This window comes from Streptomyces olivochromogenes, from assembly GCF_001514115.1.
GTDB classification, from domain to species: Bacteria; Actinomycetota; Actinomycetes; order Streptomycetales; family Streptomycetaceae; genus Streptomyces; species Streptomyces olivochromogenes.
The window spans coordinates 56,831-171,086 of sequence record NZ_KQ948460.1; the positions used below are offsets into that span (position 1 = coordinate 56,831).

The 114,256-nt window shown below is 70.5% G+C and carries 99 protein-coding genes, 2 tRNA genes and 1 pseudogene (2 of these 102 cut by a window edge); 41 read left to right on the forward strand and 61 right to left on the reverse strand.

What is annotated here, in order from left to right:
* Positions 1-1,229, reverse strand: the 5' portion of a protein-coding gene (locus tag AQJ27_RS26070; RefSeq protein WP_079065260.1) for a hypothetical protein. Its footprint begins 301 nt before the window's first position; the window shows 1,229 of its 1,530 coding nt (coding positions 1-1,229); it begins with the start codon at positions 1,227-1,229; its stop codon lies off the left edge, out of view.
* Positions 1,230-1,486: 257 nt separating this feature from the next.
* The gene (locus AQJ27_RS26075; RefSeq protein WP_067373696.1) at positions 1,487-2,617 is read right to left on the reverse strand and encodes an alpha/beta hydrolase; all 1,131 of its coding nucleotides are present in this window, start codon (positions 2,615-2,617) and stop codon (positions 1,487-1,489) included.
* Between the two features lie 223 nt (positions 2,618-2,840).
* On the opposite strand from AQJ27_RS26075, the gene AQJ27_RS26080 reads away from it, so the two are divergent.
* The 6 genes from AQJ27_RS26080 to AQJ27_RS26105 all read left to right on the forward strand — a co-directional run bounded on the left by AQJ27_RS26080 (position 2,841) and on the right by AQJ27_RS26105 (position 8,034).
* A complete protein-coding gene (locus AQJ27_RS26080; protein WP_067373699.1) occupies positions 2,841-4,646 on the forward strand; it encodes a phosphatidylglycerol lysyltransferase domain-containing protein in 1,806 nt (601 codons plus the stop codon).
* 232 nt (positions 4,647-4,878) lie between these two features.
* Entirely contained in the window at positions 4,879-5,739 is an 861-nt protein-coding gene (gene folP, locus AQJ27_RS26085) for a dihydropteroate synthase (protein ID WP_067373702.1), read from the forward strand.
* Positions 5,736-6,230: a nuclear transport factor 2 family protein gene (locus AQJ27_RS26090; RefSeq protein WP_067373704.1), complete on the forward strand. Its 495-nt coding sequence runs from the start codon at positions 5,736-5,738 to the stop codon at positions 6,228-6,230. The genes folP and AQJ27_RS26090 overlap by 4 nt, the downstream gene beginning before the upstream one ends.
* Before the next feature lie 291 nt (positions 6,231-6,521).
* Complete coding sequence (gene folB / locus AQJ27_RS26095) at positions 6,522-6,881, forward strand: dihydroneopterin aldolase (protein WP_054237484.1); 360 nt, start codon at positions 6,522-6,524, stop codon at positions 6,879-6,881.
* Entirely contained in the window at positions 6,878-7,489 is a 612-nt protein-coding gene (gene folK / locus AQJ27_RS26100) for a 2-amino-4-hydroxy-6-hydroxymethyldihydropteridine diphosphokinase (RefSeq protein WP_067373707.1), read from the forward strand. Before folB ends, folK begins: the two co-directional genes overlap by 4 nt.
* 56 nt (positions 7,490-7,545) lie before the next feature.
* Positions 7,546-8,034 carry a DUF3180 domain-containing protein gene (locus AQJ27_RS26105; protein ID WP_067373711.1) on the forward strand — a complete coding sequence of 163 codons (489 nt, stop codon included), beginning with the start codon at positions 7,546-7,548 and terminating at the stop codon, positions 8,032-8,034.
* A 36-nt stretch (positions 8,035-8,070) separates the two neighbouring features.
* Here AQJ27_RS26105 and folE read toward each other — a convergent pair whose 3' ends face one another.
* From folE to dacB, 6 genes are all read right to left on the reverse strand, one after another.
* Positions 8,071-8,676, reverse strand: coding sequence for a GTP cyclohydrolase I FolE (folE, locus tag AQJ27_RS26110; protein ID WP_054237481.1), 606 nt, complete (start codon positions 8,674-8,676; stop codon positions 8,071-8,073).
* Between the two features lie 142 nt (positions 8,677-8,818).
* Positions 8,819-10,846, reverse strand: a complete 2,028-nt coding sequence (gene ftsH / locus AQJ27_RS26115) for an ATP-dependent zinc metalloprotease FtsH (RefSeq protein ID WP_067373715.1) — start codon at positions 10,844-10,846, stop codon at positions 8,819-8,821.
* 198 nt (positions 10,847-11,044) lie between these two features.
* Positions 11,045-11,605 (reverse strand): hypoxanthine phosphoribosyltransferase, encoded by a 561-nt coding sequence (gene hpt, locus AQJ27_RS26120; RefSeq protein ID WP_067373718.1) that lies wholly within the window; start codon positions 11,603-11,605, stop codon positions 11,045-11,047.
* Positions 11,606-11,763: 158 nt separating this feature from the next.
* The gene (gene tilS / locus AQJ27_RS26125; RefSeq protein ID WP_067373722.1) at positions 11,764-12,771 is read right to left on the reverse strand and encodes a tRNA lysidine(34) synthetase TilS; all 1,008 of its coding nucleotides are present in this window, start codon (positions 12,769-12,771) and stop codon (positions 11,764-11,766) included.
* 192 nt (positions 12,772-12,963) lie between these two features.
* Positions 12,964-14,088 (reverse strand): zinc-dependent metalloprotease, encoded by a 1,125-nt coding sequence (locus tag AQJ27_RS26130; protein ID WP_067373725.1) that lies wholly within the window; start codon positions 14,086-14,088, stop codon positions 12,964-12,966.
* A 120-nt stretch (positions 14,089-14,208) separates the two neighbouring features.
* A complete protein-coding gene (gene dacB, locus AQJ27_RS26135; RefSeq protein ID WP_067373729.1) occupies positions 14,209-15,822 on the reverse strand; it encodes a D-alanyl-D-alanine carboxypeptidase/D-alanyl-D-alanine endopeptidase in 1,614 nt (537 codons plus the stop codon).
* 79 nt (positions 15,823-15,901) lie between these two features.
* On the opposite strand from dacB, the gene AQJ27_RS26140 reads away from it, so the two are divergent.
* Positions 15,902-16,393, forward strand: coding sequence for an inorganic diphosphatase (locus AQJ27_RS26140; protein WP_054237475.1), 492 nt, complete (start codon positions 15,902-15,904; stop codon positions 16,391-16,393).
* A gap of 118 nt (positions 16,394-16,511) precedes the next feature.
* Entirely contained in the window at positions 16,512-18,152 is a 1,641-nt protein-coding gene (locus tag AQJ27_RS26145; RefSeq protein WP_067373730.1) for a threonine/serine exporter family protein, read from the forward strand.
* A 131-nt stretch (positions 18,153-18,283) separates the two neighbouring features.
* Here the strand turns inward: AQJ27_RS26145 and AQJ27_RS26150 are convergent, their stop codons facing one another.
* Positions 18,284-19,306 (reverse strand): DedA family protein, encoded by a 1,023-nt coding sequence (locus AQJ27_RS26150; RefSeq protein WP_067373733.1) that lies wholly within the window; start codon positions 19,304-19,306, stop codon positions 18,284-18,286.
* 166 nt (positions 19,307-19,472) lie between these two features.
* Here AQJ27_RS26150 and AQJ27_RS26155 point away from each other — a divergent pair, with 166 nt between their 5' ends.
* On the forward strand, positions 19,473-19,838 hold the full coding sequence (locus AQJ27_RS26155; protein ID WP_067373736.1) for a YbjQ family protein: 366 nt from the start codon (positions 19,473-19,475) through the stop codon (positions 19,836-19,838).
* Positions 19,839-19,911: 73 nt separating this feature from the next.
* On the opposite strand, the gene AQJ27_RS26160 is transcribed toward AQJ27_RS26155, so the two are convergent.
* Positions 19,912-20,679, reverse strand: coding sequence for a MerR family transcriptional regulator (locus AQJ27_RS26160; protein ID WP_067373739.1), 768 nt, complete (start codon positions 20,677-20,679; stop codon positions 19,912-19,914).
* Between the two features lie 129 nt (positions 20,680-20,808).
* Here AQJ27_RS26160 and AQJ27_RS26165 point away from each other — a divergent pair, with 129 nt between their 5' ends.
* Both AQJ27_RS26165 and gad read left to right on the forward strand, forming a co-directional pair.
* On the forward strand, positions 20,809-22,074 hold the full coding sequence (locus AQJ27_RS26165; protein ID WP_067374351.1) for an ion channel protein: 1,266 nt from the start codon (positions 20,809-20,811) through the stop codon (positions 22,072-22,074).
* Between the two features lie 140 nt (positions 22,075-22,214).
* The gene (gene gad, locus AQJ27_RS26170; protein ID WP_067373740.1) at positions 22,215-23,621 is read left to right on the forward strand and encodes a glutamate decarboxylase; all 1,407 of its coding nucleotides are present in this window, start codon (positions 22,215-22,217) and stop codon (positions 23,619-23,621) included.
* A 24-nt stretch (positions 23,622-23,645) separates the two neighbouring features.
* Here the strand turns inward: gad and AQJ27_RS26175 are convergent, their stop codons facing one another.
* From AQJ27_RS26175 to AQJ27_RS26190, 4 genes are all read right to left on the reverse strand, one after another.
* A complete protein-coding gene (locus AQJ27_RS26175) occupies positions 23,646-24,287 on the reverse strand; it encodes a PadR family transcriptional regulator (RefSeq protein ID WP_067373743.1) in 642 nt (213 codons plus the stop codon).
* A 38-nt stretch (positions 24,288-24,325) separates the two neighbouring features.
* Positions 24,326-24,862 (reverse strand): DinB family protein, encoded by a 537-nt coding sequence (locus AQJ27_RS26180; protein ID WP_067373746.1) that lies wholly within the window; start codon positions 24,860-24,862, stop codon positions 24,326-24,328.
* A gap of 138 nt (positions 24,863-25,000) precedes the next feature.
* Complete coding sequence (locus AQJ27_RS26185) at positions 25,001-26,461, reverse strand: aldehyde dehydrogenase family protein (RefSeq protein ID WP_067373749.1); 1,461 nt, start codon at positions 26,459-26,461, stop codon at positions 25,001-25,003.
* A gap of 188 nt (positions 26,462-26,649) precedes the next feature.
* On the reverse strand, positions 26,650-27,474 hold the full coding sequence (locus AQJ27_RS26190) for a helix-turn-helix domain-containing protein (protein WP_067374354.1): 825 nt from the start codon (positions 27,472-27,474) through the stop codon (positions 26,650-26,652).
* 337 nt (positions 27,475-27,811) lie between these two features.
* Between AQJ27_RS26190 and AQJ27_RS26195 the strand changes: the two genes are divergently transcribed.
* The gene (locus tag AQJ27_RS26195) at positions 27,812-28,330 is read left to right on the forward strand and encodes an ATP-binding protein (protein ID WP_067374357.1); all 519 of its coding nucleotides are present in this window, start codon (positions 27,812-27,814) and stop codon (positions 28,328-28,330) included.
* Positions 28,331-28,454: 124 nt separating this feature from the next.
* On the opposite strand, the gene AQJ27_RS26200 is transcribed toward AQJ27_RS26195, so the two are convergent.
* The 5 genes and pseudogenes from AQJ27_RS26200 to rpmG form a co-directional block, all read right to left on the reverse strand.
* Positions 28,455-28,724 carry a DUF397 domain-containing protein gene (locus AQJ27_RS26200; protein WP_067373753.1) on the reverse strand — a complete coding sequence of 90 codons (270 nt, stop codon included), beginning with the start codon at positions 28,722-28,724 and terminating at the stop codon, positions 28,455-28,457.
* 706 nt (positions 28,725-29,430) lie between these two features.
* Complete coding sequence (rpsR, locus tag AQJ27_RS26205) at positions 29,431-29,673, reverse strand: 30S ribosomal protein S18 (protein WP_067373755.1); 243 nt, start codon at positions 29,671-29,673, stop codon at positions 29,431-29,433.
* A 3-nt stretch (positions 29,674-29,676) separates the two neighbouring features.
* Positions 29,677-31,176 carry a GTP-binding protein gene (locus AQJ27_RS26210; protein ID WP_067373758.1) on the reverse strand — a complete coding sequence of 500 codons (1,500 nt, stop codon included), beginning with the start codon at positions 31,174-31,176 and terminating at the stop codon, positions 29,677-29,679.
* 116 nt (positions 31,177-31,292) lie between these two features.
* A pseudogene (locus AQJ27_RS26215) lies at positions 31,293-31,547 on the reverse strand (type B 50S ribosomal protein L31); the annotation flags it as partial.
* Positions 31,548-31,552: 5 nt separating this feature from the next.
* Positions 31,553-31,717: a 50S ribosomal protein L33 gene (rpmG, locus tag AQJ27_RS26220; RefSeq protein WP_030846000.1), complete on the reverse strand. Its 165-nt coding sequence runs from the start codon at positions 31,715-31,717 to the stop codon at positions 31,553-31,555.
* A gap of 63 nt (positions 31,718-31,780) precedes the next feature.
* Between rpmG and rpmB the strand changes: the two genes are divergently transcribed.
* From rpmB to AQJ27_RS26240, 4 genes are all read left to right on the forward strand, one after another.
* Positions 31,781-32,017, forward strand: a complete 237-nt coding sequence (gene rpmB, locus AQJ27_RS26225) for a 50S ribosomal protein L28 (RefSeq protein ID WP_060899624.1) — start codon at positions 31,781-31,783, stop codon at positions 32,015-32,017.
* Entirely contained in the window at positions 32,017-32,322 is a 306-nt protein-coding gene (rpsN, locus tag AQJ27_RS26230; RefSeq protein ID WP_067373760.1) for a 30S ribosomal protein S14, read from the forward strand. Before rpmB ends, rpsN begins: the two co-directional genes overlap by 1 nt.
* Positions 32,323-32,617: 295 nt before the next feature.
* Positions 32,618-33,088: a hypothetical protein gene (locus tag AQJ27_RS26235; RefSeq protein WP_067373763.1), complete on the forward strand. Its 471-nt coding sequence runs from the start codon at positions 32,618-32,620 to the stop codon at positions 33,086-33,088.
* Positions 33,089-33,347: 259 nt separating this feature from the next.
* Positions 33,348-33,899: a DUF4232 domain-containing protein gene (locus AQJ27_RS26240; RefSeq protein ID WP_067373766.1), complete on the forward strand. Its 552-nt coding sequence runs from the start codon at positions 33,348-33,350 to the stop codon at positions 33,897-33,899.
* Between the two features lie 82 nt (positions 33,900-33,981).
* Here the strand turns inward: AQJ27_RS26240 and AQJ27_RS26245 are convergent, their stop codons facing one another.
* Positions 33,982-35,130 carry a DUF2786 domain-containing protein gene (locus tag AQJ27_RS26245; RefSeq protein ID WP_067373769.1) on the reverse strand — a complete coding sequence of 383 codons (1,149 nt, stop codon included), beginning with the start codon at positions 35,128-35,130 and terminating at the stop codon, positions 33,982-33,984.
* A gap of 126 nt (positions 35,131-35,256) precedes the next feature.
* Between AQJ27_RS26245 and AQJ27_RS26250 the strand changes: the two genes are divergently transcribed.
* On the forward strand, positions 35,257-36,030 hold the full coding sequence (locus AQJ27_RS26250) for a Clp protease N-terminal domain-containing protein (RefSeq protein ID WP_067373772.1): 774 nt from the start codon (positions 35,257-35,259) through the stop codon (positions 36,028-36,030).
* A 47-nt stretch (positions 36,031-36,077) separates the two neighbouring features.
* Entirely contained in the window at positions 36,078-37,769 is a 1,692-nt protein-coding gene (locus AQJ27_RS26255; RefSeq protein WP_067373775.1) for a bifunctional 3'-5' exonuclease/DNA polymerase, read from the forward strand.
* An 84-nt stretch (positions 37,770-37,853) separates the two neighbouring features.
* Here the strand turns inward: AQJ27_RS26255 and AQJ27_RS26260 are convergent, their stop codons facing one another.
* The 6 genes from AQJ27_RS26260 to AQJ27_RS26280 form a co-directional block, all read right to left on the reverse strand.
* Positions 37,854-41,120 (reverse strand): AfsR/SARP family transcriptional regulator, encoded by a 3,267-nt coding sequence (locus tag AQJ27_RS26260; protein WP_099054189.1) that lies wholly within the window; start codon positions 41,118-41,120, stop codon positions 37,854-37,856.
* A 337-nt stretch (positions 41,121-41,457) separates the two neighbouring features.
* Positions 41,458-42,315, reverse strand: coding sequence for a glycosyltransferase family 2 protein (locus AQJ27_RS26265; protein ID WP_067374363.1), 858 nt, complete (start codon positions 42,313-42,315; stop codon positions 41,458-41,460).
* A 141-nt stretch (positions 42,316-42,456) separates the two neighbouring features.
* Positions 42,457-42,921: a DUF3052 family protein gene (locus AQJ27_RS26270; protein WP_067373777.1), complete on the reverse strand. Its 465-nt coding sequence runs from the start codon at positions 42,919-42,921 to the stop codon at positions 42,457-42,459.
* A gap of 132 nt (positions 42,922-43,053) precedes the next feature.
* A complete protein-coding gene (locus AQJ27_RS56470) occupies positions 43,054-43,215 on the reverse strand; it encodes a hypothetical protein (RefSeq protein ID WP_159064396.1) in 162 nt (53 codons plus the stop codon).
* A 136-nt stretch (positions 43,216-43,351) separates the two neighbouring features.
* Positions 43,352-44,107 carry an NPP1 family protein gene (locus AQJ27_RS26275; protein ID WP_067373781.1) on the reverse strand — a complete coding sequence of 252 codons (756 nt, stop codon included), beginning with the start codon at positions 44,105-44,107 and terminating at the stop codon, positions 43,352-43,354.
* 456 nt (positions 44,108-44,563) lie between these two features.
* Positions 44,564-45,031, reverse strand: coding sequence for a MarR family winged helix-turn-helix transcriptional regulator (locus AQJ27_RS26280; protein WP_067373784.1), 468 nt, complete (start codon positions 45,029-45,031; stop codon positions 44,564-44,566).
* A 290-nt stretch (positions 45,032-45,321) separates the two neighbouring features.
* Between AQJ27_RS26280 and AQJ27_RS26285 the strand changes: the two genes are divergently transcribed.
* The 4 genes from AQJ27_RS26285 (at position 45,322) to AQJ27_RS26300 (ending at position 49,423) form a co-directional block, all read left to right on the forward strand.
* Positions 45,322-46,785 carry an MFS transporter gene (locus AQJ27_RS26285; RefSeq protein ID WP_067373787.1) on the forward strand — a complete coding sequence of 488 codons (1,464 nt, stop codon included), beginning with the start codon at positions 45,322-45,324 and terminating at the stop codon, positions 46,783-46,785.
* A gap of 454 nt (positions 46,786-47,239) precedes the next feature.
* Positions 47,240-47,905: a helix-turn-helix domain-containing protein gene (locus AQJ27_RS26290; protein WP_079065262.1), complete on the forward strand. Its 666-nt coding sequence runs from the start codon at positions 47,240-47,242 to the stop codon at positions 47,903-47,905.
* 119 nt (positions 47,906-48,024) lie between these two features.
* Entirely contained in the window at positions 48,025-48,423 is a 399-nt protein-coding gene (locus tag AQJ27_RS26295) for a hypothetical protein (protein ID WP_067373793.1), read from the forward strand.
* Positions 48,424-48,511: 88 nt separating this feature from the next.
* Positions 48,512-49,423, forward strand: coding sequence for a hypothetical protein (locus tag AQJ27_RS26300; RefSeq protein ID WP_067373795.1), 912 nt, complete (start codon positions 48,512-48,514; stop codon positions 49,421-49,423).
* Positions 49,424-49,430: 7 nt separating this feature from the next.
* Here the strand turns inward: AQJ27_RS26300 and AQJ27_RS26305 are convergent, their stop codons facing one another.
* Positions 49,431-50,417: a DUF2690 domain-containing protein gene (locus tag AQJ27_RS26305; protein ID WP_067373798.1), complete on the reverse strand. Its 987-nt coding sequence runs from the start codon at positions 50,415-50,417 to the stop codon at positions 49,431-49,433.
* A gap of 189 nt (positions 50,418-50,606) precedes the next feature.
* Positions 50,607-50,792: a hypothetical protein gene (locus tag AQJ27_RS26310; RefSeq protein ID WP_067373801.1), complete on the reverse strand. Its 186-nt coding sequence runs from the start codon at positions 50,790-50,792 to the stop codon at positions 50,607-50,609.
* A gap of 188 nt (positions 50,793-50,980) precedes the next feature.
* Here AQJ27_RS26310 and AQJ27_RS26315 point away from each other — a divergent pair, with 188 nt between their 5' ends.
* Entirely contained in the window at positions 50,981-51,319 is a 339-nt protein-coding gene (locus AQJ27_RS26315) for a DUF4333 domain-containing protein (protein ID WP_060895061.1), read from the forward strand.
* A gap of 91 nt (positions 51,320-51,410) precedes the next feature.
* Here AQJ27_RS26315 and AQJ27_RS26320 read toward each other — a convergent pair whose 3' ends face one another.
* A complete protein-coding gene (locus AQJ27_RS26320) occupies positions 51,411-52,124 on the reverse strand; it encodes a response regulator (protein WP_067373804.1) in 714 nt (237 codons plus the stop codon).
* Positions 52,121-53,359, reverse strand: coding sequence for a sensor histidine kinase (locus tag AQJ27_RS26325; RefSeq protein ID WP_235613630.1), 1,239 nt, complete (start codon positions 53,357-53,359; stop codon positions 52,121-52,123). Before AQJ27_RS26325 ends, AQJ27_RS26320 begins: the two co-directional genes overlap by 4 nt.
* A gap of 119 nt (positions 53,360-53,478) precedes the next feature.
* Between AQJ27_RS26325 and AQJ27_RS26330 the strand changes: the two genes are divergently transcribed.
* Together AQJ27_RS26330 and AQJ27_RS26335 are read left to right on the forward strand one after the other, a co-directional pair.
* A complete protein-coding gene (locus tag AQJ27_RS26330) occupies positions 53,479-54,216 on the forward strand; it encodes an ABC transporter ATP-binding protein (RefSeq protein WP_067374366.1) in 738 nt (245 codons plus the stop codon).
* Between the two features lie 14 nt (positions 54,217-54,230).
* Positions 54,231-56,252, forward strand: a complete 2,022-nt coding sequence (locus AQJ27_RS26335) for an ABC transporter permease (protein WP_235613629.1) — start codon at positions 54,231-54,233, stop codon at positions 56,250-56,252.
* Positions 56,253-56,336: 84 nt separating this feature from the next.
* Here the strand turns inward: AQJ27_RS26335 and AQJ27_RS26340 are convergent.
* From AQJ27_RS26340 to bldG, 12 genes are all read right to left on the reverse strand, one after another.
* A tRNA-Thr gene (locus AQJ27_RS26340) sits at positions 56,337-56,410 on the reverse strand.
* Positions 56,411-56,517: 107 nt separating this feature from the next.
* Positions 56,518-58,077: an alpha/beta hydrolase gene (locus tag AQJ27_RS26345; protein WP_201264353.1), complete on the reverse strand. Its 1,560-nt coding sequence runs from the start codon at positions 58,075-58,077 to the stop codon at positions 56,518-56,520.
* Between the two features lie 462 nt (positions 58,078-58,539).
* On the reverse strand, positions 58,540-59,745 hold the full coding sequence (locus tag AQJ27_RS26350; RefSeq protein ID WP_067373813.1) for a DNA polymerase III subunit delta': 1,206 nt from the start codon (positions 59,743-59,745) through the stop codon (positions 58,540-58,542).
* A 77-nt stretch (positions 59,746-59,822) separates the two neighbouring features.
* Positions 59,823-63,167 carry a dTMP kinase gene (gene tmk, locus AQJ27_RS26355; RefSeq protein WP_067373816.1) on the reverse strand — a complete coding sequence of 1,115 codons (3,345 nt, stop codon included), beginning with the start codon at positions 63,165-63,167 and terminating at the stop codon, positions 59,823-59,825.
* 215 nt (positions 63,168-63,382) lie between these two features.
* Positions 63,383-66,196, reverse strand: coding sequence for a type I DNA topoisomerase (gene topA, locus AQJ27_RS26360; RefSeq protein ID WP_067373819.1), 2,814 nt, complete (start codon positions 66,194-66,196; stop codon positions 63,383-63,385).
* Between the two features lie 236 nt (positions 66,197-66,432).
* Positions 66,433-66,630 carry a hypothetical protein gene (locus tag AQJ27_RS26365; protein WP_054237424.1) on the reverse strand — a complete coding sequence of 66 codons (198 nt, stop codon included), beginning with the start codon at positions 66,628-66,630 and terminating at the stop codon, positions 66,433-66,435.
* Positions 66,631-66,738: 108 nt separating this feature from the next.
* Entirely contained in the window at positions 66,739-69,108 is a 2,370-nt protein-coding gene (locus AQJ27_RS26370; protein WP_067373822.1) for a serine/threonine-protein kinase, read from the reverse strand.
* Positions 69,109-69,264: 156 nt separating this feature from the next.
* Positions 69,265-70,794: a DUF7059 domain-containing protein gene (locus AQJ27_RS26375; RefSeq protein ID WP_425275230.1), complete on the reverse strand. Its 1,530-nt coding sequence runs from the start codon at positions 70,792-70,794 to the stop codon at positions 69,265-69,267.
* 410 nt (positions 70,795-71,204) lie between these two features.
* Positions 71,205-71,789: a small secreted protein gene (locus tag AQJ27_RS26380; protein WP_067373825.1), complete on the reverse strand. Its 585-nt coding sequence runs from the start codon at positions 71,787-71,789 to the stop codon at positions 71,205-71,207.
* A gap of 212 nt (positions 71,790-72,001) precedes the next feature.
* Positions 72,002-74,407 carry a sodium-translocating pyrophosphatase gene (locus AQJ27_RS26385; protein WP_067373827.1) on the reverse strand — a complete coding sequence of 802 codons (2,406 nt, stop codon included), beginning with the start codon at positions 74,405-74,407 and terminating at the stop codon, positions 72,002-72,004.
* A 299-nt stretch (positions 74,408-74,706) separates the two neighbouring features.
* A complete protein-coding gene (locus AQJ27_RS26390; RefSeq protein WP_067373830.1) occupies positions 74,707-75,141 on the reverse strand; it encodes an ATP-binding protein in 435 nt (144 codons plus the stop codon).
* A gap of 116 nt (positions 75,142-75,257) precedes the next feature.
* The gene (gene bldG, locus AQJ27_RS26395; RefSeq protein ID WP_010986038.1) at positions 75,258-75,599 is read right to left on the reverse strand and encodes an anti-sigma factor antagonist BldG; all 342 of its coding nucleotides are present in this window, start codon (positions 75,597-75,599) and stop codon (positions 75,258-75,260) included.
* Between the two features lie 80 nt (positions 75,600-75,679).
* Here bldG and AQJ27_RS26400 point away from each other — a divergent pair, with 80 nt between their 5' ends.
* Complete coding sequence (locus AQJ27_RS26400) at positions 75,680-78,133, forward strand: DEAD/DEAH box helicase (RefSeq protein ID WP_079065264.1); 2,454 nt, start codon at positions 75,680-75,682, stop codon at positions 78,131-78,133.
* On the opposite strand, the gene AQJ27_RS26405 is transcribed toward AQJ27_RS26400, so the two are convergent.
* From AQJ27_RS26405 to ssd, 7 genes are all read right to left on the reverse strand, one after another.
* Positions 78,099-78,545, reverse strand: a complete 447-nt coding sequence (locus tag AQJ27_RS26405; protein ID WP_079065265.1) for an Rv3654c family TadE-like protein — start codon at positions 78,543-78,545, stop codon at positions 78,099-78,101. The genes AQJ27_RS26400 and AQJ27_RS26405 overlap by 35 nt on opposite strands.
* Positions 78,542-79,015 carry a TadE family type IV pilus minor pilin gene (locus AQJ27_RS26410; protein ID WP_107120694.1) on the reverse strand — a complete coding sequence of 158 codons (474 nt, stop codon included), beginning with the start codon at positions 79,013-79,015 and terminating at the stop codon, positions 78,542-78,544. Before AQJ27_RS26410 ends, AQJ27_RS26405 begins: the two co-directional genes overlap by 4 nt.
* A complete protein-coding gene (locus AQJ27_RS26415; RefSeq protein WP_067373841.1) occupies positions 79,002-79,208 on the reverse strand; it encodes a DUF4244 domain-containing protein in 207 nt (68 codons plus the stop codon). Before AQJ27_RS26415 ends, AQJ27_RS26410 begins: the two co-directional genes overlap by 14 nt.
* A 61-nt stretch (positions 79,209-79,269) precedes the next feature.
* The gene (locus AQJ27_RS26420) at positions 79,270-80,052 is read right to left on the reverse strand and encodes a type II secretion system F family protein (RefSeq protein WP_067373844.1); all 783 of its coding nucleotides are present in this window, start codon (positions 80,050-80,052) and stop codon (positions 79,270-79,272) included.
* Positions 80,049-80,918, reverse strand: coding sequence for a type II secretion system F family protein (locus AQJ27_RS26425; RefSeq protein ID WP_067373848.1), 870 nt, complete (start codon positions 80,916-80,918; stop codon positions 80,049-80,051). The genes AQJ27_RS26420 and AQJ27_RS26425 overlap by 4 nt, the downstream gene beginning before the upstream one ends.
* The gene (locus AQJ27_RS26430) at positions 80,915-82,111 is read right to left on the reverse strand and encodes a TadA family conjugal transfer-associated ATPase (protein ID WP_067373851.1); all 1,197 of its coding nucleotides are present in this window, start codon (positions 82,109-82,111) and stop codon (positions 80,915-80,917) included. The genes AQJ27_RS26425 and AQJ27_RS26430 overlap by 4 nt, the downstream gene beginning before the upstream one ends.
* Positions 82,108-83,202, reverse strand: a complete 1,095-nt coding sequence (gene ssd, locus AQJ27_RS26435; RefSeq protein ID WP_067373855.1) for a septum site-determining protein Ssd — start codon at positions 83,200-83,202, stop codon at positions 82,108-82,110. The genes AQJ27_RS26430 and ssd overlap by 4 nt, the downstream gene beginning before the upstream one ends.
* Positions 83,203-83,798: 596 nt before the next feature.
* Here ssd and AQJ27_RS26440 point away from each other — a divergent pair.
* A complete protein-coding gene (locus AQJ27_RS26440; RefSeq protein ID WP_067373858.1) occupies positions 83,799-84,632 on the forward strand; it encodes an HAD family hydrolase in 834 nt (277 codons plus the stop codon).
* 358 nt (positions 84,633-84,990) lie between these two features.
* Here the strand turns inward: AQJ27_RS26440 and AQJ27_RS26445 are convergent, their stop codons facing one another.
* On the reverse strand, positions 84,991-85,815 hold the full coding sequence (locus AQJ27_RS26445; protein ID WP_067373861.1) for a Fic family protein: 825 nt from the start codon (positions 85,813-85,815) through the stop codon (positions 84,991-84,993).
* Positions 85,816-85,916: 101 nt separating this feature from the next.
* Between AQJ27_RS26445 and AQJ27_RS26450 the strand changes: the two genes are divergently transcribed.
* Positions 85,917-86,897 carry an ATP-binding protein gene (locus tag AQJ27_RS26450; protein WP_067373864.1) on the forward strand — a complete coding sequence of 327 codons (981 nt, stop codon included), beginning with the start codon at positions 85,917-85,919 and terminating at the stop codon, positions 86,895-86,897.
* Here AQJ27_RS26450 and AQJ27_RS26455 read toward each other — a convergent pair.
* Positions 86,887-88,149 carry a polysaccharide deacetylase family protein gene (locus AQJ27_RS26455; RefSeq protein WP_067373867.1) on the reverse strand — a complete coding sequence of 421 codons (1,263 nt, stop codon included), beginning with the start codon at positions 88,147-88,149 and terminating at the stop codon, positions 86,887-86,889. The two genes, AQJ27_RS26450 and AQJ27_RS26455, sit on opposite strands and share 11 nt — an antisense overlap.
* Before the next feature lie 334 nt (positions 88,150-88,483).
* Here AQJ27_RS26455 and AQJ27_RS26460 point away from each other — a divergent pair, with 334 nt between their 5' ends.
* The 6 genes from AQJ27_RS26460 (at position 88,484) to AQJ27_RS58820 (ending at position 97,801) form a co-directional block, all read left to right on the forward strand.
* Positions 88,484-90,907, forward strand: a complete 2,424-nt coding sequence (locus AQJ27_RS26460; protein WP_067374374.1) for a bifunctional SulP family inorganic anion transporter/carbonic anhydrase — start codon at positions 88,484-88,486, stop codon at positions 90,905-90,907.
* Between the two features lie 465 nt (positions 90,908-91,372).
* The gene (gene acs / locus AQJ27_RS26465; protein ID WP_201264352.1) at positions 91,373-93,373 is read left to right on the forward strand and encodes an acetate--CoA ligase; all 2,001 of its coding nucleotides are present in this window, start codon (positions 91,373-91,375) and stop codon (positions 93,371-93,373) included.
* A gap of 1,041 nt (positions 93,374-94,414) precedes the next feature.
* On the forward strand, positions 94,415-95,815 hold the full coding sequence (gene nhaA / locus AQJ27_RS26470) for a Na+/H+ antiporter NhaA (protein ID WP_067373870.1): 1,401 nt from the start codon (positions 94,415-94,417) through the stop codon (positions 95,813-95,815).
* 232 nt (positions 95,816-96,047) lie between these two features.
* Positions 96,048-96,524, forward strand: a complete 477-nt coding sequence (locus tag AQJ27_RS26475) for a phage holin family protein (protein ID WP_067373873.1) — start codon at positions 96,048-96,050, stop codon at positions 96,522-96,524.
* Positions 96,521-97,471 carry an alpha/beta fold hydrolase gene (locus tag AQJ27_RS26480; RefSeq protein ID WP_067373876.1) on the forward strand — a complete coding sequence of 317 codons (951 nt, stop codon included), beginning with the start codon at positions 96,521-96,523 and terminating at the stop codon, positions 97,469-97,471. Before AQJ27_RS26475 ends, AQJ27_RS26480 begins: the two co-directional genes overlap by 4 nt.
* A gap of 150 nt (positions 97,472-97,621) precedes the next feature.
* Complete coding sequence (locus AQJ27_RS58820) at positions 97,622-97,801, forward strand: hypothetical protein (protein WP_079065266.1); 180 nt, start codon at positions 97,622-97,624, stop codon at positions 97,799-97,801.
* Positions 97,802-97,835: 34 nt separating this feature from the next.
* Here the strand turns inward: AQJ27_RS58820 and AQJ27_RS26485 are convergent, their stop codons facing one another.
* From AQJ27_RS26485 to nth, 3 genes are all read right to left on the reverse strand, one after another.
* Positions 97,836-99,035, reverse strand: coding sequence for a MarP family serine protease (locus tag AQJ27_RS26485; protein ID WP_067374379.1), 1,200 nt, complete (start codon positions 99,033-99,035; stop codon positions 97,836-97,838).
* Between the two features lie 13 nt (positions 99,036-99,048).
* Complete coding sequence (locus AQJ27_RS26490; protein ID WP_067374381.1) at positions 99,049-99,708, reverse strand: NUDIX hydrolase; 660 nt, start codon at positions 99,706-99,708, stop codon at positions 99,049-99,051.
* 289 nt (positions 99,709-99,997) lie between these two features.
* On the reverse strand, positions 99,998-101,008 hold the full coding sequence (gene nth, locus AQJ27_RS26495) for an endonuclease III (protein ID WP_067373879.1): 1,011 nt from the start codon (positions 101,006-101,008) through the stop codon (positions 99,998-100,000).
* A gap of 303 nt (positions 101,009-101,311) precedes the next feature.
* On the opposite strand from nth, the gene AQJ27_RS26500 reads away from it, so the two are divergent.
* Positions 101,312-101,986, forward strand: coding sequence for a Crp/Fnr family transcriptional regulator (locus tag AQJ27_RS26500; RefSeq protein ID WP_006382668.1), 675 nt, complete (start codon positions 101,312-101,314; stop codon positions 101,984-101,986).
* A gap of 124 nt (positions 101,987-102,110) precedes the next feature.
* On the opposite strand, the gene AQJ27_RS26505 is transcribed toward AQJ27_RS26500, so the two are convergent.
* From AQJ27_RS26505 to sp36, 4 genes are all read right to left on the reverse strand, one after another.
* Positions 102,111-102,941 (reverse strand): MBL fold metallo-hydrolase, encoded by an 831-nt coding sequence (locus AQJ27_RS26505; RefSeq protein WP_067373882.1) that lies wholly within the window; start codon positions 102,939-102,941, stop codon positions 102,111-102,113.
* Complete coding sequence (locus tag AQJ27_RS26510; RefSeq protein WP_067373885.1) at positions 102,938-103,807, reverse strand: NUDIX hydrolase; 870 nt, start codon at positions 103,805-103,807, stop codon at positions 102,938-102,940. Before AQJ27_RS26510 ends, AQJ27_RS26505 begins: the two co-directional genes overlap by 4 nt.
* 99 nt (positions 103,808-103,906) lie before the next feature.
* Positions 103,907-104,377, reverse strand: a complete 471-nt coding sequence (locus tag AQJ27_RS26515) for a RidA family protein (protein WP_067373888.1) — start codon at positions 104,375-104,377, stop codon at positions 103,907-103,909.
* The gene (gene sp36, locus AQJ27_RS54855; protein WP_075033571.1) at positions 104,374-104,535 is read right to left on the reverse strand and encodes a Sp36 family protein; all 162 of its coding nucleotides are present in this window, start codon (positions 104,533-104,535) and stop codon (positions 104,374-104,376) included. Before sp36 ends, AQJ27_RS26515 begins: the two co-directional genes overlap by 4 nt.
* A gap of 95 nt (positions 104,536-104,630) precedes the next feature.
* Between sp36 and bagA the strand changes: the two genes are divergently transcribed.
* Positions 104,631-105,608, forward strand: a complete 978-nt coding sequence (gene bagA, locus AQJ27_RS26520; RefSeq protein WP_067373891.1) for an ATPase BagA — start codon at positions 104,631-104,633, stop codon at positions 105,606-105,608.
* Positions 105,605-107,302 carry an ArsA family ATPase gene (gene bagB / locus AQJ27_RS26525; protein ID WP_067373894.1) on the forward strand — a complete coding sequence of 566 codons (1,698 nt, stop codon included), beginning with the start codon at positions 105,605-105,607 and terminating at the stop codon, positions 107,300-107,302. Before bagA ends, bagB begins: the two co-directional genes overlap by 4 nt.
* 200 nt (positions 107,303-107,502) lie before the next feature.
* Here bagB and wblA read toward each other — a convergent pair whose 3' ends face one another.
* Positions 107,503-107,841, reverse strand: a complete 339-nt coding sequence (wblA, locus tag AQJ27_RS26530) for a transcriptional regulator WblA (protein WP_028799159.1) — start codon at positions 107,839-107,841, stop codon at positions 107,503-107,505.
* Positions 107,842-108,249: 408 nt separating this feature from the next.
* On the opposite strand from wblA, the gene AQJ27_RS26535 reads away from it, so the two are divergent.
* Positions 108,250-110,562, forward strand: a complete 2,313-nt coding sequence (locus AQJ27_RS26535) for a transglycosylase domain-containing protein (RefSeq protein WP_067373897.1) — start codon at positions 108,250-108,252, stop codon at positions 110,560-110,562.
* Positions 110,563-110,779: 217 nt separating this feature from the next.
* Here AQJ27_RS26535 and AQJ27_RS26540 read toward each other — a convergent pair whose 3' ends face one another.
* A complete protein-coding gene (locus tag AQJ27_RS26540) occupies positions 110,780-111,244 on the reverse strand; it encodes a GatB/YqeY domain-containing protein (protein ID WP_067374383.1) in 465 nt (154 codons plus the stop codon).
* A 153-nt stretch (positions 111,245-111,397) separates the two neighbouring features.
* Between AQJ27_RS26540 and AQJ27_RS26545 the strand changes: the two genes are divergently transcribed.
* From AQJ27_RS26545 to AQJ27_RS26555, 3 genes are all read left to right on the forward strand, one after another.
* Positions 111,398-112,324, forward strand: coding sequence for a metallophosphoesterase (locus AQJ27_RS26545; protein WP_067373902.1), 927 nt, complete (start codon positions 111,398-111,400; stop codon positions 112,322-112,324).
* A gap of 294 nt (positions 112,325-112,618) precedes the next feature.
* Entirely contained in the window at positions 112,619-113,419 is an 801-nt protein-coding gene (locus tag AQJ27_RS26550; RefSeq protein ID WP_096240038.1) for a Pr6Pr family membrane protein, read from the forward strand.
* Between the two features lie 28 nt (positions 113,420-113,447).
* A tRNA-Pro gene (locus AQJ27_RS26555) sits at positions 113,448-113,521 on the forward strand.
* Between the two features lie 122 nt (positions 113,522-113,643).
* Here AQJ27_RS26555 and AQJ27_RS26560 read toward each other — a convergent pair.
* Positions 113,644-114,256, reverse strand: partial view of a tyrosine-type recombinase/integrase gene (locus AQJ27_RS26560; RefSeq protein WP_067373905.1) — the final stretch only. It continues 893 nt past the right edge of the window; only the last 613 of its 1,506 coding nucleotides appear in the window; its start codon lies off the right edge, out of view; it ends in the stop codon at positions 113,644-113,646.

The window sequence follows — 114,256 nt, forward strand, 5'->3', positions numbered from 1 at the left end:
GTGAAGTGCCCGGAGGAACGGGCGGGCTTCGTCGGCTTCACGGGGTGGGCCGCCGGAGCGGCCGGCTCCGCCACGACGGACGCCGCGCGTGCGGCGGGGACGGGCAGCGCCGCCGTCTTGGCGTCGGTCAGGGGGCGGTTGCCCTTCGGAGGGCCGTCCGTCGGGGGTTCTCCTTTGTCGGACTCTCCTTTGACGGGCCCTCCCCCGGCGGACTCTCCTTTGACGGGCTCCCGCTCGTCGGAATCGGAGGCGGCGGCATCGGCATCGGAATCCGAGGCGGTCGCGGTTTCGACCTCGGCTTCGGAACCGGCTCCGGTGTCGCCTTCGACTTCGGCTTCGGCGTCGGCCCCGGGCTTCGCGTCGTCGTCCGGATCGGTGTCCGGGCCGGTGCCCGATTCAGTGCCCGCGTCGGATACGTCGGTCGCCGCGTCGCCGTTCGTGATCCGGCTCAGCGCGGAGTCGGCGCGCAGGAAGAGCGACGACCCGGCCGGGGAGAAGACCTGGGGGGACATCGGCGCGTCCGTCGGCTCCTCGGCGGCGTCCTCCGCCTCTACGGTGGTCGCGTCTTCGGCGGTGACACCGTCGTCGGTGTCCTCGCCCACGTCCTCGCCCGTGCCTTCGCCCGCTCCCTCGTTCATGTCCTCGTCCGTGGCAGCCACGCCCTCGGGAGCCTCCGGCCCCGCCGAGTCCACGGAGTCCACAGTGCCCACGGCGTCCACAGATTCCGCGGATTCCACGGTCGCCGTCGCGGCGGGCAGCGCGCGAGCGGGGGCCACCGTCTCTATCTCGAGCAGCCGACGACCCTCCAGGGCGCTCGCCCGCTCGGTCTCCGCCGTGGCGTACCGCCGAAGCAGCGCCGCGTGTTCGTTGCGCAGGCCCGCCAGCTCCGCCCGCTTCGCCCGCAGCTTGTGCTCGAGCTTGGTGCGCAGCTCGCGCGACTCGTCGAGGTCGGTCTCGAGCTCGGCGACGCGCTCCTCGTGACGCCACTCGTCACTCGCCCGCGCGCGCGTGAGGTCCGCGACGCGCTTGCCCGCCGCCGTGTCCCAGCGGCGCATGACGATGCCGCCCACGACAGCGGTCACCGCGGCGGCCGCGGCCAAGGCGCGGAGCACCGTTGGTTCCGTGAACAGCCAGGGCCCCACGGCGCAGACGAGCGAGACGCCTGCGATCGCCGAAGGAGGCAGCAGCCGGTGCAGAGGTGGGGAATGGCGGTGACGTCCACGTGGCATGGCCAGAAACTTACCGCGCGTAGGCGAATCTTGGAGCCCCGCCCGGTAAAAACACGGCTACCCCAGGGGCCTCACACCGCCTCAGCCGCCTATAAGGGCAACTCCTTGTCCCACAAGGGCTCCCGCTTGCCCCACAAAGCGGCTACTTGTTGATCAATTCCCTTGAGTTCGCGTGATTCGAGAGATTCGAGGGACTCCATGAATTCCAGGAGGCTCGGCGCGGATCACGAGGGCCGCCACCTATTCGGGGACGACGGTCAGCGGTCGCTCAGCCGCCCGCTGAGCCACTGAAGCGTCGGCGGGATCTCCCGCCGCCACGTGTTGAAGTTGTGGCCGCCGCTGTCGAGGATGATCGACGCGATCCGGGTGCGGTGCTTGGACTGCACGAGGCTGATGAACTTGAGGGTCTCCTTGTAGTTGTGCTCGCCCACCTTGCTGCTGGTGACCAGCAGCGATGTGTCGGGGGCGGGCTTGTGCTGCATGAACCAGCGCAGGTCCGCGCTGTTGCGCAGCTCCTTGTTCCCGTGGAAGAGGTCGCCCGTCGTGGGGTCGATCGGCGCCTTGTAGTACGGCGACAGTCCCGCCGCGGCGGCGTACGCCTCGGGGTGGTGCAGGGCCAGCTTCAGCGCGCAGTAGCCGCCCGTGGAGTCACCGACGATGCCCCAGCTTCCGGGCTTTTTGCCCACCCTGTAGTGAGCCGACACGGCATCGGGGAGGTCCTTGGCGAAGAACTTCTCGGTCTGCGGACCACCCGGGATGTCCACGCACTCCGTGTCCCGCGGCGGCGCGACCGTCGGCCTCATCATGACGAGGATCATCGGCTGCATCTGCCCGTTCTTGGACAACTCGTGGGCCGTCTGCGGATAGTGCAGGCCCTTGATGAGCGCCGCGGCGGTGCCCGGGTAGCCGGTGAGGATCGTGACCGCCGGGAAAGTGCGGGTGCGGTAGCGCGACTGGAAGTACTCGGGGGGAAGGTAGACGAACGCGGGCGTGGCGATGTGCGTCGTACGGCCGACGATGTCGACCTTCTGGATCTGGCCGCCGATCGTCGGCCGGGTCCCGCCCGACACGCTCACCGGCTCGGTGCTGACGACTTGGAGGGGCCCGCCGTCGGAACCGCCCTGGCCGCCGTGGTAGACGACCACGCCCTGGCCGCTCTCCTGACCGAAGAGGTCCGCCCAGCTCGCGTAGAACCCGAACGCCTGGTTGGCGAACAGGCCGATCGACGCGAAGATCGCCACCTGGGTGACCAGAAGCAGTCCGATCCGTCCGCTGACGGCCCGCCAGTTGCGCCGCGCCAGCCGCGGCCACCACCACACCGTGCCGACGAACAGCAGCACGGCGAACAGAATCGCCAACACCAGCACCTTGTTGCTCGTGAGACCCATGAGCTGTCCTGCCTGCGCTTTCCGCCCCTGGCCGCCCTGCTGCTTCGCGAGGCCTTGCCCTGGACTTTCCTTGCCTTTTGAACCGGCTTTCCGCTGGGGAGTGAACCTGACTCCCCAAGACACCGTCCTAGAGGGCGCAATGTCGCCGGATGCCGGAATGGCGCCGGATTCAAGGTCTCTCGCAGAACTACGGGATGCGATGTCTGTCAGGATAGATGGGGAAATGTCGGGCGAGGTTCCAGACCGCACGGGCAGGACGCGACGCATACTCCGTGGTCCGCGCCCAGATGCCGTTCCCGCCCTCGTCGCCAGGGCCTGCACACTCGTAGGGGTCCTGGACATCGCCGCGGGGGTCTTCCCGCGCTTCCGACGCAGCCGTATGCACGCCATGGCCGAGGTGCTGCCCGGTTCGTTCGGCCCGTTCGCCGCCGCGCTGTCGCTCAGCGCGGGCGTGCTCCTGCTGCTGCTCGCTCATGGGCTGCGGCGCCGCAAGCGCCGAGCGTGGCGGGCCGCCGTGGTCCTGCTGCCGGCGGGTGCCGTCGCCCAGTTCGCGTACCGCCATTCGATCATCGGCGTCGTCATCTCCCTCGCGCTGCTCGCGCCGCTGCTGCGCCACCGGAGCGAGTTCGCCGCCCTGCCCGATCCGCGCAGCCGCTGGCGCGCGCTCGCCAACTTCGTTCTCATGGGCGCCGGTTCCCTCCTCCTCGGGCTGGTCATCGTCAGCGCCCACCAGAAGCGGATGGTCGGCGACCCGAGCCTGGCCGACCGCATCACGCACGTCCTGTACGGCCTCGTCGGCTTCGAAGGCCCCGTCGACTACGCCGGATCCACGTCCTGGACGGTCGCCTTCTCACTCGGCGCGCTCGGCTGGCTGACCGCCGTCACGACGATCTACCTGGCTTTCCGGCCCGAACACCCCGCCGCCCGCCTCACGGAGGACGACGAGACCCGGCTGCGGGCCCTGCTGGACAAGCACGGCGGTCGCGACTCGCTCGGCCACTTCGCGCTCCGCCGCGACAAGGCCGTCGTCTTCTCCCCCAGCGGCAAGGCGGCCGTCACCTACCGCGTCATCTCCGGCGTGATGCTCGCCAGCGGCGACCCCATCGGCGACGTCGAGGCCTGGCCCGGCGCCATCGAACGCTTCATGGACGAGGCCAAGGCCCACTCCTGGACCCCCGCCGTCATGGGCTGCTCGGAGACGGGCGGCGAGGTGTGGACCCGCGAGACCGGCCTCGACGCCCTCGAACTGGGCGACGAGGCGGTGGTGGACGTCGCGGATTTCTCCCTGTCCGGACGCGCGATGCGCAACGTGCGTCAAATGGTGAAGCGCATCGAACGGGCTGGCTACGAGACCCGGGTGCGGCGCATCCGTGACCTCAGCGAGGGCGAGCTGGAGCGGATACGCCGTGCGGCGGAGGCCTGGCGCGGCACGGACACCGAGCGCGGCTTCTCCATGGCGCTCGGCCGCATCGGCGACCCGTCCGACGGCGACTGCCTGATCGCCACCGCCCACAAGGCGGACGACGCGCTCGGCCCGTACGGCGATCTGAAAGCCGTCCTGCACTTCGTCCCCTGGGGCACGGACGGTGTCTCCCTCGACCTCATGCGCCGCGACCGCTCGGCCGACCCCGGCATGAACGAGCTCCTCATCGTGGCGGCGCTCGAGGCGTCCCCGCGTCTGGACATCAAGCGGATCTCGCTCAACTTCGCGATGTTCCGCTCGGCGCTGGCACGCGGCGAGAAGATCGGCGCGGGGCCGGTGCTGCGGGCCTGGCGTGGCCTGCTCGTCTTCCTCTCGCGCTGGTTCCAGATCGAGTCCCTGTACAAGTTCAACGCGAAGTTCCGCCCCCGCTGGGAGCCCCGCTTCGTCGTCTACCGCTCCTCCCGCGACCTCCCGCGCATCGGCATCGCCGCCATGCAGGCCGAGGGCTTCGTGAACCTGGCCCTCCCGAGCCTGCTGCGCCGCCGCCCACCGGCTCCGCGCCCGTGCGCCCACGCCGTGGCGGAACGCGGGGTCAGGGCGGCGTAGCCCCCTGAACAGGCCCGAGCGAGGGCCCCTACCCCAGCCCTGGGGACCCTCGCTCGGGCCGCAGCCTCTCCTGGGGCCCGATATCAACGCTTCCGCCGTTCTCGGGGCGCCTGCTCACCCGACCGAGGCAGGTGGGTGGGCGGGAAACAGGCCGCGAAGCGGCCGAAAGACCCCCGCCTGAGCCAACCCGCAGACGATTCGGCCCCCCGCCGGAGGGGCCTAGGCTGGACGTATGAACTCCGAGCGCCGCCGCGGCCACGTCGCGGGACTGCCGACCTGGGACCGCTGCGCGGTCATGGGGGTCGTCAACGTGACCCCCGATTCCTTCTCCGACGGCGGCCGCTGGTTCGACACGACGGCCGCCGTCAAACACGGCCTCCACCTGGTCACCGAGGGCGCCGACCTGGTGGACGTCGGCGGCGAGTCCACCCGCCCCGGCGCGACCCGCGTCGACGAGGCGGAAGAGCTCAAGCGCGTCATCCCGGTCGTCCGCGGCCTCGCCTCCGAGGGCGTCACCGTCTCCGTCGACACCATGCGCGCATCCGTCGCCGAGCAGTCGCTCGCCGCGGGCGCCGCCCTCGTCAACGACGTGAGCGGCGGTCTCGCCGACCCCGCGATGATCCCCGCCGTCGCCGCGGCCGGCGCACCCTTCGTGGTCATGCACTGGCGCGGCTTCCTCGAGGGCGGCAACGTGAGGGGGACGTACGCGGACGTCGTCTCCGAAGTCGTCGACGAGCTGCACGCACGTGTGGAGGCCGTTCTGGCGGGCGGCATCGCCCCCGACCGCATCGTCGTCGACCCGGGCCTCGGCTTCTCCAAGGACTCCGAGCACGACCTGTCGCTGCTCGCCCACCTCGACCGGCTGAGCGAACTCGGCCACCCCTTGCTCGTCGCCGCCTCCCGCAAGCGGTTCCTGGGCCGCGTACTGGCGGGCCCTGAGGGCGCCCCGCCGCCGGCCCGCGAACGGGACGCCGCCACCGCCGCCGTCTCCGCGCTCGCCGCCCACCAGGGTGCCTGGGCGGTCCGGGTCCACGAGGTACGGGCCACCGCCGACGCCGTACGAGTCGCCCGGGCCGTAGAGGGAGCCCAGTGAGCGCACCCCGCACCGACATCGAGCAGGTCGAACGCGCCAACACCGCCTTCTACGAGGCACTCGAGCAGGGTGACTTCGAAGAACTGTCGTCGCTGTGGCTGGCTCCCCTGGACACCGCCGACGACGACATCGAGGGCGACGGAGCGGTGATCTCCTGCGTCCACCCCGGCTGGCCGGTCCTCAACGGCCGTGGCGAGGTCCTGCGCTCGTACGCGCTGATCATGGCGAACACGGAGTACATCCAGTTCTTCCTCACGGACGTGCACGTCTCCGTCACGGGCGACACCGCGCTGGTGACCTGCACCGAGAACATCCTCAGCGGCGGCCCCGCCCCCGAGGACAGCGACGAGCTCGGCCCGCTCGTCGGCCAGCTGGTCGTCGCCACGAACGTGTTCCGCCGCACGGCCGACGGCTGGAAGCTCTGGTCGCACCACGCCTCACCCGTACTCACCGAATCGGGCGAGGAGGAGGACGAGGACACCCCCGGCTGAGGACGGGAACACCCCCGCTGAGCCCCTGGGCACCCCCGGTCGGGTGGGCGGGCGGTCCACAGGCACCAAGGAGTGGTTGGAATCACGAACCGCTGGGTAGGGGCGGCTACCAACCCGTGAGCCGCCGTGTTCCCCAGGGGAAACACCCGATGAAGCCTCGTGCCCATCATGTGGGCGCGTGTCCCCGTGGGCGAGCGCTGTCAGTGCCCGCAGGTAGATTCGTTCGAGGCCGGTGCGCCGACCGCACCCGGTGGACATCGGCCGCTACCGACGATTGCAGGAGTGATTCGCGTGGATCGTGTCGCGCTGCGCGGCCTCAAGGCCCGCGGGCACCACGGTGTCTTCCAGAAGGAACGCGAGGAAGGCCAGACCTTCATCGTGGACCTGACACTGGGCCTGGACACTCGACCGGCCGCGGCCGAGGACGACCTGTCGAAGACCGTGCACTACGGCATCGTGGCGGAGGAGGTCGTGGCCGTCGTCGAGGGCGAGCCCGTCAACCTCATCGAGACCCTCGCCGAGCGCATCGCCCAGACCTGCCTGAAGCACGACGGGGTCCAGGAGGTCGAGGTCTGCGTGCACAAACCCGACGCGCCGATCACGGTCCCCTTCGACGACGTGACCGTCACGATCACCCGGAGCCGAGTATGACCGCCTACTTCACCGAGGGTCAGAGCGACCCGACCGTACAGCCGGTGCCCGCCTCCGTGGTCGAGCGGGTGGACGCCGCCGACACGACCCTGCAGAACCCGAAACGGGCGGTGCTCTCCCTCGGCTCGAACCTGGGCAACCGCCTGGAGACCCTCCAGGGCGCCATCGACGCCCTGGAGGACACCCCTGGCGTCCGCGTCAAGGCGGTCTCCCCCGTCTACGAGACGGAGCCCTGGGGCGTCGAACCGGGCAGCCAGCCGACGTACTTCAACGCGGTCGTGGTCCTCAAGACCACCCTCCCGCCGTCCTCGCTCCTGGAGCGGGCACACGCGGTCGAGGAAGCCTTCCACCGCGTACGGGACGGGCGCTGGGGCCCGCGCACGATCGACGTGGACATCGTGGCGTACGCCGACGTCGTCTCCGGCGACCCGGTCCTGACCCTCCCTCACCCGCACGCCCACGAACGGGCCTTCGTGCTGGCTCCCTGGCACGACGTGGAGCCCGAGGCCCAGCTGCCCGGCCGCGGCCCCGTGGACCACCTGCTCAGCGCCGTCACCCGGGAAGGTGTCCTGCCCCGGCCCGACCTGGAACTCCGGCTGCCCGAGTAGTCGTTAAGGTCAAGACGACCAAGACGGGCTTACAAGAGGGGCAAAGGGACAACAACGTGAAACAGCTGCGCATCAGGACGCTGGCAGCCGTGTTCGTCGTGGCCGGTGTGCTGTCCTGGGCGGGCGCGCGCCTGTGGAGCGCGGTGGGAACCCTCCCGCGAGTCCCGCTGGCCGCCCCCATCGTCCTGGCCCTGATCGCCGTCGTCCTGCTGTCCACGGCGCTCTCGCTGCGCGCCCGCCTCAAGGCCCAGCGTGAACGCCGCCCCGGCGCCAAGGGCGTCGACCCCCTGATGGCGGCCCGCGCGGTCGTCTTCGGCCAGGCGAGCGCCCTGGTCGCCGCCCTGGTGTCGGGCATGTACGGCGGTACGGGCGCGTTCCTGCTCGAATCCCTGGACGTCCCCGCCCGTCGCGACCAGGCCATCTACGCCGGTTTCTCGGTCCTCGCCGGCATCGCCGTGATAGCGGCCGCCTTCTTCCTGGAGCGCGTCTGCAAACTCCCGGAGGACGACGACAACGAACACGGCGGCGCGGCCCCCGTCGCCTGACGGACGGGTCGCGCAGCGGGCGTACGGGCCGGGGCGCTAACGCGCCATGATCAGGCTCATCGCCTCGTTGCGGGTGGCGGGATCGCGCAGCTGGCCGCGCACGGCCGAGGTGATGGTCTTCGCACCGGGCTTGCGCACCCCGCGCATCGACATGCACATGTGCTCGCACTCCACGACGACGATCACCCCGCGCGGCTCCAGGATCTCCATCAGGGAGTCTGCGATCTGCGTGGTGAGCCGTTCCTGCACCTGTGGCCGCCGGGCGTAGACGTCCACGAGCCGGGCCAGCTTCGACAGGCCCGTGATCTTGCCGTCCGTGGACGGGATGTACCCGACATGGGCCACGCCGACGAACGGCACCAGGTGGTGCTCACAGCTGCTGAGGACCTCGATGTCCTTCACGAGCACCATCTCGTCGTGTCCGAGGTCGAAAGTGGTCGTCAGCACGTCCTCGGGCTTCTGCCACAGCCCCGCGAATATCTCCCTGTACGCCCTGGCGACCCGACCGGGCGTCTCGCGCAGGCCCTCGCGGTCCGGGTCCTCGCCGACCGCGATGAGAAGCTCTCGTACGGCGTTCTCCGCACGCTTCTCGTCGAACTCACCGATCACACCTTCGCCGTCAAGCGTCACGGGGTCGGTCATGTGGTCCTCGTTCCTGTGGATCTTGCGCGTGCTGTTCGACGCGCCCAAAACGTGCGGTCGTGCCAAAATGCCGCGCCCCCCAGGCTAGAACCTGGGGGGCGCGGCATCCATTCCGGGCCTGGTGGGGCCACCGGGAGCCGGATCAGCTCTCGGAGCGGTCCTCCGGAGCCACTTCCTTCGCCGGGACGGACTCCGTCACATTGGCGATGGCCGGCGTCGATCCGTTCGCCCCGTTCGTCAGCGACAGCTCCTTGGGGGAGAGCACCGGCGGGCGGGTGGACGGGGTGCGCCGGGAGGAGCCGGTCCACGCGGGGCGGGCCGGGCGCTTGTGGATCGGAGCGAAGACCTCGGCGATCTGCTCCTTGCTCAGCGTCTCCTTCTCCAGCAGCTGGAGCACCAGGGCGTCGAGGACGTCGCGGTTCTCGACCAGGATCTCCCAGGCCTCGTTGTGCGCGTTCTCGATGAGCTTCTTGACCTCTTCGTCGACGAGCGCGGCGACCTCTTCCGAGTAGTCACGCGGGTGCGACATCTCCCGGCCCAGGAAGGGCTCGGTGTTGTCGCCGCCGAACTTGATCGCGCCCAGACGCTCGGTCATGCCGTACTGCGTGACCATCGCGCGGGCCGTTGCGGTGGCCTTCTCGATGTCGTTCGCAGCGCCCGTGGTGGGGTCGTGGAAGACGAGCTCCTCGGCCGCGCGGCCGCCCAGCATGTAGGCCAGCTGGTCCAGCATCTCGTTGCGCGTCGTGGAGTACTTGTCCTCGTCCGGCAGGACCATCGTGTAGCCGAGGGCACGGCCACGCGACAGGATCGTGATCTTGTGGACCGGGTCGGAGTTCGGAGACGCCGCCGCGACCAGGGCGTGGCCGCCCTCGTGGTACGCGGTGATCTTCTTCTCCTTGTCCGACATGATCCGGGTCCGCTTCTGCGGGCCCGCGACCACGCGGTCGATCGCCTCGTCCAGCATGGAGTTGTCGATCAGCTTCAGGTCGCTGCGGGCCGTCAGGAGCGCGGCCTCGTTCAGCACGTTGGCGAGATCGGCACCCGTGAAGCCGGGGGTGCGACGGGCGACGGCCGAGAGGTCGACGTCCTGCGCGACCGGCTTGCCCTTCTGGTGAACCTTGAGGATCTCCAGACGGCCCTGCATGTCCGGGCGGTCGACCGCGATCTGGCGGTCGAAGCGGCCGGGACGCAGCAGTGCCGGGTCGAGGATGTCGGGCCGGTTCGTGGCGGCGATGAGGATCACGCCGCCCTTCACGTCGAAGCCGTCCATCTCGACGAGCAGCTGGTTCAGCGTCTGCTCGCGCTCGTCGTGACCACCGCCGAGGCCGGCGCCGCGGTGGCGGCCGACCGCGTCGATCTCGTCGACGAAGACGATCGCCGGAGCGTTCGCCTTGGCCTGCTCGAACAGGTCACGGACTCGGGAGGCACCGACACCGACGAACATCTCGACGAAGTCGGAACCCGAGATCGAGTAGAAGGGGACGCCCGCCTCGCCCGCGACAGCGCGTGCGAGCAGCGTCTTACCGGTTCCAGGAGGCCCGTAGAGGAGCACACCCTTGGGGATCTTCGCCCCGACGGCCTGGAACTTCGCCGGCTCCTGGAGGAACTCCTTGATCTCCTGGAGCTCCTCGACCGCCTCGTCCGAGCCCGCGACGTCCGAGAACGTCGTCTTCGGGGTGTCCTTGGTGATGAGCTTCGCCTTGGACTTCCCGAAGTTCATGACCCGGGAGCCGCCGCCCTGCATCTGGTTCATCAGGAACAGGAAGACGACGACGATGAGGACGAAGGGAAGCAGAGACAGCAGGATGCCGAGGAACGGGTTCTGCTTGGACGGCGAGACTGTGTAGCCGTCCGGAATCTGCTTGTTCTGGAACTTGTCCTGGAGTGTGTTGGCTAGGTTGACGCCCTGGTCACCGATGTAGCTCGCCTGGATCTTGGAGCTGCCGGAGACCTTCTGGCCATCCTTGAGCTGCACCTTGATGACTTGCTCGTCACCGGTGGTCAGCTTGGCCTCTTGGACCTTGTTGTCATTGATCGCCTGGACGACCTGGCCGGTGTCCACTGTCTTGTAGCCGCCGGACGAGCCGACGACCTGCATCAACACGACCACGGCAAGGACGGCCAGCACGATCCACATGACCGGCCCACGGAAGTATCGCTTCACGTCCATCCATACGGAGCGGTGCCGCCCCGTCCCTCCTGCCATAGTGAGTTTGATAAAGACTTATAAAGACTGTTCTTCGGACGGTACCCCAGCATTGTCACCCGAAGCTGCAGGGGACGACTGGGAATCCCTCCCACGCATGCTCCAACGGCGCGAAACCCGCTGGGGTTCCCGATCGTCTTACGAGGACTGGGACCCGGAGGTTCAGCCGCCGTAGACGTGAGGCGCGAGCGTACCGACGAACGGGAGGTTGCGGTACTTCTCCGCGTAGTCGAGGCCGTAGCCGATCACGAACTCGTTCGGGATATCGAAGCCGACCCACTCCACGTCGATCGCGACCTTGGCCGCCTCCGGCTTGCGCAGCAGCGTGCACACCTTGAGGGAGGCCGGCTCGCGGGAGCCGAGGTTGGAGATCAGCCAGGACAGGGTCAGCCCGGAGTCGATGATGTCCTCGACGATCAGGACGTGCTTGCCCTTGATGTCGGTGTCGAGGTCCTTGAGGATCCGCACCACACCCGAGGACTGGGTGCCCGCGCCGTACGACGACACCGCCATCCAGTCCATGGTGACGGGGGTGGACAGCGCACGCGCGAGGTCCGCCATGACCATGACGGCGCCCTTGAGGACACCGACGATCAGCAGGTCCTTGCCCTCGTACTCCGCGTCGATCTTCGCAGCCAGCTCAGCCAGCTTGGCGTCGATCTCTTCCTTGGTGATGAGCACCGACTTGAGGTCGGTGCCCATGTCTTTCGCGTCCACCCGCATCACTTTCGGTCGTCCGTCCCACTCTTGTCGGGCTCGTTCACCTACGGGGCGCCGATGTCGCTCCCCTTCGGCTCACTCGCTCGGCCGCCCGGACCGCCCGCGACCCGAGTCAGGGGTCCCGGAGAGCCGCATGAGCGGTCCCGATGGAGGGTCCGGTTTCAGCCTTGCCGAATCACCAGTCTGCCACCCTGTCGCTGAGCGACGACTTTGCCCGGGAGATTGATGGCTCCCTGACCGCGCCAGCCGGTGATCAGCCGGTCGACTTCTTCGATGTGGCGGGCGAACAGCGAACCGGCCGGGGCGCCCGCCTCGATGGCGGCGCGGCGCAGGATGCGGCGGCGTACGGCGGGCGGCAGGGCGTAGAGCTTGGCGCACTCCAGGAGGCCCGCCGTGTCGCGCACGGAGGCCTCGGCCTGGCGGGCCCAGGCGTCGAGGGCGTCGGCGTCGTCACGGGACAGCTGGGCCGTCCTGGCGAGGGCCTCGACGACTCCCTTGCCGAGCGCCTTCTCCAGGGCGGGCAGGCCCTCGTGGCGCAGCCGGGAGCGGGTGTAGGCCGGGTCGGCGTTGTGCGGGTCGTCCCAGACGGGCAGCGACTGGACCATGCAGGCCTTGCGGGCGGTCTGCCGGTCCAGGTGCAGGAACGGTCGGCGGTAACGGCCGCCGGCCCCCGAGACCGCGGCCATGCCGGACAGGGAGCGGATGCCGGAGCCGCGGGCGAGGCCCAGCAGAACCGTCTCGGCCTGGTCGTCACGGGTGTGGCCGAGCAGGACGGCGGAGGCGCCGTGGCGCTCGGCGGCGGCGTCCAGGGCGGCGTACCGGGCGTCGCGGGCGGCGGCTTCGGGGCCGCCGTCGCGGCCCACGGTGACGGCGAGGGACTCGACGGGGGTCATGCCGAGCTCGACGAGGCGGGAGACGACGTCGTCGGCGCGCAGATCGGAGCCGGGCTGCAGACCGTGGTCCACGGTGATGCCACCGGCGCGGATGCCGAGTTTGGGGGCTTCGAAGGCGAGAGCCGAGGCGAGCGCCATGGAGTCGGCGCCGCCGGAGCAGGCGACGAGGACGAGCGGGGAGGACTCGCCCGGGGGACGGGTGTGGTCGGTGAGGACGTCGTGGAGTACGCGGCGGACCGCCAGGCGTATCGCCGCGACCGCAGGATGGGGACCCATGTCCGGTTCCCTTCATGAAGTTTTCGGGGGGTGAGCCCGAGTCTGGTCACACAGAGTGTGTAGATGGTGACAGAAACGGGCCGTTCCCCGAGCATTGCACGCCTACCGTTGGCTCACGGTCCCTCGGACGGGTGATTGGAGGGGCGTTCACCTGCCGTCGGCCGAATTCGTTTCACGACCTTGCCGTAGGGTTCACGACTCCGCCTTGCGGTGCACCCGTGCGACCCAGTCCGTCGGTTTGGCGATCTCCGTCTTGGTCGGGAGGGTGTTCGGGGAAGTCCACACACGGTTGAAGCCGTCCATGCCCACCTGATCGACGACCGCGCGCACGAACCGCTCACCGTCCCTGTACTGCTTCAGTTTGGCGTCCAAACCGAGCAGCTTGCGCAGGGCGAGGTCGAGCCGTGAGGCCCCCTTGGCCCGGCGCTGCTGGAACTTCTCGCGGATTTCGCCCACGGACGGGACCACGTCAGGACCCACGCCGTCCATCACGAAGTCCGCGTGGCCCTCCAGGAGGGACATCACGGCGGTGAGGCGGCCGAGGATCTCCCGCTGGGCCGGCGTCTGCACGATCTCGACCAGGGACCGGCCCCCGTCGTCCTCCTCGCCCTCGGGACGGCCGCCCGCGAGCGACTGGGCCGCCTCCCTGATGCGCTCCAGGACCGTCATGGGATCGACCTCGGTCTCGCCCAAGAAAGACTGGATTTCGCCCTCCAGGTGGTCGCGCAGCCAGGGCACGGCCGTGAACTGCGTACGGTGCGTCTCCTCGTGCAGACACACCCACAGGCGGAAGTCGTGGGGCTCCACGTCGAGTTCGCGCTCCACGTGGACGATGTTCGGCGCGACGAGAAGGAGCCTGCCGCCGCCGTTCTCACCCGCCGGGAGTTCCCTCGTCGCCGGGGCGAAGGTCTCGTACTGCCCGAGGACGCGCGACGACAGGAACGACAGCAGCATGCCCAGCTCCACGCCGGTGACCTTGCCGCCCACGGCGCCGAGGACGGCCCCGCCCGGGGTGGTCCCCCGCCGTTCCTGCATCTTGTCCAGCAGGGGCTTCAGGAGCTCCCGGAACCCCGCGACGTTCGCCCGGACCCAGCCCGGGCGGTCCACCACCAGGATGGGGGTGTCGTGGATGTCGTCCGTGCCCATACGAGTGAAGCCCCGGACGTGTTCCTCCGAGGCCTTCGCATGCCGGCGCAGCTCCGCGACGACCTCTCGGGCCTCGTCGCGGCTCACCTCGGGGCCCGGCCGCACAAGCCGTGTCGCGGTCGCCACCGCGAGATTCCAGTCGACCATCTCGGCACCACCGATGCTCGTCATGCGTCAACCGTACGTGAGCGGGTCCAAGTGCGGTGAGGGGTAAGGCGCCGGATGCGCCCGTGCTCCGGGGCGCACGGGGCTCGTGGTACGAGTGGTGCCCATGACCTGGCCGGGCAGGCCCTAACGGCAGCCGCAGCCCGCCAGTGCCGAGGCCGTGCGGTCCAGGGCCGACTGGGCCGCCGACGGGTCGCTCGTGTCGGAGGCCAGGAAGGCGAAGGCCAGCAGGCGGCCGTCGGCGTCGACGACCGTGCCCGCCAGGGTGTTCACCCCGGTCAGCGTGCCGGTCTTGGCGCGTACGAGGCCGGTGCCGGACGCGTCGTCGGCGTAACGGTCGCTGAGGGTGCCCGTGAAGCCCGCGACCGGCAGACCGGTCAGGATGGGCCGGAGTTCGGGGTGGGCGGGATCGCCGGCCTTGACCAGGAGGGCCGTGAGCAGGTCCGCCGTCAGTCTGTCGTCCCGGTTCAGACCGCTGCCGTCCGTGAAGTGCGCGCCGGACAGCGGGAGTCCGAGCTTCTTCAGCTCGGCGTCGATCGACGCCGCGCCGCCGTCGAAGTCGGCCGGTCGGCCGGTGGCGAGGGCGACTTGGCGGGCCATGGCCTCCGCGATGTCGTTGTCGCTGTTCGTCAGCATCCGCTCGATGAGGGCGGACAGCGGCGGCGAGGAGACCGAGGCGAGGGACTGTGAGCGGTTCGTCGCCCTGGAGGGGCCCGGGGTCGTCGTCTTGATGCCCTTGGCCTCCAGCAGCTGCGCGAACTTCCCCGCCGCTTCCGCCGCCGGGTCCGCGGCGCGGGTGACCGGGCCGCTGGCCGAGTCGTCGGTGCGGGCCTCGTCGACCATCAGGGAGCTGACCGGCGCGAGGTTGGGGTTGGCGCCGATGGGGTGCAGGGCGGAACCGGTGTAGAGCGAGGTGTCGTACGAGAGCGTCACCTGGTTCAGATGACGGGCCTTCAGGGCGGTCGCCGTCTCGTCGGCCAGGGTGCGCAGGCTCGCCCAGCCCGCCGCCTCCTTGCGGGCGGTCAGCGTGGGGTCCCCGCCGCCGACGAGCACGACCTCCTTGGTGCCGGGCTCCAGGACCGCGCGGGTCTCGATGCGGTGGTCGGCGCCCGCCGCGGAGAGCGCGGCGACCGCGGTGGCGATCTTCGTGGTGGAGGCCGGGATCTGCGCGTCGTCGGCGCCCTTGCCGTACAGCCGCTTGCCGGTCGCCACGTCGACGACCACGGCCGTGCGCCGCCCGCCGAGCGCGGGATCGCCCAGGAGCCGGTCCAGGGTGCCCGTGAGCGCCTTCTGGGTGGGTGCGGGCACCGAGACGGTGGAGCCGCCGAGACCGGTCAGCACGGAGGCGGCGCTGGGCGCGGGCTTCGGCGCCGCGTGGGACGTACCGGAACTACGTCCGTGATCTGCGCCACCCTCCCCATCCCGCGATGCGGCCCAGTCACGCTCGGCCGTACGCTGACCGGAGGAGTCCCAGGGGCCGGCGAAGGCCACCGCCCCGGCCGCGAGTGCCAGGCCCGCGGTGGCGGCGACGGCTGTGAGCTGCGGGGTCGTGAACTTCACGGGACGCGGCCGCACGGCTTGAGCAGCCCGCACCACATGCGGACGCACGGACCGCGCAGCCCTCGTCACACGCGGCTGCACGGCCTGCGCGACCCGCGTCACATGCGGCTGCACGGTCCGCTTGATCCGCACCACATGCGGTCTCGCGGCCCGCCAAGCCCTCAGCTCTGGCACGACCACCAGCCCCTTTCGCGATCACACACCTGCGTGAGGGACACTTAACCACCAGAACTATGTGTTGATCATGGAGGAGCCACCGGTGGAGTTCGACGTCACGATCGAGATTCCGAAGGGTTCGCGGAACAAGTACGAGGTGGACCACGAGACCGGTCGGATCCGCTTGGACCGTCGACTCTTCACCTCGACCAGCTACCCGGCCGACTACGGCTTCGTCGAGAACACCCTCGGCGAGGACGGCGACCCGCTGGACGCGCTGGTCATCCTGGACGAGCCGACCTTCCCGGGCTGCCTCATCCAGTGCCGCGCGATCGGCATGTTCCGTATGACGGACGAGGCCGGCGGCGACGACAAGCTGCTGTGCGTCCCGGCGCACGACCCGCGTGTGGAGCACCTGCGGGACATCCACCACGTGTCGGAGTTCGACCGCCTGGAGATCCAGCACTTCTTCGAGGTCTACAAGGACCTCGAGCCCGGCAAGTCCGTCGAGGGCGCCAACTGGGTGGGCCGCGCGGAGGCCGAGGCCGAGATCGAGCGTTCCTACAAGCGCTTGAAGGAGCAGGGCGGTCACTGATCCCTCCTGAGCCCCGCGGGCCGCGTGACCCCTCCTGGGGTGGCGCGGCCCGTTCGCGTATCCGTGCGCATACTGGGGCGTACGGGAGGTGCACGGTCGGCAACAGCGGGAGTGGTGGGTGACGGAGGCGGAGGACCGCAAACCGCAGTCGGACGAGGCGAGGAGTGCCTTCGCACAGCCGGACGGCGTGGCACCGGCGGTCGAGGACGAATCGGGGACCACGTCGGAGTTCGCGGTCCCCAAGGGGCTCGCGCCGCCCGAGACGGCCGGCGCCGAGTCCGAGGGGTCGGCGTTCAGCACCCCGCGCACCTACAGCGCGAAGCACGCCCCGCCCGCCTTCACACCGGCGACCGGCGTCCCCGTGGTCAGCCTGACCAAGGACGTGCCCTGGCAGGACCGGATGCGCACGATGCTGCGCATGCCGGTGGCCGAGCGTCCGGCACCCGAACTGCTGCACAAGGAGGACGAGGCCGGCCCGGCCGTCCCCCGCGTGCTCGACCTGACGCTGCGCATCGGTGAGTTGCTGCTCGCGGGCGGTGAGGGCGCCGAGGACGTGGAGACGGCGATGTTCGCCGTCTGCCGCTCGTTCGGCCTGGACCGCTGCGAGCCGAACGTCACCTTCACCCTGTTGTCCATCTCGCACCAGCCGTCCCTGGTGGACGATCCCGTGACGGCCTCCCGGACCGTACGCCGCCGGGGCACCGACTACACGCGGCTCGCGGCCGTCTACCGGCTCGTCGACGACCTGAGCGACCCGGAGACCGCGTTCTCCCTGGAGGAGGCCTACCGGCGCCTCGCGGAGATGCGGCGCAATCGGCACCCGTATCCCGGCTGGGTGCTGACCGGCTGCACCGGGCTGCTGGCCGGTGCGGCCTCGGTGCTCGTGGGCGGTGACGCGATCGTGTTCGTCGCCGCGGCGCTCGGCGCGATGCTGGGCGACCGGCTGGCCTGGCTCTGCGCGGGGCGCGGGCTGCCGGAGTTCTACCAGTTCACGGTGGCCGCGATGCCGCCGGCCGCGATAGGTGTCGCGCTCCAGCTCGCGCACGTCGACACGAACTCGTCCGCGGTGATCACCGGTGGACTGTTCGCGCTGCTGCCCGGACGGGCGCTCGTCGCGGGCGTCCAGGACGGACTGACCGGCTTCTACATCACCGCGTCCGCGCGCCTCCTGGAGGTCATGTACCTCTTCGTCGGCATCATCGTCGGCGTCCTCATCGTGCTCTATTTCGGCGTGAAGTTCGGCGCCGCGCTCAATCCGGACCAGGCGCTCAGCATCTCCGAGCGGCCCCTGCTTCAGATCGCCGCCGCCATGCTGCTGTCGCTGACCTTCGCCGTCCTGCTCCAGCAGGAACGATCCACCGTGCTCGCGGTGACCCTCAACGGAGGCGTCGCCTGGTCGGTGTACGGGGCGATGCACTACCCGGGCGGTATCTCGCCGGTCGCCTCCACGGCCGTCGCGGCGGGCCTGGTGGGCCTCTTCGGGCAGCTGCTGTCCCGCTACCGGTTCGCGTCCGCGCTGCCGTACACGACCGCCGCGATAGGGCCCCTGCTCCCGGGGTCGGCCACTTACTTCGGGCTGCTGTCGATCGCCCAGAGCAACGTCGACAAGGGGCTGGTGTCGCTCTCCAAGGCCGCGGCGCTCGCCATGGCCATCGCCATCGGCGTGAACCTGGGGTCGGAGATCTCCCGGCTGTTCCTGCGGGTGCCGGGGGGCTCCGCCGGGGAGCGCAGGGCCGCGAAGCGGACGCGGGGGTTCTGAGCGCCGGGCGCACGAGAGCTCGGTCGCTTCTGTTCGGCGGCGACTGCGGGCTTGTTGTGGCTGATCGCGCCCACACGGCGGAGCCGCATATGTCACAGCCCCGCGCCCCTTCCTGGCCGCGGCTTCCCGGCTCAGTTCTGGGGATAACCCTGGTTGTACGGGTTCGGCTGCGCGCCGTACGGCTGCTGCGGGTAGCCCTGCGGGTGCTGCTGGGGCGGGTAGCCCTGGCCCTGCCCCTGGTCATAGTTCGGGTCGTAGTTCGGGTCGTAGTTCGAGTCGTAGCCCTGACCGTAATTCTGGTCGTAGCCCTGGCCCTGGTAGTAGCCCTGATCCTGGTTGCCGTACGGCTGCTGGGGCTGCTGGGGCTGCTGCTGCGGGTATCCCTGGGCGTACTGCTCCTGCTGGTACGGGTCATGGCTCTGCTGCGGCTGGTGCATGCGCAGCGGGCGCGTCGCGTCGTCCATGGCGGGGGGCGTGGGCTGCTGCTGGTAGGCGGCCGGGCCCTGGGGGGCCTCCGGCTCCGGCGGGTTCTTCTTGGCCTTGGAGCGCGCCCGCAGGAACTCGATGGCGATCGGGACCACCGAGACGAGGACGATCAGGATCAGGATCGCCTCGATGTTGTTCTTGACGAAGTCGATCTTTCCGAGCCAGGAGCCGAGCAGCGTGACGCCCGCGCCCCACAGGACACCACCGATGATGTTGAAGGTGATGAAGGAGCGGTACTTCATGCCGCTGACGCCCGCGATGATCGGCGTGAAGGTGCGCACGATGGGCACGAAGCGGGCGAGGACCAGGGACTTGGGCCCGTACTTCTCGAAGAACTCGTGGGCCTTGACCACGTTCTCCTGCTTGAAGAGACGGGAGTCCGGGCGGGTGAAGAGCGAGGGGCCGACCTTCTTGCCGAACAGGTAACCCGCCTGGTCGCCGAGGACCGCGGCGACGCAGATCAGGGCGACGGCCGCCCACAGCGGGAAGTCCAGCTGGTGCGACGTGATCAGCAGGCCGCAGGTGAACAGCAGCGAGTCACCCGGCAGGAAGAAGCCGATCAGCAGGCCGGACTCGGCGAAGACGACGAGCAGCAGGCCCCAGATGCCGAAGTTGTCCAGGAGCGTGTTCGGATCCAGCCAGCTTGGACCAAGGGCAAGCGTCGTCACGGTTCCGGGCTCCTGAGGGGTGAAGGAAGAGTACGGCGGTCCTGGGACGGCAGTACGGCAGCACATCAGTACTGTCGGCCAAAGCTATCAACGCACAGTGTCCGTGCCAGGTTCCACCGGTGCCCCCAGGATGCACTGTGTGCCCACTGGGACAAAGCTGTGGACCATGGGCATCGACGAATACGGAGGCGGCCAGGGACCCCAGTCGGACGTCCTGGTCGTGACGACGAACGACGCGCCCGGCTACCGCGTCCAGCAGGTCATCGGCGAGGTCTTCGGCCTCACCGTGCGATCCCGGCATCTGGGCAGCCAGATCGGCGCGGGTCTGAAGTCGATGATCGGCGGCGAGCTCAAGGGGCTCACCAAGACCCTCGTGGAGACCCGCAACCAGGCCATGGAACGACTCGTCGAGCAGGCACGCGTGCGGGGGGCGAACGGCGTGCTGATGATGCGGTTCGACGTGACCGAGGCGGCGGACGTGGGCACGGAGGTGTGCGCCTACGGCACCGCCGTGGTCCTGGTGAAGGAGTAGGGCGCGACCGGCCGCGGACCCGGAATCCGGTAAGGGGCACCCGCAGTGGCGGGTGCCCCTTACCGTCTGGCCGTCAGGCTTCCTTGGAGTGCCGGGCCGCGTTCGCGGTGATCGCGTCCCTGAGGTGTTCGGCGAGACCCGGGCGCATGGAGTCGTAGTACGCCTTGAAGCGCTCGTCGGACACGTACATCGCGCCGAGACAGCCGTGGAGCTCGTACGAACAGTCGTAGAACCACTTGCCGATGTGCTGCCGGTGTTCCTCGGCCATGTCCATGGCCCGCTCGCCGGTCGCGGGTTCGCCCGCCTCCATGAGGGCGTCGTAGCGCTCGCCCCAGGAGGCCACCTCGGCCTGGATGCGCTGCCAGTCGTCCTTGGTGTAGCGGGCGGCGCGGCGCTGCGACTCGGCGTACTCAGCCGTGCCGCCCCACCGCCGCTCGGCCTCCTCCGCGTGCTCCTCGGGATCCTTGTCCCCGAAGACCTCGAACTTCTCCTCGGGCGTGAGGTTGATGCCCATCGTGCGTGCCTCCATGGCGTGCTCCACGGCCGCGGCCATCTTCCGCAGCTTCTCGATCCGGGCGGTCAGCAGCTCGTGCTGCCGGCGCAGGTGCGCGCGCGGGTCCGCCTCCGGGTCGTCGAGCAGGGCCGCGACCTCGTCGAGCGGGAAGCCCAGCTCCCGGTAGAACAGGATCTGTTGCAGCCGGTCGAGGTCGGCGTCGCTGTAGCGCCGGTACCCCGCGTGGTTGCGCTCGCTCGGAACGAGCAGGCCGATCTCGTCGTAGTGGTGCAGGGTGCGCACCGTGACTCCGGCGAAACCGGCGACCTGGCCCACTGAGTAGCCCACTTCCGCTCCTTCCTCGGTACGCGTCCCACCATCAGCCCTCACGCCACGTGAGGTGCAAGCCGTAATTCCCAGGCGGCGGAACGCACCCTTCGGGATGTTGTGCGTCTTTTGCCCGCTTAGGGTGTGGCCGTGAGCACCGACGCGTCCACGGCGACCCCCTTACGGCGTCTGCTGCCGTTGATCGTGCCCTCCGTGGTGGTCGGTGTGGCCGCGGCGCTCATCCTGCTCGGCGTCAGCCTGCTCGCCGACCGGTTCAAGGACGTCCTGTGGGAGACCCTTCCGGACGCACTGGGCGTGGGCCGCTACTCCGTGCTGTGGATGGTCGTGATGCTCACGGCGACCGGCATCGCGGTGGGTCTGGTGGTGTGGAAGGCGCCGGGGCACGCGGGGCCCGATCCGGCGACCACGGGCCTGGTCGACGCTCCCCTGCCACCCCGCGTTCTGCCCGGGCTGCTCGTCGCCACCGTCCTGACGCTGGCGGGCGGGGTGAGCCTGGGCCCCGAGAACCCGATCACGGCCGTCAACGTGGCCCTCGCCTACTGGCTCGGCACCCGCGTGATCCCGGGCTCCGCCGTGGGGCTGTGGGTGGGCCTGGCGGTCGCGGGCACGATCGGAGCCCTGTTCGGCACGCCGGTGGCCGCCGCGCTGATCTTCTCCGAGGTACTGGCCGGGCAGCCGGGGCCCGGCGCCCTCTGGGACCGGCTGCTGCCGCCGCTGCTCGCGGGCGGCACGGGCGCGCTGACCATGGCGCTGCTGGAGCACCCGAGCTTCGACCTCGCGTTGCCCGCCTACCCGGGCCCCCACTGGGGCGACCTGCTGAGCGCCCTGGTGGTCGCCTCGCTGGCCGCGGCGATCGGGATGACCGCGGTGTGCGCCCTCCCTTACGTCCACGGCGCCTTCTCGCGGCTCAGGCACCCCATGGTGGCGCTTCCCGTGGGCGGTCTCGTCCTGGGGTTGCTGGGGGCACTGGGCGGCCCTCTGACGCTCTTCAAGGGCCTGGACGAGGTGAAGACCCTCGCGGCGAACCCGGAGGGCTGGTCGGCGGGACGGTTCGCGCTGATGTTCGCGGTGAAGCTGGCCGCGCTGGTGGTCGCCACCTCGTGCGGTTTCCGGGGCGGCCGGATCTTTCCCTCCGTGTTCGCCGGGGTAGCTCTCGGGCTGTGCGCGCACGCGTTGGTACCGCAGGTGAATCCCACGCTCGCCGTGGTGTGCGCGGTCCTGGGTGTACTCCTGGCCGTGACCCGGCAGGGCTGGATCAGTCTGTTCACGGCGGCCGTCCTGGTGGCCCAGCCTGCCGTGCTGCCCGTGCTGGTGCTGGCCTCGGTACCGGCCTGGCTGATCGTCACCGGACGCCCGCAGATGCAGCTGCGCGCCGACGGGAGATCGATCCGGTGAACCGACAGGCCCCTCCGATCCGATCAACCAGTGGAAGCCCGATCCGATGAACCAGCGGGAACCCGATCCGATGAACCAGTAGGACCCCCGATCCGCTCAACCAGTAGGACCCTCCGACCGCCGACTCGATGGGAGATCCCATGCCGCTCCACCAAGGTCCCGAGAAGCCCGACGAGCGACCGGTGTCCGTCAACCCCTTCTTCGGGGAGGCGAATCCGGTCGGGGGCATGACCGAGGCCCCGCCCAAGCACCGGCTTCCGGACGGACCGCTGCCGCCCAACACCGCGTATCAGGTCGTCCACGACGACCTGATGCTGGACGGGAACGCGCGGCTGAACCTCGCCACCTTCGTCACCACCTGGATGGAGCCCCAGGCCGGGCTGCTGATGGGCGAGTGCCGGGACAAGAACATGATCGACAAGGACGAGTACCCGCGCACCGCCGAGCTGGAGCGGCGCTGCGTGGCGATACTCGCGGACTTGTGGAACGCACCGGATCCGGCGTCCACCGTCGGCTGTTCGACGACCGGATCGAGCGAGGCGTGCATGCTCGCCGGCATGGCGCTGAAGCGTCGCTGGATGCGGCGGAACGCGGACCGCTACCCCGGAGCTCGCCCCAATCTAGTGATGGGGGTGAACGTCCAGGTGTGCTGGGAGAAGTTCTGCAACTTCTGGGAGGTCGAGGCACGCCAGGTGCCCATGGAGGGCGACCGGTTCCATCTCGACCCACAGGCGGCGGCCGAGCTGTGCGACGAGAACACCATCGGGGTCGTCGGCATCCTCGGCTCCACCTTCGACGGGTCCTACGAGCCGATCGCCGAGCTGTGCGCGGCCCTCGACCAGCTCCAGGAGCGTACGGGCCTGGACATCCCCGTCCATGTCGACGGCGCGTCCGGCGCGATGATCGCCCCCTTCCTCGACCCGGACCTGGTCTGGGACTTCAGGTTGCCGCGGGTGTCCTCGATCAACACCTCGGGCCACAAGTACGGACTGGTCTACCCGGGCGTCGGCTGGGCACTGTGGCGGACCGAGGCCGAGCTGCCCGAGGAACTCGTCTTCCGGGTCAACTACTTGGGCGGCAACATGCCGACCTTCGCCCTCAACTTCTCCCGTCCGGGCGCGCAGGTCGTGGCGCAGTACTACACGTTCCTGCGGCTGGGCCGGGAGGGTTTCCGGACCGTGCAGCAGACGACCAGAGACCTGGCCCGCGGGCTCGCCGAGCGGATCGAGGCGCTGGAGGACTTCCGACTCCTCACCCGGGGCGACGAGTTGCCCGTCTTCGCTTTCACCACGGCACCCCATGTGACCGCGTACGACGTCTTCGACGTGTCCCGGCGCATGCGGGAGAGCGGCTGGCTGGTGCCCGCGTACACCTTCCCGGCCAACCGGGAGGACCTGTCCGTCCTGCGTGTGGTGTGCCGCAACGGCTTCTCGGTGGATCTCGCCGACCTGTTCATCGAGGACCTGAGCCGGTTGGTGCCCCAACTGCGCAGGCTGCCGCATCCGCTGACCCTGGACAAGGAGGCGGCGACGGGCTTCCATCACTAGGGGACCCTCCGGCGGAGGGCGTTGCTACTCCTGGTCGCCGGGGTGCGGGGTTCCCGTGGCGTACGGGTTCTCCTCGCCGTCGGCCAGGACGCCGACGAAGGGTTCGCCCTCCCCGGCGAAGGTGTACGCGCCGCCCTGGATGCGCTCGATCAGGCCCCGGGTCCACTGCGCGCCGGAGTCGGCGGAGTGGACCCAGAAGTTCATGATCTCGCCGATGTGGCCGAGCTGCCCGGGGCCGTCCTCGGGGGTGTAGTACCCGGTGACGGACTTGCGCCACTCCTCGATGGCGCGCACCCGCTCCTGGAGGAGTTCGAGGGTCTCCGTACGGCCGAGGTCGACCATGAAGCCGAGCGCGGCCGAGAGGATGTCCGGTTTCTGGTCGTACGCGGTCAGCGACCGGCGCAGCAGCGTGAAGTACTCCTCGGTGCCCTGGTCCGTGATCTCGTACTCGGTGCGCGGCGGGCCCCCCGCCGTGGACGGGGCGATCTCGTGGGCGAGCAGCAGTCCCTGTTTCGCCATCTGCTTGAGCGCGTGGTAGATCGAGCCGGGCTTGGCGTTGGACCACTCGTGCGCGCCCCAGTACTCGAGGTCGTTGCGCACCTGGTAGCCGTGGGCCCGCCCGTGCTGGCGGACGGCACCGAGCACCAGGAGACGGATCGCTGACATGCGGTCCAGGTTATGGGGGGCAGATGAGGGCGCGGAGGTCAACCCTCCTGCGCGCGGGCGACCAGTTCGAAGGCGGTGGCGCCGTCCAGGGACTCGCGGATGATGTCGGCGTGGCCGGCGTGCCGGGCCGTCTCACGGATCAGGTGGAGCGCCACCCAGCGCATCGAGACCCGTTCCCGGGGGAACCAGGGGGCTTCGGGCAGTGCGAAGGTCTCGTCGAGGCTGGGCACCGAGCGGATGAACGCCTCCGTCTCGGCGGCCACCTTCTCCCAGTACGCGAGCTGCGACTCGACGCTCTCGTCGCCGACGAGCGCGAAGCACTCGTGCCAGGTCGACTCGTCCCGCTCGACGGCGGGCGGCTCGCCCTTGGCGCGGGCGATCCAGGCCTGCTCGGTCTCGGCGACGTGCTTGAGCAGCCCGGCCAGGGACAGTTCGCTCGCGCTCGGCCGGCTGGTGGCCTGCTCCGGCGTCAGGCCGATCAGGGCCCGGCGGATCCCGCCGCGCTCGGCCTCCAGGAAGGAGAGCAGTGCTCCACGCTCGTCACCAGGAGTCCCCGCCGAAACGTGAGTAACCATGATCGCCGCCTTTCATCGGTCCACCTGCCTGGCATCCCCTGCCTGACACCGATGAACGTACGGGCCCTTGCGGTCAGCTTCTGTCCGCAAGGGCCCGATGGCGACGAAGAGTCTGCGAGTCTCCGAACGGAAGGAGCCCTAGAAGGGGAAGAAGCTGCGGCCGTGCTGGACCGAGATCCACTTCTGGGTGGTGAAGGCGTCGACGGTCGTCTCGCCGTTCAGACGGCCGATGCCGGAGTGCTTCTCGCCGCCGAAGGGGACCAGCGGCTCGTCGTGGACGGTGCCGTCGTTGACGTGGAACATGCCGGTGTCGATCTGCTTGGCGAAGGCGACACCGCGCTCGACGTCGGCGGTGTGCACGGCGCCGCTGAGCCCGTACGGGGTGTCGTTGACGATGCGGACGGCCTCCTCCTCGCCGTCGAAGGTGACGAGGAGCGCGACCGGGCCGAAGATCTCCTGCCGGAGGATGGCCGAGTCGGCGGGCAGGTCCGTCAGGACGGTCGGCTCGACGAGGTTGTCGGTGGTGGCGCCGCGCACCAGGGCCGTGGCGCCCTCGGCGATCGCCTGGTCGACCGCGCCGGTGATCGAGTCCGCCTGGGAGGAGTTGATGACCGGGCCGATGATCGTCTGGGGGTCGCTCGGGTCGCCGGCCTTCAGCGTCTTCACCTTGGCGACGAACTTCTCGGTGAACTCGTCCGCGATCGAGCGGTCCACGAGAACGCGGTTGGCGGCCATGCAGACCTGGCCCTGGTGGACGTAGCGGCTGAAGACCGCCGCGTCGACGGCGTAGTCGATGTCCGCGTCGTCGAGGACCACCAGGGCGCTGTTGCCGCCGAGCTCCAGCACCACGCTCTTGAAGTGCGAGGCGCAGACGGTGGCGACGTGGCGGCCGACCTTGTCGGAGCCGGTGAAGGAGATGACCTTCGGGACGGGGTGCTCGATGAAGGCGTCGCCGATCTCGGCGATGTCGGTGATGACGACGTTGAGCAGACCGCCGGGCAGACCCGCGTCCTCGAAGATCTTCGCCACCAGGGAGCCGCCGACGATCGGGGTGTTCTGGTGCGGCTTGAGGACCACGCCGTTGCCGAGCGCCAGGGCCGGCGCGACGGACTTCAGGGAGAGCAGGAAGGGGAAGTTGAAGGGGCTGATCACGCCGACGACACCGACGGGGACGCGGTAGAGGCGGTTCTCCTTGCCGTCGATCGGCGAGGGGAGGATCTTGCCCTCGGGGCGCAGCGCCAGCTGGATCGACTCGCGCAGGAACTCCTTGGCGAGGTGGAGCTCGAAGCCCGCCTTGAGGTGGGTACCGCCGAGCTCGGCGATGATCACCTCGGTGATCTCGGCCTCGCGCTCCTCGATGATGCGCAGGGCCTTCTCGAAGACGGCGCGACGGGCGTACGGATTGGTCGCGGCCCATTCCTTCTGGGCGCGCCGGGCGGCGAGGTATGCCTCGTCGACCTCGTCGACCGTGGCTATGGTGATCGACGCCAGCTTCTCGCCGTTGTACGGGTTGAAATCGATGATGTCCCAGGAGCCGGTGCCCTGGCGCCACTCGCCGTCGATGTACTGCTGGGCCAAGTCGGTGAAGTAGGACGACATGTGCTCCCTCAATCCCCTTGCTGCCGAGGCAGACATCCGAGTCTGAGTCAGCAGACACATCCGATCAACGTCTGATCAGACGTCATCGTACTTGTGTCCAAAGGGAGTTGGAGAGCACCTCCGAAGAGTCCACGAAGACTCACAGGCGAACAGACCGTGAAGACTCGCCGGAGGTGGTGGGGAGAAGGTCAGGAGAGCTGGAGCAGTCCCCGCAGCAGGTCGCGGCTCTCGGAGGGCCCGGGGCTGTCCTGCTGCAACTGCTTGAGCGCGCCTTCGTACTGGGTGACGTCCTCGCGTTTGTCCAGGTAGAGCGCGCTGGTGAGCTGCTCCAGATAGACGACGTCCGACAGGTCGGACTCGGGGAAGCTCAGGATGGTGAAGGAACCGCTCTCGCCCGAGTGGCCGCCGAAGCTGAACGGCATGACCTGAAGTCGCACGTTGGGACGCTCCGACACCTCGATCAGATGCTGGAGTTGCCCCCGCATCACCTCGCGGTCGCCGTAAGGGCGGCGCAGCGCGGCCTCGTCGAGGACGATGTGGAACTCCGGGGCCTTCTCGGAGACGAGGTACTTCTGCCGCTCCAGGCGCAGCGCGACGCGCCGCTCGATGTCGGCGGGCGAGGCGCCCCGCATGCCGCGCGCGACGACCGCGTGGGCGTAGGCCTCCGTCTGCAACAGGCCGTGCACGAACTGGACTTCGTACGACCGGATCAGATGGGCCGCACCCTCCAGGCCGACGTAGGTCGGGAACCAGCTGGGCAGGACGTCCGAGTAACTGTGCCACCAGCCCGCGACGTTGGCCTCCTTGGCGAGGGAGACGAGCGACGTGCGCTCGGCCTCGTCGTTGATGCCGTACAGCGTCAGCAGGTCCTCGACGTCGCGCGTCTTGAAGCTCACCCGTCCCAACTCCATGCGGCTGATCTTCGATTCGGAGGCACGGATCGAGTAACCGGCCGCTTCGCGGGTGATTCCGCGCGACTCCCGCAGGCGCCGCAGATGTGACCCCAGCAGCATGCGCCGCACCACCGAGCCGCTCGACTCACCAGCGCTCACGTTCGTCCGCCTCCCCAACCGTCTTCAAGGGCCGAAGTCTGCCACTAAAACACTTCAAGCAGTACTCGTTCAGTTACAGAAACGGAAAGACTCCAAAGGGGCCACGCAGGAAAAGGTCGGTAGAGGGTCAACAAGCGGGAAGAAGGTGACAGAAGAAATGGCCAAGAAAGGGTGGAGGAAGGTCTAATTCGGGCGCGTGCACGTGCATCTGCCCTTGCATCTGCTGTACGCATTCGGAACCATGGTCCTCGCGCCACCGCTGCATCGCAACGACCGCGAACACCCGGGAGTGCCTCGCATGGGGACGAATGGATCGACCATGCTCGAGCCCTTACGGCAGGGACTTCCGCCGCTCGACCCCGCGGCTGTGTCCAGCGCCGCTTCCTGCGCCCTGCCGGCGCGCTACGAAGCGGTGCGCGAAGCTCGGCAGTTCACCCGCAGAACGCTGGACCAGTGGGACATCGGCGAGCGCTTCGACGACGTCTGCCTGGTGGTCTCCGAGCTCGTGACCAACGCCCTGCGGCACGCCCTGCCCTCGGACACGCCCCGTTCGGACGACCAAGGCCCGCCCGTGCGGCTGCACTTGATGCGGTGGACCTCACGTCTGGTGTGCGCGGTGCGCGACCCCAGTCACGACAGTCCGGTCGCGGGCGACTCGGAGGACTTCTCCGCGGAGTCGGGCCGGGGCCTGTTCCTGGTCGACTCGTTCGCCGACAGCTGGGGCTGGCACCCGCTCGCGGGCACGCTCAGCGGCAAGGTCGTGTGGGCACTGTTCAGACTTCCGCAGCCGGCCGTCGGCGGGGTTTCGACCGAATAGAGAACCGCGGCGCTTTTTGGCGCCGCGGTTCTACGCGCGTTACGCGCCGCGAGAAGGTCGTTGCCGTCAGTTATGCCGGTTGCCCCGCCCGAAGGCGCGCCCGGATCCGCGGCACCGGCTCACGTCAGCCGGCGATCAGGTGATCGAACTCGCCGTCCTTGATGCCCAGGAGCATGGCTTCGATCTCGGCGCGGGTGTAGACGAGCGCGGGCCCTTCCGGGAACCGCGAGTTCCGCACCGCCACGTCGCCTCCGGGCAGCCTCGCGAACTCCACGCATGAGCCCTGCGAGTTGCTGTGCCTGCTCTTCTGCCAGGCCGCCCCGGTCAATGCGGTCGCAGCCATGCCGTTGTACACGTCATCCAGGTCATCCACGTCGTACACGTCGTGGTCCACAAGTCGCTCCCCGGTCGTGCAGTGGCCGATGTGGCCATTGATGCAGTGGCCAACTGCCCCGGATCATAGCTCTGTTCATGTGCAGATGCATGGGCAGATGCACGTGCACGGGGGGTGGTCCCACGGTTACAGCTTTTACCGCCCTTTGACTACCGAGTGTTGACCGCCCGACTACCGTCTGGTACCCGCCGGGCTGCATCTGGTTCAGCGTCTGCCCTGGAGCGCGCATCACATGCGCGCTCCAGCCCCCGTGCATGATCTTCCACGCCATCATCCGCGCTGGGTCGTCCGGGTCGAATCCCTCATGCAATAAGAAGAGACGCGTACCGGGCCCTTCGAGTTTCAACGTTCACGTAATGGCCCAATCCGGAGGGGTCACCGGATCGGCGTCGGCCCACCGGACGAGCGGCATCCGTTCCCACTCGTACACGAGAATCCGCACGTCGACGGTGCCGGAGAAGCGGATCGTCCTCCGGAGCGGGGGCCAGGGCTCTGTCCGGACGGGGTTCATGACGTGCCGCCGACGGTTCAGTCTCGGCCTCGGTCCCCGCTTCGGCTTCGGTGCCCGTGTGGTCGAGGAGTTCGACGAGACCCTTGAGACGGTCGTGCCGGAAGCGTTCGTACGGTGGAGGCGGTTCTGCAGGTGGGCGTGCGCCGCGCTTCCCCTCCACCTCTCCACGGAGTGGAGCGTGTCGGCCGGGTGGGCTCAGCGGCCGGCGCCGGAGTACGGCAACAGCGCCATCTCGCGCGCGTTCTTGATCGCGCGGGCGAGCATCCGCTGCTGCCGCGCGGTCACCCGGGTGACCCGGCGGCTGCGGATCTTGCCGCGGTCGGAGATGAACTTCCGCAGCAGGTCGGTGTCCTTGTAGTCGATGTACGTGATCCGCTCGCGGTCCAGCGGGTTGGGGCGGGACGTGGCGGCGGGCCCGCGTTCCGGCTTGCGTGCCATGGGTCAAACCTCCAGGAAGGAGTCGAAGGCGGGCGGGAGCCGCTTCCAGGCGGCGGGGCCCGCGGCGTACTCGACGTCGGTCAACAGGCAGGACTCCAGGAGCAGTTCGAGCCCCTCCCCGTCGAGCCCCGGCGAGGTGAAGACGAGGTGCTGACAGCAGTCGCCGTGCTCCGGGTGCCAGTCGAGCGCGGCGGCGGCGCGGCGGACGGGCGGGACCATGTCCCACGCGGCGTCCGGGAGCGAGGCGAGCCAGGGGCCCGCGCTCTCCACGCAGAGCGCGCCTCCGGCCGCGTCCCAGTGCAGCAGGGTGTCGGGCCGGTCGGCGAGCCAGAACCGCCCCCGGCTGCGCACTGCCGCGCAGGTCAGGTCCTCCAGCGCCGCGTACAGCCGCTCGGGGTGGAACGGCCGTCGCCGATGCCATACGAGCGTGCCGACACCGGCCTCGTCGGCCTCGGCCGGCAACAGCGCACAGGCCGGATGCTGGGCCGCGGCCGCGGCTTCGACGTCGAACCCGGCGAACGCGGCGTCGACGAGCGCGGAGCCGGTTCGCTCGGACCGAGGGCCGGCACCACCCACAGCGGAGCCGAACCCCTCGGACCGGGGGCCCGTACCGGCCGCAGCGGGGTCGGCCCCCGAGGCGCCGGCACCGGCACCGGCACCGGGAGCCGTATCGGCGTCGGCGGTTCCGTCCGTGCCGGAGGCGGGGTCCGGTCCCGTGGCCATGCCCGGGCTCCCGCCCCCGCGCGGCCCGTCAGTCGCACTCGGGCCGATCGAAGCGGCCGGAGCGGCGTCCTTCGTGTCGACGGGGTCCGCTTCCCATCCCGGTGGGGCCCATGCCGCGGCCGGGGTCCGGGCCGGTGCGAACCAGTTGGTTTCGCGGGCCTCGTCACCTGTCACGTCGAGTGCGTCGATCGGGACCTGGCGGGCCGTGGGATGGAGTTGGGCCAGCAGCGCACGGTCCTCGTCGTCGGCCTGTGCCGAGGCCGCGACGGCGAGGACGGGGGCGTACTCCAGTTGGCGGGCGAAGGTGTCGGCGACCGTGCGCCGGTCGGTGGCGGCCGCCGCGAGGCCGACCTCAGCGAGATCGTCGCCGTTGGCGAGGTAGGGCAGGAGCAGGGCCGGGTCGACGGCGGTGATCACGGAGGTCAGCCGGAGGCCGCCCGCCGCGACGACCTCGGCCATGGCCTTGGGCTCGACCGAGTCCCACAGTTCGACGACGGCGAGGCGCGTCAGGCCCGCGTCCGCGAGGCGCCGCAGCTCAGGCACCAGATCCTCACGCAGGGCGCAGCACGCGCAGTCGTCGACGAGCGGGGCCTCGCCCGCCGACACGATTCCGGTGGCGTCCCGGATCGTACGGACGACCGTGCCCGCCGCGGCCGTCACCAGGTCGTGGTGGAGGGCGACGCTGTCGGGAACGTCGGCGAGCAGCCGCGCGACGGCGGCCCGCCGCGCATCCGCGTGCAGGCCGCCGACGATCACGACGCAGAGGTGCGAGGACGACATCAGCCGGCACCGCCGCGCTTGCCGCCCACCTCGCCGAGCGTCTCGCCGCCCGCCTTGTCGCCCACCTCGCCGAGCACCTCGTCGCCTGCCTTGCCGCGCGCCCTGTCGCGCGCGGCGCCGACCGCTCCGTACCGGCGCTCGAAGCGTTCCACCCGGCCCGCGGTGTCCAGCACCCGCGCGTTGCCCGTGTAGAAGGGGTGGCTCACGTTCGAGATCTCGACGTCCACCACCGGGTAGGTGTGGCCGTCCTGCCATGCGATCGTCTTCTCCCCCGCCGTGGCGGCGAGTGTCGAGCGGGTGAGAAAGGCGTGGTTCGCGGCGCGGTCGCGGAAGACGACAGGGCCGTACTCCGGGTGGATTCCCTCGCGCATGACGGTCAGCGCTCCTCTCGGAAGTCGACGTGCCGGCCGGCGACCGGGTCGAACTTGCGCAGGGTCATCCGGTCCGGGTCGTTGCGCCGGTTCTTGCGGGTGACGTAGGTGAAGCCGGTCCCGGCCGTGGACCGGAGCTTGATGACGGGACGGAGTTCGTTGCGTGCCATGGCTGGTATGTTAATGAAAATGACTCCCATTTCCAATACGTCTCAGAGAGAGGTGCGTCACCCTTGTCCGCGCACTGCATGCTGACCGGCGCCACGCCGGGCTTCGGCAACTCCATCTCCCACTCCCACCGGCGCACATCCCGCCGCTTCGACCCGAACGTCCAGCGCAAGCGCTACTGGCTGCCGAGCGAGGGCCGTCACGTACGGCTGCGGCTGAGCGCGAAGGGCATCAAGACCGTCGACGCGATCGGCGTCGAGGCGGCCGTGGCCAGGATCCGGGCCCGTGGGGTGAGGGTCTGATGGCGAAGAAGAGCAAGATCGCGAAGAACGAGCGGCGCCGGGAGATCGTCGCCCGGTACGCGGCGCGGCGGGCCGAACTGAAGGAGATCCTCCGCCGGCCGTCCTCGACCGAGGCCGAACGGGCCGCCGCGCGGGAGGAACTGCGCCGCCTGCCGCGCGACGCGAGCGCCACCCGCGTCCGCAACCGCGACAGCGTGGACGGCCGCCCCCGCGGCTACCTGCGCGCCTTCGGGCTGTCCCGGGTGAATCTGCGGGAGCAGGCGCACGCGGGATTCCTGCCGGGTGTCCGAAAGTCGTCCTGGTAGCGCGTCGCGTCCGACGGAGCGGGCGAGGCACTCCCGACGCCGCGCCGACTCCTTCGGAACGGTGACTCGACAACCCCCTCGGAACCATGTCCCGACGCCCCCTCGGAACCATGACCCGACAACTCCCTCAGAAGATTCGTAAGTTCTCCCGATGTCTCGCTCAGGGTGTTCGTGAGTGTGGCTGATAGCTTGCTGCGGTCGTTCCGGCGACCCCAGCGACACCTCACCCTTGGGGGCTTCAGTGACATCGGCGACTTCGGCGACCCTTCCGCGTCGGCGGACCCGGGGGGCGGCCATGGCCTTGGCCGCGGGTCTGGCGGGCACGCTCGCGCTGACCGGGTGCAGCAGCGACTCGGGGTCCGGCTCCGGGGACGGGTCCGCGAGCCCCGGCGCGTCCGCCTCGGGGACGGCCGGCACGGGCGGCGACTCGGGCACTCCGTCGGCCGCCCCCGGCAAGCTGGAGGGCAGCTGGGTGGCCACGACCGGCGGCAAGGCCGTGGCGCTGGTGATCACCGGCAAGCAGGCCGGACTCTTCACGACGGGCGGCACCGTGTGCACCGGGACCGCCGGTGACGAGGCGGGCATGCAGATGATCCACCTCAAGTGCACGGACGGGAACAAGGACCGTGCGACGGGCATGGTCGACTCCGTGAACAGCACGACACTGAAGGTCACCTGGTCGGGGAAGCTCGGCAAGGAGTCGTACACAAAGGCCGAAGGCGGTCAGCTCCCGTCGGGACTGCCGACGGCGAGCCTGGGCTCCTGACCGGCTCGACTCCTCCCTGACCTTCCCTGACCAGCAGCGATCTACCCCAGTCGGCTCTTGGCGGCGGGCCGCGGAGTCCCTCGGACTCTGCGGCCCGTTCGCGTGTCCGTCGCTCAAATCGTCGACGTGGGGCGGCCTTCGGGTCGCATTTGGGATATACGCGGCAGGGGAGAGGTGCGCGACAGGGGGGCCGCGCAACGCGTGCCCATCGGTCTGCGTGATGATCCATGAGCACCTTCACGAACCCAGGGGGAAACCCATGCGCGCCCTTCCGATCGCCGTCGTCGCCGCCGCGGCGGCACTCACCCTGACCGCCTGCGACAGCGGCGGCAACAGCAGCGACAGCGACGGCGGCAAGAAGGCCTCCACCGCCTCCTCCGCCGCCGCCTCCACGGCCTGCAAGATCGACCAGATCGGCATCCAGGTCGGCCCCGCCAACGTCGCCCCGGCCGCCGGCGACACCGGCAACGTGCCCGTCACGCTCACCAACAAGGGCGCCCAGTGCACCCTTCAGGGCTTCCCCGCCGTCAAGGTGCAGGACGGGGGAACGGGTACGGACGTGCCCGAGGAGAAGTCCGCGACTCCGCCGAAGCTGACACTGGCGGCGAGCGGTACCGCCTCCTTCACGATCACCTACGTACGGGGCACGGCGGGCGACGGGAAGAGCCTCGCCGCGACCACCCTGAAGATCGGCCTGCCCGGCGCCGCCACCACCCAGAGCTTCAAGTGGTCGTACGGTCCCCTCGCGGGCAAGACCGGTCCGAACGACCCGAACGCCTCCGTGAGCTCGTTCCAGCCCGCGGGCGACTGAGCGGCTCCCGACGCGAGCCGGGAGACGCTCGGCCGTGCGGCGGAAGCCGAAAGACGCTCAACCGGCCGACGCAAGCCGGGCGTCAGCGAAGCGGCGGACGTGCCCTGACCTGGGCGCGGTCCGCCGCTGCGGCCCCTTCCTGCCATCCGGCCGCGTCGTTGACCCCGCGCAGCCGGGTGGTGACGGTGTCCGGGAACATCCGCTCCATGTGGTCGTTGACCGCCACATCACGGGCCGCCAGGACGGGCAGCAGCTCCGCCACCGGTGCCTGCGACGCGACCTCCCCCTCGGCACCCTCGGCGGCGGTCGCCAGCCGGTCGCCGATCCGGTGCGCGTACGCGGCCAGGAACGACTGCCGGAAGCTCTTCGTACGCTTCCTGCCCCCGGCCCGCTGGGCCGCCTCCGCCTTCGTCATCGCGGCCGTGGCCTGCACGAGCAGCGAGGTGTAGAGGAGTTCGACGGCCTCCAGGTCGGGTTCGAAGCCGACGACGGTCGAGAATCCGAGCGACTCGTTCCACACGGCGCGACAGCGGTTCGTGTCGGCCACCGCGTCCAGCAGCACCGCCTTGGCCGTCTCGTACGGCGGCTCGACACCGATGCGGCAGGCGCCGGGCGCGTCCTTGGCGTGCGTACGGGCCGCGAGCAGCGCCTCGTCGATGCTGTGCCGGGCCATCAGCTCCTGGGCCTTGGCGCTCAGCGCCTCCGCCTCCTCCGGGAATCCGGTCGCCTCGGCCTTGGCGAGCAGCGCGCGGATACGGGTGAGCATGCGGGAGTCCTGCGGGGCGGCCGGGTGCCGTGACGTGGCGCCGGACAGGTGCGTGTCGAGGGGTTCGAGGGTGGGGAGGCGGAGCAGCAGCCGGTACAGCTCCAGCGCGGCGGTCGCGAGCGAGAAGCGGTCGGTGCGCGGGGCGTGGGCGTCCAGCTCTTCGAGCTGCGCCGCCCAGCGCGGGCCCCGGGGCCGCCGGTCCCGGCCGGCCTCCGCGCGCACCAGCTCCGACACCAGCTGCAGGTGTACGTCGTCCAGTTCGCGTCGCACGATCCGTGCCACGTCGGCGGGCTGCCAGCCGCGACGCCACGCCGCGGCGACGAACTCCTCGCCGCGGAGGGCGAGTTCGGCGTCGGAGGCGGGGTCGGCGGCAAGCAACGAGGCGCCCGTGTCGAGGGCCGCGTCGCTGTCGGCGTAGAGCGCGGCCTCGAAGGCGCGCTCCACGATGCTGGGCGTACTGCTCATGCGTCGATCGTGCCACGCCCGCCGAACCGGACCGTCCACACCCTGTGGACAAGGAAGCGTGGACGCGGACACAGGGGGTGTCAACTCCGGGTTGACACCCCCTGCCTGTCAACCTACGGTTGACACATGACGACGAACCCACCTGTCAAGGCATCCGTACGTCTCGACGACCTCATCGAGGCCATCAAGAAGGCCCACACCGACGCCCTCGACCAGCTCCAGGACGCGGTGATCGCGGCGGACCACCTCGGCGACGTGGCCGACCACCTGATCGGCCACTTCGTGGACCAGGCCCGGCGATCGGGCGCGTCCTGGACGGACATCGGCAAGAGCATGGGGGTCACCCGGCAGGCGGCGCAGAAGCGTTTCGTCCCCAAGGCCGAGTCGGACCTCGACCCCAGCCAGGGCTTCGGCCGCTACACGCCCCGCGCCCGGAACGTGGTCATGGCCGCGCACAACGAGGCGAAGGCCGCGGGCAACGTGGAGGGACTCACCGAGCACCTCGTCCTCGGCCTCCTCTCCGAGCCCGAGGGGCTCGCCGCGAAGGCGATCACCGCGCAGGGCGTGACCCTGGACGCCGTCCGCGAGGCCGCGACCGCGGCGCTCCCGCCGGCTGCCGACGAGGTCCCGGAGCTCATCCCCTACGGCCCCGCCGCCAAGAAGGCCCTGGAACTCACCTTCCGCGAGGCCCTCCGCCTCGGCCACAACTACATCGGCACCGAACACATCCTCCTGGCCCTCCTGGAGTACGAGAACGGCAACGGCGTCCTCAGCGGCCTCGGCATCGACAAGACAGCGGCGGAGGCCTACCTCGAGCGCGTGCTGGAGATCATCGCGGTGGGGGGACAGCAGAAGGACCAGCAGGAGGACCAGCAGCAGGACCCGAAAAAGGATCAGTAGGGGCGCGTCCGCGGCCGTTGTCAGACCCCCCTGCGAGACTCGGAACCATGAGCGACCGGTGGGCTCTCGGGCCGGCCGAGGACGGTGGCGCGGAGGTCGCCCCCCTCGGCTCCGACGGGCTGCCCGCGGGGCCGGTGCGCAGGGAGACGGACCTGGTCGAGGCCGTGCGGGGGCGACCCGACGTGGTCCGGTGGGTCTGGCGGTCCACGGCCGAGGTCTATCCGCGTCTGCTCGCCGCGGGGGTGCGAGTGGAGCGGTGTTACGACATCGAGGCCGCCGAGACACTGCTGCTCGGCCACGAGGGCCGGCTCGGCGAACCCCGGTCGGCGGCCGCCGCGCTGGCGAGACTGCGCGGCGGCCCCGTACCGCCGGATCCCCCGCAGCGCTCCGCCGAGCCCGGCTCGCAGTCGTCCCTCTTCGAGCCGCGCCCGGTCCGCGTGCCCCTGGAAGACCTCCTGGCGGTGTACGCCGATCAGCGCCGCCGGCACGACACGACCGCGCACCCGGAGCGCATGCACCTGCTGACGACGGCCGAGTCCGCGGGCATGCTCGTGGCGGCCGAGATGAACCGCACCGGGCTGCCGTGGCGCGCGGACGTCCACCGCGAGGTCCTGCACGAACTGCTCGGCGAGCGGTACGCGGGCGGCGGCGAGCCCAGACGCCTCGCCGAGCTCACGGACGAGGTGTCGGCCGCCTTCGGCAGACGCGTCCGCCCCGACCTGCCCGCCGACGTCATCAAGGCCTTCGCGCAGGCCGGGATCAAGATCAAGTCCACCCGGCGGTGGGAGATCGAGACCATCGAGCATCCTGCCGTGAAGCCGCTGCTCGCATACAAGAAGCTGTACCGGATCTGGGTGGCACACGGCTGGTCCTGGCTCCAGGACTGGGTGCGCGACGGACGCTTCCGGCCCGAGTACCTGCCCGGCGGAACCGTCACCGGCCGCTGGGTGACCAACGGCGGAGGCGCCCTGCAGATCCCCAAGGTGATCCGGCGCGCCGTCGTCGCCGACCCGGGCTGGCGGCTCGTGGTGGCCGACGCCGACCAGATGGAGCCGCGGGTGCTGGCCGCGATCTCGCGCGACCCCGGCCTGATGGAGGTCGCCGGACGGGAGAGCGACCTGTATCAGTCGGTGTCGGACCGGGCGTTCGCCGGCGACCGGGCACAGGCGAAACTCGCCGTGCTCGGCGCGGTGTACGGACAGACGTCCGGCGACGGCCTGAAGAACCTGGCCGCGCTGAGAAGACGCTTCCCCCGCGCCGTCGCCTATGTGGACGACGCGGCGCGGGCCGGCGAGGAGGGCCGACTCGTACGGACATGGCTGGGGCGGACGAGTCCCCCGGCGGCCGGCGCGTCCGACGCCTCCTCGGAGGAGGCGGGCCTCCCCCAGGACGAACCCGCCGAGGCCCTCGGAGACCAGGGCTGGGTGCCGGGCTACGCCTCCTCCAACTCCCGCGCCCGCGGCCGCTTCGCACGCAACTTCGTCGTCCAGGGCAGCGCCGCCGACTGGGCGCTGCTGCTGCTCGCCGCCCTCCGGCGCACCTGCGCGGACCTCGCCGCCGAGCTGGTCTTCTTCCAGCACGACGAGGTGATCGTGCACTGTCCGGCCGAGGAGGCGGACGCGGTCGTGGCCGCGATCCGGGAGGCCGCGGAGCTGGCGGGACGGCTGACGTTCGGCGAGACCCCGGTCCACTTCCCGTTCACGACGGCGGTGGTGGAGTGCTACGCGGACGCGAAGTGACCCGGACGGTGGCCCGCCCCCTCGGGTGACCCACTCCTACGCCGGGTGACCTCCTCGGCCAGGTGACCGGGTGCTCCAGGTGATCTACTCCTCCTCCAGGAGTTCCTTCAGCGCTCCCACCACCGAGGAGTCCGTCCCGTCGAGCGCCGCGAGCGCCGACTTCCACAGCTCGTACGCCCCTCGGGCATCGCCCTGCGCGTGCAGCAGCAGCCCCAGCTGATGCCGGGCGAGCCCGCCGGTGTACCGGTCGGCGCGCTGATCGGCCCGGAAGAGCAGCAGGTCGCACTCGCGCGTGGCCCGTTCGGCATTCCCCACCCCGCGCAGCGCGCGCACCAGCCCGAGGCGCGTCTGCGACTCCCCGTGCCAGTCGCCGTGACCGCCGAGGATGCGCAGGCTCTCCTCGAAGTGCGGTACGGCGGCGGCCGGTTCGCCGAGCGTCAGATGGGCGTAGCCGATGTTGCAGTGCGCGGAGTGCCGGATGATCACGTCGTCCATCGCGTCGCCGATCGCCAGGCTGCGCTTGTGGTGGTCGATGGCGGCCCGGGCGTCCGTGTGCTCGTACAGATTGCCGAGGTGGCTGTAGGTGATGGCCTCGGTGTGCGGGTCGCCCAGCTCCCGGGAGAGTTCGAGGCTCTGCAACAGCGCCTCGCTGGACTCGGCGTGGCGGCCCAGCCCCTCCAGGAGCATGCCGCGGTTGTTCAGACCGCGCCGGATCCACGACAGCACCCCGAGCCGCCGCCAGATCGCCAGCGCCTCGTCGTTCAGCGTGAGCGCCTCGCTCGCGCGGCCCGTCATGAAGTGCAGCCCCGCGAGGTCCCCGAGCGCGTACGCCTGCGCGGCCTCGTCCCCGAGCCGCCGCGCCGCGCCCAGCGCGGCCCGCAGGAGCACCTCGGACTCCGGGACGCGGCCGCTGCGCTGGAGGTAGGGGTTGAGCAGCCGCACCAGCACGGGAACGTACGCGGACGTGCCCGCGTACCGCTCCACCAGGGCCACCACGTTCTCCAGTTCCAGGTCGCCCCAGGCGAAGGCGTCCCTCGCGGTGCAGAACGGCGGCGTGGCCGCGGCGTCCACCGTGTGCGCGGCCGGCTGCGCGGCGGTCGGCCGGCTGCGGTCCTCGCGGTCGAGGCCCGGCTCGACGATCGCTTCGAGGGAGCGGGCGGCCACACCGGCGTACCAGCGCAACGCCCGCTCGGACACGTGGATGTCCGCGCCCCCGCCCCCGGGTTCCCCGTCCGTCTCGCCCGCGATCTCCCGGGCGAAGTCGCGGACGAGGTCGTGGGGTGCGTAGCGGCCGAACGCCGTCTCCTCCAGGAGCGCGACGTCGACGAGGCGGTCGAGGGCGGCCTCGGCACGGAACTCGGCGATGCCGGAGAGCCGGGCGAGCAGGGGCGCCCCGTACACGGGGAGGTCGAGCGCGCCGATGCCGCGCAGCACGCGCGCCGCGTCCTGGTCGGCCTCCCGCTCCGAGGCACGCAGCGCGTCGAGCGCGACGGCCAGCGATCTGCGGACGCTCAGGTCGTCGTACTCCAGATGATGCAACCGTCCTTCCGTGGCGGTCAGTTGACCGGCGAGGACGTCCGGTGTGAGCGCGCGGCGCGCGGCGAGACGGGCCGCGACCACGCGCAGGGCGAGCGGGAGCCGGCCGGTGAGTTCGACGAGGGGGTGCGTGCCGTCGAGGCCGTCCACCCGCCCGGACACCGCGCGCAGCAGCGCCGCGCTGTCCTCGACCGAGAGCGGCGCGAGCGGGAAGCGCCGCGCGCCGTCCAGCGCGGTGAGCGGTGAACGGCTCGTCACGATCACCGCGCACCCCGCGCCCGCGGGCAGCAGCGGCCGTACCTGAGCGGCGTGCGCGGCGTCGTCGAGCACCATCAGAGTGCGCGTCGGAGCCAGCATCGAGCGGAGCAACGCGGCGGCCGCGTCGGGGTGTTCCGGGATCCGGCGCGGCTCGGCACCGAGGTCGCGCAGCAGCGCGGCGAGCGCCTGGCCGGGGGTGAGGGGGGTCATTCCGGGCGTGGCGCCGTGCAGGTTGACGTACAGCTGGCCGTCGGGGAAACGTTCCCGCAGGCCGTGTGCCACATGCAGCGCCAGGGCGCTCTTGCCGACTCCGGCCATCCCGCTGATGACGGCGACGGCCGGAGCGGGGGGCCCGGGGTGCCGGGCCGTGTCGAGGGCCACGTTCAGTTCCCGGCGTACGTCGGCGCGACCGGTGAAGTGCCCGGGCGGGGGCGGCAGCTGGGCGGGCCGGGGCGGGGCCGGCTCCGCCGGGGCGGTCTGCTCCGCGCGGTCTCTGTCCGCGACCCCGTTCCCGTCCCGGCCGTGTGCGAACTCGCCGTTCTCCCCCGTCCGCTCACGCAGGATCTCCAGATGCGCCGCGCGCACCGCGGGCCCGGGCTCGACACCGAGTTCCTCGACCAGACGGGCCCGTAGGTCGCGGTGGACGGCCAGGGCCTCGGCCTGACGTCCGGTGCGGTGCAGTACGAGCATCAGCAACCGGTGAAAGGCCTCACGCAAGGGGTACTCAGCGACAAGTGCGGACAACTCGGGTGCGAGGGCGGCGAGTCGGGCGGGGCCGGGGGGACTGAAAGCACCGGTGGCACTGGTGCCACTGGTGCCACTGGTGCCACTGGTGCCACTGGTGGCTTCCGTTGCTTTTGCGTCGGCGGAGGTCCCGGCGTCCCTGGTGTCCCTGGCGTCCCCGGTGTCCCCGGTGTCTCCGAAAACCCAGCCGACCCCGGTACCACCAGTGCCCCCAGCGTGCGCGGCGTCACCGGCGCCCTCACCCGCACCACCCGCAAAAGCCCCCGCGCCCCCCGTGCCCCCCGGCCCCGCAATCCGCAACTCGGCCTCGTACCGCCACTCCAGGACGAGCAGCCGTGCCTCCTCCAGGCGCTGGACGAGCGCGTGTCCGCCGAGTTCGGGCGGGACCCCGCCGAGCGGTGTGCCGCGCCACAGCGCGAGCGCCGCCAGGGCCTCGTGCAGCGCCCGCTCCCAGTCACGCCCGGCGTGCGCGGCGCGCGCGGCCGTGACATGGGACTCGAAGACGCGCACGTCCAACTCGCCCTCGCCGACCCGCAGGAGATACCCGGGCGGCATGGCCCGCAGCCGCTCCGGATCGTCGAGGAGCCGCCGCAGCCGGGTGACGTGGTTCTGCAACGAGGCCTGTGCGGACGCGGGCGGCGCCCCGCCCCACAGCGCGTCCTTGAGCGCGTCCACCGAGACGACCCGACCCGGCTCCAGGAGCAGGGCGACCAGCAGGGCGCGCATCTTGCCGCCGCCGATCGCACGCACCTCGCCGTCGGCGTCGTACAACACCGGAGGCCCCAGCAGCCCGAACCGCAGCCCGTACCGCATAGCCCGCCCCACTGCCTTTCCGCGCGATCGACCCGACCGGTTCAGACCGGTACCGACCACACCCATGGCGACTTCGCGCCTTCTTGCGACGACTTCACGCCGACCGACTTCCGGTTTCCGGGTTTCCGGATGGAAACCCGTTGGCGACATGTTAGCGATCCGTTGGCGCGGGCTGATGAGATCACTTCATCGGATCTGGCCCGACGGTGCGCGCGTACGACGCGTAACTCGGGGGAGTGTCGCCGCCGTGGCCGGATCCGGGGACAGAGAGGGCCCCGGTCGTCGGAGGTGAGCGGCCGGGGCCCTCGTCCGCTCCCGGCCGTCCTGCCGCTCGCCGTCAGATGACGGGCGGGCGCCCCAGTCGCGTGAGCCGCCACACCGTGCGCCACCGCATCGGCCGCCGCTCGCCGCCCGACTGCCGCAGCCCTTCCGCGAAGCCGCCGAACCAGGCCCGCAGCCCACCGAGCGACCGCGTCCGTGCGAGCGTCAGCAGCATCCAGATTCCCAGGTGCACGGGGATGAGCGGGAGGGGCAGCCTGCGACGGGTGAGCCAGACCCGGTTTCGGGCGGTGACCCGGTAGTAGATGGCGTGCCGGGCGGGCGAGGTCTTGGGGTGCTGGAGCAGCAGTTCGGGCTCGTACAGCACGGTCCACCCGTCGTCGATGGCCCGCCAGGCCATGTCCGTCTCCTCGTGTGCGAAGAAGAACTCGGCCGGCCAGTCCCCGATCCGGGCGAGCATGGGCATGGACAGCGCGTGTCCGCCGCCGAGGAATCCGGTGACCGGACCGCCCCGCATCGGGTCCTTGGCCCCGACCCGGGGCACATGCCGGCGCTGGGTCTCCCCGTTCTCGTCGGCGATGCGGAAGCCGACGATGCCCAGGCGCGGATCGGCGGTGTACAGGTCCCGCACCTTGCGCAGCACATCCGCGTCGACCAGCAGCCCGTCGTCGTCCAGCTCGACGACGACGTCCACGTCCGCGAACTCCCTGAGCCGGGCGAGGCCCACGTTGCGCCCGCCGGGGCAGCCGAGGTTCTCGTCGACCTCGATGCCGGTCACCTCACCGGGCAGTCCCAGCCGCTCGGCGAACTCGGGCAGTGGACACCCGTTTCCCACGATCACGATCCGCGCGGGCGCGACGTCCTGCTTGGCCACCGAGGTGAGCAGCGCGTCGACCTCGTCGGGCCGGTTCCCCATGGTCACGACGGCAACGGCGATCCGAGGCCCCTCCGACACGACACCACTCCATCCCAGGCCGACAACTCTGCCCGCGATGCTAGCCGTTAACCCGGAGTCTCCCTCAGGTACGCCGCGTTTCCTCGCGCTCTCCGCATTTACTCACGTCGTACGAAGCTCTTTGCGCCGTACGAACTTCAGTCCCGACCAGTCCTCCCCCAGCGCGGCCACCTTCACGTCGACCACCCCGAGCGGCAGGAAGATCTCGCGCAGGGCGTTCTCGGTGATGTCGCTGCGGTGCCCGGCCGCCTTGCGTGGCCAGGCGATCCAGAGCATCGCGTGATCGTCGAGACCCCCCACCAGGGCGGGAGCCTCGGCGACCAGTTCTCCCAGGGACCGGTGGAAGACGACGGCGACATCGACCCCCGCGGACCCTTCGCCCCCATCGCCCCCTTCACCCCCATCGCTCCCATCGCCTCCGGACACGGCACACCCCTCCGGCAGTCCGGGGATCTCCCACCCCTCGGGCCGGTGCACCAGCCGCACCCGCTGCCCGGCCTTGACGCCGATCTTCTTGGCGAGCGGCGTACCGGAGTACCCACCGCCGGCCGTACGGGACGTACGCACACCGGACCCCTTCCCGCCCCTGCTTCCACCGCGGTCAGGGGCGAACCTGCTCGGGAACCTACTCGGCGCGGGGGCCACGACACGGCGTGCGCGCCCGGAGTCCCGTCAACTCTCACCGACTCTTGTCGACTCTTACCGAGTCCTGTCGGCCCTTACCGAGTCCTGTCCCCCCTTAGCGGACGCACCCCCCTCGGGCCGCTCGACCTCGATCGCGGCGAACATCTTCCGCAGCGCCGCTTCGAGGTCGTCGACGCACTCGGGCCTCACCGTGGCACGCACCATCAGAACAGCCATGTCGGCATCTCCTTCTCGTCCCTGTCACACCTGTCACACCTGTCACACCGCTACCGGGCCACGTGGGTGGCGCCATCTCCCTGACGCGCCCGGAGGCGGAGGTGTGACGGGGACGAAGAAGGAAATCCCCGGCCGGTCAGGCGTTGGGGTCGAACGAGATGCCCGCCGGCATGGCCTTCGTGAGGTGGGCGGCGAAGTTGGCGTCCTTGAGGCCGAAGTTGGCGCTGCCGAAGTCGTAGGCGCTCAGCTTGTCGCGCAGACCCGCCGGGTAGCCGTTCCAGCCGACCAGGGCCGGGTACCGCCAGGTGTGGTAGCCGTTCTCCGGCGGCTCGTCGCCCGAGTTCGCGAGCCGGAAGTCATGGGTGCTCAGACCGTCCTTGTGATAGACGATCTTGGGGTGCGTGCCGTCCCACAGGACCTGGTCGGCGCTGTAGACGTTGAAGTCGCCGTGCGCGGACGTGGAGACGTACTTGGCCTGGTTGTTCTGCACCCAGACCGCCACGTGCTCCCAGTCGTGGCGGTGCCCGCCGATCGTGGCCTGGTCCTTCTCGAAGTAGAGGCCGTAGAGGATCACGCACCAGCCGTTGTTGCACTTCTCGCGCGAGTAGCCGTTGGTGTTGTCGAGGTCCGAGGTGTCGTGGCACTCGCCGCTGGGTGAACCCGAGGGCTTGAGGCCGCCGTTGATGGTTCCGTCGGGGCCGATGGCGGGCGTGGGGTAGCAGCCGTCCGTGTCGTAGTCGTACGCCGGCTGCCAGGTCTTCTCCAAGTCGTCCGCGTGGGCGGGCAGGGCCGTGGGCGGGGCGGCGAGCGCGCTGCCGGGGAAGGCGACGACCAGCGCGACGGCGCTGCCGAGGATGAGAGAGGCCCTGCGTACGCGCGAGCTCTTCTGCACTGCGTCCTCCTGAGGGACCGCGAGGGGGGGGTGAGGCAAGCGGTTTCTTTGGCATGCCCGGATCACCCTCACCTGACTCGTTGAGCGCTCAAGCGGTGCAGAGTGTCCCGCGGATGAAGGATCAACCAACAAAGGGAGCGCGGGAGTTGGCGCCTATAGAGGGGACGCGGGAGTCGACGCCCACAAAGGGGACGTGGGAGTCGGCGCCGACAAAGGGGACGTGGGAGTCGGCGCCGATCATGACAGACGCCTCGGTCGACACCTCTGGACAGACACCCCGGCCGGCATCACGGACATCCGCGCGTTCGGCCGCCGGTCCCTCGGGACGGCGCTCGCCGCCAACGGCCCTCATCGCCGTAGCCCTCATCGCGCTGTTCCGAACCACACCGGGGCGGGCCGGAGAACCGGCCCGCCCCGAGTCCCCCACCCTCCCCTTCACCCGCTCAACTCACCCGCTCAACCCCGCGGCCAGGGACGCCCGTCGAGACGCTCGATGTCGCGGTTGAAACGGCTGAGATAGGCGGCGAACTCGGCCACGTCCTCGGGATCCCAGTCGGTCATGATCTTCTCGAGACCGTCCAGGTTCTCGGCGCGGTGGGCGTCCAGCCGGCGCTTCCCCTCCGCGGTGATGGCGAACTTGCGGGCGATACCCCCCTCGGGGTCGGGCATGCGCTCGACGACCCCGGCCCGCAGCATCGCGGCGGTCTGCCGGTTGAGGGTGGACGCGTCCAGGCCGAAGGCCTCTCTGAGCTCACCGATGGACATCGGGCCTTGCACCTGAATGCGGCTGAGCAGGACGTACGCACTGCGGTCCAGCCGCTCCTCACTCGTCCCGCGCCCCCGCGGGTTGAGCATGTGCATGTGGCGCCCGAGCAGCATGGTCTCGAATTCCAGCAGGTCAAGTCGCTTGTCCACGCGAGGCATCCTTCGGCTCCTGGCTCGCTTCCCCTACAGGAAAGTTACCTCCCGCCAGGTATACCACCGCGATGTGTAGGATGCATTAGACGTGCATGATGCACATCGCATGCAGCATGCAACTCGTGTGCGCCTTGCCCACGACTCACCGCGATCCGGGTGATCCGGAGACGCGGCAGGCCCGCGGTCACGGTAGGCCCGCGGGCGCGGTAGGCCCGTGGTCACGGCAGGCCCGGATCCCCAGCAGGCCCGGATGCGCAGCACAGCAACAAGCCCGGAAAGAGCAACAGGGAGTACCCGTGGACAGTTCCCAGCCCGCAGCCCGCTCCGGCGGTGTTGTCGGCATCCTCGCCTTCAGCGGCATCGTGGCCGCGATCACCCAGACACTGGTGGTGCCACTGATCGGGAAACTCCCGACCCTCTTCGACACCACCGCCTCGAACGCCTCCTGGGTCGTCACCGCCACGCTGCTCGCGGCGGCCGTGATCACCCCCGTCGCCGGCCGCCTCGGTGACATGTACGGCAAGAAGCGCATGCTTCTGGCCTCCCTGGTCCCGCTGATCCTGGGCTCCGTGGTCTGCGCCCTGTCCTCCTCGGTCGTCCCGATGATCGCCGGACGCGGTCTGCAGGGCCTCGGCATGGGCGTGGTGCCCCTCGGCATCAGCCTGCTGCGGGACGTCGTACCGGCGGAGAAGCTCGGCTCGTCCATCGCGTTGATGAGCGCGTCCATGGGTGTGGGCGGCGCGCTCGGCCTGCCGTTCTCCGCGGCGATCGCCGAGAACGCCAGCTGGCGCGTGCTGTTCTGGGTCGTCGCCGCGCTGACCCTCGCGGTCGCCACGCTGATCTGGTTCTTCGTGCCCGCGGGCCGCGAGAACACCGCCTCGGGCAGCTTCGACCTGCTCGGCGCGATCGGTCTGGGCATCGCCCTGGTCTGCCTGCTCCTCGGCGTCTCCAAGGGCGCGGACTGGGGCTGGGGCAGCGGCACCACGCTCGGCCTGCTCGCCGCCGCGATCGTCCTGCTGCTGGCCTGGGGCTGGTGGGAGCTGCGCAGCGCCGAGCCGCTGGTCGACCTGCGGGTGACCGCGCGTCCGCAGGTGCTGATGACGAACGCCGCCTCGATCCTGGTCGGCTTCGCGATGTACTCCCAGTCCCTCGTGATCCCCCAGCTGCTGCAGCTGCCCAAGGAGACCGGCTACGGCCTCGGCGAGTCGATGCTGGCCATGGGCCTGTGGATGGCCCCGGCCGGACTCATGATGATGATCATTTCCCCGATCGGCGCCAAGCTCTCCGCCGCCAAGGGCCCCCGGATCACCCTGACCGTCGGCGCCCTGGTCATCGCCCTCGGCTACGGCATCTCCCTGCCGCTCATCGGAAACGGCTCCGCCTTGGGCCTGCTCGCCGTGACCATCGTCTGCAGCACGGGCGTCGGTTTCGCCTACGGTGCGATGCCCGCGCTCATCATGGGCGCGGTGCCCCAGTCGGAGACCGCCTCGGCCAACAGCTTCAACACGCTGATGCGCTCGATCGGCAGCTCCGTCTCGGCCGCCGTGATGGCCGTGGTCCTGGCCCAGATGACCACGAAGTTCGGCCCGGTCTCCCTGCCGTCCGAAAGCGGCTTCCGTGTCGCCATGCTGATCGGCTCCTGCGTCGGCATCGCCGCCGCGATCGTCGCCTTCCTCATCCCGGTCCGCCCCACGGCCACCCGGCCGCAGGCCGAACCCACCCAGGACACGGCCCCCGAGGCGGTCGAGGCAAAGGCCTGACCCTCGCAGAACCAGAACCAGAACCAGAACCAGGAGCAGAAGCAGAAGCAGAAGCAGTGAAACCGCAGGTCGGATTCCCGACCTGCGGTTTTTCGTTTCCCCAGGTCAGGGCCTTGGGACGTCCCCGAGCGTCCCTGGGACGCCGGTAGGTCTGGCGCCCCGCCGACCTCCGATCCGACAGTCGTGATCGCTCCGGGAAAGTCCCGGTTCAGGAAGGATCACGGTGAGACGTCGGGTGTGCCCTGCGGGCACCTGCGAACGGACGTACGCGCGGCCGCACGCCGCTCTGCGACCGGGGGTGCACGGCTATCGAGGGTTCAGGCTGACGCACACGGGACCCCAGCGACGGCTGGTCATCCCGCGGGGAACGGTGTCCTTGGTGATCGGCTTCGGACCGGGACCGGAGCCGGACGGACCGAGGGACGGGGCCGGGGACGGGGCGAGGAGCGGGCCGATGGGCGGCCATGGCGGCGAGCACGTCCGTGCCACCACCTCCCTGGCGACCGGTCTGCACACGCGGGCCCGGCACTTCGCGCGCCAAGGAGCCTTGCACGGCGTCGAGATCACCCTCGCGCCCTGGGTCGCGCACCAGATCTTCGACGCGTCCATGAGCGATCTGGCGGACACCGTGGTCGACCCCGTCGACGTACTCGGTCCCGGTTTCCGGGAGCTGACGGAAGCCCTCCAGGCCGCCCCCGACTGGCCGGCCCGTTTCGCGCTGGTGGACTCGGCGCTGGTGCGGTGGACCCGGTCCGCGCACCTCGGGCGGTCTCCGGCGGGCGAGCTGCTGGGCGCCTGGGACTTACTGGTCCGCTCCGCGGGGACCATCGCCGTACGGGATCTGGCGGCGGCCACCGGCTGGAGTCAGCGACACCTGGAGAGCCTGTTCCGCGAGCAGTTCGGCCTCACCCCCAAACGGCTCGCGCGGATCATCCGGTTACGCCGCGCGCTGCGGCTGCTCATCACCGGCACCACCCCCGCCGACACCGCGTACGCCTGCGGCTTCTCCGACCAGGCCCACCTCACCAACGAGTTCACCGCCCTGGTCGGCATGCCGCCGCGCCGTTTCCTGGCCGCACGTGGCACCGAAGGGCTGCCGAGTCACTGGGTGGCGGGGTGAGCGTCTCCGCGTTTTTCTTCAATCCCCGCGCCCCCGCCCCTTGCGAGGGTTGACCTGCGCGGCCCGGCCGGGTCGCGCCGCGGGACTTCCGTGGACGACCGACTCGAAGGAACGACCTGATGAAGAAGGCTCTGGCCACCCTGGCCATCGCGGGTGCCGCCGCCACGTCCGTGCTCGCGCTCGCGCCGGCCGCGTCGGCCGACTCGTGCGCGCGGACCAGCCTCAACACCGGATACCGCTCGTACTGGAACACCGCCTACAAGTCGTCCACCAGCGGCTGCCACGACCTCAACGTCGTCATGGCCAGTGCCCCCGGTGGTGATTCGGGCGACTACTACGCCGGCATGTACGTCAACTCGTCCGGCAACTGGACCTTCGGCTCGCGCGGGTACGTGTGGATCCCGAACGGGACGTACGCGGTCGACAAGTACGTCCTGGTGAGCGACCTCTCGGGTGGCCGGGAGTTCGGCGTGGCCGCCTACAACAACATCGGTGGCGCGGTGACGATCGCGCACTGACGTCAGCCGCTCGTCCCTCTCGTGCCCGGCCGCCCGTACGGCAGCCGGGCACGGAAGCACCCACCCCGGTTCCGGAGGTACGCCGACCATGTCCCGCCCCGACCCTCACGTGCGCGCCGCCCGTTGGCCGGCCCCGGTACTGTTCCTGGGACTCGCGCTGGCCGCGCTGAGCGCCTGCGCGAGCGGCCAGGACAGCCGGTCTCCCTCGTCCCCGACCGCACCCGTGTCCGGGCACTCCGCCCCGGCGGCTCAGCGCGTCGCCGTGACACGCACGATGCCGACGGACATCACCGACCTGGTGCTGCCCGTGACGGGCGCGGACACCCGGTGGGCCCAGGGCCTCGACGCGCTCGGCCGACTGGCCGCCGACAAGGCGACCCGCCAGTGCCTCGCGTCCCACGACGCGACGATGCCGCCTCAGCCGCCCGTCAGCTTCCTCCGCTACTCCGCCGTCCCCGACCTGGACTTCATAGCCCGGCACGGCTTCAACGGCGTTCCCGTCCCCGACGGCGCCGCCGCGACCCCCACGGAGGGCTCTCCGGCCACCGCGGCGCCCTCGGGACCCGACTCCGCGCAGCGCACGTGCCTGACCCGGGGCTCGGCCGTCGGCAACGACTTCCGGACGTCGTACCTGCGACTGCAGACGCACTGGTGGCAGGAGGTCGCCTCCCTGAACTCCACTCCCGAAGTGAGGTCCGCGTTCGGCGAGTTCGGGCACTGCCTGGCAGGACACAGGACGCCGGCCAAGGACGAGAGTGCCTTCTTCGACCTCGTCGACCGGCGTCTGCAGGCCGGGGACACGGACCGTTCCCTGGGAGCCCTGTACGCCACCTGCATGAAACCGGTCGAGGACACCCGCGAACCGCTCCGCGAACGCCTCAGGGACAAGTTCCGCGAGGAACACCGCGGGGAGGTCGAGAAGGTACGTACGACACTGCCGCGCACCGTCCGGGACCTGGAGCGGCGGTACGACATCCGCATCTCCTTCCCTGCCCCCTGAGAGAACCTCACCCCTGGGGAGTGCCGGGCACCGGCATGTGACGGGTGCACTCGCGGGCACCGCCGTTCGGCTGCGTCCCACAGGCCCACGCGGTCATCCTCCCCGTGACGGCGACCATCGGTGAGTAGACGTCGTTGCCCCAGTGCACGGGCGTGGCGAAGCTGTCGCCCGCCGAGTTGTCCGCGTCGACGATCGCGCTCTTGCTGGCGTACGTGATGCGTCCCCAGGCGGCGGCACAGGCCTTGCTGTAACGGAGTTCGATGACGATGTCCTTGTTCCTGGTCAGCGTCAGCGTCTGCCCGTCCAGGCCGCAGTGCGTGGCCGCCGGGTCCTTGCCACCGCAGCCCGCCGCCCTGCACTGCGGGGTCGGCGGCTGCGCGGACCCGGTCGCGGCGGCGGCCTTGGACGCGGCGGGGGCATCGTGGGAGTCCCCGCCGGTGGCGAGTACCGCGGCAACGGACACCGCGGCGCCGAGGAGGCAGGCCGCGCCCACGAACAACAGCCGACGACGGCCGGCCAACCGCTGCCGAAGAGTCGCGGGGGTGTCGGCCTTCGCGGCAGTGCCGCCTCCTGCTCCGTGCGCCGGCTCCCCCGGTTCCCCGGCACCGTTCGCCGACTCCCCAACACCGCCCTCATCGGCACCGGTCGCGTCGGCACCGGTCGCGTCGGCACCGGTCGCGTCGGCACCGGTCGCGTCGGCACCGGTCGCGTCGGCACCGGTCGCGTCGGCGCGAGCCTCGTCGGCCCGCTCCCACAGGGCCAGCAGCGGCTCGGGCTCCAGTTCCAGGGCCGCGGCCAGGCTTTCGACAGCCGCACGCGGAGGGAACTGCTTGCCGTTGACCCAGCGCTCCCAGGAGGACTTCGCATAGTGCGTACGCGCACCCAACCTGGCATAGCTGAGTCCTGAGGCCTGCTTGACCGCGAGCAGTTCCGCACGCAGCGCTTCGACCGGGTCTTCCGGCGCCTGCCCCTGAGAGAAATGCCCGAAGGCCATCGTCCCCCGCCCCACTCCATAGGCAGAGCCCGCACACGGACGAGGGCACGGTGAAACCGCGGCACCAAGAAACAAGCCCCCCGCCCCCAGTCCCCGGTGCTCCACGGTTCCTGAGAATCGCGCGAAGCATATCGCACAGAGGTTCGCCATAAATGCCCTTCTGTCGGGCGACACGCCGACCCCGCGACGTCAGACTCCCCGGGCCACCCGCTCCATGCCTCCTATGCCGAATCCGAGACAGCGGTAGGACAGGAACAGGCACAGAGCGGTGAGCGCGAGGGCTGCCAGCACGCCGCCCGACCACCGGAGCCCGGCCGCGACCTCACGCGACAGGCCCACACCCGCCGACAGTAAGCCGAGGTTGCCGGTGCCCATGACGAGCTGCCGGTGCCCACGACGAGCAGCGCCCCCACTGCGCGACGGCGAACGGTCCTCGTTCTTTCGGCCGAGGCCGGGGCTCGCAACCGGCCGTTGGGCCGAGGCGGCGGGGGCGGGCGCGGGAGGAGGCTCTGAGGGCAGCAGCCGGTAGGGACCGGCCACAACGCGAACCGAGGAGCACCCCCATGAAGCGCATCGTCATTGCCCTGGCCGTGGCCGCAGTACTGGCCGGAGGCGTCGTGGTGGCATGGAGCGTGTTCGACAACTCCTCGGTCGCCACCGCGAGCGGAGCGGATCACACGGTGCCGCGCACCGAGGTCGAGAAGCTGGCCAAGGAGAACTACGCCATCCCCTTCGTCCAGGACGGGCCGCAGTCCGTGAGCTGCCCGCGGGGGCTGCGCCCGAAGATGGACGACACCGTGGAGTGCACCGCCGTCTTCAAGGGCGAGAGCAAGACGATGCTGATCTCCGTGACCGGAGTGAAGGGCGACAGGGTGAGCTTCGACTACGGCCTGTCGAAGTAGAACAAGGTCGAAGCAGCACGAGGGTCGAAACAGATCAAGGTCGAAGCAGCACAAGTGGGAGACCGGGGAGCGGCGTGGCGCGGGGACCGGATCAGCGGTCGCCGACCACGCCGCAGCGCCATGCCCAGGCGGCGATCTCCACACGGTTCCGCAGCTTCAACTTGGCCTGGATGCTCGCCATATGACTCTTGACCGTGGAGAGCGAGACGAAGAGCTCCTCGCAGATCTCCTGGTTGGTCCGCCCGTCGGCGACCAGCCTGACCACATCGAGTTCCCGTCCCGTCAACGGACTTGAGGACACCTCCGCCCGGGCGGCAGCGGGCCGCTGCTCGCCGATCCGCTCCAGCAGCCGTACGGTCACGGCAGGCGAGACCAGCGCGTCGCCGCGCGACGCCGCGCGTACGGCCTCCACCAGCAGCCCGGGGCCCGCGTCCTTCAGCAGGAACCCGCAGGCACCGCCGTGCAGCGCCCCGTAGACGTAGTCGTCCTGGTCGAAGGTGGTCACGACCACCACGCGCAACGGGTCGACGGCCTTCGGGCCCGCGAGCAGCCGGGTCACCTCGAGGCCGTCGAGTTTCGGCATCCGGATGTCGACGACGCACACGTCGGGGCGCAGCTTCCTGGCCAGTTCCACGCACTGCGCACCGTCGGCCGCCTCGCCGACGACCTCGATGTCGGGTTGGGTCTGGAGAATCAGCCGGAAGCCGGTGCGCACCATTTCCTGGTCGTCGGCTATCAGGACCCGGATACGTCTCGCTGAACCACTGGCTCCACTGGCTCCACTGGACCCGCTGGCGTCGGTCATGCGGGGGATCCTGTCACAGCGCCGCGCAGGGGGAACTCCGCCGTCAGTCTCCAACCCCCGTCCTCGGCCCGGCTCGCGTGCAGAGTTCCGCCGACGGCCTCCGTACGCTCGGTCAGCCCGACGAGGCCGAGACCACCACGTCCGCCGAGAGGTTCGGCGTTCGGCGCCGTCTGCCGCGGCGACGGCGCGTTGTGCACCTCCACCCGAAGCCGCCGGGTCCCCGCCCCCGCGTCGCTGCCCGACAGGCCGACCCGCACGGAGACGGACGGTGAACCCGACGCGTGACGGCGTACGTTCGTCAGCCCCTCGCGCACGACGTTCCGTACGGAGGTCTCCACCTCGGGGGCGGGCCGCGCCTGCCGGGCCTCGGCCGCGACCTGGAGGGTGGCGGGGGCGTCGCGTTCGGCGAACGCGGCGACCAGTTCGCCCAGTTCGGCGAAGAGATCCCCAGGACGTACCGCCCGTGCGTCGTCCTCGCGCAGCACACGGACCAGCTTGCGCATCGACTGCAGCGTCTCGGACCCGGCCTGCTCGATGCTGCGCAGCAGCGGGTCCACCTGCTCGGGCGCGATCTCGCGGATCGCACGGGCGGCCTGGGCCTGGACGACGATGCCCGTGACGTGGTGGGCGACGAAGTCGTGCAGTTCGCGGGCGAGTTCGAGGCGTTCGCTCTGGCGGACGTCGGCGACCGCGCGCCTTCTGCGCTCGTCGAGGCTGCGCAGATAGCAGCCGAGGCCGACGGCGCCGCCCGTGGGGAAGGTCAGGAGGAAGGAGAAGACGACGCCGCCCTCGTCCAGCCGCATCGGTGCCGCGATCACGGCGACGCCGAGTGCGGCGCTGAGCGTGGCGGCCGGCCAAGGCCGCGGTATGTCCTTCGCCGCGCGTACCAGCAGGAGCAGCAGGCACAGCGTCTCCAGCAGGCCCCAGCCGGCGAACGTCGGCGTCACGGCCGTGAGAAGGGCCAGCGTCGTCACCCAGGACGCGAGCACCGCGGCACCCGCGCCCCAGGTCAGCGCCGGAGGCCTGCCAGGCAGCAGCAGCGCGACGGCCGCCACGAGGCCCGGGACCGCCCTCCACCACACGCCGTTCCCTTCGAGCCCGGCAGTGCCTTCGATGCCGAACGCGTCGAGCAGCCACAGCAGCGCCATGACCATCGTCAGCGCGGTGAGGGCGGTGCGGCGGGACAGCCGGGAAAGGGGCGCCTGATCGTCTCGGTCTCGGTCTCGGTCTCGCACAACTGGCAGCGTAGGGGCGGCCCTCGCCGTACGGCCTCGGCCGAAAGGACGACGCGGCCGGGTCGAACCGGTCGGTCGGCCGAGGCGAAGCACCTTGCCCGGGACCGATGTTGGAGTACATGAACCCCACCTCCTCAACTCCACCCGTGCTGAACGGCATCGGGCTGTCCAAGTCCTTCGGATCCACCCGCGCGCTCGACGCGGTGGACATCGCCGTCGGCGCGGGCGAGTCCGTGGCCGTCATGGGCCCCTCGGGGTCGGGCAAGTCGACGCTGCTGCACTGCCTCGCGAACATCGAGCGCCCGGACAACGGCCAAGTGCTGCTGGGCGGTGAGCGCATAGACCAGTTGCGCGAGCCGGACCGCAGCGAGCTGCGCCGTACCCGCTTCGGTTTCGTCTTCCAGTTCGGACAGTTGCTGCCCGAACTGCCGGCGGTGGAGAACGTGGCCCTCCCGCTGATGCTCGGCGGGATGACCCGCCGCGAGGCGGAGCGGCAAGCGCGCGAATGGTTCGTACCGCTGGGCCTGGAGGGCAAGGAGGACAACCGCCCCGGCGAACTGTCCGGCGGCCAGGCCCAGCGGGTGGCCATCGCGCGGGCGCTGGTCGCGGGCGCCCAGGTCGTCTTCGCCGACGAACCGACGGGCGCCCTCGACCAGACGACGGGGCAGGACGTGATCCGGATGCTGGTGGAGGTGACCAGGGCGCAGAACGCCGCGCTGGTCGTGGTCACCCACGACCAGTCGGTCGCCCACTGGAGCGACCGCACGGTGCAGGTACGGGACGGGCGGATCGTACGAGAGACGGGCACGTCCGTCGCCGGCTCCGTCGGCGCCGGTACCGCCGGAGTCACGCGATGAGGACGACGAGAACGATGAGGCCGACAAGAACGATGCGGCCGGCGCGGACTCTGGACCGTACGACCTGGACCCTGACCTGGCGGCTGCTGCGAGGCGGTGGGCGGCACGGCCATCTCGGCGTGGGGCTCTCCGTCGCCGCCTCGGCACTCTGCACCACGCTGCTGTTCCTGTGCGTCGGTGCCAACCTCGGTTTCGGCGAACGCGCCGCGCACACCGACTGGCGCACCCCCGCCACGGCCGAACTCTCGCGCGCCGTAGCCCTACAGGCAGTAGGCACCACCTTCATCAACGGCGAGCCCGTGACCGTCATCGACATCGCCGTACTGCCGGGCAAGCAAGCCAAGGCACCCGCTCCTCCCGGCATGCCGCGCTTCCCCGAGCCCGGCGAGGTGTGGACCTCACCGGCACTCGGCAATCTGCCGGGCAGGGCCACCACCACGGGCACGCTCGGCCGCGCCGCACTGGCCAGGCCCCGCGAGAAGGTGGCAGTCGTCGGATACCGGGCCGACGACCCGGCGATGACGACGAAGCGCGGCACCGACCCACGCCGCCCGGGCGACATCGCGACCCCCACGCCCGTCGCGGACTTCACGGGAAGGCGCACGACGGACGGCATCGCCTCCCAATACCAGGACCTGACGAAGCTCGCCACGCTCCTGGTGATCGTGCCGCTGCTGGTGCTCGGCGCCTCGTCCGCCCGGCTGTCCGTCTCGCGCCGCGACTCGCGGCTGGCCATGCTGCGGTTGGTGGGTGCCGCGCCGGGGCGGATCGCGGGGCTGGCGGCGGCCGAGGCGGCGCTGACCGGTGCGGCCGGGGCCCTCGTGGGCGCGCTGGGCTACGCGACACTGTTGCCACTGGTGGCCAAGGTGCCCGTGGCGGGCGGCAGTTGGTATGCCTCCGACCTGTGGGTGGGCGCGCCCGTGCTGCTCGCCGTGCTCGCCGGCGTGGTGCTGATGGTGACGGTCAGCGCGCTGGCCGGGCTGCGGCAGGTGGTCGTGGGCCCGCTCGGGGTCGTACGCCGATCCCGCGCTCCCCGCATCAAAGCCGTACGCGCGCTGCTGTTCGTCGCCGTGCTGATCGGCTACTGGCAGATCAGCAAGGACAAGGGGGCCGACATCAACACGGTGGTGTACTGCTGCGCCGCTGTCTTCGCCGCGCTGTCCGTCATCGGCCCCTGGGTGGTCGGCGTGCTCGGCGGTCTCGTCGCCGGTCTGGCACGGCGCCCTACGACGCTCCTGGCGGGGCGCCGACTGCTCGACGACCCCAAGTCGGTGTGGCGTGCGGTGTCCGGGCTGACGCTGGCGGGCTTCGTGGCCGGTTTCTTCGCACTGTTCAGCATCGCCGGTGGCTCGCCCTGGAGCAGTCCCGACCAACTCTCGCTGTCCGTACCGAAGGAGCGGGTCGCCGCCGTACGGCAACAGGCCGACGCCCGCCTGAAGCGCGCGCACATCGACGCCACCGTCGGCACGAACACCGACTGGGTCGCCACCGGCACAGGTACCGGCTCCGAACGCCAGGTCACCGCGACCATCACGGACCCGGCCCGCCTCGACGCGGCACGCGCCGCGCTCAGCGGCCTCGTACCCGGCCAGTACCCGATCACCGGCACGGACATCGACTGGCAGTCACGGCAGTTCGACCACGACTTCCACCTCTCGACGCTGGCCGTGCTCGGCGCGAGCTTCACCATCGCCATCGCCTCGACGGGCATCACGGCCGCCTCGTCCGTCCTGGACCGCCGCCGCGCCTACGGCCTGCTGCATCTGGCGGGCACCCCCCTGCGGGTCCTGGACGCGGCCAGACGTACGGAGTCGGTGCTGCCCGGCGCGGTGCTCGCGGGCGGCGCGGTACTCATCGGCCTGTTCTGCGCGGCACCCCTGACATTCGCCGGCGGCACCCCGCACCTGGACGCCCGCGGCGTCACCCTCCTCGGCGCCTGCCTGGCCCTCGGCTTCGCCGGCCTGGCCGGCGCGAGCGCGGCAAGCCGCCCGCTGCTCCGCGAGGTGGTGAGAGACGCGGGCCCACGCCCGGACTGAAGCGTGACGAGCCGCCCCAGGAAGGAACAGAAAAAAAGCAAAAGCCCCAGGTCACGGCGAGTGAGAATCCTGGGGCTTCCACAGAGCCGCCTTCGGGATTCGAACCCGAGACCTACGCATTACGAGTGCGTTGCTCTGGCCATCTGAGCTAAGGCGGCGCGCTGTCCGCACTATGGTGCGATCAGCAACGTCGGTAAGTCTACACAGTTTCCAGGGGTGCTCCGTACACGCCCCGGGAGGACCGGTTCCGGGGCGTGCGGGAGGGCTATGCGCAGCGCTTTCCCTTCGCGGGAGGGGTGCCCTGGAGGAGGTAGCGGTCGATCGTGGAGTCGATGCAGACGCTACCGCGGCCGTACGCGGTGTGGCCGTCGCCGACGTAGGTGAGGAGGACGCCGGAGGAGAGCTGGGAGGCGAGGGACTTGGCCCAGGCGTAGGGGGTGGCCGGGTCCCGGGTGGTGCCGACCACGAGGATCGGGCCCGCGCCCTTCGCCTCGATGCGGTGCGGCTCGCCGGTGGGCCGCACGGGCCAGTACGCGCAGTTCAGGGAGGCCCAGGCCAGGCCGTCACCGAAGACCGGGGACGCCTTCTCGAAGCCGGGAAGACCCTTCTCCACCTCTTCGGGCGTGGAGAAGGCGGCCGGGAGGTCGAGGCAGTTCACGGCCGCGTTGGCGAACATGAGGTTCGCGTACTTGCCGTCGGCGTCGCGCTCGTAATAGCTGTCGGAGAGGGCGAGCAGGCCCGCGCCGTCCTTGTCCTTCATCGCCGCGGTGAGCGCCTGGCGCAGCTGCGGCCACGCCGCCTGGTCGTACATCGCCGCGATCACACCCGTGGTCGCGAGCGCCTCGCCGAGCTTGCGGCCATCCGCGTCGCCTGTCGGGATCGGCTTCGCGTCGAGCCGCTTGAAGAAGGCGCTGAGGTTCTTGCCGACCTGGTCCGGGCTCATGCCCGGGCCGCCCAGCGGGCAGTCGCTCTGGCGCACGCAGTCCTTCGCGAAGGACTGGAACGCCGTCTCGAAGCCCGCCGTCTGGTCCTGGTTGAGCTTGCGCGCGGACAGGGACGGGTCCATCGCGCCGTCCAGGACCATGCGGCCCACCCGTTCCGGGAACAGGCCCGCGTACGTCGCCCCGAGGAGCGTCCCGTACGACGCCCCCACGTAGTTCAGCTTCTGGTCGCCCAGGACCGCGCGCAGGATGTCCATGTCCCGGGCCGCCTCGACCGTGGACACGTGCCGCAGCAGGTTCGGCGAGTGCCGGCCGCAGCCCTCGGCGAACTTCTTGTACTCGTCGACCAGTTCACCCGTCTCCTTCTTGTCGTCGGGGGTGACGTCCGTCTCCGTGTACGTGTCCATCTGGGCGCCGGTGAGGCACTCGACGGGCTCGCTGCGGGCCACCCCGCGCGGGTCGACCGCGACCATGTCGTAGCGGGCGCGGACCTCCGCCGGGTAGCCGATCCCCGCGTACGACTGCAGGTAGCCCACCGCCGAGCCGCCCGGTCCGCCCGGGTTGACCAGCAGCGAGCCGATGCGCTTGCCGGGGCCGGTCGCCTTCTTGCGGGCCACGGCCAGCTTGACGTCGCCCGAGGCTGGTTTCGCGTAGTCGAGCGGCGCCTTCATCGTGGCGCACTCGAAGCCGGAGACGCCGCAGCTGCGCCAGGCCAGCTTCTGGTCGTAGTACGACGACAGTGTGGAGGGTGTGGCGCGGGGCAGTGCGGCCAGCACCGCGTCCGCCGACGTCGTGGCCGTCCTGGTCGAACTCCCCGTGGAGCAGGCGGAGACGAGCATTGTGGTGGCGGCGAGCAGCACGCCGCCCGCACGGACGGTACGCATCGCGCGGATCGCACCGCGGGGTCGGTTCGGCCGACGGGACCGGGGCGGCCGGGGGGTGCGCCTGAAGTACCTGGAGTACATCTCGCGAGCGTAACCCTGAGCGACACAATGATCACCAACAGTCGCACATGTGCCTCGTACGAGTGATGCCGTCAACACGGCGACTCAACTCCTGCTCCCCACACCTCGCCTCAGCTCCTCACTTCGGCCCCTCGGCACGGTCCCAGCTGTCGGCCGGTCGCGGCCGCTGTCGCTGTCCGCCGGTCACTGTCGACTGTCCGCCGGTCGCTGTCGGCCGTTCGCCGGTCGCTGTCGACTGTCCGCCGGTCGCTGTCGACTGTCCGCCGGTCGCTGTCGACTGTCCGCCGGTCGCTGTCAGCTGTTCGCCGGTCGCTGTCAGCCGTCCGCCGGTCGCTGTCGGCTCCGGGTCCTCGGCCCGACCGCGTCTTCGAGCCTCTCGGCTCAGCCCGCCCGCAGCGCCATCGTCATCGCCTCCACCGCCAGCAGCGGGGCCACATTGCGGTCCAGCGCCTCGCGGCATGCGGCGATCGCGTCGATCCGGCGGAGGGTCGCCTCCGGCGAGCCGCCGCGGGCGAGGCGCTCGAGTACATCCTCGGCCTCCGTGTTGGCGAGGGCCACCCGGGAGCCGAGCTGGAGGGCGAGAACGTCGCGGTAGAAGCCGGTGAGGTCGATGAGGGCCAGGTCCAGGCTGTCGCGCTGCGTACGCGTTCTCCGGCGCTTCTGCCGGTCCTCCAGCTCCTTCATGACGCCCGCGGTGCCACGCGGCATACGGCCGCCCTGCGACGCGCCGAGGGCCGCCTTCAGGTCTTCGGTCTCCTTGACGTCGACTTCCTCGGCGAGCTGCTTCGCGTCCTCCGAGGCCGTGTCGATCAGCTCCTGGGCCGCCTTGAGACAGCCGCCGATGTCGTCGACCCGCAGCGGGAGCTTGAGGACGGCGGCCCGGCGCTCACGGGCACGCTGGTCCGTGGCGAGACGGCGGGCGCGCCCGATGTGCCCCTGTGTCGCGCGGGCGGCGGCCGCCGCGACAGCGGGCTCGATGCCGTCACGGCGGACGAGGATGTCGGCGACCGCGTCCACCGGCGGGGTACGCAGGGTGAGCAGGCGGCAGCGGGAGCGGATGGTGGGCAGGACGTCCTCGATGGAGGGCGCGCAGAGCAGCCAGACCGTACGGGGAGCCGGTTCCTCGACGGCTTTCAGAAGGACGTTGCCCGCGCCCTCCGTGAGGCGGTCCGCGTCCTCCAGGACGATGACCTGCCAGCGGCCGGTAGCCGGGGACATCTGGGCGCGGCGGACCAGGTCGCGGGTCTCCTTCACACCGATGGAGAGGAGGTCGGTGCGGACGATCTGCACATCGGCGTGCGTCCCGATCAGGCTGGTGTGGCAGCCGTCGCAGAAGCCGCAGCCGGGGACTCCGCCCAGCGCGCGGTCGGGGCTCACGCACTGGAGCGCCGCCGCGAAGGCCCGCGCCGCGGTGGAACGCCCGGAGCCGGGCGGCCCGGTGAACAGCCAGGCGTGCGTCATCTTGGACGCCTCGGGGAGCGGGCTGTCCGCGGCGACCGCCGAGACGAGGGCGTCGGCGTCACGAGCGGCGGCGGCGAGCTGCTCGCTCACCTTGTCCTGGCCCACCAGGTCGTCCCATACCGGCACGGGGCACCGCCCTTTCGTCGCACTTTGCCTTGCCGCGTCCATTGTGCGGGTCGCCACTGACAGCGGGTCCCCGGACCTCAGCGGCGGCGGCGACCGCCCCGTCCCTCGCGCCCGTCGTCCTGCTCGTCGTCGTCACGCGGGCCCAGCAGTTCGTCCGCCAGGGTCGGGAGGTCGTCGAGCGGGGTCTCCTCCGCCCAGTCGGAACGGGGGCGGCGGCGCGGTGCGCCCTCGGCGTTGACCTGGGGCAGCTCGCGCGTACGGTCACCGGGCCTCTCGGACCGGGGCTCGGGCCGCTCGTCCCGGAAGAAGCCCGGAGGCACCCGGTTCGCGGGATCACCCGCACCGGCATCCGGGGCACCTCCACCCGCGCCCCCGTCGCGTAGCGGAGGAAGCACCGCCGTCTCGTCGGCCGCGCCCGGCGCGACCGGCGGCAGCACGGTGGTCTCGTCCGCGGCACCCGGAACCACCGGCGGGAGCACGGCCGTCTTCTCGGCCGCCGCCTCCGGGGGCACGGGCGGCTTCGGCAGCTTGGCCGTCTCCTCCGAGTCGGAGCGGAAACGCTCGCGGCTCTCTCCGGAGCGCACGGGCCGCAGCACCGTCGTCTCGTCCACCGAGCCGCCCGAGGCGCCCGAGGCGCTCGGGGGCGTCACGACCGGCGTGGGCACCGTCGTCTCGTTGTCGGCCACGGGACCCGCGGCCGCCGGCTCACCGGAACCCACAGGCGCCGAAGCGGAAGTGGGAGCCGCCGTAGGCGATGAAGCAGGAGCCGCGGTCGAAGCAGAAGCGGAGGCGGAAGCAGACGTCGAAGCCGCCGTGGCTGCGGCCGCCGCCGCTGCCGCTGCCGCCGTCTCCGTCGCGGCCCGTCGGGCCTCTTCCGCCCGCAGCAACGCCTCCTCGGCCTTGCGCTGCTTCTCCAGGCGGCGCTCCTCGGCCTCGGCCCTCAGCCGTGCCTGCTCCTCGGCCAGCCTGCGCAGCCGGTCCTGCTCGGCGGCCTGGGCCTGCTCCTGGGCGAGCAGCCGCGCCCGCTCCTCCTCGGCCCGGCGGCGGGCCTCCTCGGCGCGCTGTCGGGCCTCCTCCGCCTGGCGCTCGGCCTCGCGCCGCTGCGCCTCCTCCAGCTCGCGCTGCTTGCGCTCCTCTTCCTCCGCACGCAGCCGGGCGAGCTGTTCCTGGCGCTCGCGCTCCAGTCGCTCCTCCTCGGCCTTGCGGGCGGCCTCTTCCTCGGCCTTGCGCCGGGCCTCTTCCTCGGCCGCCTTGCGTGCCTCCTCCTGGGCCTTCACCTCGGCCTCGGAGAGGGGCAGCATCACGTCGAGCCGGTGCCGGACGACGGTGGTGACCGCCTCGGGCTCCTGGGCGGCGTCGACGACCAGGTACCGGCCCGGGTCGGCGGCGGCCAGCGTCAGGAAACCGGACCGCACGCGCGTGTGGAACTCCACCGGCTCCGACTCCAGCCGGTCGGGCGCCTCCGTGAAGCGCTCGCGCGCCGCCTCCGGGGAGACGTCGAGGAGCACCGTCAGATGCGGCACCAGTCCGTTGGTCGCCCATCGGTTGATGCGGGCGATCTCGGTCGGGGACAGGTCCCTGCCGGCCCCCTGGTAGGCCACCGACGAGTCGATGTAGCGGTCGGAGATGACGACGGCACCCCGCTCCAGCGCGGGCCGCACCACCGTGTCCACGTGCTCGGCGCGGTCGGCGGCGTACAGCAGCGCCTCCGCGCGGTGCGACAGACCCGCCGACGACACGTCCAGCAGGATCGACCGCAGCCGCTTGCCGACCGGCGTGGCGCCCGGCTCGCGGGTCACCACGACCTCGTGGCCCTTGCCACGGATCCACTCCGCGAGCGCTTCCGCCTGCGTCGACTTCCCGGCCCCGTCGCCGCCCTCCAGGGCGATGAAGAACCCGTTCGCGGTGGAATTCTGCGCCGGGTCGTCGCCGCCGCGCAGCGCGTCCAGCAGGTCGTGCCGCAGTGGCACTCCGGAGCGGTCGTCGACCTTGGCGAGCACCAGGGCGGCGACCGGCAGCAGCAGGGCGCCCACCAGCATCAGTGTGAAGGCGGCGCCTCCGTGCGCGAACACGAACTTGCCGTTCTCGAGCCGGTGCGGGCCGATCGCCGCGGCCACCACGGGCGCCAGCACAGCGCCGAGCGCCACGGAGACCCGTACGACCGCGTGCAGGTGTTCCGTCGTACGCGCCCGCCGGTACTCCTCGGTCTCCTGGTCGAGCAGGGCGTGCCCGGTGTTCGCGGCGACGCCCGCGCCGATGCCCGCGAGGCCGGCGATCAGCAGCACCGTGGTGACGTCCGGGACCAGACCGGCGGCCAGCAGCGCGATCCCGGTGAAGGCGATCGCCAGCGAGAGCAGCCTGCGCCGCGACAGCGACGGCAGCACGGAGGAGGCCGTCCGGATGCCGATGACGACACCCCCGGTCAGCACCAGCACCAGCAGGCCGTACGTGACCGGTCCGCCGCCCAGGTCCTTGGCCTGCAGCACGGAGACGGCGACAGCGGCCGCGATCGCCGCGGCGACGGCCGCGCAGGCGAGCACCAGGAGCGGGATCGCGCCGGTACGGCCGTTGTCGACGCCCGTGCCCGTCCTGGGGCGGCGCAGGCCCTCCAGGGGCGAGCGCGCGCGGGGGGTGCGGGTGTCGGGCAGTTCGAGGGCCGTGAGCACGGAGAGCGAGGCGGCGAACAGTCCTGCGGCGACGTACGAGGCGAGCGCCCCCTGGTGCTGGCCGAACCAGGCGATCCCGGCACCCAGCAGGTTGCTGACGAGTGACACCACGACGAGCGTGGCGGCCGCGATCGGCACCGCCACGAAGGCCGTACGCAGTGACAGGCGCCGCAGCGCGTCCAGGTGGTCCGGCAGCGGGCGCACGGTGGCGCCCTCCAGCGGCGGCGCGGGCAGCAGCGCGGGCGCCGCGCTCTCCCGGCACACCGTCCAGAAGCGCTCGGCGACGCCGGTCACGAAGGCGAGGACGAGGAGGACGGCGAGTGCGTTGTCCGGGGTCCAGTCGATCCACAGGGGCGCGAGGAGCATGAGCACGGCGCGCAGTCCGTCGGCTCCGACCATGGTCCAGCGCCGGTCGAGCGGCCCCTCCTGGGACGTCAGCGAGGTGAGCGGCCCGAGGAGTACGGCTCCGAAGAGCAGCGTGGCCAGAATGCGTGCCCCGAAGACGGCCGCCACGGCGAGGGCGACCCCGCGGTAGCCACCGCCGAAGGAACCCTCCGCGATCGCCGCCTGAAGGACGAGGATGACCAGCACGAGCAGGGCCAGGGCATCACCGACACCGCCCACCAGGTGGGCGCTCCACAACCGTTTCAGCTGAGGTCGGCGCAGCAGCGCGCGGACGGCGCGCTCGCGGGAATCCGCGACCAGGGCGTCGTCGGGGGCCGGAGTGTGGGCCGTTGGCTGCTCGGCTCGCGTCATCCTGCAAGCCTATCCGGCCCCACTGACTGCCCGTAGGGGTGCCCGAACATGTGGACGCCCCCACACCGAAAGGTGTAGGGGCGTCCACAACTGATTGCGGCAGAAGCCGCGACCTGACAGGGGCCGCGGGACCTGACGGAGACCGCGAGCTCGGACGGAGACCGCGAGACCTGACGAAGGTCCGCGAGACCTGCCGGGGGCCGCAAGCCCGGACCTCAGTTCTCCGAAGCCGCCGTCTTCTTGGCGGCGGCCTTCTTGGCCGGAGCCTTCTTGGCAGCCGTCTTCGAAGTCGTCGTCTTCTTTGCGGCCGTCTTCTTGGCTGGGGCCTTCTTGGCCGGAGCCTTCTTGGCGGCCGCCTTCTTCGCGGTCTTCTTGGCGGGAGCCTTGGCGCGCTTCTCCGCCAGCAGCTCGTAGCCGCGCTCCGGAGTGATCTCTTCGACGCTGTCGGCGGAGCGCAGGGTCGCGTTGGTCTCGCCGTCGGTCACGTACGGCCCGAAACGGCCGTCCTTGACCACGACGGGCTTCCCGCTGACCGGGTCCTCGCCCAGCTCCTTGAGCGGCGGCTTGGCGGCCGCGCGCCCGCGCTGCTTGGGCTGGGAGTAGATCTCCAGCGCCTCTTCGAGGGTGATGGTGAAGAGCTGGTCCTCGGACTGCAGGGAGCGCGAGTCCGTGCCCTTCTTCAGGTACGGCCCGTAGCGCCCGTTCTGCGCGGTGATCTCCACGCCCTCGGCGTCCTTGCCGACGACGCGCGGCAGGGACATCAGTTTGAGGGCGTCGCCGAGCGTCACCGTGTCGAGCGACATCGACTTGAAGAGTGAGGCGGTACGCGGCTTGACGGCGTTCTTGCCCGTCTTCGGGGTGCCCTCGGGGAGTACCTCGGTGACGTACGGGCCGTAGCGGCCGTCCCTGGCGATGATCTGGTGGCCCGACTCCGGATCCGTACCGAGCTCGAAGTCGCCGCTCGGCTTGGCGAGCAGTTCCTCCGCGAGCTCGATGCTCAGCTCGTCCGGGGCCAGGTCCTCGGGCACATCCGCGCGCTGGTGGTGCTCGGAGTCCTTCTCGCCGCGCTCGATGTACGGGCCGTAGCGGCCCACACGCAGCATGATGCCGTCGCCGACCGGGAAGGACGACACCTCGCGGGCGTCGATGGCGCCCAGGTCGGTGACGAGCTCCTTGAGGCCGCCCAGGTGGTCCCCGTCGCCGTTGCCGGCCTCGGCGGCGCCCGCGGCGTCGCCCTCGCCGAAGTAGAACCGCTTGAGCCACGGCACGGCCTGCGCCTCGCCCCGCGCGATGCGGTCGAGGTCGTCCTCCATCTTGGCCGTGAAGTCGTAGTCCACGAGCCGCCCGAAGTGCTTCTCCAGGAGGTTGACCACGGCGAAGGACAGGAAGGACGGCACGAGTGCCGTGCCCTTCTTGAACACGTATCCGCGGTCGAGGATCGTGCCGATGATCGACGCGTACGTCGACGGGCGGCCGATCTCGCGCTCTTCGAGTTCCTTGACCAGCGACGCCTCGGTGTAGCGGGCCGGGGGCTTGGTGGCGTGCCCGTCGACCGTGATCTCCTCGGCGGACAGCGGGTCGCCCTCGTTGACCTGCGGGAGACGGCGCTCGCGGTCGTCGAGCTCGGCGTTCGGGTCGTCCGCGCCCTCGACGTACGCCTTCAGGAAGCCGTGGAAGGTGATCGTCTTGCCGGACGCGCTGAACTCGGCGTCGCGGCCGTCGGAGGCCGTGCCCGCGATCTTCACGGTGACGGAGTTGCCGACCGCGTCCTTCATCTGGGAGGCGACGGTCCGCTTCCAGATCAGCTCGTACAGCTTGAACTGGTCGCCGGTCAGGCCCGTCTCGGCCGGGGTGCGGAAACGATCACCCGAGGGACGGATCGCCTCGTGCGCCTCCTGCGCGTTCTTGACCTTCCCGGCGTACGTCCGCGGCTGGGCCGGCAGGTACTCGGCGCCGTAGAGCTGCGTGACCTGGGCTCGGGCGGCGGAGATCGCCGTTTCCGAGAGGGTCGTGGAGTCCGTACGCATGTACGTGATGAAGCCGTTCTCGTACAGCTTCTGGGCCACCTGCATGGTGGCCTTCGCGCCGAAGCCGAGCTTGCGCGAGGCCTCCTGCTGGAGGGTCGTCGTGCGGAACGGCGCGTACGGCGAGCGGCGGTACGGCTTGGACTCGACCGAGCGGACCGCGAAGTTCGTGTCCTGGAGGGCGGCGGCGAGCGCACGGGCGTTCGTCTCGTCCAGGTGGAGCGTGTTCGCGCCCTTGATCTGGCCCAGCGAGTCGAAGTCGCGACCCTGGGCGATGCGCTTTCCGTCGACCGCGGTCAGACGGGCGACCAGGTTGGACGGGTCGCTGGCGTCACCGGCGCGGCCGGTGCCGAAGGTGCCGGTCAGGTCCCAGTACTCGGCGGAGCGGAAGGCGATGCGCTCGCGCTCCCGCTCGACGACGAGCCGGGTCGCCACGGACTGCACACGGCCCGCCGACAGCCGCGGCATGACCTTCTTCCACAGAACCGGCGAGACCTCGTAGCCGTAGAGGCGGTCGAGGATGCGGCGGGTCTCCTGGGCGTCGACGAGCTTCTGGTTGAGCTCGCGCGGGTTGGCGACAGCGGCCTGGATCGCGGCCTTGGTGATCTCGTGGAAGACCATCCGCTTGACCGGAACCTTGGGCTTGAGCACTTCCTGGAGGTGCCACGCGATGGCTTCGCCCTCGCGGTCCTCATCGGTGGCGAGGTAGAGCTCGTCGGAGTCGCGCAGCAGGTCCTTGAGCTTCTTGACCTGGGCCTTCTTGTCGGCGTTGACCACATAGATGGGCTGGAAGTCGTGCTCGACGTCCACGCCGAGGCGGCGCACCTCGCCGGTGTACTCCTCCGGCACCTCCGCGGCGCCGTTGGGGAGGTCACGGATGTGCCCGACGCTCGCTTCGACGACATAGCCGGGGCCGAGATAGCCCTTGATCGTCTTCGCCTTGGCAGGCGACTCGACGATGACGAGTCGGCGGCCGCCGTGTGCGGTGTCGCTGGTCGGGGACAACTTCGCTCTTCTCTCCGGTCGACGCAGGGGGTCTCCCCAGGCCTTGGTCCCGGGGGTCGGGTCATGCTGACGCTGCGGAGTGTGACGGTACATCCCGCCCCCGTGTCAAACGGGAAAAGCCCGCAACGGCCACTCGAACGGTAACCCGACTACCGCCATTCCTGCCGCCCGGAGTGTCCAGCAGCCCTTTCGGGTCTATCCGGAGCGTGACCTCTCAGTTACCGGAGAGCCGTCCCTCACGCGCGCGTAAAACACCACATCCCCAGCGCCAGCGCACCAGCTCCGGCGACGCCGGCGAGCGTCGCCGATGCGACGCGGTTCACACCGACGGCGACGGGCTCGCCCTGTCGCACCCGCACCGCGGTCCAGACCAGCAGTCCGCCTCCGAACAGGGCGAACACCGTCCCCACGAAGATCGCCGGTCCGCTTTCCATTGATATGTCCTTCCACCCCGGAGCCCCAGGGTGGGGAGGTTGCCACTCCCTGGAAGCCGACGCGCGAACCTGCGGTGAACGCCGGGAAGACGGCGCATCATGGACCGCTCAGACCGTGGCGGGATCGGGTATCCGCTCGCTCGTCCGCGCACCGTCGGCCCGTCTCACGGTGCACAGGACTTTGTTGAATCCTTGATTCCACTCCTCCTCACTGGCCAGCCAACCGGAGACGGTGTGCTCCGTGTCGAACGCCCAACTCGACGCGAACTTGTTGGTACAGAGCTTGCCTCCCTGGGCGAGGGCCTTCTTGTAGTCCATGCCCGCCGCGGCCTGCGCGGTGCCGATCACCTGGTCGGTGTGCGGCTCAGCACAGTCCGCCAGGTGAGCATCGAAGCTCTTGCCCTTCTCCGCGTAGTTCCAGCAGTCCCCGGTGCCCATCTGGGTGGGCCACAGATTCACCCCCGCGTCCCGGAACCGCCCCACCTCGCCGCCTATCGCGACATGGCGTCCGAGCACGAGACATGCCGTACCGCCCTCGGCCGCGCCGAAGCCGTCCTTCGTCGGTGCGACGGCGTAGACACCCGCGTCGGGCAGGGCGTCGGCCGTCGCCGCGCTCTGGCTGGTGCAGCGCTGCGCGCCATGGGCGAGGGCGTCGGCGTAGTCGTCGGCCGTGTCGACGGCCACGACCTGGCCGTCCGGCCAGTCCTTGGCGCAGTTCACGACGCCCAGGTTGAGCGCCGACTTGAAGGCGGGTCCCGACCAGACCGCCTTCACGCAGTCGCCGGCCTGCAACGGCTTGGTGAGGCCCACCTGTTCGCCGTACGGATACACCGGCCCCGTCGGTCCCGGCGACGGGCTCCCTGTGGGGCGCTTCTTCGCGGTCGCGTCCTTCGTGCCGCCGTCGTCGCCGGTGAGTGAGACGGCGGCCCAGGTGCCGCCGACGACCACCAGGAGAACGCCCACGACGAGGGCGACGACAGGGACCAGAGGCCTCCTGCGACGCGCCGGCGGCCGGGGCGGAGCGGCCGTGGACCCGGTGGGCGCACCGGTCCCGGCGTACGGATTCCACTCGTACGCGCCACTGGGAGTGGACGGGCGCCAGGGGCCGTACGCAGGCGGGATGCCGGAGGGCGGCCCGAACGGGCACCCGGCGGCCGGGCCGCCGGGTGGAGTGTTCGGGTTGTGCGGGGTGTTGGGGTTGTACGGGGCGTTCGGGTCGTACGGGGTGTTTGGGGTCGGGGGTGCGCCTGAGGTCTGCGGGACGCCGGGGGTCTGTGGGACGCCTGAGGTCTGTGGAACGCCTGGGATTTGCGGAACGCCTGGAACGTTTGGAGTCGGCGGGACGCCGGGGATCTGCGGAACGCCGGGTGCCTGCGGAACGCCTGGAGTCTGCGGAGTGCTGGGAATCTGCGGGACGCCGGGGGTCTGCGGGGTTCCCGGAGGCGAGCCCGTGACATGCCCGGGCGGTGCCCCGGCGGGAAACCCGGGCGGTGCCCCGGCGGCGTACTCGGGTGACGGTCCGGCGGCGTACCCGGGCGACGGCCCCGCGACGTACCCCGGCGGTAGCCCCGCGGGATACCCCGGCGGTGGCCCGAACACCCCGCCCGCCGCCGCCTGCACCACCCGCTCAAGCCCCCGTGCGACCGCCTCCGGCGACGACCGCCGCAATGGGTCCTTGACCAGCAGTCCGTGCAGCACGGGGGTCAGTTCACCGGCTCGGACGGGCGGGGTGGGTTCCTCTCCGAGCAGGGCCGTCAGCGTCGCGTACTGACCCGGCCGGTCGAAGGGGCCACGGCCCTCGACGGCGGCGTACAACGTGGCGCCGAGGGAGAAGAGGTCCGCGGCCGGGGTGGGCGGCTCGCCGCGGGCGCGCTCGGGGGCGAGATAGCCGGGCGTACCGAGGATGCCGGCGGTTGCGGTGAGCCGGGGCTCGCGGGACTCGGGCTGGAGCGCGATCCCGTAGTCGGTGAGCAGTACGCGCGCGTAGGGATCACCCGAAGAGTCGGGCGCCAGAAGGATGTTGGCCGGTTTCACATCCCTGTGGAGGATCCCGATCCGGTGTCCGGCGGAGAGCGCGTCGAGGACGGCCAGCCCGATCCGGGCGGCCCGAGCGGGCGACAGCGGCCCCGACTGCCGTACGACCGCCTGCAGATCGACCGCGTCCGGCACGTACTCCATGACGATCCACGGCAGTCCCTCATGCACCACCACGTCGTGCACGGTGACCACATGGGGATGCCCGCGCAGCCGCGCCGCGTGCCGGGCCTCGCTGCGCGCCCGGGCGACGCGCTGCCCATGCTCCGCCGCGTCCATCGGCACGTCCGGCAGCGCGATCTCCTTCATGGAGACCTCGCAGGCCAACTCCGCGTCGTACGCGAGCCACACCCTCCCCATGCCGCCCGCGCCGAGCGTCCGCAGCAGCCGGTACCGGCCGCCGATGATCCTGCCCTCGCCCTGATCCGGCGTCTCCCCCGTCATGGCGCCTCCCCCGAGACAGCGCGCCTCCCCCGAGGACGCATGGAGCTTGTCTCTTGAAGGTAGCTTCGCACGCACCACTGACAGGAGCCCTTTTACCGACCAATCATGATCAATGTTGCCCAATCCCGTCAGAACAGGCACATGCGACTCAGCCCTTCACTCCGCGGGCTCGAGGAACCCCTGCTCCACCAGCAGCCGGATCTGCGCGGGCGTCCGGTCGCGCAGCAAGACCGGGTCCTCGCCGACCAGTTGGGCGATGGCGTCCAGGATCCGCCCGGCGCTCAGCGTGCCGTCGCACACGCCCGCGAAGCCCGCGCCGACCGTGTCCACCTTGGTGGCCCGGCGCATCCCGCGGTGCTGGCGCAGCACCACGTGCTCCGGGTCCTCGGCGCCGGGCAGCCCGACCTGCTCCTGGACGACCTCGGCCACGAGCCTGAAGTGCCCGGCGAGCAAGGCCGCGTCGTCGCTCCCCCGCAGGTAGTCGACGCGGTCGAAGTGCGCGCGCACGGTCTCGCCGAGCGGCTGCTCGATGGAGTGCGGCCACTCCTCGACCGTGATCGAGGGCTGGGCGGCCGCCGTTCTGCGCAGCGTGATCCATCCGAAGCCGACGGCCTTGACCTTGCGGGCCTCGAACTCGTCCAGCCACGCGTCGTACCGCGCCTGGTACTCGGCGGGGTCGTCACGGTGGTCGCCCGCGTCGCGCAGCCACAACTCCGCGTACTGCGTGACGTCCTGCACCTCGCGCTGCACGATCCAGGCGTCACAGCCGCGCGGCACCCAGGAACGCAGCCGGTCCTGCCAGTCCTCGCCCTCCACGTGCTGCCAGTTGGCCAGGAACTGCGCGTACCCCCCGTCGCTGAGCCGGTCCCCCGCCTGCTGAACGAGCGTGCGGCACAGATCGTCCCCGCCCATCCCGCCGTCGCGGTAGGTGAGCCGGGCGCCGGGCGAGATCACGAAGGGCGGATTCGAGACGATCAGGTCGTAGGTCTCGTCGTCCGCGATCGGTTCGAAGAGGGAGCCCTGGCGCAGATCGACCGCCGGGGCACCGGAGAGCGCGAGGGTGAGCGCGGTGATGTGCAGGGCGCGCGGGTTGAGGTCGGTCGCGGTCACGCGCGTGGCGTGCTGCGCGGCGTGCAGGGCCTGGATCCCGGAACCGGTGCCGAGGTCGAGCGCGGAGGAGACGGGCGTACGGACGGTGATGCCGGCCAGGGTCGTGGACGCGCCGCCCACACCCAGGACGACGCCCTCCTCCCGGCTGCCGATGCCGCCCGCGCCGCCGACGGCGCACCCCAGGTCGGACACGATGAACCAGTCCTCGCCGCCGGGCCCGCCGTACGGCCGGATGTCCACGGTCGCGGCGACCTCGTCCGTGCCCGCCCGGGTCAGCCAGCCGCTCTCCAGGCAGTCCTGCACCGGCAGCACGTCCGCCACGCGCGCGTGCGGCACGGGCTGCTGGAGCAGGAACAGCCGTACGAGCGTCTCCAGCGGTGTGTCCCCGCGGGTCGCCCGGAGCGCGGGCACGGTCTCGCTGCGCGCCAGCGCCGCGTACGCGGGGGCGCCGAGCAGGTCGAGCAGGCCGTCGGCGGTGAAGGAGGCGCCGAGCAGGGCGTCCCGCAGCCGAGCGGCGACGTCGGCGCGGTCGGACGAGGGCAACGGTGACAGGCTGGTGTGACTCACGTCCCCCATTGTGTCCGTTCCCGCCGAAAGGGACGTACACCTGTGGACAGAGCCCGCGCGAATGTGGACAAGCCCGCACGACGAGTCCCGGGGGCTTCACACGAGGCGTCTGGGGGCTTTGCGGAGGGGGAGCCGTGGGGTGCTTGTGCAGGGAGCCGTGGGCGTGCGTCGTCGAGAGCCGTGGGCGTGCGTCGTCGAGAGCCGTGGGCGTGCGTCGTCGAGAGCCGTGGGCGTGCGTCGTCGAGAGCCGTGGGCGTGCGTCGTCGAGAGCCGTGGGCGTGCGTCGTCGAGAGTCGTGGGCTGTACCGGGAGAGCCGTAGGGCACGCGCCACGGGCCCGGTACGCGCGCGTACCGGGCTCTTTCCGGGTGCCGGACCGAATCCCGCTCTGCGGTCGCTCTCCGGGCGCTCCTCGGGGGGTCAGCCCTGGGTGGTCGCCGGCGAGGCGGAGGCGGAGGCGGACTTGCAGCTCACCTGCTTGGCCATCGCCTTGCCGACGTCGCCCGCTTCGAGCTCCTTCAGGGCGTCGGTCCCGGTCTTGCTGAGCTTCTCCAGCTGCTTGGCGACGCCGTCGAGACCGTCCGCGAACTTCGCCTGGTCCTTCGTGTTCAGCGCGTCGGACTGCTTCCCCAGATCGGCGTAGGAGGCGGAGAGGGCGTTGAGCTCCTTGACCGCGTTCTCCTGCTTGGTCTTGCCGCTGTCCACGTCCGGCGGGCCGGCCTTCTCGATGGCGGCCGCCATCGCCTTGTAGGCGTCGGAGATGTCCTGGAAGCCCTTGGAGTCGGCCTTCTGCACGTCCGCCGGTGCGCTCTGGTCCGTGGTCTCCTTCTGGATCGCGGTGTTGGCGGCCGCGATCTTCTGGACCTGCGGCTGCACCGCGTCACAGACCTGCTTGGCCCAGGGGTCCAGCTTGTCGTCCTTGCTACTACTACCGCTGCTGCATGCCGACAGCGCCAGCACCAGTACCGCACCGCCGGACAGTGCGGCCGTGAGCTTCTTGTTCACCGGATTGGTCCCTTCCGTGGCTCTCGGCCCCGGAACTTACACGCCGCATGGGCGCCGCCCCTATGGCGAATTTCCGATTTAGTCTCTATTGCAGCCATTTGCTCCATGCGAGAGAAGGCTCACGACACAGGCGTCAACACGCACGAACGACGGGCGGGCGGCACGTCGCTGCGTGCCGCCCGCCCGTGGGGACCTGCCCAAAGACCCGAACGCTACGAAACCACCGCGGCGTCGTGAGACTTGGACACTCGTTCCGCGTTGCCTTCGTCACCCACGGCGATCCCGCGCCGCTTGGAGACGTACACCGCGCCCACGATCACAAGGATCGAGAGCACCGCGATCAGGATGCGCATACCGAGGTTCTTGTCGTCGCCGTACGAGAACTTCACGACCGCGGGTGCGATCAGCAGCGCCACCAGGTTCATCACCTTGAGGAGCGGGTTGATCGCGGGGCCCGCGGTGTCCTTGAAGGGGTCGCCGACGGTGTCGCCGATCACCGTGGCGGCGTGGGCCTCACTGCCCTTGCCGCCGTGGTGGCCGTCCTCGACGAGTTTCTTCGCGTTGTCCCACGCACCGCCGGAGTTGGCGAGGAAGACCGCCATCAGCGTGCCGGTGCCGATCGCGCCCGCCAGATACGAGCCGAGCGCGCCGACGCCGAGCGTGAAGCCGATGGCGATGGGCGCCAGGACGGCGAGCAGACCCGGAGTGGCCAGCTCCCGCAGGGCGTCCTTGGTGCAGATGTCGACGACCCGCCCGTACTCCGGCTTCTCCGTGTAGTCCATGATCCCGGGGTGCTCGCGGAACTGCCGCCGCACCTCGTAGACCACGGCCCCCGCGGACCGGGACACCGCGTTGATCGCGAGGCCCGAGAACAGGAAGACGACCGCCGAGCCCGCGATCAGGCCCACCAGGTTGTTGGGCTGCGAGATGTCCATCATCAGGTTCAGCGGCGCGCCAGGACCGGAGACCTTCTCGCCCACGTCGTTCGCGGCCGTGAGGATCGCGTCCCGGTACGAGCCGAAGAGCGCCGAGGCCGCGAGGACGGCCGTGGCGATGGCGATGCCCTTGGTGATGGCCTTGGTGGTGTTGCCCACCGCGTCCAGGTCGGTGAGCACCTGGGCGCCCGCGCCCGTGACGTCGCCGGACATCTCGGCGATGCCCTGCGCGTTGTCGGAGACCGGACCGAAGGTGTCCATGGCGACGATGACACCGACCGTGGTGAGCAGGCCGGTTCCGGCGAGCGCCACCGCGAACAGCGCGAGGATGATCGACGTACCGCCGAGCAGGAAGGCCCCGTAGACGCCGAGGCCGATCAGCAGGGCGGTGTAGACGGCCGATTCCAGACCGATGGAGATACCGGCCAGGATGACGGTGGCCGCGCCGGTGAGCGAGCTCTTGCCGATGTCCCGTACGGGACGACGGGTGGTCTCGGTGAAGTAGCCGGTCAGCTGCTGGATGAGCGCGGCCAGCACGATGCCGATGGCCACCGCGATGAGCGCCAGGATCCGCGGATCGCCGTCCTTCGCCTTGATCGCCGCGTCCGTGACGCCGTCGAGGTCGGCGTACTTCCCCGGCAGGTAGACGAAGACGGCCACCGCCACCAGCACCAACGAGATCACCGCGGAGATGAAGAAGCCGCGGTTGATCGCGGACATGCCGCTGCGGTCGGAGCGCCGGGGTGCCACCGCGAAGATGCCGACCATCGCGGTGAGAACGCCGATCGCGGGCACGATCAGCGGGAAGGCGAGCCCGGAGTCGCCGAACGCCGCCTTGCCGAGGATCAGCGCGGCGACGAGCGTGACGGCGTACGACTCGAAGAGGTCCGCGGCCATGCCGGCGCAGTCGCCGACGTTGTCGCCCACGTTGTCGGCGATGGTCGCGGCATTGCGCGGATCGTCCTCCGGAATGCCCTGCTCGACCTTGCCGACCAGGTCGGCGCCGACGTCGGCGGCCTTGGTGAAGATGCCGCCGCCGACACGCATGAACATGGCGATCAGCGCCGCGCCGAGACCGAAGCCCTCCAGCACCTTCGGCGCGTCGGCCGCGTACACCAGCACCACACAGGAGGCGCCCAGCAGACCGAGCCCCACCGTGAACATGCCGACGACGCCGCCGGTACGGAAAGCGATCTTCATGGCTTTGTGCGAGACGGCGGTGAGATCCTTTTCGGGTTCGCCCTTGGCCGGAGTCGCTTCCCTTGCCGCGGCGGCCACGCGGACGTTGCTGCGTACGGCGAGCCACATACCGATATAACCGGTGGTCGCCGAGAACACCGCGCCGATCAAGAAGAAGATCGATCGTCCGGCGCGCTGATTCCAGTCGTCCGCGGGCAGCAGCATGAGCAGGAAGAACACCACGACGGCGAATACACCGAGCGTGCGCATCTGCCGCCCCAGGTAGGCGTTCGCACCTTCCTGGATGGCCGTCGCGATCTTCTTCATGCTGTCGGTGCCCTCGCCGACCGCGAGCACTTGCCGTACCAGCACCCCGGCGACCACCAGGGCCGCCAGGGCCACGGCACCGATGACCATCACGATCAAGCGATTGTCATTGGTCAGTACTGCGGATGCGAAGGTTGTGGGATGGTCAAACTGATGAGGGGTAGAAAGCCCCGCCATTCGTCCTCCTTGACGCCTGTGCTGAGCTCAAGATGTGGACGGATTGTAGGTACCGGAACCTGATCAAAACAGTGCCCGGTAAGCGGAATTCGCCTTCACATGCCCATCAGCAAATGATCGACGGGTATCCATGGGACCCAAAAGAAGTAATGCCCTAAAAGCGTTGACGCTTGATCCAATAATCGCGTGATTGATCGTGAATGAATTCACGAAAAGGCGGGGCCGGGCCGCGGCCGGAAGCGGGCATACAAAAAGGGCCCTGCTGAGCAGGGCCCTTCGAGTGTGTTGCGGGGGTGCGATCAGGGAACGAGCGCGGCCGGCGGCGTGGTCGGCCAGCTCATCTTGATCAGTCCACCGTGCTCACCGGCGGTGACTTCGACGTCGTCGACGAGGCCACTGATGACCGCGAGACCCATCTCGTCCTCCTCGGCGTCAATGTCCGGATCACCCGAGGCACCGGGTGCCGCCTCACCGGGCGCCGAACGCGGCGCCTCGTCGCCGACCTCGATGGAGAACTGCTTCTCCTCCTCGATCAGCTTCACCTGCACCGGCGCCGAGATGCCGTTGCTCTGGTGCAGTCCGACGGCACGAGTACAGGCCTCGCCGACGGCGAGTCTGACCTCGTCGAGGACGGCCTCGTCCACTCCGGCCCTGCGCGCCACCGCTGCCGCCACCAGTCGGGCGGTCCTGACGTGCTCGGGCAGCGCGCTGAAGCGGAGTTCAACGGTGGCCATGCATCCCCCTCAACTACGGGCGTGCTGTCAGGGGGCCGGGCCGCCGAGGCCCGGTCCCCCGTCCATTGCTTCTACCGTCTCGGACACCACATCACTCGTGACGCCCCGGGACGGGGTCAGTCGGTGGCCGCTACCGCTTCCTCGACCGAGGTGTGGATGGGGAACACCTTGGTGAGACCGGTGATGCGGAAGATCTTCAGAATGCGCTCCTGGTTGCAGACCAGTCGCAGCGAGCCCTCATGGGCACGCACACGCTTCAGGCCGCCCACCAGCACGCCGAGCCCGGTGGAGTCGAGGAAGTCCACGCCCTCCATGTCGACGACAAGATGAAAATTGCCGTCGTTCACCAGCTCGACCAGCTGCTCGCGCAGCTTGGGCGCGGTATATACATCGATTTCGCCACCGACCTCGACGACCGTACGATCGCCGACGGTACGGGTCGACAGGGACAGGTCCACGGATCCTCCAGCACCTTGCTATCGAGCGGTCATCCCAAGGGACACCTCGGCAGAGCCCCCGGGACGGTTCGCCAGCCGCGATGGCATTCAATCACTTACCGGCAGGCGTGCACGACGCCTTGGGCCCATTGTCCGTCACGCCAGTGACACACTCGGTGCCGATGGCCAAGAATCAGCGATCCGATCGACCCTCGACGGACACCGCTTCCCGCCCCGATCCGGGCACTGTCCTGGACCGGCTCGCCTCGGGGCCGAGCCGGGCTTCGCGCATCACTCATACGGAGCACTTGCCCCCGCGGGCGGGTCGCCATGCCGTGTGGCCCGACCGGATCCGTCCGGAGGTCATCGCCGCGGTGCAGGCCGCGGGCATCGAACACCCCTGGGCCCACCAGGCGCTGGCCGCCGAGCACGCCCTGGACGGCGACTCCGTGATCGTCGCCACCGGCACCGCCTCGGGAAAGTCCCTGGCATACCTCACACCGGTCCTGACGGCCCTCCTGGACGGCTCCGAGGCTCCGAACGGCCGGGGGGCCACCGCGCTCTACCTGGCCCCCACAAAGGCCCTCGCAGCCGATCAGCGCCGTTCGGTGAAGGAACTTTCACAACCTTTGGGCAATGCGGTTCGCCCAGCCGTGTACGACGGCGATACTCCGTTCGAGGAACGCGAGTGGGTACGGCAGTACGCCAACTACGTCCTGACCAACCCCGACATGCTGCACCGCGGGATATTGCCCTCACACCCCCGCTGGTCCTCCTTCCTCCGCGCCCTGAAGTACGTCGTCATCGACGAGGTCCACACCTACCGCGGCGTCTTCGGCTCCCACGTGGCCCAAGTACTGCGCAGGCTGCGCCGCCTGTGCGCCCGCTACGGCTCCTCCCCCGTCTTCCTGCTGGCCTCCGCGACCGCCGCGGAGCCCGCGGTCGCCGCCCGTCGGCTGACCGGCCTCCCGGTCGTCGAGATCGCCGACGACGCCTCACCCCGCGGCGAGCTCGTGTTCGCCCTCTGGGAGCCCCCGCTCACCGAGTTGCACGGCGAGAAGGGAGCACCCGTTCGGCGTACCGCCATCGCCGAGACGGCCGACCTCCTCACCGACCTGACCCTCCAGGGCGTGCGCTCCGTCGCCTTCGTACGATCCCGCCGCGGCGCCGAACTGATCGCGGTGATCGCCCAGGAACGCCTCGCCGAGATCGACCGCTCACTGGCCCGGCGCGTGGCCGCCTACCGCGGCGGCTACCTCCCCGAGGAACGCCGCGCCCTGGAGCGCGCCCTGCACTCCGGCGAACTCCTCGGCCTCGCCGCCACCACCGCCCTCGAACTCGGCATCGACGTCTCCGGCCTGGACGCCGTCGTCATCGCGGGCTACCCGGGCACCCGGGCCTCCCTGTGGCAGCAGGCGGGCCGCGCCGGCCGCTCGGGGCAGGGCGCACTCGCGATCCTCGTCGCCCGCGACGACCCGCTGGACACGTTCCTCGTGCACCACCCCGAGGCCCTGTTCGACCAGCCGGTGGAATCCACCGTCCTCGACCCCGACAACCCGTACGTCCTGGCCCCGCACCTGTGCGCCGCCGCCTCCGAGATCCCCCTCACCGAAGAGGATCTGGAGCTCTTCGGCCCGACCGCCGCGGACCTGCTGCCACAGCTGGAGGCCGCGAAGCTGCTGCGCCGACGAGCGACGGCGTGGCACTGGACCCGTCGTGAGCGGGCCGCCGACCTGACCGACATCCGCGGCGAGGGCGGCAGTCCGGTGCAGATCGTCGAGGCCGGGACCGGACGGCTGCTCGGCACGGTCGACGCGGGCTCCGCGCACACCACGGTCCACGAGGGCGCGGTCCACCTCCACCAGGGCCGTACGTACCTGGTGAAGCACCTGGACCTGGAGGACTCCGTCGCCCTGGTCGAGGAGGCCAACCCGCCGTATTCGACGGTCGCCCGCGACACGACGTCCATCTCCGTCCTGGAGACGGACATCGAAGTCCCCTGGGGCGAGGGCCGGTTGTGCTACGGCTCCGTCGAGGTCACCAACCAGGTCGTCTCCTTCCTGCGTCGTCGTGTCATCACCGGTGAAGTGCTGGGCGAGTCGAAACTCGACCTCCCTCCTCGTACGCTCCGCACGCGCGCCGTGTGGTGGACGGTCACCGAGGACCAGCTGGACGCGGCCCGCATCAACCCGGAGATCCTCGGCGGCGCCCTGCACGCCGCCGAGCACGCGTCGATCGGCATGCTCCCGCTGTTCGCGACCTGCGACCGCTGGGACATCGGCGGCGTGTCCATCCCGCTGCACCCGGACACGCTCCTGCCCACGGTCTTCGTCTACGACGGCCACCCGGGCGGCGCGGGGTTCGCGGAGCGCGCCTTCCACACCGCCCGCGCCTGGCTCACCGCCACCCGGCAGGCCATCGCGTCCTGCGAGTGCGAGGCCGGCTGCCCGTCCTGCATCCAGTCCCCCAAGTGCGGCAACGGGAACGAGCCGCTGCACAAACGGGGCGCTGTGCGGCTGCTCACGGAGCTGCTGCGGGGGGCGCCGGAGGTCTAGGCGCCGGCTCCTGTGGTCTCGCGGGACCGGCTCTGGACCTGACCTCCACGGCGAAGGGGCCGGCGCCCGACGCGGCCGTGACGTCCGAGATCTCGCCCTCCACGGCGCACCGCGCCAGCCGGGCACGCTGGGCCCGCGCCACCCGGTCCGCCTGGGCGCAGGCCGCCGTGCCGCCGTCCGCCCAGTGGTCCGCCGCGGCGAGCGCGGCCAGGTCGGCCGCCCCCGCCGCGCGGTGCCGGACCACGACCGCCTGTCCCATGGCCAGGACAGCCCCGAACACGACACACAGCACGGCGATCGCCCCGACGGTCCAGACGGTGGCCGATCCTCTGTCCGAGCAACGGATCCGGTAGGTGCGCCATCTGTTCCGAGCGGCCGTCCGCGCGACGTGACCGCGGCTCCAGACCCTCATCCCCTCACCGCCCCCAGCGTCTCCTCCGCCAACGCCACGGCCTCGTCGCTGAGCTCCAGTGACAGTCCGTCCGGTCCCGGCGCGCTCGCCTCGACCGTGACCCGGACGAGGTCGCCCTCCCGGGTCACCGTGACCCTGGCGCCGCGCGGTGCCGCGCGGCGGGTCGTCGCCAGCACCGTGTCCGGCGGGTCCTGGCGGGCCGCCGCGCGGGCACCCGCCCTGGCCGCGTCCACGCACTGGATCTGTGCCGACGCGGCGAGCAGGGCCCAGACCAGCGCCATTCCGACGAGCACCAGCGAGGGCAGCACCACGGCGGCCTCGGCGGTCACGAATCCCCGGTCCCGGTCCCGATACCAACTCCGGTCCCAGATCCGGTCCGAGCTCCGGCTCCGGTCCCAGCTCCGACTCCGGCCGCGGCTCCGATCCCGGTCCCGGCCCCGACCCGCCGTCCCGCGCTCACATCGGCGCATTGAGCGCCCGCCCCACGATGCCCTGCAACTCCGCGCCGACCTGGCCGCTCGTCACCACCTTGTAGAGCACCGCCGCGAAGGCCACCGCCGCGAGGACACCCACCGCGTACTCGGAGGTGACCATTCCCGCGTCCCTGCGCGCCGCCAGACCCAGCAGCCACGCCCGCATCCGTACACCCACCGTCTTGCACATCTCAACCCCCGTAAGGTTCGAACCTGTTGATCGTCCGTCGTTCACCGCGCACCGCCGCCCGTCATCCGCCACCCCCTCCCAACACCCCGTCCGCCAGCCCGATCACCACGGGCAGGACGCCCATCGCGAGGAACGCGGGAAGAAAGCACAGCCCCACGGGCGCGGTGACCATGACAGCCGCCCGCCGTGCCCGCGCCGTCGCGCTGCGGCCCCGCTCGGCGCGGGCCTCCATGGCGAGCCGCCCGACCGGCACGGCAGCCGGGACCCCCGACTCCCCCGCCCGTTCCAGCAGCCGTGCCAGCGCCCCCGCGCCCGGAAGCGACGCCAACCTCCGCCATGCCTCGACCGGTTCGCCCCCGAGCCGCACCTCCGCCGCACCCCGCGCGAGCCGCTCCCCCACCGGTCCGCCCAGGGCCTCGCCCACCGCCTGCGCCGCGGCCACGGGGTCCGCCCCCGCCGCGATACAGGCCGCGACCAGGTCGGCCGCCAGGGGGAGTTGCCGGGCAGCCAGCGCCGCGTCGTACTCCTCCACCGGCCCCGGTCCGCGCCGCTGCCGCCACCGCCAGGCCCCGAGCCCGGCCAGCAGCCCCATCACAACCCCGGCAAGACCCCCGACCAGCACCCAGCCGGCGCACACCGCGCCCGCCACCGGCAGCCACCGCCGCACGACGTCCCGGACCGCGAGGTGCCGCCTCTCGGGCGTCCTCTCCAGGGCCAGCAGCCCGGTCAGCCTTCTGCGCGCCCGTCGCTCACGCCGCGCCGCACCGAGCGCACGCGGCAGCCACCCCAGCGCCAGCGCCCCGCACACGAGCGTCCCCAGCCTGTGGACAACTTCCGTACTCATGCCGCCTCCGCTCCCCTCACGATGCGCAGCGCCCACCACAGCCCCACGCCCTCCAGCACCCCACCGACCGCCAGACAGCCCAGACCCGGCCCGCTGTGCAGCAGCACGTGCAGCGGATCGGCGCCCAGCGCGGTACCGAGCAGAAGGCCCAGAACGGGCAGCCCCGCGAGCATCACCGCCGTGGATCGCGATCCCGCCAATTGGGCGCGCAGGTCGTCCCGTTGGTCCCGCTCCGCGCACAAGGCCCCTTCCAGGCGGTCGAGGCCCGCCGCCAGGCCCGCGCCCCGGTCCACCGCCACCCGCCAACACGCGGCGAGCCCCACCAGCCCGTCGGCCCCCGGCTGCCGTGCCGCGTCGGTGAGCGCGCCCGGCACATCACCGCCGAACCGCGCCGCCGCCAGCACCACCGCCTGCGCCTCGCCGAGCCCGCCCGAGTCGCGCGCGGCTCTCCGCAGTGCCTCGCCCGGCTGATGCCCGGCCCGCACCTCGCCGGCCAGCGCCCCGCACAGGGCGATCACCGCCTCACCCCGACGCTCCCCCGCGCGCCGCGCCTCCCCGGCCCGCCGTACTCGGCGGAGCAGCGGTATCCCGGCCGCCCCGAGGAACAGCGGCACCACGGACGCGCCCAGTACCGCGATCACCAACCCGGCGACCAGTGACCACCCTTCGGGGCGCAGCCGCCCGCGCAGTCGCCGCCACTCGGCCCGTGCCCGCTCCCACGCCGGCGGTCCGGTGGCCACCACCCCGCCACCCGCGCACAGCAGCCGCGCCCTGCGTGCCCCCGCGTCCCAGCCGCCCATCAACCAGGCCGCCGCCCCGGCACACGCCATGGCCGCCTCCACCGAGACGTCACCGGCCCCCGTCATGACAGCCCACTCCCCTCGGTCCCGTCCCGGAGCAGCCCCCGCAGCCGCTCCCACCCCCGCTCGTACGCGAACGCCTCCGCGCCCCACCGCAGCGCGGGCACCGTCACCACCAACCCCGTCGCATCGCGCTCCAGGACGTGCACCTCGGCGATCCGCCGCCGCCCGGTCCGGTCGCGTACGAGATGCAGGACCACGGACAGCGCCGCCGCCAACTGGCTGTGCAGCGCGGCCCTGTCGAGCCCTGCCGCCGTGCCCAGGGCCTCCAGACGGGCCGGTACCTGCGCCGCCGCATTCGCGTGGACCGTTCCGCAGCCGCCCTCGTGGCCGGTGTTGAGCGCCGCCAGGAGCGACACGACCTCCGGTCCGCGCACCTCGCCGACCACCAGCCGGTCCGGTCGCATGCGCAGGGCCTGACGGACCAGGTCCTGGAGCGCCACGAGTCCGACGCCCTCCTGGTTGGCGGGCCGCCCCTCCAGGCGCACCACATGGGGATGGTCGGGCCGCAGCTCCGCCGAGTCCTCGGCCAGCACGATCCGCTCCCCGGTACCGACCAGCCCCAGCAGCGCGCTCAGCAGGGTCGTCTTGCCGCTTCCGGTGCCGCCGCTGATCAGGAACGACAGCCGGGCGTCCAGCAGGGCTCTGAGCACCCGGTCCCCACCGGGCGGGACTGTCCCCGCCGCCACCAACTCGTCGAGGGTGAACGCGCGCGGCCGTACGACCCGCAGCGACAGGCAGGTGGAGCCGACGGCCACCGGGGGCAGCACCGCGTGCAGGCGGGTGCCGTCCGGAAGCCGGGCGTCGACCCAGGGGCGGGCGTCGTCGAGCCTTCGCCCGGCCACGGCCGCGAGGCGCTGCGCGAGGCGTCGTACGGCCGCCGCGTCCGGAAAGGAGACGGTCGTCAGTTCCAGTCCACCACCCCGGTCCACCCACACCCGGTCCGGCGCGGACACCAGGACGTCGGTCACCGACGGGTCGGCGAGCAGCGGCTCCAGTGGCCCACTGCCGACCAGCTCGGAGCGCAACCGCTCGGCGGCGCCGAGGACTTCGGCGTCTCCGAGCACTCGCCCCTGCTCGCGCAGGGCCTGCGCCACGCGCGCGGGAGTCGGTTCCGACCCGCTCTCGGCGAGCCACTGCCGTACGCCGTCCAGCAGTCCCGTGCCGGTCCCCGCGCCCGTGCCGGTCTGCCGGCTCATACGCCCCCGCCTTCCACCGGAACCCGCTGCCAGAAGGCCGTGCAGAACCGGGCGAGCGGCCCCCGCGCCGCTCCGCCGGGTGGCACGCCGGTGTCCAGCGGCGCGGATTCCGCGGGCACTTCGCCGACCAGTGGCAGTCCGAGCAGGCGGGCCACTTCACGGTCGTCGAGGCCCGGCGTGTAGGGGCCGCGGACCGCGACGCGCAGATCGCGCAGGACCATGCCGACCACGGACGCCACCCGTTTGGCCGCCGCGACGGCGCGCAGATCGGCGGGGACGACCAGCAGTCCGAGGTCGAGCTGGGCGAGGGCTTCCGCGACTCCTTCGTCGACGCGGCGGGGCAGGTCGACGACCACGGTGCCGCCGCGCCGTCTGGCGGCGGCCAGGACCGCGCGGACGGCCTGCGCCGGGATGGTGACGGAGTCGCCGCGGTCCCAGCTGAGGACGCGCAGCGCGTGCAGTTCGGGAAGGGACTCCTCCAGGGCGCCGCCGCCGACCCTGCCGCGGGAGGCGGCGAACGCCGGCCAGCGCAGGCCTTCGGCGGCTTCTCCGCCCAGGAGTACGTCGAGTCCGCCACCCAGGGGATCCGCGTCCACGAGCAGGGTGCGGCGTCCCTCGCGCGCAGAGGTGACGGCGAGCGCGCAGGCCAGCGTGGAGGCTCCGGCCCCGCCGCGGCCGCCGATCACGCCGACGGTGAGCGCGGGGCGGCCGACTCCCTCGGCCACGTCGGCGATGCGGTCGACGAGCCACTGCTCGCCGTCCGGAAGCATCAGGACGTGGTCGGCTCCGATCTCGACAGCCCGTTTCCAGACGCCGGAGTCGTCCTGGTCCCTGCCGACCAGCACGACTCCGCGTCGGCGCGCTGCTCCACGTACGCGCCGCGCCGCGTCGTCGCCGACCAGGACGAGCGGTGCCGCCTCCCAGCTGCCGCGGCCCTCAGGCACCCCGTGGTGGACCTCCGGCCTCGCGCCCGCCGCGGCGCACAGGCGCAGCAGGTCGTCGAGGAGTTCGGCGTCCTCCGTGACGATCAATGGTCCGCCCTGCCGCCCGTCGGCGGCGGGCGGCAGGTCGTGTGTGATGGCTCCCGCCACGATCTCCAGCCCCCTTCGCTGCTCCTTGCGCGGAGCTCGCAAGGTCCTCTGCGGACCCGCGATTCCCGCTCGTGTGAAGAACCGGCAAGCGGCCTCCATATGAACGGCCGATACGAACCGGCCAAACGCGTCCGACAAACGGAACCGACCATGAACTTGCCGCGAGGAACTCGCCGCGAGCGGGACGCGCTGGAATCACGGTGCAGCGATCCAGAAAATCGTGTGGATCTTGGTCGATAACTGTGGACAACTCAGTGGCTGTGAATATCGCCTTCACCCATACCGGTGAGTCGCCTGTGACTTCCACAGAGCAGCCTCACGGATACGCAGAGTGACGAATCATGGGCGCGCGGAAGGGGCGGCCACAGCGGTGACAACGGGGTCCCGGGGCCGCGCAGAAGAGGGGAAAAACCCATCCGGACATGCGACGACCCCCGCCGGGGGGGAGAGCGGGGGTCGTCCCCACGGCCGACTCGGGGGGGGAGGAGTCGGACCGGGTTAGCACGGTCGCGAACGATCCGTGACTTCCATGGTGTACCCGAGAGCCCTCTCAGGCAAACCCACGCGCCCCACACTAGCCCGAATGGTGGGCGCATATGCTCGGGCTCGTGGAAAACCACTCCTTGCCTCGCACGGCAGCCTTCTTTGACCTGGACAAGACGGTCATTGCGAAGTCGAGCACGCTCACGTTCAGCAAGTCGTTCTACCAAGGCGGGCTGATCAACCGAAGGGCCGTGTTGCGCACCGCATATGCCCAGTTCGTGTTCATGGCGGGCGGCGCGGACCACGATCAGATGGAGCGGATGCGCGCGTACCTGTCCGCGCTGTGCCGGGGCTGGAACGTCCAGCAGGTCAAGGAGATCGTCGCCGAGACGCTGCACGACCTGATCGACCCGATCATTTACGACGAGGCCGCCTCCCTCATCGAGGAGCACCACACCGCCGGGCGCGACGTCGTGATCGTCTCCACGTCCGGGGCGGAGGTGGTCGAGCCGATCGGAGAGCTGCTCGGCGCGGACCGGGTGGTGGCCACGCGCATGGTCGTCGGCGAGGACGGCTGCTTCACCGGAGAAGTGGAGTACTACGCGTACGGGCCGACGAAGGCCGAGGCGGTCAAGGAGCTGGCCGCGTCCGAGGGGTACGACCTCGCGCGCTGCTACGCCTACAGCGACTCCTCGACCGACGTTCCGATGCTGGAGGCCGTCGGCCATCCCCATGCGGTGAATCCGGACCGTGCGCTGCGACGCGAGGCGCTTGCCCGCTCATGGCCGATTCTGGACTTCCACCGGCCGGTTCGGCTCAAACAGCGGCTGCCCGCACTGTCGGTGCCGCCGCGTCCGGCGCTCGTCGCGGCGGCCGCGATAGGAGCGGCGGCGGCCACGGCGGGACTGGTCTGGTACGCGAGCAAACGGCGCGCGACGGTGGTGTGAGCGCGTCACGCGTGTGCGTGCGGCACATCTACGTCCCGATTCACTCCCATTTGAACCTAAAAGTAAAGAAGTACAGCCAGGGGTTCCGCTTCCTCTGGACCAGGAGTAGAAAGGGTTTAACGGCCCGCGAGACCAAGGACATCCGAAAGGATCACCTTCAAACGCAACCAAGGCCCCACGGACCGCGCATGGACATCGAGCACCCACGCGACGTCGACCCGTCGATTACGGGCCAGCCGCACCAGGTGACGGGCAGGAGTTCCCGACCTGATGGGCAAATATCGAGGACGCTTGGTAACCCGGTGAGCATGCCAGCGGCGGTACGAAAACTCGTACCGCCGCAACCCTGTCCGGAGACTTACGCCGCGCCGCGCTGAAGCGCCTCGCAGACGGCCGTCGACTCCCTGGCTCCCAGTTCGATCGCCCTGCCGCAGTGGGCGATCCAGGTCGCCATGCCCTCCGGGGTTCCGGAGACATAGCCTTCCAGTGCCGCCAGGTAGGCCGCGCGGCCCGGCTCGGCGTGACCGACCTCCGCCGGGCAGACGGATTTGGGGTCCAGGCCGCTGCCGACCAGGACGATGCGCTCGGCCGCGCGTGCGACCAGGCCGTTGTGGGTGCCGAAGGGGCGCAGGGCGAGCAGCTCGCCGTGTACGACGGCAGCCGTCACCAGGGCCGGGGCCGAACCACCCGCGATGATCAGCTGCGAGAGCCCTTCGAGCCTGCCGGCCACCTCGGTCGCGTCCGGCAGGGGCAGCTCGACGAGCGGCTCGTCGACCGGTTCGCCGTCCTGGCGAGGCCTGCCGACGGTGTCCCCCTGGTCCGCGGCCGCGACGAGGTGCAGTCGGGCCAGCACCCGGAGGGGCGACTGTCGCCAGATGGACAGGAGTTGGCCCGATTCCGCGGTCAGCCGCAGAGCCGCGCCGACCGTCTGGGCCTCGTTGTCACCACTGAAGTCGGTGCGGCGGCGTACCTCTTCGAGGGCCCAGTCGGCGCCGGACAGGGCCGCGGAACCACGGGCGCCCCGCAGTGCGGCCTCGGAAGTGATCTCGGTGCTGCGGCGCCGCATGATCCGGTGTCCGTAGACCCGGTCCACTGCCTTGCGGACGGACTCGACGGATTCGGCCACGCCGGGCAGCGAGCCCAGGGCCGCGAGCGGATCGGCGGTCGCGCCTGTCGTACTCATGAGTACGACCCTACGCACCCCGGCGGCCCACCCCACGAAGGAGTGGTCTTCTTCACGTCACCAGGGCACTGTACGCAATCGTCCCACTACCCTTGGTGAACATGAAAATTGCTTTCGTAGGGAAGGGCGGCAGCGGCAAGACGACCCTGTCCTCCCTCTTCATCCGCCACCTCGCGGCCTCGGGGTCGCCGGTCGTCGCGGTGGACGCCGACATCAACCAACACCTGGGGGCCGCCCTCGGCCTCGACGAGGCGGTGGCCGCCGGGCTGCCCGCCATGGGCCCGCGGCTAAAGGCGATCAAGGACTACCTGCGCGGCTCCAATCCGCGGATCACGTCCGCCGAGACGATGATCAAGACGACCCCGCCCGGTGAGGGGTCCCGACTGCTGCGGGTGCGCGAGAACAATCCGGTGTACGACGCCTGTGCGCGGCCGGTGGAACTCGACGGCGGCGCCGTCCGTTTGATGGTCACCGGCCCGTTCAGCGAGGCCGATTTGGGAGTGGCCTGCTACCACTCCAAGACCGGTGCAGTGGAGCTCTGCCTGAACCACCTCGTCGACGGCCAGAGCGAGTACGTCGTCGTCGACATGACGGCGGGCTCCGACTCCTTCGCGTCCGGCATGTTCACCCGATTCGACATCACGTTCCTCGTCGCCGAGCCGACCCGGAAGGGAGTCTCCGTCTATCGGCAGTACAAGGAGTACGCCCGCGACTTCGGAGTCATCCTGAAGGTCGTCGGCAACAAGGTGCAGGGCCAGGACGACATCGACTTCCTCCGCGCCGAGGTCGGTGACGACCTCCTGGTCACAGTCGGGCACTCGGACTGGGTGCGCGCCATGGAGAAGGGCCGCCCGCCCCGGTTCGAGCTCCTGGAGGACGCCAACCGCCGCTCCCTGCGCACCTTGCAGACCGCCGCCGACGCCACGTACGAGCTGCGGGACTGGGAGCGCTACACGCGCCAGATGGTGCACTTCCACCTGAAGAACGCGGGCAGCTGGGGCAACGAGAGGACCGGGGCCGACCTGGCGGCGCAGGTCGACCCCGGTTTCGTGCTGGGAGAGGGACTGGTGGCTACGGCTTGAGGGCCGGCGCCCCGGGGATGCCCTTCGGGGCCGGGGCGGGGCGGCCCGACAGGAAGGACGCCCAGCCCTGCTTCGGGACCTCTCCGACGTTGAGACCGCGCAGTCTGTCCAGCGTGGTCGGGTCCTGGACGTCGAGCCAGTCGGCGAGTTGCCGGAAGGAGACACAGCGGACGTCGGGCTTGTTGCAGACGTTCTCCACGACCTGGTCGATGGCACGCATGTAGGTGCCGCCGTTCCAGGACTCGAAGTGGTTGCCGATGATCAGCGGCGCACGGTTGCCGTCGTAGGCACGGTCGAAGCCCTTGAGCAGGCCGTCACGCATCTGGTTACCCCAGTACTCCTGCTTGTCGGGGTCGCCCTGGGTCTGTGTGCCCGACTGGTTGACCATGAAGTTGTAGTCCATGGTGAGCTGCTCGAAGGTGTGCCCGGGGAAGGGGACCAACTGCATCGACAGATCCCACAGGCCGTTCTTCTTCTTGGGCCAGAGCTGGTTGTTGACGCCGCTGGTGTCATAGCGGAGGCCCAGCTGCCGGGCCGCCTTCATGAAGTTCTTTTGGCCCTCCAGGCAGGGCGTGCGGGCGCCGATGAGCTCCTTGTCGTAGTCGAAGGGCAGCGGAGCCGCGTTCTTCATGGCCGCGTTGGTCTTCCAGGACTTCACGAACGCCTTCGCCTGGGCGATCTCGCTCTTCCACTCCGCGACCGACCACTCGCCGACACCGCCGTCCGCACCACAGAAGTGGCCATTGAAGTGCGTGCCGATCTCGTTGCCCTCCAGCCACGCACCGCGTAGCTGCTCGACGGTGTCCTTGATGCCCTTCTCGTCGTTGAAGCCGATCTCCGAGCTGCCCGGCGAGTGCTCCGGCGGCTTGTACAGCTCGCGCTTGTCCTCCGGCAGCAGGTACACGCCGCTCAGGAAGTAGGTCATCGTCGCCCCGTTGGCCTGGGCGACCTTGCGGAAGTGCGAAAAGAGCTTCTGGCTGTCCTCGCCGGCGCCGTCCCACGAGAAGACCACGAACTGCGGGGGCTTCTGACCGGGCTTCAGCCGCTCGGGCTTGGGCAGATGCGGCTGCGCTCCGGTGTACGCGGTGGAGCCGTCGCCGATCAGGCGGACCGCGCTCTGGGGCGCCGGGGCCCCCGCCGCCTCGTTCGCGCCTTCCTTGGAGCCGGTGGTGCCGGTGGCGCAGCCGGCGAGCGCCGTGGCGCAGGCCGCGGCGACTGCTACGCCCGCGGCGATCCTCTGGGTGGCGGCCATCTCCGCCCACCTTCTTCCTTCTGTCAGAGCAACGCCGCTTTGGGCGTTCTAGGGTGTTGTGCGGCGAAATGCCGACAGCGCCGCCAAGGTCGCACGAGGCTGAGATCGAATAAATACGACAAGCCGATAAAAAGATCGCTTCACCCACGAGAGTGATTTACTGCCCCATTTGCCACTAAAGTCCGCATGTGGGCTTTACTCTGGATTACGATCCGTTTACCGAGCGTTGAAAGTCCCGCCGCTGCACGCCGTGACCCACGGCCGCGATCTGCCCCCGTCCTCCCTGAACGGGGACCACCTGTTCCGCGACCGCGCCGCCCCGGAGGAGACGGGAATGTCTGCCTGCGTCCCCACCCGCGCCGCCGACTCGACTCGGCCCACGCGCAACCACCAACCCCACAGCCCCCCACCGACCCCGCCCCGCCGATTCCGTATCGCGGGCGCCGATCTGTCAGCCTCGATCGCGGTCTTCCTGATCGCCCTACCCCTGTCCCTCGGCATCGCGCTCGCCACCGGCGCGCCGCTCCAGTCGGGCCTCGTCGCCGCCGCCGTGGGCGGAATCGTCGCCGCCCGGCTCGGCGGCTCACCGCTCCAGGTGAGCGGGCCCGCCGCCGGGCTCACGGTCGTCACCGCCGAGCTCATCCACCACTACGGATGGCGTGCGACCTGCGCCATCACCGTCCTCGCCGGAGTCGCCCAGCTGGGCCTGGGATGCCTGCGCGTGGCCCGCACGGCGCTCGCCGTCAGCCCCGCGATCGTGCATGGCATGCTGGCCGGCATCGGCGTGACCATCGCCGTCGCCCAGCTGCACATCGTCCTGGGCGGGACCCCGCAGAGCTCCGTGCTCGACAACCTGAGTGCGCTGCCTGCCCAGTTGGCGCACGTTCACCCCGCGGCGGTCTCGATGAGCGTGCTGACACTGACGCTCCTCTTCGCCTGGCCGCGGATTCCCGGCCGGGTCGGGCACGCCCTGCGTACCGTGCCGGCCGCGCTCGTCGCCGTCGCAGGGGCCACCCTGACCGCCTCACTCACCGGGCTGGTCCTGCCCAAGGTCGACCTGCCGTCGTGGAGCAGTCACGCGCTGGCCGGGCTCCCCGAGGGGCCGGTGCTCGGGATCGCCGCCGCCGTCCTCACCGTCACGCTGGTGTGCAGTGTGCAGTCGCTGCTCGGCGCCGTGGCCGTGGACAAGCTGGTGGCAGGACGGCCCGCGCAGCAAACCCGGGTGGGCCGCTCCGACCTGAACCGGGAGTTGCTGGGTCAGGGCGCCGCCAATGTCGTCTCCGGCGCGCTCGGCGGGCTGCCCGTCGCCGGAGTCGCCGTGCGCAGTTCGGCGAATGTGCAAGCCGGTGCCGTGAGCCGGAACTCCACGATGCTGCACGGCGTTTTCGTAGTAGTTGCCGCGCTGCTGATGGTCCCGATCCTGGAGCTGATCCCCCTCGCATCGCTCGCCGCCCTGGTGATGGCCGTCGGCATCCAGATGGTGTCCCTGCACCACATCCGCACGGTCACCCGCCACCGCGAAGTGCTGGTGTACGTCGTCACCACGCTCGGCGTCGTGTGCCTCGGTGTTCTCGAGGGCGTGGTGCTGGGGGTCGCCGTGGCCGTCGCCGTCGCCCTGCACCGCCTCGCCCGCACGCGCATCACACATGAAGAGAGAGGAGGAGTCCATTACGTACGAGTACGAGGGCAGTTGACGTTCCTCGCGGTGCCTCGACTCAGCCGCGCCCTGCACCTCGTACCCCAAGGGGCGCACGTGGTCCTGGAGTTGGACGGATCATTCATGGACCACGCGGCATACGAGTCCCTGCAGGACTGGCAGAACGCGCATGTCGCGCGAGGTGGCACGGTCGAGTTGACCGGACGGGCCGGCACCCGGATCGCCGAGCCCGCGGGCCCCTCCCACTGCCGCTGCCGCCCCTGGACGCCATGGCGCAACCACTACTGCGAACCCTCCGCCGGTCCGCAGCCCGCATCCGCCGACGACCGGTCGGATGGGGCGGGCCCAGCAGACGGGTCGGAGGGGCCGGACAGTGCGGACGGTGCATCCGGTGCCGCCAAGCACGATGGCCGCAGTGGGCAGAGCGGGCATCAACTGGCGCGTGGAATCAGCGCGTTCCAGCGCAACACCGCGCCCCTGGTGCGGGGTGAGCTGGCGCGGCTGGCGCGGGAAGGGCAACGGCCGTCGCAGCTGTTCCTGACCTGTGCCGACTCGCGGCTCGTCACGTCCATGATCACCTCCAGCGGACCGGGCGACCTGTTCGTCGTACGCAACGTGGGCAACCTCGTGCCGAAGCCCGGGGAGGAGAGCGGGGACGATTCGGTGGCCGCGGCGATCGAGTACGCGGTGGATGTGCTGCATGTGCGATCCATCACGGTGTGCGGGCACTCCGGATGCGGGGCCATGCAGGCCCTGTTGAACGCGGAGCCCGGCGGTGCGCAGACCCCACTCAAGCGGTGGCTGCGGCACGGGCTGCCGAGTCTGGAGCGGATGGCCGCCAAGAACCGCCCCTGGGCCCGGCTCGCCGGGCGGGCGCCGGCCGACGCGGTGGAGCAGCTGTGTCTGACCAACGTGGTGCAGCAGTTGGAGCATCTGCGGGCGCACGAGTCCGTGGCGCGGGCCCTGCGGGAGGGTGCGCTCGAGCTGCACGGGATGTACTTCCACGTCGGGGAGGCGCAGGCGTATCTGCTGGTCGAACGCGACGACGGCGAGCTGTTCGATCATGTGGGGGCGGCGGAGGATCTGCGGCACCCCGCCTGACCTCGCCACCCGTGTGACCTCGGCGTGGTGCGCGGCCCCGCTCGACGGGGGTGCGCGCCACGCCGTGCGTGTGGATGCGGCGGGAGTGTGGGGCGGGGCACCCTTCCGGGGGGGAGGGCCGGGCGCGGGGGCCGGGCGTGCAGGCCAGGTGTGAGGAGCCGGACATGAGGGGCGGACGTGGGGGGCGGATGTAGGGGCGGGCCGGACGGGGGGTGGGCCGGACATGAGGGTGGGCCAGACGGGGGGGGCCGCGACACGCCCGGGCGTGTCATGTGTCACGGCACCCGCGTGGGGAGCGGTGGCGGGAAAGGTTGCCGGGTGAACCCGCGCGCCTGTCCGTACGTGGCTCGGAGTGCGTACCCCAGGCGCGCCTGGTGCGTACTTCTGAAGGGACCCCAGCTCCTCGATAGGTCTAAACCAATTTTAGGTCGGCCCTTGTCATCGAGGCCCCCGGTCTGATGAGCTGTGGCCTGGGACACAACGGACACCCTGGGAAAGGGAGATGTCGTGAGCAACGAAAGCCTGGCCAACCTGCTGAAGGAAGAGCGCAGGTTCGCGCCGCCCGCCGACCTGGCGGCGAACGCCAATGTCACCGCGGAGGCGTATGAGCAGGCCAAGGCTGACAGGCTCGGCTTCTGGGCCGAGCAGGCCCGCCGGCTGACCTGGGCCACCGAGCCGACCGAAACGCTGGACTGGTCGAACCCGCCGTTCGCGAAGTGGTTCGCCGACGGGAAGCTGAACGTCGCGTACAACTGCGTCGACCGGCATGTGGAGGCCGGGAACGGCGACCGTGTCGCCATCCATTTCGAGGGCGAGCCCGGTGACAGCCGGGCGATCACCTACGCCGAGCTCAAGGACGAGGTGAGCAAGGCCGCCAACGCACTGATCGAGCTGGGCGTCGGGAAGGGCGACCGGGTCGCCATCTATCTGCCGATGATCCCCGAGGCCGTCGTCGCGATGCTTGCGTGTGCACGGATCGGCGCGGCGCATTCGGTCGTCTTCGGTGGATTCTCCGCGGAGGCGATCGCCACGCGCATCCAGGACGCGGACGCCAAGCTGGTCATCACCTCCGACGGCGGTTACCGGCGAGGCAAGCCGTCCGCGCTCAAGCCGGCCGTCGACGACGCGGTGAGCCGGGTCGACGGGGTCGACAAGGTGCTGGTGGTCCGCCGTACCGGCCAGGAGGTCGACTGGACCGAGGGCCGCGACGTGTGGTGGCACGAGATCGTCGAGCGGCAGTCCGCCGAGCACACGCCGGAGGCGTTCGACGCCGAGCAGCCGCTGTTCATCCTCTACACCTCCGGGACCACGGGGAAGCCGAAGGGCATCCTGCACACCTCGGGCGGGTACCTCACCCAGGCCTCGTACACCCACCACGCCGTCTTCGACCTGAAGCCGGAGACCGACGTGTACTGGTGCACGGCCGACATCGGCTGGGTCACCGGGCACTCGTACATCACGTACGGACCGCTTTCGAACGGTGCGACGCAGGTGATGTACGAGGGGACGCCGGACACGCCGCACCAGGGGCGGTTCTGGGAGATCGTGCAGAAGTACGGGGTGACGATTCTCTACACGGCGCCCACCGCGATCCGTACGTTCATGAAGTGGGGGGACGACATCCCCGCGAAGTTCGATCTCAGCAGCCTGCGGGTGCTGGGGTCCGTGGGTGAGCCGATCAACCCCGAGGCGTGGATCTGGTACCGCAAGCACATCGGCGGCGACCGGACGCCCATCGTGGACACGTGGTGGCAGACCGAGACCGGCGCGATGATGATCTCGCCGCTGCCGGGAGTCACCGAGACCAAGCCGGGGTCGGCGCAGCGGCCGTTGCCGGGGATCTCGGCGACCGTGGTCGACGACGAGGCCCGGGAGGTCCCCAACGGGGGTGGCGGGTACCTGGTGCTCACCGAGCCGTGGCCGTCGATGCTGCGCACGATCTGGCGCGACGACCAGCGGTTCCTCGACACGTACTGGTCGCGGTTCGAGGGGAAGTACTTCGCCGGGGACGGGGCGAAGAAGGACGACGACGGGGACATCTGGCTCCTCGGGCGGGTCGACGACGTGATGCTCGTGTCCGGGCACAACATCTCGACGACCGAGGTCGAGTCGGCGCTCGTCTCGCATCCTTCGGTCGCCGAGGCGGCGGTGGTCGGTGCGGCGGACGAGACGACGGGGCAGGCGATTGTCGCGTTCGTGATTCTGCGGGGGACCGCTTCCGCGGAGGATGCCGGGCTGGTGGCGGATCTGCGGAATCACGTGGGGGCGACGCTGGGGCCGATCGCCAAGCCGAAGCGGGTGTTGCCGGTGGCCGAGCTTCCGAAGACCCGGTCCGGGAAGATCATGCGGCGGTTGTTGCGTGACGTGGCGGAGAACCGGGAGCTGGGGGATGTCACGACGTTGACGGACTCCACGGTGATGGATCTCATCCAGGCGAAGCTGCCGGCGGCGCCGAGCGAGGACTGAGGGTTTCCCCCACCCACCCGCCGCTTTTTGGTGTGGGGGCACTAGGTGCCCCCACACCCCCAACCTTTCGGGGCTCCGCCCCACATCCCGGTACACCACGACGCCCCGCCCCACATCCCGGTGCACCACGACGCTCCGCCGCATGCCCAGCGGCGCTGGACTCCGCGCTCACCTCGCACCGGGCTCTGCCCCCGCATCCCCGGCAACGCGCCGCTCCGGCCCCCAGCACCCATCGCCTTGCTGGACCTCCGGTGCGCGCCAGGCAGGGCTCCGCCAGGTCGACAACGCCTCGATGGCAAAGTTCACGGGGCGCCCCTGCATCCCGCCCGGGGCTTCGCCCCGCCCCCCAACGCCGCCGTGCCCCTATCGCTGGGCCCTCGTCGGCGCCTCATCGCCGGAACCCCGTGCCCCCGACATCTCTGGGGCCCGCCCTGCGCCCGCACCCCTGCGGGGGTCCGCCCCGGCACCCCGGCGGGGACCGCACCCCCTGACCACCCCGCGCTTGCGCGCCCCCGCTCGGGCCTGGTGCCCGGCCGCGCGGCCCCAGCCCCGGCCGTGTTCCCCGCGACCGCGAGGCGTGCGGTGCTGTGCTGTGCTGTGCTGTGCCGCAGCCCAGTGGCACAGCGCTGGGAGGTCTCCTCCGGGGCTCGTGCTGGGCCTGAAGGCTCGTGAGGTCTCCGTCGAGTCGGCCACCACCGCTCCGGCCTCCGCGCCCGGCGGGGCCCCGCATGGCCTCGCGTCGCGTCCACTATCCGGCCGTGGGCCCGCTCTCCCTACGCCGTTGTCCGGTCGGGTTCTCGCTGGTCCGTAGACAGGTCCGCGCGCCATCGCGTCCAGCCCTCGTTGGCGCCGAGGCGCGCCCCCCCATGTCCGCGCGACCACCCCCTCGTCGCACCATATGTCCGTAACGCGAAATATCTCGCCGTAATGGAAGGTAAAGTAGTGGCCTCAGGGTGTGCCGGGAAGTCTGGTCGGCGGTGTCGTCAACGATCCCGTGTGGCGGCCGTCAGCAAACAGCCGTAACGACCCGGAGGTCCCGCCGTGGCGACGACGCCCAGCGCCAACAACCGCAAGTTCCTCGGACGCCTTTCGCTGCCCGAGCGGAACTTCGTCGCGGAGGCGTTGCGGACCGAGACCGTCGGTGGGGTGCTGTTGCTCATCGCGGCGGTTGCCGCGCTGGTGTGGGCCAACACGCCGCTGCGGGACAGTTACGCGAGCGTCAGCCATTTCCATCTCGGGCCCTCCGCGCTCGGGCTGAACCTGTCCGTTCAGCACTGGGCGGCGGACGGACTGCTGGCCGTGTTCTTCTTCGTCGCCGGTATCGAACTCAAGCGCGAGCTGGTGGCGGGGGATCTGCGCGATCCGAAGGCCGCGATACTGCCCGTCGTCGCGGCCGTGTGCGGAATGGCCGTGCCCGCGCTGGTCTACGCCCTCACCAATGCGATCGGGGGCGGATCCCTCGGCGGGTGGGCCGTACCCACCGCCACCGACATCGCCTTCGCCCTCGCCGTACTCGCCGTGATCGGCACCTCCCTGCCGTCCGCCCTGCGCGCCTTCCTGCTCACCCTCGCCGTCGTCGACGACCTGTTCGCGATTCTCATCATCGCGATCTTCTTCACCGACCACATCGACTTCGGCGCGCTGGGCGGGGCCGTCGTCGGGCTCGGTGTGTTCTGGGTGCTGCTGCGCAAGGGCGTACGCGGGTGGTACGTGTATGTGCCGCTCGCGCTCGTCATCTGGGGGCTGATGTACAACAGCGGCGTCCACGCCACCATCTCCGGAGTCGCGATGGGGTTGATGCTGCGCTGTCACCCGCACGAGGGCGAGGAGCACTCACCCGGGGAGCACATCGAGCATCTTGTACGACCCCTTTCCGCCGGGCTCGCCGTGCCGCTGTTCGCGCTCTTCAGCGCCGGGGTCGTCGTCTCCGGCGGGGCGATCGGTGACGTGTTCACGCGGCCCGAGACACTCGGTGTCGTGCTGGGGCTCGTCGTCGGGAAGGCCGTGGGCATTTTCGGGGGGACCTGGCTGGCCGCCCGGTTCACCCGGGCCTCGCTCAGTGAGGATCTCGTCTGGCCCGACGTCTTCGCCGTCGCCTCCCTCGCCGGAATCGGCTTCACCGTCTCCCTCCTCATCGGCGAACTCGCCTTCAAGAACGACCTGGTACTCACCGACGAGGTCAAGGCCGCCGTACTGATCGGCTCGCTCATAGCCGCCGTACTCGCCACGACGCTGCTGAAGGTACGCAACGCCAAGTACCGTGCGCTGTACGAGGCCGAGGAGCTCGACGAGGACAGCGACGGCATCCCCGACATCTACGAGCAGAACAACCCGGCGTACCACCTGCGGATGGCCGAGATCCACGAACGGAAGGCCGCCGAGCACCGAAGGCTTGCCGAAGTGGCGGGCGGGGCAAGCGAGGAGAACGACGGTCCGGCATGATCTGAGCAGAACAGGATGGTCAGGACCGGACAGTCCGGGCTGGACAGACTGGGCCGGATAGCCAGGATCGGACAGTCCGGGCCGGATGGTCAGGACCGGACAGTCAGGGCCGGAAGGTCGGCAGTAGGCGGTACGGGCACTGGAGCAGCCAGGGCCGTGCCGGCACCGTTGGCAGCCAGACCGTACAGAGCAGCCCGTACAGAGCAGGCACATACAGAAGAGGGAGTCCGCGATGAGCGCACCCGACGGCAGCCCGGTCGGCGCCGAACGCAGCATCGGCCAGTTGTTCGCCTCGGCGACGACCGAGATGTCCGCACTGGTGCACGACGAGATCGCACTGGCGAAGGCGCAGCTCAAGCAGGACGTCAAGCGCGGCGCGGTCAGCGGCGGCGCGTTCTCCGCGGCCGGAGCGGTGCTGATCTTCTCCCTCCCGATGCTGAACTTCGCCCTGGCGTACGGCATCCGGACCTGGAGCCACTGGAATCTCGCGATCTGCTTCGTCCTGTCGTTCGCCGCGAACGTGCTGGTCGCCGGCGGCCTCGCGCTGATCGGCCTGGTCTTCGCGAAGAAGGCGAAAAAGGGCAAGGGCCCGCAGAAGGTCGCCGCCTCGGTCAAGGAGACCGCGGGTGTGCTCCAGAACGCCAAACCCCATCCCCGGACCGCCCCTGTGAGTGACGCGGTCGAGGTTGTGGCACGCTCGACGTCATGACGGACCCCGCCACCCCTTCGGCGCAACCCACCTCAGTCGTGCGGCTCGACGTCCCCGGCGGGAGAGAAGTGACCCACCGGGACGTCGCCGCCAACGGCGCGCGCTTCCACATCGCCGAGATGGGCGACGGACCGCTCGTCCTGCTGCTGCACGGCTTCCCGCAGTTCTGGTGGACCTGGCGTCGGCAGATGGTGGCGCTCGCGGACGCGGGCTTCCGGGCCGTGGCCATGGATCTGCGCGGCGTCGGCGGCAGCGACCGCACGCCGCGCGGTTACGACCCCGCCAACCTCGCGCTCGACATCACCGGGGTCGTACGGTCCCTCGGTGAGCCCGACGCCGCGCTCGTCGGACACGACCTGGGCGGGTATCTGGCGTGGACGGCGGCCGTGATGCGCCCCAAGCTCGTCCGACGGCTCGCCGTGTCGTCCATGCCGCACCCGCGGCGCTGGCGCTCGGCCATGCTCTCCGACGTCAAGCAGTCGGCGGCTGGTTCGTACATCTGGGGGTTCCAGCGGCCCTGGATCCCGGAACGCCAACTCGTCGCCGACGAAGGCGCCCTGGTGGGTCGTCTGGTGCGGGACTGGTCGGGGCCGCGACAGCCGGACGACGAGGCCGTGGAGACGTACCGCCGCGCCATGTGCATCCCGTCGACGGCGCATTGTTCGATCGAGCCCTATCGATGGATGGTCCGCTCGATGGCACGGCCGGACGGGATCCAGTTCAACCGGCGTATGAAGCGGCCGGTTCGGGTGCCGACGCTGCATCTGCACGGATCGCTCGATCCCGTGATGCGGACGCGGAGCGCGGCCGGTTCCGGGGAGTACGTCGAAGCACCGTACCGCTGGCGGCTGTTCGACGGTCTCGGACACTTCCCCCACGAAGAGGACCCGGTGGCGTTTTCGACCGAATTGGTCAACTGGCTGAAAGATCCCGAGCCTGACCGGTGACCCGTCGGTGACTGTCCGATTGCGGCCCGTGGCCCGCCCGGTATGCGAACACGAACGCCTGTCCTACGAACAGCCAAATGCCTCGCGCATAGGCCAATTGAGGGGCTTGGGCGAGGTTATCGACCTTGGGGCAGGGGCAGACGTCGAGGTATGGGCTGGACGCACGACTACAGTGACGCACCACGCAACCGCCGCTCGGCGACGGGCCTGAGCTCCCATCAGAGGGGCACCCCGCAGTTGCCGGGCGCGGACCCCCACGTGGGGATCCCGCGCATTTTGCGCCGCCGGGCCCGCTGGGTTTCGGTACGGCTGCGTCACCCACGAGGCTGAGGCGCCGCACGCTACCGCTCGTCACCCTTCGCTCTCAGAGCGCGCAGCTGTCGCTGTCCACCTGCTGATCGGCCGCACGGCCCTTGGTGGCGTCCGGCTGGACCTCGTCCGCGGTGAGCGCGTACCCGGTGTTGGCGTCGTCGAGGGACTTCGCGAAGACCACTCCGTACACCTTGCCGTCGGGCGTGAGCAGCGGGCCGCCCGAGTTGCCCTGACGCACGGTCGCGTAGAGCGAGTAGACGTCGCGGCGCACGGTTCCGCGGTGGTAGATGTCCGGGCCGTTGGCCGTGATGCGGCCGCGCACGCGCGCGGGCTGGACGTTGTACGCGCCGTTCTGCGGGAAGCCGGCGACGATCGCGCTGTTGCCGCTGGCCGCGTCCTTGGCTGTGAACTGGAGCGCGGGCGCGTCCAGGTTCGGTACGTCGAGTACGGCGATGTCGCGTTCCCAGTCGTACAGGACGACCTTGGCGTCGTACTTCCTGCCCTCGCCGCCGATCTGGACGGTGGGCTCGTCGACCCCGCCGACCACGTGGGCGTTGGTCATCACGCGACGGTTGCCGAAGACGAAGCCGCTGCCCTCGAGGACCTTGCCGCAGCTCTGCGCGGTGCCCATCACCTTGACGATGGACTTCTGGGCGCGGATGGCGACGGGGCTGTTCGCGAGCGCCGGGTCGGGGGGCTGGACGTCGGTGATGGGTTCGTTGGCGAACGGGCTGAAGACCTGCGGGAAGCCGTTCTGCGCGAGGACCGAGGAGAAGTCGGCGAACCAGGTGTCGGCCTGGGAGGGCAGGGCGCCGGAGACGCCGTGCAGCACCTTGGACCCGCGGACCTCCTTGCCGAGCGTCGGCAGCGTCGTGCCCGCGAGGGCCGAACCGATCAGCCAGGCGACCAGGAGCATCGCGACGACGTTGACGAGGGCGCCGCCGGTCGCGTCCAGGGCGCGGGCCGGGGACCAGGTGATGTACCGGCGCAGTTTGTTGCCGAGGTGGGTGGTGAGGGCCTGGCCGACGGAGGCACAGACGATCACGACGATCACCGCGACCACGGCGGCGGTCGTACTCACCTTGGAGTCGTCTGTCAGGGCACCCCAGATGACGGGGAGCAGATAGACGGCGGCGAGGCCGCCGCCCAGGAAGCCGATCACCGACAGGATGCCGACGACGAAGCCCTGGCGGTAGCCCACGATCGCGAACCACACGGCGGCGACCAGCAACAGGATGTCCAGCACATTCACGGGGGCCACCCTGTCATGCGCGCGAGTCGAGCGGGACCTGGTTCTCGCGGTCCCACGGCAGCTCCCAGCCCGCGTAGTGCAGCAGACGGTCGATGATCCCCGCGGTGAAGCCCCAGACCAGGGCCGATTCGACCAGGAATGCCGGACCTCGGTGACCGCTGGGGTGCACGGTCGTCGCACGGTGGGCGGGGTTCGTGAGATCCGCCACGGGGACCGTGAAGACCCGGGCCGTCTCGGCCGGATCGACCACGCCTACCGGGGTCGGCTCGCGCCACCAGCCCAGGACCGGGGTGACCACGAAGCCGCTCACCGGGATGTAGAGCTTCGGCAGCACGCCGAACAGCTGGACGCCGCTCGGGTCGAGCCCGGTCTCCTCCTCGGCCTCCCGCAGCGCGGCCCGCAGCGGTCCGTCGGCCTTCGGGTCACCGTCCTGCGGGTCGAGTGCGCCGCCGGGGAAGGAGGGCTGCCCCGCGTGCGAGCGCAGGGAGCTGGCACGCTCCATCAGCAGCAGCTCGGGGCCGCGGGCGCCCTCGCCGAAGAGGATGAGCACGGCGGACTGCCGCCCCGCGCCGTTTTCCGGCGGCAGGAAGCGGCTCAGCTGGAGCGGTTCCACGGTCTCTACTGCGTGCACCACCGGGTCGAGCCAGGCGGGCAGACCGTCCTTGGTCACCACGACCCGGCCGTTGTGCGAGTCGTGTCCTTCGTGTCCTTCGTGTGTGCGGTGGTGTGCGCCGGGGCCGCCGTACGTGCGGTGTGAGCCCGGCTCGTTCTGCGCGCCGTGCGTGCCGGACTCGTTCTGCGTGCCGTGCGTGCCGGACTCGTTCTGTGTGACGTGCTTGCCCGTCTCGTTCTGCGTGCGGTGTGTGTCCGGCTCTTCGTGCCTGCTGTGCGTGTTGCTCGCGTGCGTCATCGCCACCCCCGTTCTGCTCTCCCCAACGCCGGGCGGCGCCGTGTTCGTTCCGTCATCCGGCGCCCAGTGGGGGTGCCGGGATGCCGCCCGCGTCCAGGTAGGACTGCGGCGGGTTGAGGCGTTGGCCGGGGAAGCCCCCCTTCTCGTACTTCAGGAGCTTGCGCGCCTTCTCCGGGTCCGTCTCGCCCTCCCCGTACGCGGGGCAGAGCGGGGCGATGGGGCAGGCGCCGCACGCGGGCTTACGGGCGTGGCAGATGCGGCGGCCGTGGAAGATCACGTGGTGCGAGAGCATCGTCCACTCGCTCTTCGGGAAGAGCGCGCCGACGGCGGCCTCGACCTTGTCCGGGTCGGTCTCGTCGGTCCACTGCCAGCGGCGCACGAGCCGGCCGAAGTGGGTGTCCACGGTGATACCGGGGCGCCCGAAGGCGTTGCCCAGGACGACGAAGGCGGTCTTGCGGCCTACGCCGGGGAGCTTGACGAGGTCTTCGAGGCGGCCGGGGACCTCGCCCCCGAAGTCCTCCACCAAGGCCTTGGAGAGCCCTATCACCGACTTGGTCTTGGCCCGGAAGAAACCGGTCGGCCGGAGGATCTCCTCGACCTCCTCCGGATTCGCCGCGGCGAGGTCCTCGGGCGTGGGGTACTTGGCGAAGAGTCCCGGAGTCGTCTGGTTCACCCGCAGGTCGGTCGTCTGGGCCGACAGGACCGTGGCGATCACCAACTGGAAGGGGTTCTCGAAGTCCAGCTCCGGGTGGGCGTACGGGTACACCTCGGCGAGCTCGCGGTTGATGCGGCGGGCGCGGCGCACGAGAGCGGCGTGGGACTCGACGATCGCCTTCTTGGGTGCGGCTTGGGCTGGGGCAGCCTTCTTGGCCACGGTTTTGGCAGGCGTCGCCTTCTTGGCGGCCGTCTTGGCAGGCGCCGCCTTCTTGATCGTGGCCGTCGCCTTCTTGGCCACGCCTGTCGTCTTCCCGGTCGTGGCTGTCGCCTTTTTGGCAGCCTTCTTCGCGGCCTTCTTCGCGACCGGCTTCACCGGCGTTGATTTTGTCGCTTTTGTCGTTTTCATACTTTCGGCGGAACTCTGTTCGCCCACAGCGGAATCGCGACGTACAACCACCCGCCCAGCCCCCTTGGCCTGTGCTCTCACCGGCGATTTGGACACCCGGCCAGCCTAAAGCCCCCCACCGACATCCGCCCCGGACCCAGAAGATCAGCCCCCAATTGGCCCCCTGCCGCACTGCCCGGCACGCCAGTGCGGCAGACTTGTGACTGATCACACTGTTTGGACCGTCCAGCAAGATGGGGAACACGGTCCCCTGGTATCACGGGGGAGCAAGATCCCCTGAGCAGGTCGACAAGGAGAGAACTCGTGGACGACGTTCTGCGGCGCGCCCCGCTCTTCGCGGCGCTCGATGACGAGCAGGCCGCGGAGCTCCGCGCCTCCATGAGTGAGGTGACCCTCGCACGCGGCGACGCTCTCTTCCACGAGGGCGACCCCGGCGACCGCCTTTACGTGGTCACCGAGGGCAAGGTGAAGCTCCACCGCACCTCACCCGACGGCCGCGAGAACATGCTGGCCGTCCTGGGCCCCGGTGAGCTCATCGGCGAGCTGTCGCTGTTCGACCCGGGCCCGCGCACGGCGACCGCCACCGCGCTGACCGAGGTCAAGCTGCTCGGTCTCGGCCACGGTGACCTTCAGCCCTGGCTGAACGCGCGGCCCGAGGTGGCCGCCGCGCTGCTGCGCGCCGTCGCCCGGCGCCTGCGCAAGACCAACGACCAGATGTCCGACCTGGTCTTCTCGGACGTGCCCGGCCGCGTGGCCCGCGCGCTCCTGGACCTCTCGCGTCGCTTCGGCGTGCAGTCGGAGGAGGGCATCCACGTCGTGCACGACCTCACGCAGGAGGAGCTGGCCCAGCTGGTCGGCGCGTCCCGCGAGACGGTCAACAAGGCGCTCGCCGACTTCGCGGGCCGCGGCTGGCTCCGCCTGGAGGCCCGCGCGGTCATCCTGCTGGACGTGGAGCGCCTCGCGAAGCGCTCGCGCTGACCGCACCGCGCGCCGGCTTTCGACGCACCTGAAGGGCCCCGCTGCACAGTGGGGCCCTTCTCGTATCCCCGGTATGGCCGCTTCTCGTAAGGCCGGTTCCCGTATGGCCGTCGCCCCCAGGCGCCTAGATGAGGCCGTGTTCCCGGAGATAGTCCATCTGCGCCCGGACCGACAGCTCCGCCGCCGGCCACAGCGAGCGGTCCACGTCCGCGTACACGTGCGCGACGACCTCGGTCGGCGACCGGTAGCCGTTCTCGACCGCCGTCTCGACCTGGGCCAGGCGGTGAGCGCGGTGGGCGAGATAGAACTCGACGGCGCCCTGGGCGTCCTCCAGGACGGGCCCGTGCCCCGGCAGCACGGTGTGCACGCCGTCGTCCACGGTGAGGGACCTGAGCCGCCGCAGCGAGTCCAGATAGTCGCCCAGACGGCCGTCGGGGTGGGCCACGACGGTCGTACCGCGGCCGAGGATGGTGTCACCCGTCAGGACGGCCCGATCGGCCGGGAGATGGAAGCACAGCGAGTCGGCGGTGTGGCCCGGGGTCGGTACGACACGCAGTTCCAGCCCGCCCACGGCGATGACGTCCCCGTGCGCCAGCCCCTCGTCCCCGAGCCGCAGCGCCGGATCCAGTGCCCGCACCTTCGTGTCCGTCAGTTCCGCGAACCGCCCGGCGCCCTCGGCGTGATCGGGGTGCCCGTGCGTCAGCAGGGTCAGCGCCACCCGCTTCCCCGCCTTCTCGGCGGAGTCCACGACATTGCGCAGATGTACGTCGTCCAGGGGCCCGGGGTCGATCACCACCGCCAGGTCTGAGTCCGGCTCGGAGACGATCCAGGTGTTGGTGCCGTCCAGAGTCATCGCGGACGCGTTGGGCGCGAGCACGTTGACGGCGCGCGGGGTGGCGGAGCCGGAGAGGACCCCGCCTCGCGGCTGGCCGGGAAGGGCTGCGGCGTCGGTCATGCGGAGGCTCCACCGGTCGGGATGTGCTTGGTGAACTCGTCGTGGCCCGGCCAGGCGAGGACGACTTCGCCGTTCTCCAGGCGGGCCTTGGCCAGGACCGGGGTCAGATCACGGGCGGGCGCGGCGGCCAGGACGTCGGCGGCGCTGTCGTACGGGATGAGCTGGCGCAGGGTCGCGACGGTGGGCGGCATCATCAGGAGCTCGCCCTTGTCGTACCCGTCCGCCGCGTCCGCGGGGCGGATCCAGACCGTGCGGTCGGCCTCCGTGGAGGCGTTGCGGGTGCGCTGGCCCTCCGGGAGGGCGGCCACGAAGAACCAGGTGTCGTAGCGGCGGCTTTCGAACTCCGGGGTGATCCAGCGGGTCCAGACGCCCAGGAGGTCGGACCTGAGCACGAGTCCGCGGCGGTCGAGGAACTCGGCGAAGGAGAGGTCGCGGGCGACCAGGGCCGCGCGGTCCGCCTCCCAGTCCTCGCCGGTGGTGTCGCCGACCACGGTGTCCGGGGTGGGCCCGGCCAGCAGGACACCGGCCTCCTCGTACGTCTCACGGACCGCCGCGCAGACGACGGCCTGGGCGGACGTCTCGTCGGTGCCGAGCCTGTTCGCCCACCACGCGCGCGTGGGGCCCGCCCAGCGGATCTGGTGCTCGTCGTCGCGTGGGTCCACGCCGCCGCCCGGATACGCGTACGCGCCTCCGGCGAAGGCCATGGAGGCGCGTCTGCGCAGCATGTGCACCACGGGGGTGGTGGGGGTGTCCTTGAGCAGCATGACGGTGGCCGCGCGCTTGGGGGGTACCGGGATCAGCGTGCCCTCCGCGAGCGCGCGGATCCGCTCGGGCCACTCCGGTGGATACCACTGCCCATTCGCCATGGCCGGAGGCTATCCCGAGCCGGGCGAATGTTCGAGGGGCCCATGGGGATCCCCGGGCCGGGGGCGGGGGCGAAGAAGACCGCCACCGGTCCCGACCGCCTACACCCCTGTCAGCTCCACCTGGATCTCGACCTCGACCGGGGCGTCCAGCGGGAGGACGGCCACGCCGACCGCGCTGCGGGCGTGGACGCCCTTGTCGCCCAGGGCCGCGCCCAGGAGCTCGCTCGCGCCGTTCAGGACACCCGGCTGGCCGGTGAAGTCCGAGGCCGAGGCCACGAAGCCGACGACCTTCACGACACGCGCGATGCGGTCGAGGTCGCCCGCGACGGACTTGACCGCGGCCAGCGCGTTCAGCGCGCAGATGCGGGCCAGGTCCTTGGCCTCCTCGGCCGTGACCTCCGCACCCACCTTGCCGGTGAGCGGAAGCTTGCCGTCCACCATCGGCAGCTGCCCCGCCGTGAAGACGTACACGCCGGACTGCACGGCGGGCTGATAGGCGGCCAGCGGCGGAACGACGCCCGGCAGCGTCAGACCGAGCTCCGCGAGCTTCGCCTCGACGGCGCCGCTCATGCCGACTTCTCGCGCTTCAGGTAGGCCACCAGCTGCTCGGGGTTGTTCGGCCCGGGCACGACCTGGACGAGCTCCCAGCCGTCCTCGCCCCAGGTGTCCAGAATCTGCTTCGTGGCATGGACGAGCAGCGGCACGGTTGCGTATTCCCACTTGGTCATGTCGCCGACTGTAGTCGTTGCCGCGGGGGGCCTCGCGCGCACGTTGTCCACAGCCTCCTGCGTAGTACGGCGACGGACTGGTTAGGCTCGAAGACGTGAGCAGGCTCCAGGTCGTCAGCGGCAAGGGCGGTACCGGCAAGACCACGGTAGCCGCGGCCCTCGCGCTCGCCCTCGCGACCGAGGGCAAGCGCACCCTCCTCGTCGAGGTCGAGGGCAGACAGGGCATCGCGCAGCTCTTCGAAACAGAAGCGCTGCCCTACGAGGAGCGGAAGATCGCCGTCGCTCCGGGGGGCGGGGAGGTGTACGCCCTCGCCATCGACCCCGAACTGGCCCTTCTGGACTACCTCCAGATGTTCTACAAACTGGGCGGCGCCGGCCGGGCCCTGAAGAAGCTCGGCGCCATCGACTTCGCGACCACCATCGCGCCCGGTCTCAGGGACGTGCTCCTCACCGGGAAGGCGTGCGAGGCCGTCCGCAGGAAGGACAAGAGCGGGCGGTTCGCGTACGACTACGTCGTCATGGACGCGCCACCCACGGGCCGCATCACCCGCTTCCTGAACGTCAACGACGAGGTCGCGGGGCTCGCCAAGATCGGGCCGATACACAACCAGGCACAGGCCGTGATGCGCGTCCTGAAGTCGCCGGAGACGGCGGTGCACATGGTGACGCTGCTGGAGGAGATGCCCGTCCAGGAGACCGCGGACGGCATCGCCGAGCTGCGGGCGGCGAAGCTGCCGGTGGGACGGATCATCGTGAACATGGTGCGGCCCGCGCTCCTGGACGACGTCGACCTGGAGCTCACGGGCGCCGTCGCGCGCAGCGCCATCGCCAAGTCGCTGTCCGCGGCCGGGCTCGGCGGCGCCCGTCGCGGCGGGAACGCCGAGCGGCTCGTCGGGCCTCTCCTGGAACAGGCCGAGGAGTACGCCGAACGGCACACCCTGGAGCGCGAGCAGCGGGCCGTCCTGACCGAGCAGGACCTCCCGCTGCACGAACTCCCCCTGCTCGCCGAGGGAATGGACCTGGCGGGCCTGTACGAGCTCGCCACGGAACTGCGCACTCAAGGGATCTCATGAGTCTGGACCCGGCCCGCGTACTCGACCTCGACCCACTGCTCGACGACCCCGACACCCGCATCGTGGTGTGCTGCGGCTCGGGCGGCGTCGGCAAGACGACCACGGCGGCGGCCCTGGGGCTGCGCGCCGCCGAGCGGGGTCGCAAGGTGGTCGTTCTCACCATCGACCCGGCACGCCGGCTCGCCCAGTCGATGGGCATCGACTCCCTCGACAACGTCCCACGCCGTGTGAAGGGCATCGACGACTCCGCGGGTGGCGAGCTGCACGCCATGATGCTCGACATGAAGCGCACGTTCGACGAGATCGTCGAGGCGCACGCGGACGGCGAGCGGGCGGCCGTGATCCTGAACAACCCCTTCTACCAGTCGCTTTCGGCGGGCTTCGCGGGCACGCAGGAGTACATGGCGATGGAGAAGCTGGGGCAGCTGCGGGCCCGGGACGAGTGGGACCTGATCGTCGTCGACACCCCGCCGTCCCGCTCGGCACTCGACTTCCTGGACGCGCCCAAGCGGCTCGGGTCCTTCCTCGACGGACGGCTGATCCGGCTCCTGACGGCGCCGGCGAAGCTGGGCGGGCGTGCGGGGATGAAGTTCCTGAACGTCGGGATGTCGATGATGACCGGCACCCTGGGGAAGCTGCTGGGGGGACAACTCCTGAAGGACGTGCAGACGTTCGTGGCGGCGATGGACACGACGTTCGGGGGCTTCCGTACGCGCGCGGACGCCACGTACAAGCTGCTCCAGGCGCCCGGGACGGCGTTCCTGGTGGTGGCGGCCCCGGAGCGGGACGCGCTGCGCGAGGCCGCGTACTTCGTGGAGCGACTGGCGGCCGAGGACATGCCGTTCGCCGGTCTCGTACTCAACCGGGTGCACGGCAGCGGTGCCGCCCACCTCTCCGCCGAGCGGGCGCTCGCGGCCGCGGAGAACCTCGATGCCGAGGCCGCGGAGAACCTCGATGCCGAGGCTGCGGAAAATCTCGATGACGAGACCGCTGGGGAACTCGCCGCCGAGACCGCCGGGGAACTCATGGCCGAGGGGGACGGGGATCCCGGTGCCGAGGAGGGCAGGGATCCTCGTAGCGGGGCCGTCGGGGGTGCGGTTGCCGAAGCCGCGCAGGATCCCGCTGCCGGGGCGGCCGGGGATCCAGGTGTCGGGGTCGCCGAGGATCTCGCTGCTGGGGCCGTCGGCGGCCTTGATCCCGATCCTGCGGAAGATCTTGAATCCACGGCTGTAGAAAATCTTGACGACGCCCGCATTGTGGATCAGGAGGGCGGGAAAGCTGGACTTCGTAACTCTCCCGACACGTACGGCAGTTCAGAATCTCCCGCTTCCGAGACATCAGCTCCCGACGGCTCCGAAGATCCAGCCGGCTCCGACGGTTCCGATGAAGGCTCCCCCGCCGCCACGGACAGCGCAGACGCCACGGACAGGACCGACGCACCGACCGACACGCCGCCGCACGGGCACCGGACCGTCGAACAACTCACCGCAGGCCTGCTGAGGCTGCACGCCGAGCGCATGCAGCTGCTCTCCCGCGAGCAGCGCACACGTGACCGCTTCGCCGCGCTCCACCCGGAGGTGGCGGTTGCCGAAGTAGCCGCGCTGCCCGGCGACGTACACGATCTCGCAGGACTGCGGGACATCGGAGACCGGCTCGCGGCCAACCGGCCGGAGCTGCCTGAAACCGGCGCCTGAGCGGCGCCGTCCACGGGCCCGGGGCCGGGCCCGAGTCATGAACTCGTGGTCATGAGCTCGTAGTCATGAGCTCATGGCCGACCCGAGATGGCCTGAGGCAAACCTGAGGCAAGTGGGTCCGAGGCGGTGAGTGGGTCTGAGGCGGCGGGTGGGTCCGACGCGGGCCGAGGTGGCCCCGCGGGACGCCCTCCGTGGCGCCCTCAGCCCACCGCCGCGTAGCGCTCGTACACCTCTTCCTCATCGAGGGGCAGCAGGCCTGCGCCGCGCTCGTACTCCGTACGCGCGGTCTCCAGCAGGCGACGCCACGAGGTGACGGTGGGACGCCTGCGCAGCAACGCGCGACGCTCCCGCTCCGTCATGCCACCCCACACGCCGAATTCGACGCGATTGTCGAGCGCATCGGCGAGGCACTCCGTGCGTACCGGACATCCGGTGCACACTGCCTTCGCCCTGTTCTGCGCTGCTCCTTGAACGAACAGTTCATCCGGATCGGTAGTGCGGCAGGCCGCCTGCGCACTCCAGTCGGTTACCCAGCCCATACCGGCGCCGTCCTCTCCCGAATCGAGGCTCCCCCACGGCGGCAGCGGCATATTCACCGCCGCCAGTTGAGGACGTTACGGAAGGCAGGCACAGCGCAACACCCCCTGCGGGCCCAATCTTGAATGGCCCGAACGGACTATGCGTAAGCGGCAGATCACCCGGGGGAGTGAGCGGCGGACATACGTGAGTATCCCGGCAAACCGGGACAGTTCAGTTGAGTCACAACGGACGCCTGGTGACGCATGAGGCTGATTCGGACACGACCTCCCCAAAAAAGTTGGGGAACCTCCGGAACGATTCGGGGTCGCCGGACGTATTGATACGTGGCCATACTGCTGTGACAGTTGAGAGCAGCTTAGGCCAAGGCATATACGCGTGTCCGGCGAATGAGAACGTAGGCTGCCCCTATGCCAAAGAAGCGCTCGGGCGGTGGTCTGTCGCCAACGCAACAGGCCGCCAAGTTCCTCGGTGTCAGCGTGCTCGCTGGAGCAGTCATGGCCGGAATCGCGCTGCCCGCAGCGGGCGCGCTCGGTCTCGCGGCCAAGGGTTCCGTCCAGGGGTTCGACGAGATTCCCGACAACCTGAAGAGTCCCGCGCTGAGTCAGCGCACCACCATCCTGGACAGCAAGGGCGGTCAGATCGCGACGGTCTACTCGCGCGACCGCACGGTGGTCGACCTCAAGGACATCTCGCCGTACATGCAGAAGGCGATCGTCGCGATCGAGGACTCCCGCTTCTACCAGCACGGCGCGATCGACCTGAAGGGCGTTCTGCGCGCCCTGAACCAGAACGCGCAGAACGGCGGGGTCGCCCAGGGCGCCTCCACGCTCACCCAGCAGCTGGTGAAGAACTACTTCGTGGAGGAGGCCGGCGACGACCCGACGAAGGTCGCCCAGGCCACCCAGCAGACCCTCGGCCGCAAGGTCCGCGAGCTCAAGTACGCGATCCAGCTGGAAGAGAAGCTCGGCAAGAAGAAGATCCTCGAGAACTACCTGAACATCACGTTCTTCGGCGAGCAGGCCTACGGCATCGAGGCCGCCGCCCAGCGTTACTTCTCCAAGCCCGCCAAGGACCTGAACCTCGAGGAGTCGGCGATGCTCGCGGGCATCGTCCAGTCGCCCAGCCGGTACGACCCGGTGAACGACGAGGCGGAGGCCACCAAGCGCCGCAACACCGTGCTGCAGCGCATGGCCGAGGTGCACGACATCTCGCAGCAGGAGGCCGACAAGGCCAAGGAGGCGAAGCTCGGCCTGAAGGTCAGCCAGCCGAAGAACGGCTGCATCACGGCGGTCAAGGGCGCGAGCTTCTTCTGCAAGTACGTGGAGAACGTGTTCCTCACCGACCCGGTCTTCGGCAAGACCAAGGAGGCCCGGGCGAAGGTCTGGAACCAGGGCGGCCTGACCATCCGTACGACGCTCGACCCGCAGGCGCAGAAGTCGGTCCAGTCCTCGATCAAGTCCCACGTCAACAAGTCGGACTCGGTCGCCACGGCGGCCACCCTGGTCGAGCCGGGCACCGGGAAGATCGTCGGCATGGGCCAGTCGAGGCCGTACGGCTACGGGAAGAACGAGACGGAGTACAACTACTCGGTCGACCGTGACATGGGCGGTTCGAACTACGGCTTCCCGACCGGTTCGACCTTCAAGCCGTTCGTGGCCGCGGCCGCGCTGGAGGAGGGCCGGCCGGCGACCCAGCAGTACCCGTCGCCGTACGAGATGGCCTACCCCAGCCCCGTACAGACGTGCAGCAGCAAGCCCTGGACCAACCTGACCAACGAGAAGCTGTCGAACGAGAGCACCGAGGAGAAGGGCCCGTACGCGCTGAAGACGGCGATGGCCAAGTCGGTCAACACCTACTTCGTGCAGATGATCTCGGACATCGGCATCTGCCCCGTGGTGAAGATGACCGACAAGCTGCACGTCGTGCAGGGCAACGGCGACAAGCTGCCCGAGGTGCCCGCCATCACCCTCGGCTCCAAGGGCATCTCCCCGCTGACCATGGCGAGCGCCTACGCCACCTTCGCCTCTCGGGGCATGTACTGCACGCCGATCGCCATCGAGTCGATCACCCAGAAGGCCGACGGCCGGGAGAAGTCGCTCGAGGTCCCGAAGTCAACCTGCTCGCGGGCCATGTCCGAGAAGACCGCGGACACCGTCAACACGCTGCTCCAGGGCGTGATCGACTCCGGTACGGGTCAGCAGGCCGGCCTCTCCGACCGCGACAACGCCGGTAAGACGGGTACGACGGACGAGCGCAAGAACGCCTGGTTCGTCGGGTACACGCCGAACCTGTCGGGCGCGGTCTGGGTCGGCAGCCCCAAGCAGAACGTCAAGATGACGGGCATCCGCATCGGCGGCGTCTACCACGACCTCGTCTACGGCGGTCAGGTGCCCGGCCCCATCTGGAAGGACGCCATGACCGGCGCCCTCTCGGGCAAGGACTCCCCGTCCTTCAACCTCATCGACATTCCCGACGAGAAGCCCAAGGACAACGGCCATGGCCCGGGCGACGGGAACAACGGCGACAACAAGGGCAACGGGAACGGTGGGAACACCACCAACGGCAACACCATCAACGGGAACACGATCAGCGGCAACACCATCAGTGGCGCCAACGGCGCCACAGGTGACACGAACGGTGGCGGGTTCCCGACGCCCACGTTCTCGATCCCCTCGGGCTTCATCCAGGGTCAGAACGGCAACGGGGGTCGTCACGGGTAATCCACCCCGTCACAACCGCTGACAGAGAACGGCACAGCACAGCCGTCGGCCTCGGCGCTCCCATGATCGGGAGCGCCGAGGCCGATGGCTTTTGGTGAGTGGGGTGGTGCGGGTATGGGTGCGGGTACTCGGTACGGGTACGGGACTCGTACGGGTCCCGGTTCTGCGTCTACTACTGGTCCTGGTCTTCCACTACTGGTTCTGGTCCCTCTCGGACTCAGCCCGCGAGCAGCTTCTTGACCACGGCGGCGACACGGCCACCTTCGGCCTGCCCCGCGACCTTCGGGTTCACGATCTTCATGACCTGGCCCATGGCGCGCGGCCCCTCGGCACCCGCCGCCCTGGCCTCCTCGACGGCCTGCCCGACGATCTGCTGGAGCTCCTCGTCGGACAGCTGCTTCGGCAGGTACGCGGCGAGGACCTCCCCCTCCGCCTTCTCCCGCTCGGCCGACTCGGGACGCCCGCCCTGCGCGAAGGCGTCCGCGGCCTCGCGGCGCTTCTTCGCCTCGCGGGTGATCACCTTCTGTACTTCGTCGTCGGAGAGCTCGCGCTTCGTCTTGCCCGCGACCTCCTCCTTGGTGATCGCGGTGAGGGTCAGCCGGAGCGTCGCGGAGCGGAGCTCGTCGCGCTCCTTGATGGCGGCGTTGAGGTCTTCCTGCAGCTTCGACTTGAGCGTGGTCATGCCGTCGATTGTCGCAGGTGTGGTGCGGCGGTCGCCTGCTGATTTCAGCACCGTGCCCCGGGACGCGCCGTCGATGGGCGCGAGGCTGTCCACAGGTTCGAGGTTGTCCACAGGGCGGCACGCGGGGCTGTCGGGGTCTGACACGATGGACGTATGCGCGCGCGATATGGAGTACCCCTGGGAATCACGGCGGTGGGGGCCGCCGGACTGTTGTACGCGGCGGGTTTCGAGGCCCGCTCGTTCCGCCTCCGGCGGGTGACGGTCCCGGTCCTGCCACCAGGCATGCGGCCGCTCCGCGTCCTCCAGGTCTCCGACATCCACATGGTGAGCGGTCAGCGCAAGAAGCAGCGCTGGCTGCGCTCCCTGGCCGGGCTGCGCCCCGACTTCGTCATCAACACCGGGGACAACCTCTCCGACCCGGAGGGCGTCCCCGAAGTCCTGGACGCCCTCGGCCCGTTGATGGAGTTCCCCGGTGCGTACGTCTTCGGTTCGAACGACTACTACGGCCCCAAGCTCCGCAACCCCGCCCTGTACTTGCTGGAGAAGTCCCAGGGCCGCCACGGTCTGAACGGCAACAAGCCGGCCGTGGGCGTCATCCACAACCCGTGGGAAGACCTGCGCGACGGCTTCGACACGGCGGGCTGGCTGAACCTGACGAACACCCGGGGGACGCTCAAAATAGAAGGCGCCGAGATCGAGCTGACCGGCCTCGACGACCCGCACATCAAGCGGGACCGGTACGCGCGCGTGGCCGGCGGCCCGTCGGAGTCGGCCGACTTCTCGATGGGCGTGGTCCACGCCCCGTACCTACGTGCGCTCGACGCGTTCACGGCGGACGGCTACCCCCTGATCCTGGCCGGTCACACCCACGGCGGCCAGCTGTGCCTCCCCTTCTACGGCGCCTTCGTCACCAACTGCGACCTGGACACCGACCGCGTGAAGGGCCTGTCCACGCACACGACGGAGGGGCGGACGTCGTACATGCACGTCTCGGCGGGCTGCGGTACGAGCCGCTACACGCCGGTACGGTTCGCGTGCCCGCCGGAGGCGTCACTGCTGACGCTGGTCGCTCGACAGTAGGTCGCTCGACAGTAGGTCGGACGGCGATAGACCGGGCAGCGGTAGGCCGGACGGATGCGGGTCGGCCGGAGTGTGGCGGTCGAACGTGGGGGGCGATCATGGGGGGCGATCGGAAGCGGCGTCCAGTGCGACGGCGCCGGGCAGGTCGATCGGGTCGATCAGAGCGTTGATGTAGCCGTAGATGTTGACGTTGGTGTTGGTGTTGGTGTTGACGGGGCGCGGGTCCGCGCTCGGTCGTCACCCAACCGGGTGACCCATATCGCCCGATTCGCCCCCCGCGCTTAGCGTGGGAACATGATCGCCCCGATACCCAGGGACATACCCGACCTGCCCCCGATACCGGGCATCCTCCCGCAGACCCCCTTCCTCGTCCCGGCGACGGCAGTGGTGGCCCCCGTGCGCCGCCCTTTGGTGGCCGTCTTCCGCCTCCTGGTCGCCCTTGTCGCGGCCGCGGGCGTGGCCATCGAGATGCGTCTGGGCAGTCCGCTCCACGTGCTCAGCTACTTCACCATCCAGGCCAACCTGCTGGTGGCGGTGGTCTTCGTCGCCTCGGCCCGGCGGGCACGGGCGGCGCGTCGCCCGGTGCCCGCGGTCCTCACCGGCGGCACGCTGCTCTACATCTCGATCACGGGCATGGTCTACCACCTGATCCTGGCGGACCCGTCCAGCGGCTTCTCCATGACCGGGGGCATCGCCTCGCACACCGGCTGGCAGGCGGTGTCGAACCAGATCCTGCACACGGTGATCCCCATCGCCGTGGTGATCGACTGGCTCCTGCTGACCCGCCCGGCACCGTTCGCCGTCCGGCATGCGACGACGTGGCTTGTCTACCCTCTCGCCTACCTGGTCTTTTCCCTCGTCCGCGGAGAGATGCTGCGGCCGGGCACCCCGGCGCGCTACCTCTACCCCTTCGTGGACGTCGACCGGCACGGCTACGTGGGCATCCTCGGCAACACCGCGATCCTCGGCGTCGCCTTCTACGCCCTCGCCCTCCTCGTCATCGTCCTGGACCACGTCCGCCCCGACCCGTTCCGCCGCCGCGGCCGACGCCCCGAAAACCGGATTTCGTCTCCGGCCACCGGTGGGCTAAAGTAAACGACGTCGCCGCGAGAGCAGCGACAATCGGGGTGTAGCGCAGCTTGGCAGCGCGCTTCGTTCGGGACGAAGAGGTCGTGGGTTCAAATCCCGCCACCCCGACAGCTAAATAGCAGGTCAGGCCCGGTGCTGATTTTTCAGCACCGGGCCTGCCTCGTTCTCCAGGGGTTCTCTGGAGAAATCCTGGAGAAGATCTTGGAATCTGTCTCCAGATCAGCGCGCTGCTAGCGAGCTTTCAGCAACGCATCCAGAGCAGCCACGGGCGAGCCGAGACTCATCGTCCGGCGCGCGTCCAACGCTTCCTCCCACATCCCGGTGAGGGCGGTCATCAGCGCCTGCCGCATCCTTGGCGTGATGTGGTCATAGCGCGACTGGACGGAGCCGTCCTCATGACCCATGCGTTCGTCCATGAGCTTCGGTGGGGTCCCCACCTCCCTCATCAGGGTCTTGTGAGTGTGGCGCAACCCGTGCGGGGTGAGCCCCGGGGCGATCGGCACCCAGCACACCTCAGCCCGCTTGGAAGCTCCTCGCCCGCGCGCCGGGATGCCAGGCCACGGCTCGGCAACGACGGGCACCGGCCGCTCTTCCTGACTGCCCCGCCCGGGGTACCGCCCTGTCGCGGCCGGTCGAAAGAGCCACGTGGCGAAACCGGAGCGCCGCCAGTGAGCAGCCAACTCCCCCGATGCCGCGTTGCGGATGTACCCGAGATCACTGATCGCCTTCAGCACCTTCAGGCGAGTCAGCTCCGCCACAGCATCCGGGCGGTTGAGGACGTTGGAAACGGTGCCGGTCGATACGCCACAGCGACGGGCCACGTCGACTAGCTTCGCCCCGGAG

Excerpts from the sequence above, each read along its gene's own strand:
- rpsR (WP_067373755.1), bottom strand. The coding sequence starts at position 29,673 with ATGGCACGCAAGCCGGAACGCGGGCCCGCCGCCACGTCCCGCCCCAAC.
- AQJ27_RS26370 (WP_067373822.1), bottom strand. The coding sequence starts at position 69,108 with ATGACGGGGGAGACGCCGGATCAGGGCGAGGGCAGGATCATCGGCGGC.
- AQJ27_RS26400 (WP_079065264.1), top strand. The coding sequence starts at position 75,680 with ATGGCATTCAATCACTTACCGGCAGGCGTGCACGACGCCTTGGGCCCA.
- AQJ27_RS26475 (WP_067373873.1), top strand. The coding sequence starts at position 96,048 with ATGAGCGCACCCGACGGCAGCCCGGTCGGCGCCGAACGCAGCATCGGC.
- AQJ27_RS26310 (WP_067373801.1), bottom strand. The coding sequence starts at position 50,792 with ATGGGCACCGGCAACCTCGGCTTACTGTCGGCGGGTGTGGGCCTGTCG.
- AQJ27_RS26335 (WP_235613629.1), top strand. The coding sequence starts at position 54,231 with ATGAGGCCGACAAGAACGATGCGGCCGGCGCGGACTCTGGACCGTACG.
- AQJ27_RS26430 (WP_067373851.1), bottom strand. The coding sequence starts at position 82,111 with ATGAGCCGGCAGACCGGCACGGGCGCGGGGACCGGCACGGGACTGCTG.
- AQJ27_RS26345 (WP_201264353.1), bottom strand. The coding sequence starts at position 58,077 with ATGCGTACCGTCCGTGCGGGCGGCGTGCTGCTCGCCGCCACCACAATG.
- AQJ27_RS26250 (WP_067373772.1), top strand. The coding sequence starts at position 35,257 with ATGACGACGAACCCACCTGTCAAGGCATCCGTACGTCTCGACGACCTC.
- AQJ27_RS56470 (WP_159064396.1), bottom strand. The coding sequence starts at position 43,215 with ATGGCTGTTCTGATGGTGCGTGCCACGGTGAGGCCCGAGTGCGTCGAC.
- AQJ27_RS26410 (WP_107120694.1), bottom strand. The coding sequence starts at position 79,015 with ATGCGCCGATGTGAGCGCGGGACGGCGGGTCGGGGCCGGGACCGGGAT.
- AQJ27_RS26245 (WP_067373769.1), bottom strand. The coding sequence starts at position 35,130 with ATGAGCAGTACGCCCAGCATCGTGGAGCGCGCCTTCGAGGCCGCGCTC.
- AQJ27_RS26210 (WP_067373758.1), bottom strand. The coding sequence starts at position 31,176 with ATGTCGTCCTCGCACCTCTGCGTCGTGATCGTCGGCGGCCTGCACGCG.
- AQJ27_RS26155 (WP_067373736.1), top strand. The coding sequence starts at position 19,473 with ATGGGCATCGACGAATACGGAGGCGGCCAGGGACCCCAGTCGGACGTC.
- folP (WP_067373702.1), top strand. The coding sequence starts at position 4,879 with ATGAACTCCGAGCGCCGCCGCGGCCACGTCGCGGGACTGCCGACCTGG.
- AQJ27_RS26505 (WP_067373882.1), bottom strand. The coding sequence starts at position 102,941 with ATGACCGACGCCGCAGCCCTTCCCGGCCAGCCGCGAGGCGGGGTCCTC.
- AQJ27_RS26405 (WP_079065265.1), bottom strand. The coding sequence starts at position 78,545 with ATGAGGGTCTGGAGCCGCGGTCACGTCGCGCGGACGGCCGCTCGGAAC.
- rpsN (WP_067373760.1), top strand. The coding sequence starts at position 32,017 with ATGGCGAAGAAGAGCAAGATCGCGAAGAACGAGCGGCGCCGGGAGATC.
- AQJ27_RS26290 (WP_079065262.1), top strand. The coding sequence starts at position 47,240 with ATGGGCGGCCATGGCGGCGAGCACGTCCGTGCCACCACCTCCCTGGCG.
- AQJ27_RS26260 (WP_099054189.1), bottom strand. The coding sequence starts at position 41,120 with ATGCGGTACGGGCTGCGGTTCGGGCTGCTGGGGCCTCCGGTGTTGTAC.
- AQJ27_RS26540 (WP_067374383.1), bottom strand. The coding sequence starts at position 111,244 with ATGACCACGCTCAAGTCGAAGCTGCAGGAAGACCTCAACGCCGCCATC.
- sp36 (WP_075033571.1), bottom strand. The coding sequence starts at position 104,535 with ATGACCAAGTGGGAATACGCAACCGTGCCGCTGCTCGTCCATGCCACG.
- AQJ27_RS26300 (WP_067373795.1), top strand. The coding sequence starts at position 48,512 with ATGTCCCGCCCCGACCCTCACGTGCGCGCCGCCCGTTGGCCGGCCCCG.
- AQJ27_RS26420 (WP_067373844.1), bottom strand. The coding sequence starts at position 80,052 with ATGAGTACGGAAGTTGTCCACAGGCTGGGGACGCTCGTGTGCGGGGCG.
- tmk (WP_067373816.1), bottom strand. The coding sequence starts at position 63,167 with ATGACGCGAGCCGAGCAGCCAACGGCCCACACTCCGGCCCCCGACGAC.
- AQJ27_RS26240 (WP_067373766.1), top strand. The coding sequence starts at position 33,348 with ATGCGCGCCCTTCCGATCGCCGTCGTCGCCGCCGCGGCGGCACTCACC.
- AQJ27_RS26545 (WP_067373902.1), top strand. The coding sequence starts at position 111,398 with ATGCGCGCGCGATATGGAGTACCCCTGGGAATCACGGCGGTGGGGGCC.
- wblA (WP_028799159.1), bottom strand. The coding sequence starts at position 107,841 with ATGGGCTGGGTAACCGACTGGAGTGCGCAGGCGGCCTGCCGCACTACC.
- AQJ27_RS26450 (WP_067373864.1), top strand. The coding sequence starts at position 85,917 with ATGAAAATTGCTTTCGTAGGGAAGGGCGGCAGCGGCAAGACGACCCTG.
- folE (WP_054237481.1), bottom strand. The coding sequence starts at position 8,676 with ATGACCGACCCCGTGACGCTTGACGGCGAAGGTGTGATCGGTGAGTTC.
- tilS (WP_067373722.1), bottom strand. The coding sequence starts at position 12,771 with ATGGGTCCCCATCCTGCGGTCGCGGCGATACGCCTGGCGGTCCGCCGC.
- AQJ27_RS26415 (WP_067373841.1), bottom strand. The coding sequence starts at position 79,208 with ATGTGCAAGACGGTGGGTGTACGGATGCGGGCGTGGCTGCTGGGTCTG.
- AQJ27_RS26190 (WP_067374354.1), bottom strand. The coding sequence starts at position 27,474 with ATGCTGCTGGGGTCACATCTGCGGCGCCTGCGGGAGTCGCGCGGAATC.
- AQJ27_RS26305 (WP_067373798.1), bottom strand. The coding sequence starts at position 50,417 with ATGGCCTTCGGGCATTTCTCTCAGGGGCAGGCGCCGGAAGACCCGGTC.
- AQJ27_RS26425 (WP_067373848.1), bottom strand. The coding sequence starts at position 80,918 with ATGACGGGGGCCGGTGACGTCTCGGTGGAGGCGGCCATGGCGTGTGCC.
- AQJ27_RS26445 (WP_067373861.1), bottom strand. The coding sequence starts at position 85,815 with ATGAGTACGACAGGCGCGACCGCCGATCCGCTCGCGGCCCTGGGCTCG.
- AQJ27_RS26295 (WP_067373793.1), top strand. The coding sequence starts at position 48,025 with ATGAAGAAGGCTCTGGCCACCCTGGCCATCGCGGGTGCCGCCGCCACG.
- AQJ27_RS26440 (WP_067373858.1), top strand. The coding sequence starts at position 83,799 with ATGCTCGGGCTCGTGGAAAACCACTCCTTGCCTCGCACGGCAGCCTTC.
- AQJ27_RS26510 (WP_067373885.1), bottom strand. The coding sequence starts at position 103,807 with ATGGCGAATGGGCAGTGGTATCCACCGGAGTGGCCCGAGCGGATCCGC.
- AQJ27_RS26515 (WP_067373888.1), bottom strand. The coding sequence starts at position 104,377 with ATGAGCGGCGCCGTCGAGGCGAAGCTCGCGGAGCTCGGTCTGACGCTG.
- AQJ27_RS26180 (WP_067373746.1), bottom strand. The coding sequence starts at position 24,862 with ATGGTTACTCACGTTTCGGCGGGGACTCCTGGTGACGAGCGTGGAGCA.
- folK (WP_067373707.1), top strand. The coding sequence starts at position 6,878 with ATGACCGCCTACTTCACCGAGGGTCAGAGCGACCCGACCGTACAGCCG.
- AQJ27_RS26185 (WP_067373749.1), bottom strand. The coding sequence starts at position 26,461 with ATGTCGTCCTACTTCACCGACTTGGCCCAGCAGTACATCGACGGCGAG.
- AQJ27_RS26535 (WP_067373897.1), top strand. The coding sequence starts at position 108,250 with ATGCCAAAGAAGCGCTCGGGCGGTGGTCTGTCGCCAACGCAACAGGCC.
- AQJ27_RS26315 (WP_060895061.1), top strand. The coding sequence starts at position 50,981 with ATGAAGCGCATCGTCATTGCCCTGGCCGTGGCCGCAGTACTGGCCGGA.
- AQJ27_RS26365 (WP_054237424.1), bottom strand. The coding sequence starts at position 66,630 with ATGGAAAGCGGACCGGCGATCTTCGTGGGGACGGTGTTCGCCCTGTTC.
- AQJ27_RS26390 (WP_067373830.1), bottom strand. The coding sequence starts at position 75,141 with ATGGCCACCGTTGAACTCCGCTTCAGCGCGCTGCCCGAGCACGTCAGG.
- AQJ27_RS26280 (WP_067373784.1), bottom strand. The coding sequence starts at position 45,031 with ATGCCTCGCGTGGACAAGCGACTTGACCTGCTGGAATTCGAGACCATG.
- AQJ27_RS26080 (WP_067373699.1), top strand. The coding sequence starts at position 2,841 with ATGTCGGGCGAGGTTCCAGACCGCACGGGCAGGACGCGACGCATACTC.
- AQJ27_RS26480 (WP_067373876.1), top strand. The coding sequence starts at position 96,521 with ATGACGGACCCCGCCACCCCTTCGGCGCAACCCACCTCAGTCGTGCGG.
- rpmG (WP_030846000.1), bottom strand. The coding sequence starts at position 31,717 with ATGGCACGCAACGAACTCCGTCCCGTCATCAAGCTCCGGTCCACGGCC.
- AQJ27_RS26175 (WP_067373743.1), bottom strand. The coding sequence starts at position 24,287 with ATGTCAGCGATCCGTCTCCTGGTGCTCGGTGCCGTCCGCCAGCACGGG.
- AQJ27_RS26385 (WP_067373827.1), bottom strand. The coding sequence starts at position 74,407 with ATGGCGGGGCTTTCTACCCCTCATCAGTTTGACCATCCCACAACCTTC.
- AQJ27_RS26255 (WP_067373775.1), top strand. The coding sequence starts at position 36,078 with ATGAGCGACCGGTGGGCTCTCGGGCCGGCCGAGGACGGTGGCGCGGAG.
- bagB (WP_067373894.1), top strand. The coding sequence starts at position 105,605 with ATGAGTCTGGACCCGGCCCGCGTACTCGACCTCGACCCACTGCTCGAC.
- AQJ27_RS26235 (WP_067373763.1), top strand. The coding sequence starts at position 32,618 with ATGGCCTTGGCCGCGGGTCTGGCGGGCACGCTCGCGCTGACCGGGTGC.
- AQJ27_RS26130 (WP_067373725.1), bottom strand. The coding sequence starts at position 14,088 with ATGACGAGCATCGGTGGTGCCGAGATGGTCGACTGGAATCTCGCGGTG.
- AQJ27_RS26455 (WP_067373867.1), bottom strand. The coding sequence starts at position 88,149 with ATGGCCGCCACCCAGAGGATCGCCGCGGGCGTAGCAGTCGCCGCGGCC.
- ftsH (WP_067373715.1), bottom strand. The coding sequence starts at position 10,846 with ATGGACGTGAAGCGATACTTCCGTGGGCCGGTCATGTGGATCGTGCTG.
- AQJ27_RS26550 (WP_096240038.1), top strand. The coding sequence starts at position 112,619 with ATGATCGCCCCGATACCCAGGGACATACCCGACCTGCCCCCGATACCG.
- AQJ27_RS26320 (WP_067373804.1), bottom strand. The coding sequence starts at position 52,124 with ATGACCGACGCCAGCGGGTCCAGTGGAGCCAGTGGAGCCAGTGGTTCA.
- AQJ27_RS58820 (WP_079065266.1), top strand. The coding sequence starts at position 97,622 with ATGGGCTGGACGCACGACTACAGTGACGCACCACGCAACCGCCGCTCG.
- gad (WP_067373740.1), top strand. The coding sequence starts at position 22,215 with ATGCCGCTCCACCAAGGTCCCGAGAAGCCCGACGAGCGACCGGTGTCC.
- AQJ27_RS26195 (WP_067374357.1), top strand. The coding sequence starts at position 27,812 with ATGGGGACGAATGGATCGACCATGCTCGAGCCCTTACGGCAGGGACTT.
- AQJ27_RS26330 (WP_067374366.1), top strand. The coding sequence starts at position 53,479 with ATGAACCCCACCTCCTCAACTCCACCCGTGCTGAACGGCATCGGGCTG.
- AQJ27_RS26375 (WP_425275230.1), bottom strand. The coding sequence starts at position 70,794 with ATGGGGGACGTGAGTCACACCAGCCTGTCACCGTTGCCCTCGTCCGAC.
- nth (WP_067373879.1), bottom strand. The coding sequence starts at position 101,008 with ATGAAAACGACAAAAGCGACAAAATCAACGCCGGTGAAGCCGGTCGCG.
- AQJ27_RS26460 (WP_067374374.1), top strand. The coding sequence starts at position 88,484 with ATGTCTGCCTGCGTCCCCACCCGCGCCGCCGACTCGACTCGGCCCACG.
- AQJ27_RS26075 (WP_067373696.1), bottom strand. The coding sequence starts at position 2,617 with ATGGGTCTCACGAGCAACAAGGTGCTGGTGTTGGCGATTCTGTTCGCC.
- AQJ27_RS26265 (WP_067374363.1), bottom strand. The coding sequence starts at position 42,315 with ATGGGGAACCGGCCCGACGAGGTCGACGCGCTGCTCACCTCGGTGGCC.
- hpt (WP_067373718.1), bottom strand. The coding sequence starts at position 11,605 with ATGCGGGTGGACGCGAAAGACATGGGCACCGACCTCAAGTCGGTGCTC.